Annotated in this window: 103 protein-coding genes and 1 tRNA gene (2 of these 104 cut by a window edge); 55 read left to right on the top strand and 49 right to left on the bottom strand. The window is 68.4% G+C overall.

Annotation, left to right across the window (positions count from 1 at the left end; translation table 11 throughout):
- Positions 1-1,214, top strand: the 3' portion of a protein-coding gene (locus tag AACL56_RS09595) for a DNA topoisomerase IB (protein WP_339089614.1). 13 nt of this gene lie to the left of the window's left edge; only the last 1,214 of its 1,227 coding nucleotides appear in the window; its start codon lies off the left edge, out of view; its stop codon occupies positions 1,212-1,214.
- Here AACL56_RS09595 and AACL56_RS09590 read toward each other — a convergent pair.
- Together AACL56_RS09590 and AACL56_RS09585 are read right to left on the bottom strand one after the other, a co-directional pair.
- On the bottom strand, positions 1,157-1,837 hold the full coding sequence (locus tag AACL56_RS09590; RefSeq protein WP_339089613.1) for a hypothetical protein: 681 nt from the start codon (positions 1,835-1,837) through the stop codon (positions 1,157-1,159). The genes AACL56_RS09595 and AACL56_RS09590 overlap by 58 nt on opposite strands.
- A gap of 164 nt (positions 1,838-2,001) precedes the next feature.
- Complete coding sequence (locus AACL56_RS09585; RefSeq protein ID WP_339089612.1) at positions 2,002-2,187, bottom strand: DUF3606 domain-containing protein; 186 nt, start codon at positions 2,185-2,187, stop codon at positions 2,002-2,004.
- 213 nt (positions 2,188-2,400) lie between these two features.
- On the opposite strand from AACL56_RS09585, the gene AACL56_RS09580 reads away from it, so the two are divergent.
- Together AACL56_RS09580 and AACL56_RS09575 are read left to right on the top strand one after the other, a co-directional pair.
- Complete coding sequence (locus AACL56_RS09580) at positions 2,401-3,564, top strand: acyl-CoA dehydrogenase family protein (protein WP_339089611.1); 1,164 nt, start codon at positions 2,401-2,403, stop codon at positions 3,562-3,564.
- Positions 3,565-3,673: 109 nt separating this feature from the next.
- Positions 3,674-5,041, top strand: coding sequence for an MmgE/PrpD family protein (locus AACL56_RS09575; RefSeq protein WP_339089610.1), 1,368 nt, complete (start codon positions 3,674-3,676; stop codon positions 5,039-5,041).
- An 18-nt stretch (positions 5,042-5,059) separates the two neighbouring features.
- On the opposite strand, the gene AACL56_RS09570 is transcribed toward AACL56_RS09575, so the two are convergent.
- The 9 genes from AACL56_RS09570 to yaaA all read right to left on the bottom strand — a co-directional run bounded on the left by AACL56_RS09570 (position 5,060) and on the right by yaaA (position 13,764).
- Positions 5,060-5,767, bottom strand: a complete 708-nt coding sequence (locus AACL56_RS09570) for an arylmalonate decarboxylase (RefSeq protein ID WP_339089609.1) — start codon at positions 5,765-5,767, stop codon at positions 5,060-5,062.
- 119 nt (positions 5,768-5,886) lie between these two features.
- Complete coding sequence (locus tag AACL56_RS09565; RefSeq protein WP_339089608.1) at positions 5,887-6,894, bottom strand: Bug family tripartite tricarboxylate transporter substrate binding protein; 1,008 nt, start codon at positions 6,892-6,894, stop codon at positions 5,887-5,889.
- Between the two features lie 83 nt (positions 6,895-6,977).
- Positions 6,978-8,132 carry a mandelate racemase/muconate lactonizing enzyme family protein gene (locus tag AACL56_RS09560; protein ID WP_339089607.1) on the bottom strand — a complete coding sequence of 385 codons (1,155 nt, stop codon included), beginning with the start codon at positions 8,130-8,132 and terminating at the stop codon, positions 6,978-6,980.
- A gap of 118 nt (positions 8,133-8,250) precedes the next feature.
- On the bottom strand, positions 8,251-9,138 hold the full coding sequence (locus AACL56_RS09555; protein WP_339089606.1) for a LysR family transcriptional regulator: 888 nt from the start codon (positions 9,136-9,138) through the stop codon (positions 8,251-8,253).
- A 13-nt stretch (positions 9,139-9,151) separates the two neighbouring features.
- On the bottom strand, positions 9,152-10,042 hold the full coding sequence (locus AACL56_RS09550; RefSeq protein ID WP_339089605.1) for a LysR substrate-binding domain-containing protein: 891 nt from the start codon (positions 10,040-10,042) through the stop codon (positions 9,152-9,154).
- A 105-nt stretch (positions 10,043-10,147) separates the two neighbouring features.
- On the bottom strand, positions 10,148-11,023 hold the full coding sequence (gene queF / locus AACL56_RS09545) for an NADPH-dependent 7-cyano-7-deazaguanine reductase QueF (RefSeq protein WP_339089604.1): 876 nt from the start codon (positions 11,021-11,023) through the stop codon (positions 10,148-10,150).
- A 44-nt stretch (positions 11,024-11,067) separates the two neighbouring features.
- The gene (locus AACL56_RS09540; protein ID WP_339089602.1) at positions 11,068-11,958 is read right to left on the bottom strand and encodes an alpha/beta hydrolase; all 891 of its coding nucleotides are present in this window, start codon (positions 11,956-11,958) and stop codon (positions 11,068-11,070) included.
- Between the two features lie 22 nt (positions 11,959-11,980).
- The gene (locus AACL56_RS09535; RefSeq protein WP_339089601.1) at positions 11,981-12,823 is read right to left on the bottom strand and encodes a 2OG-Fe(II) oxygenase; all 843 of its coding nucleotides are present in this window, start codon (positions 12,821-12,823) and stop codon (positions 11,981-11,983) included.
- 155 nt (positions 12,824-12,978) lie between these two features.
- Positions 12,979-13,764: a peroxide stress protein YaaA gene (gene yaaA / locus AACL56_RS09530; RefSeq protein WP_339089600.1), complete on the bottom strand. Its 786-nt coding sequence runs from the start codon at positions 13,762-13,764 to the stop codon at positions 12,979-12,981.
- Between the two features lie 105 nt (positions 13,765-13,869).
- Here yaaA and AACL56_RS09525 point away from each other — a divergent pair, with 105 nt between their 5' ends.
- Complete coding sequence (locus AACL56_RS09525; RefSeq protein WP_339089598.1) at positions 13,870-16,749, top strand: valine--tRNA ligase; 2,880 nt, start codon at positions 13,870-13,872, stop codon at positions 16,747-16,749.
- A gap of 123 nt (positions 16,750-16,872) precedes the next feature.
- Positions 16,873-17,763: a UTP--glucose-1-phosphate uridylyltransferase GalU gene (galU, locus tag AACL56_RS09520; protein WP_339089597.1), complete on the top strand. Its 891-nt coding sequence runs from the start codon at positions 16,873-16,875 to the stop codon at positions 17,761-17,763.
- Positions 17,764-17,842: 79 nt separating this feature from the next.
- On the opposite strand, the gene AACL56_RS09515 is transcribed toward galU, so the two are convergent.
- The 3 genes from AACL56_RS09515 to cysM are packed head-to-tail and all read right to left on the bottom strand — an operon-like array spanning position 17,843 to position 19,594.
- A complete protein-coding gene (locus tag AACL56_RS09515) occupies positions 17,843-18,070 on the bottom strand; it encodes a sulfurtransferase TusA family protein (RefSeq protein ID WP_339089596.1) in 228 nt (75 codons plus the stop codon).
- Positions 18,060-18,635 carry an NUDIX domain-containing protein gene (locus AACL56_RS09510; protein ID WP_019654253.1) on the bottom strand — a complete coding sequence of 192 codons (576 nt, stop codon included), beginning with the start codon at positions 18,633-18,635 and terminating at the stop codon, positions 18,060-18,062. Before AACL56_RS09510 ends, AACL56_RS09515 begins: the two co-directional genes overlap by 11 nt.
- A gap of 56 nt (positions 18,636-18,691) precedes the next feature.
- A complete protein-coding gene (gene cysM / locus AACL56_RS09505) occupies positions 18,692-19,594 on the bottom strand; it encodes a cysteine synthase CysM (protein ID WP_339089595.1) in 903 nt (300 codons plus the stop codon).
- A gap of 42 nt (positions 19,595-19,636) precedes the next feature.
- Between cysM and AACL56_RS09500 the strand changes: the two genes are divergently transcribed.
- A tRNA-Leu gene (locus AACL56_RS09500) sits at positions 19,637-19,721 on the top strand.
- Between the two features lie 129 nt (positions 19,722-19,850).
- On the opposite strand, the gene AACL56_RS09495 is transcribed toward AACL56_RS09500, so the two are convergent.
- Positions 19,851-20,783, bottom strand: coding sequence for an NAD-dependent epimerase/dehydratase family protein (locus AACL56_RS09495; RefSeq protein ID WP_339089594.1), 933 nt, complete (start codon positions 20,781-20,783; stop codon positions 19,851-19,853).
- Positions 20,784-20,862: 79 nt separating this feature from the next.
- Between AACL56_RS09495 and AACL56_RS09490 the strand changes: the two genes are divergently transcribed.
- Together AACL56_RS09490 and AACL56_RS09485 are read left to right on the top strand one after the other, a co-directional pair.
- Positions 20,863-21,927 carry a CDP-6-deoxy-delta-3,4-glucoseen reductase gene (locus AACL56_RS09490; protein ID WP_339089593.1) on the top strand — a complete coding sequence of 355 codons (1,065 nt, stop codon included), beginning with the start codon at positions 20,863-20,865 and terminating at the stop codon, positions 21,925-21,927.
- Positions 21,928-21,973: 46 nt separating this feature from the next.
- Complete coding sequence (locus tag AACL56_RS09485) at positions 21,974-22,951, top strand: Bug family tripartite tricarboxylate transporter substrate binding protein (RefSeq protein WP_339089592.1); 978 nt, start codon at positions 21,974-21,976, stop codon at positions 22,949-22,951.
- Between the two features lie 128 nt (positions 22,952-23,079).
- Here AACL56_RS09485 and AACL56_RS09480 read toward each other — a convergent pair whose 3' ends face one another.
- The 8 genes from AACL56_RS09480 to AACL56_RS09445 all read right to left on the bottom strand — a co-directional run bounded on the left by AACL56_RS09480 (position 23,080) and on the right by AACL56_RS09445 (position 32,418).
- Positions 23,080-23,847: an ABC transporter ATP-binding protein gene (locus AACL56_RS09480; protein ID WP_339092838.1), complete on the bottom strand. Its 768-nt coding sequence runs from the start codon at positions 23,845-23,847 to the stop codon at positions 23,080-23,082.
- Between the two features lie 16 nt (positions 23,848-23,863).
- Positions 23,864-24,643 carry an ABC transporter ATP-binding protein gene (locus AACL56_RS09475; protein ID WP_339089591.1) on the bottom strand — a complete coding sequence of 260 codons (780 nt, stop codon included), beginning with the start codon at positions 24,641-24,643 and terminating at the stop codon, positions 23,864-23,866.
- A gap of 20 nt (positions 24,644-24,663) precedes the next feature.
- On the bottom strand, positions 24,664-25,872 hold the full coding sequence (locus AACL56_RS09470; protein WP_339089590.1) for a branched-chain amino acid ABC transporter permease: 1,209 nt from the start codon (positions 25,870-25,872) through the stop codon (positions 24,664-24,666).
- A gap of 13 nt (positions 25,873-25,885) precedes the next feature.
- The gene (locus AACL56_RS09465; protein ID WP_339089589.1) at positions 25,886-26,815 is read right to left on the bottom strand and encodes a branched-chain amino acid ABC transporter permease; all 930 of its coding nucleotides are present in this window, start codon (positions 26,813-26,815) and stop codon (positions 25,886-25,888) included.
- Positions 26,816-27,056: 241 nt separating this feature from the next.
- Positions 27,057-28,346, bottom strand: a complete 1,290-nt coding sequence (locus AACL56_RS09460) for a replication-associated recombination protein A (protein ID WP_339089588.1) — start codon at positions 28,344-28,346, stop codon at positions 27,057-27,059.
- 33 nt (positions 28,347-28,379) lie between these two features.
- Positions 28,380-29,012, bottom strand: coding sequence for an outer membrane lipoprotein chaperone LolA (gene lolA / locus AACL56_RS09455; RefSeq protein ID WP_339089587.1), 633 nt, complete (start codon positions 29,010-29,012; stop codon positions 28,380-28,382).
- Between the two features lie 180 nt (positions 29,013-29,192).
- Complete coding sequence (locus tag AACL56_RS09450) at positions 29,193-31,646, bottom strand: DNA translocase FtsK (protein WP_339089586.1); 2,454 nt, start codon at positions 31,644-31,646, stop codon at positions 29,193-29,195.
- A 97-nt stretch (positions 31,647-31,743) separates the two neighbouring features.
- Positions 31,744-32,418, bottom strand: coding sequence for a Crp/Fnr family transcriptional regulator (locus AACL56_RS09445; protein ID WP_093123707.1), 675 nt, complete (start codon positions 32,416-32,418; stop codon positions 31,744-31,746).
- Positions 32,419-32,598: 180 nt separating this feature from the next.
- Here AACL56_RS09445 and trxB point away from each other — a divergent pair, with 180 nt between their 5' ends.
- From trxB to rpmG, 3 genes are all read left to right on the top strand, one after another.
- Positions 32,599-33,558, top strand: coding sequence for a thioredoxin-disulfide reductase (gene trxB / locus AACL56_RS09440; RefSeq protein WP_339092837.1), 960 nt, complete (start codon positions 32,599-32,601; stop codon positions 33,556-33,558).
- A 191-nt stretch (positions 33,559-33,749) separates the two neighbouring features.
- Entirely contained in the window at positions 33,750-33,983 is a 234-nt protein-coding gene (gene rpmB, locus AACL56_RS09435) for a 50S ribosomal protein L28 (RefSeq protein WP_007830293.1), read from the top strand.
- 11 nt (positions 33,984-33,994) lie between these two features.
- Entirely contained in the window at positions 33,995-34,168 is a 174-nt protein-coding gene (gene rpmG / locus AACL56_RS09430; protein WP_007830291.1) for a 50S ribosomal protein L33, read from the top strand.
- Between the two features lie 174 nt (positions 34,169-34,342).
- Here the strand turns inward: rpmG and AACL56_RS09425 are convergent, their stop codons facing one another.
- The 3 genes from AACL56_RS09425 to AACL56_RS09415 form a co-directional block, all read right to left on the bottom strand.
- Positions 34,343-35,557, bottom strand: a complete 1,215-nt coding sequence (locus AACL56_RS09425; protein ID WP_339089577.1) for a DesA family fatty acid desaturase — start codon at positions 35,555-35,557, stop codon at positions 34,343-34,345.
- Between the two features lie 132 nt (positions 35,558-35,689).
- Complete coding sequence (locus AACL56_RS09420) at positions 35,690-36,961, bottom strand: RsmB/NOP family class I SAM-dependent RNA methyltransferase (RefSeq protein WP_339089576.1); 1,272 nt, start codon at positions 36,959-36,961, stop codon at positions 35,690-35,692.
- 52 nt (positions 36,962-37,013) lie between these two features.
- Positions 37,014-38,867: a M48 family metalloprotease gene (locus AACL56_RS09415; protein ID WP_339089575.1), complete on the bottom strand. Its 1,854-nt coding sequence runs from the start codon at positions 38,865-38,867 to the stop codon at positions 37,014-37,016.
- 53 nt (positions 38,868-38,920) lie between these two features.
- On the opposite strand from AACL56_RS09415, the gene AACL56_RS09410 reads away from it, so the two are divergent.
- A complete protein-coding gene (locus AACL56_RS09410) occupies positions 38,921-39,154 on the top strand; it encodes a DUF1653 domain-containing protein (RefSeq protein WP_339089574.1) in 234 nt (77 codons plus the stop codon).
- A gap of 74 nt (positions 39,155-39,228) precedes the next feature.
- On the opposite strand, the gene AACL56_RS09405 is transcribed toward AACL56_RS09410, so the two are convergent.
- Positions 39,229-39,399, bottom strand: coding sequence for an I78 family peptidase inhibitor (locus AACL56_RS09405; protein ID WP_339089573.1), 171 nt, complete (start codon positions 39,397-39,399; stop codon positions 39,229-39,231).
- 185 nt (positions 39,400-39,584) lie between these two features.
- Positions 39,585-40,181 carry a phosphoribosylglycinamide formyltransferase gene (gene purN, locus AACL56_RS09400; RefSeq protein ID WP_339089572.1) on the bottom strand — a complete coding sequence of 199 codons (597 nt, stop codon included), beginning with the start codon at positions 40,179-40,181 and terminating at the stop codon, positions 39,585-39,587.
- 152 nt (positions 40,182-40,333) lie between these two features.
- On the opposite strand from purN, the gene AACL56_RS09395 reads away from it, so the two are divergent.
- Entirely contained in the window at positions 40,334-41,515 is a 1,182-nt protein-coding gene (locus AACL56_RS09395) for an acyl-CoA dehydrogenase family protein (RefSeq protein WP_339089571.1), read from the top strand.
- Between the two features lie 94 nt (positions 41,516-41,609).
- The gene (locus tag AACL56_RS09390) at positions 41,610-42,725 is read left to right on the top strand and encodes an acyl-CoA dehydrogenase family protein (protein WP_339089570.1); all 1,116 of its coding nucleotides are present in this window, start codon (positions 41,610-41,612) and stop codon (positions 42,723-42,725) included.
- A gap of 82 nt (positions 42,726-42,807) precedes the next feature.
- On the opposite strand, the gene AACL56_RS09385 is transcribed toward AACL56_RS09390, so the two are convergent.
- The 3 genes from AACL56_RS09385 to AACL56_RS09375 all read right to left on the bottom strand — a co-directional run bounded on the left by AACL56_RS09385 (position 42,808) and on the right by AACL56_RS09375 (position 43,983).
- Positions 42,808-43,560 carry an alpha/beta fold hydrolase gene (locus tag AACL56_RS09385; RefSeq protein WP_339089569.1) on the bottom strand — a complete coding sequence of 251 codons (753 nt, stop codon included), beginning with the start codon at positions 43,558-43,560 and terminating at the stop codon, positions 42,808-42,810.
- Positions 43,557-43,685, bottom strand: coding sequence for a hypothetical protein (locus AACL56_RS09380; protein ID WP_339089568.1), 129 nt, complete (start codon positions 43,683-43,685; stop codon positions 43,557-43,559). The genes AACL56_RS09385 and AACL56_RS09380 overlap by 4 nt, the downstream gene beginning before the upstream one ends.
- An 85-nt stretch (positions 43,686-43,770) precedes the next feature.
- The gene (locus AACL56_RS09375; RefSeq protein WP_339089567.1) at positions 43,771-43,983 is read right to left on the bottom strand and encodes a DUF1127 domain-containing protein; all 213 of its coding nucleotides are present in this window, start codon (positions 43,981-43,983) and stop codon (positions 43,771-43,773) included.
- Between the two features lie 56 nt (positions 43,984-44,039).
- Between AACL56_RS09375 and AACL56_RS09370 the strand changes: the two genes are divergently transcribed.
- From AACL56_RS09370 to AACL56_RS09360, 3 genes are all read left to right on the top strand, one after another.
- A complete protein-coding gene (locus AACL56_RS09370; RefSeq protein WP_339089566.1) occupies positions 44,040-44,489 on the top strand; it encodes a response regulator in 450 nt (149 codons plus the stop codon).
- A gap of 98 nt (positions 44,490-44,587) precedes the next feature.
- Complete coding sequence (locus AACL56_RS09365; RefSeq protein WP_339089565.1) at positions 44,588-45,946, top strand: alpha/beta fold hydrolase; 1,359 nt, start codon at positions 44,588-44,590, stop codon at positions 45,944-45,946.
- 10 nt (positions 45,947-45,956) lie between these two features.
- Positions 45,957-46,751: an enoyl-CoA hydratase gene (locus AACL56_RS09360; RefSeq protein ID WP_339089564.1), complete on the top strand. Its 795-nt coding sequence runs from the start codon at positions 45,957-45,959 to the stop codon at positions 46,749-46,751.
- Here AACL56_RS09360 and AACL56_RS09355 read toward each other — a convergent pair.
- Complete coding sequence (locus AACL56_RS09355; protein WP_093123678.1) at positions 46,748-47,308, bottom strand: HNH endonuclease; 561 nt, start codon at positions 47,306-47,308, stop codon at positions 46,748-46,750. The genes AACL56_RS09360 and AACL56_RS09355 overlap by 4 nt on opposite strands.
- 164 nt (positions 47,309-47,472) lie before the next feature.
- On the opposite strand from AACL56_RS09355, the gene AACL56_RS09350 reads away from it, so the two are divergent.
- The 10 genes from AACL56_RS09350 (at position 47,473) to AACL56_RS09305 (ending at position 59,639) form a co-directional block, all read left to right on the top strand.
- Complete coding sequence (locus tag AACL56_RS09350; protein ID WP_339089563.1) at positions 47,473-48,510, top strand: bifunctional riboflavin kinase/FAD synthetase; 1,038 nt, start codon at positions 47,473-47,475, stop codon at positions 48,508-48,510.
- Positions 48,511-48,635: 125 nt separating this feature from the next.
- Complete coding sequence (gene ileS, locus AACL56_RS09345; RefSeq protein WP_339089562.1) at positions 48,636-51,575, top strand: isoleucine--tRNA ligase; 2,940 nt, start codon at positions 48,636-48,638, stop codon at positions 51,573-51,575.
- Positions 51,575-52,087 (top strand): signal peptidase II, encoded by a 513-nt coding sequence (lspA, locus tag AACL56_RS09340; protein ID WP_339089561.1) that lies wholly within the window; start codon positions 51,575-51,577, stop codon positions 52,085-52,087. The genes ileS and lspA overlap by 1 nt, the downstream gene beginning before the upstream one ends.
- 171 nt (positions 52,088-52,258) lie before the next feature.
- The gene (locus tag AACL56_RS09335) at positions 52,259-53,287 is read left to right on the top strand and encodes a LacI family DNA-binding transcriptional regulator (protein WP_339089560.1); all 1,029 of its coding nucleotides are present in this window, start codon (positions 52,259-52,261) and stop codon (positions 53,285-53,287) included.
- Between the two features lie 45 nt (positions 53,288-53,332).
- Positions 53,333-54,343, top strand: a complete 1,011-nt coding sequence (locus AACL56_RS09330; RefSeq protein WP_339089559.1) for an ABC transporter substrate-binding protein — start codon at positions 53,333-53,335, stop codon at positions 54,341-54,343.
- A gap of 15 nt (positions 54,344-54,358) precedes the next feature.
- Positions 54,359-55,192, top strand: a complete 834-nt coding sequence (locus AACL56_RS09325; RefSeq protein WP_339089558.1) for an ABC transporter permease — start codon at positions 54,359-54,361, stop codon at positions 55,190-55,192.
- Positions 55,193-55,204: 12 nt separating this feature from the next.
- Positions 55,205-56,005 carry an ABC transporter permease gene (locus tag AACL56_RS09320; protein ID WP_339089557.1) on the top strand — a complete coding sequence of 267 codons (801 nt, stop codon included), beginning with the start codon at positions 55,205-55,207 and terminating at the stop codon, positions 56,003-56,005.
- Positions 55,995-57,056 (top strand): ABC transporter ATP-binding protein, encoded by a 1,062-nt coding sequence (locus AACL56_RS09315; protein WP_339089556.1) that lies wholly within the window; start codon positions 55,995-55,997, stop codon positions 57,054-57,056. Before AACL56_RS09320 ends, AACL56_RS09315 begins: the two co-directional genes overlap by 11 nt.
- Positions 57,053-57,913, top strand: a complete 861-nt coding sequence (locus AACL56_RS09310; RefSeq protein WP_339089555.1) for a phosphodiesterase — start codon at positions 57,053-57,055, stop codon at positions 57,911-57,913. The genes AACL56_RS09315 and AACL56_RS09310 overlap by 4 nt, the downstream gene beginning before the upstream one ends.
- A gap of 64 nt (positions 57,914-57,977) precedes the next feature.
- Positions 57,978-59,639 (top strand): Na/Pi cotransporter family protein, encoded by a 1,662-nt coding sequence (locus AACL56_RS09305; protein WP_339089554.1) that lies wholly within the window; start codon positions 57,978-57,980, stop codon positions 59,637-59,639.
- 924 nt (positions 59,640-60,563) lie between these two features.
- Here the strand turns inward: AACL56_RS09305 and AACL56_RS09300 are convergent.
- Positions 60,564-61,574, bottom strand: coding sequence for a bile acid:sodium symporter family protein (locus AACL56_RS09300; protein ID WP_339089553.1), 1,011 nt, complete (start codon positions 61,572-61,574; stop codon positions 60,564-60,566).
- A gap of 70 nt (positions 61,575-61,644) precedes the next feature.
- On the opposite strand from AACL56_RS09300, the gene AACL56_RS09295 reads away from it, so the two are divergent.
- Complete coding sequence (locus AACL56_RS09295) at positions 61,645-62,610, top strand: LysR family transcriptional regulator (protein WP_339089552.1); 966 nt, start codon at positions 61,645-61,647, stop codon at positions 62,608-62,610.
- Here AACL56_RS09295 and AACL56_RS09290 read toward each other — a convergent pair.
- Both AACL56_RS09290 and AACL56_RS09285 read right to left on the bottom strand, forming a co-directional pair.
- Entirely contained in the window at positions 62,528-62,995 is a 468-nt protein-coding gene (locus AACL56_RS09290; RefSeq protein ID WP_339089551.1) for a response regulator, read from the bottom strand. The two genes, AACL56_RS09295 and AACL56_RS09290, sit on opposite strands and share 83 nt — an antisense overlap.
- A gap of 164 nt (positions 62,996-63,159) precedes the next feature.
- Complete coding sequence (locus AACL56_RS09285; protein WP_339089550.1) at positions 63,160-64,146, bottom strand: quinone oxidoreductase family protein; 987 nt, start codon at positions 64,144-64,146, stop codon at positions 63,160-63,162.
- 102 nt (positions 64,147-64,248) lie between these two features.
- On the opposite strand from AACL56_RS09285, the gene AACL56_RS09280 reads away from it, so the two are divergent.
- Positions 64,249-65,175, top strand: a complete 927-nt coding sequence (locus AACL56_RS09280) for a DMT family transporter (RefSeq protein WP_339089549.1) — start codon at positions 64,249-64,251, stop codon at positions 65,173-65,175.
- 9 nt (positions 65,176-65,184) lie between these two features.
- Here the strand turns inward: AACL56_RS09280 and AACL56_RS09275 are convergent, their stop codons facing one another.
- The 8 genes from AACL56_RS09275 to AACL56_RS09240 all read right to left on the bottom strand — a co-directional run bounded on the left by AACL56_RS09275 (position 65,185) and on the right by AACL56_RS09240 (position 75,709).
- The gene (locus tag AACL56_RS09275) at positions 65,185-66,939 is read right to left on the bottom strand and encodes a DUF5672 family protein (protein WP_339089548.1); all 1,755 of its coding nucleotides are present in this window, start codon (positions 66,937-66,939) and stop codon (positions 65,185-65,187) included.
- A 32-nt stretch (positions 66,940-66,971) separates the two neighbouring features.
- A complete protein-coding gene (locus tag AACL56_RS09270) occupies positions 66,972-67,763 on the bottom strand; it encodes an SDR family oxidoreductase (protein WP_339089547.1) in 792 nt (263 codons plus the stop codon).
- Between the two features lie 48 nt (positions 67,764-67,811).
- Positions 67,812-68,759 carry a DMT family transporter gene (locus tag AACL56_RS09265; protein ID WP_339089546.1) on the bottom strand — a complete coding sequence of 316 codons (948 nt, stop codon included), beginning with the start codon at positions 68,757-68,759 and terminating at the stop codon, positions 67,812-67,814.
- A gap of 81 nt (positions 68,760-68,840) precedes the next feature.
- Complete coding sequence (locus AACL56_RS09260) at positions 68,841-70,454, bottom strand: gamma-glutamyltransferase family protein (RefSeq protein WP_339089545.1); 1,614 nt, start codon at positions 70,452-70,454, stop codon at positions 68,841-68,843.
- Positions 70,455-70,584: 130 nt separating this feature from the next.
- The gene (locus tag AACL56_RS09255) at positions 70,585-71,559 is read right to left on the bottom strand and encodes a tripartite tricarboxylate transporter substrate binding protein (protein WP_339089544.1); all 975 of its coding nucleotides are present in this window, start codon (positions 71,557-71,559) and stop codon (positions 70,585-70,587) included.
- A gap of 224 nt (positions 71,560-71,783) precedes the next feature.
- Complete coding sequence (locus AACL56_RS09250; protein WP_339089543.1) at positions 71,784-73,295, bottom strand: tripartite tricarboxylate transporter permease; 1,512 nt, start codon at positions 73,293-73,295, stop codon at positions 71,784-71,786.
- A gap of 19 nt (positions 73,296-73,314) precedes the next feature.
- Positions 73,315-73,803 carry a tripartite tricarboxylate transporter TctB family protein gene (locus AACL56_RS09245; protein ID WP_339089542.1) on the bottom strand — a complete coding sequence of 163 codons (489 nt, stop codon included), beginning with the start codon at positions 73,801-73,803 and terminating at the stop codon, positions 73,315-73,317.
- Positions 73,804-73,939: 136 nt separating this feature from the next.
- On the bottom strand, positions 73,940-75,709 hold the full coding sequence (locus AACL56_RS09240; protein WP_425337053.1) for a GspE/PulE family protein: 1,770 nt from the start codon (positions 75,707-75,709) through the stop codon (positions 73,940-73,942).
- Positions 75,710-76,075: 366 nt separating this feature from the next.
- Between AACL56_RS09240 and AACL56_RS09235 the strand changes: the two genes are divergently transcribed.
- From AACL56_RS09235 to AACL56_RS09130, 22 genes are all read left to right on the top strand, one after another.
- Positions 76,076-77,971, top strand: a complete 1,896-nt coding sequence (locus AACL56_RS09235; RefSeq protein ID WP_339089540.1) for a phage tail sheath family protein — start codon at positions 76,076-76,078, stop codon at positions 77,969-77,971.
- 152 nt (positions 77,972-78,123) lie between these two features.
- Positions 78,124-78,648 (top strand): phage tail protein, encoded by a 525-nt coding sequence (locus AACL56_RS09230; protein WP_093123620.1) that lies wholly within the window; start codon positions 78,124-78,126, stop codon positions 78,646-78,648.
- Between the two features lie 33 nt (positions 78,649-78,681).
- Positions 78,682-79,470, top strand: coding sequence for a hypothetical protein (locus AACL56_RS09225; RefSeq protein ID WP_339089539.1), 789 nt, complete (start codon positions 78,682-78,684; stop codon positions 79,468-79,470).
- On the top strand, positions 79,467-80,282 hold the full coding sequence (locus AACL56_RS09220) for a hypothetical protein (RefSeq protein WP_339089538.1): 816 nt from the start codon (positions 79,467-79,469) through the stop codon (positions 80,280-80,282). Before AACL56_RS09225 ends, AACL56_RS09220 begins: the two co-directional genes overlap by 4 nt.
- A gap of 6 nt (positions 80,283-80,288) precedes the next feature.
- Positions 80,289-81,473, top strand: a complete 1,185-nt coding sequence (locus AACL56_RS09215; RefSeq protein ID WP_339089537.1) for a Pvc16 family protein — start codon at positions 80,289-80,291, stop codon at positions 81,471-81,473.
- Positions 81,473-83,614 carry an ATP-binding protein gene (locus tag AACL56_RS09210; RefSeq protein ID WP_339089536.1) on the top strand — a complete coding sequence of 714 codons (2,142 nt, stop codon included), beginning with the start codon at positions 81,473-81,475 and terminating at the stop codon, positions 83,612-83,614. Before AACL56_RS09215 ends, AACL56_RS09210 begins: the two co-directional genes overlap by 1 nt.
- Positions 83,614-83,895 (top strand): hypothetical protein, encoded by a 282-nt coding sequence (locus AACL56_RS09205; protein WP_339089535.1) that lies wholly within the window; start codon positions 83,614-83,616, stop codon positions 83,893-83,895. Before AACL56_RS09210 ends, AACL56_RS09205 begins: the two co-directional genes overlap by 1 nt.
- Positions 83,892-84,560, top strand: coding sequence for a hypothetical protein (locus AACL56_RS09200; RefSeq protein ID WP_339089534.1), 669 nt, complete (start codon positions 83,892-83,894; stop codon positions 84,558-84,560). The genes AACL56_RS09205 and AACL56_RS09200 overlap by 4 nt, the downstream gene beginning before the upstream one ends.
- 11 nt (positions 84,561-84,571) lie before the next feature.
- Positions 84,572-84,844 carry a hypothetical protein gene (locus AACL56_RS09195; protein ID WP_339089533.1) on the top strand — a complete coding sequence of 91 codons (273 nt, stop codon included), beginning with the start codon at positions 84,572-84,574 and terminating at the stop codon, positions 84,842-84,844.
- Entirely contained in the window at positions 84,841-85,995 is a 1,155-nt protein-coding gene (locus AACL56_RS09190) for a hypothetical protein (RefSeq protein WP_339089532.1), read from the top strand. Before AACL56_RS09195 ends, AACL56_RS09190 begins: the two co-directional genes overlap by 4 nt.
- A gap of 2 nt (positions 85,996-85,997) precedes the next feature.
- Entirely contained in the window at positions 85,998-86,573 is a 576-nt protein-coding gene (locus AACL56_RS09185) for a phage baseplate assembly protein V (protein ID WP_339089531.1), read from the top strand.
- Positions 86,574-86,646: 73 nt separating this feature from the next.
- Positions 86,647-86,976, top strand: coding sequence for a hypothetical protein (locus AACL56_RS09180; RefSeq protein WP_339089530.1), 330 nt, complete (start codon positions 86,647-86,649; stop codon positions 86,974-86,976).
- Between the two features lie 2 nt (positions 86,977-86,978).
- Positions 86,979-87,368 (top strand): GPW/gp25 family protein, encoded by a 390-nt coding sequence (locus AACL56_RS09175; protein WP_339089529.1) that lies wholly within the window; start codon positions 86,979-86,981, stop codon positions 87,366-87,368.
- Positions 87,365-89,875 carry a baseplate J/gp47 family protein gene (locus AACL56_RS09170; RefSeq protein WP_339089528.1) on the top strand — a complete coding sequence of 837 codons (2,511 nt, stop codon included), beginning with the start codon at positions 87,365-87,367 and terminating at the stop codon, positions 89,873-89,875. Before AACL56_RS09175 ends, AACL56_RS09170 begins: the two co-directional genes overlap by 4 nt.
- Before the next feature lie 2 nt (positions 89,876-89,877).
- Positions 89,878-92,532, top strand: coding sequence for a hypothetical protein (locus tag AACL56_RS09165; protein ID WP_339089527.1), 2,655 nt, complete (start codon positions 89,878-89,880; stop codon positions 92,530-92,532).
- 259 nt (positions 92,533-92,791) lie between these two features.
- On the top strand, positions 92,792-95,131 hold the full coding sequence (locus tag AACL56_RS09160) for a hypothetical protein (RefSeq protein WP_339089526.1): 2,340 nt from the start codon (positions 92,792-92,794) through the stop codon (positions 95,129-95,131).
- 19 nt (positions 95,132-95,150) lie between these two features.
- Entirely contained in the window at positions 95,151-99,857 is a 4,707-nt protein-coding gene (locus tag AACL56_RS09155) for a hypothetical protein (protein WP_339089525.1), read from the top strand.
- Positions 99,791-99,973, top strand: coding sequence for a hypothetical protein (locus AACL56_RS09150; protein ID WP_339089524.1), 183 nt, complete (start codon positions 99,791-99,793; stop codon positions 99,971-99,973). The genes AACL56_RS09155 and AACL56_RS09150 overlap by 67 nt, the downstream gene beginning before the upstream one ends.
- 59 nt (positions 99,974-100,032) lie before the next feature.
- Positions 100,033-100,740 (top strand): M35 family metallo-endopeptidase, encoded by a 708-nt coding sequence (locus tag AACL56_RS09145; RefSeq protein ID WP_339089523.1) that lies wholly within the window; start codon positions 100,033-100,035, stop codon positions 100,738-100,740.
- An 8-nt stretch (positions 100,741-100,748) separates the two neighbouring features.
- Positions 100,749-102,206: a DUF4157 domain-containing protein gene (locus AACL56_RS09140; protein ID WP_339089522.1), complete on the top strand. Its 1,458-nt coding sequence runs from the start codon at positions 100,749-100,751 to the stop codon at positions 102,204-102,206.
- A gap of 12 nt (positions 102,207-102,218) precedes the next feature.
- Entirely contained in the window at positions 102,219-102,755 is a 537-nt protein-coding gene (locus AACL56_RS09135) for a hypothetical protein (protein ID WP_339089521.1), read from the top strand.
- Positions 102,703-104,448: an eCIS core domain-containing protein gene (locus tag AACL56_RS09130; protein WP_339089520.1), complete on the top strand. Its 1,746-nt coding sequence runs from the start codon at positions 102,703-102,705 to the stop codon at positions 104,446-104,448. Before AACL56_RS09135 ends, AACL56_RS09130 begins: the two co-directional genes overlap by 53 nt.
- A 57-nt stretch (positions 104,449-104,505) precedes the next feature.
- Here the strand turns inward: AACL56_RS09130 and AACL56_RS09125 are convergent, their stop codons facing one another.
- The 5 genes from AACL56_RS09125 to AACL56_RS09105 all read right to left on the bottom strand — a co-directional run bounded on the left by AACL56_RS09125 (position 104,506) and on the right by AACL56_RS09105 (position 108,472).
- On the bottom strand, positions 104,506-105,525 hold the full coding sequence (locus AACL56_RS09125; protein ID WP_339089519.1) for a sigma-54 dependent transcriptional regulator: 1,020 nt from the start codon (positions 105,523-105,525) through the stop codon (positions 104,506-104,508).
- Between the two features lie 192 nt (positions 105,526-105,717).
- Entirely contained in the window at positions 105,718-106,494 is a 777-nt protein-coding gene (locus AACL56_RS09120) for a spermidine synthase (protein ID WP_339089518.1), read from the bottom strand.
- Positions 106,494-107,003 carry a DNA-deoxyinosine glycosylase gene (locus AACL56_RS09115; protein ID WP_425337002.1) on the bottom strand — a complete coding sequence of 170 codons (510 nt, stop codon included), beginning with the start codon at positions 107,001-107,003 and terminating at the stop codon, positions 106,494-106,496. Before AACL56_RS09115 ends, AACL56_RS09120 begins: the two co-directional genes overlap by 1 nt.
- 85 nt (positions 107,004-107,088) lie before the next feature.
- Positions 107,089-107,481: a hypothetical protein gene (locus tag AACL56_RS09110; protein ID WP_339089516.1), complete on the bottom strand. Its 393-nt coding sequence runs from the start codon at positions 107,479-107,481 to the stop codon at positions 107,089-107,091.
- A 130-nt stretch (positions 107,482-107,611) separates the two neighbouring features.
- Positions 107,612-108,472: a TatD family hydrolase gene (locus AACL56_RS09105; RefSeq protein WP_339089514.1), complete on the bottom strand. Its 861-nt coding sequence runs from the start codon at positions 108,470-108,472 to the stop codon at positions 107,612-107,614.
- A gap of 86 nt (positions 108,473-108,558) precedes the next feature.
- On the opposite strand from AACL56_RS09105, the gene AACL56_RS09100 reads away from it, so the two are divergent.
- From AACL56_RS09100 to AACL56_RS09085, 4 genes are all read left to right on the top strand, one after another.
- A complete protein-coding gene (locus AACL56_RS09100; protein ID WP_339089513.1) occupies positions 108,559-109,557 on the top strand; it encodes a S1C family serine protease in 999 nt (332 codons plus the stop codon).
- Positions 109,558-109,588: 31 nt separating this feature from the next.
- The gene (locus tag AACL56_RS09095; RefSeq protein ID WP_339089512.1) at positions 109,589-110,611 is read left to right on the top strand and encodes an AAA family ATPase; all 1,023 of its coding nucleotides are present in this window, start codon (positions 109,589-109,591) and stop codon (positions 110,609-110,611) included.
- Between the two features lie 119 nt (positions 110,612-110,730).
- Complete coding sequence (locus AACL56_RS09090; RefSeq protein ID WP_339089511.1) at positions 110,731-111,729, top strand: DUF58 domain-containing protein; 999 nt, start codon at positions 110,731-110,733, stop codon at positions 111,727-111,729.
- Positions 111,726-112,763 carry a VWA domain-containing protein gene (locus AACL56_RS09085; RefSeq protein ID WP_339089510.1) on the top strand — a complete coding sequence of 346 codons (1,038 nt, stop codon included), beginning with the start codon at positions 111,726-111,728 and terminating at the stop codon, positions 112,761-112,763. Before AACL56_RS09090 ends, AACL56_RS09085 begins: the two co-directional genes overlap by 4 nt.
- Here AACL56_RS09085 and AACL56_RS09080 read toward each other — a convergent pair.
- Positions 112,760-113,237: the 3' portion of a TetR/AcrR family transcriptional regulator gene (locus AACL56_RS09080; protein WP_339089508.1), read on the bottom strand. 107 nt of this gene lie beyond the right edge of the window; 478 of the gene's 585 nt are visible here — the last part of the coding sequence; its start codon lies beyond the right edge, outside the window; it ends in the stop codon at positions 112,760-112,762. The genes AACL56_RS09085 and AACL56_RS09080 overlap by 4 nt on opposite strands.

The following is a 113,237-nucleotide window of genomic DNA, read 5'->3' as shown; positions in this document are numbered from 1 at the left end:
CCGCACACGCATCATCCGCCAGGCCGCCCTCGAAGCCCACCCCCATCGCCAACGGGCTGGTCTACGTCAATCCCGACATGCCGGGCATCCGCCGCCTGAAGCACGGCGAACGCTTCCGCTACCGCGACGCCAAGGGCCGCTGGCTGCGCGACGTGGACGAGATCTCTCGCATCCGCATGCTGGCCATTCCGCCGGCCTACACGCAGGTATGGATCTGCCCGCTGCCCAATGGCCATCTGCAGGCCACCGGCTTCGACGCACGCGGGCGCAAGCAGTACCGCTACCACGCCGACTGGCGCAGCCTGAAGGACGAGAACAAGTTCGAGCGCCTCGAGGCCTTCGCCCTCGCGCTGCCGCGCATCCGCGCCCGCGTCGCGCGCGACCTGCAGCCCGACAAGGCGCGCAAGGTGCCGGGCCGCAGCCAGGTGCTCGCGGCGCTGGTGCGGCTGCTGGACACCACGCTGATGCGCGTGGGCAACGAGGAGTACGCGAGCAGCAACGGCTCCTACGGCCTCACCACATTGCGCAACCGGCACGCGGCGGTCCAGGGCACCGCGCTGCGGCTGCGCTTTCGCGGCAAGAGCGGCGTGATGCACGAGGCGAAGCTGGAAGACCCGCGCGTCGCCAAGGTGGTGCGCCAGTGCCAGCAGCTGCCGGGGCAGGCACTGTTCCAGTACGCGGACGACGACCAGGATGGCGGCCTGCACAGCGTGTCGTCCACCGACGTGAACGACTACCTTGCCGAGGCCGCCGGCGGCGAGCGCTTCACCGCCAAGGACTTCCGCACCTGGCACGGCACGGTGCAGGCGCTGGAGCTCACGCGCCTGGCCTGCGAGCCCGGGCGCACCGCCGCCGACGGCACACGCTACAGCGCCAAGGACATCCTCGCGGCGGTGGCCAAGCAGCTCGGCAACACGCCCGCGGTCTGCAAGAAGGCGTACGTGCACCCGGCGGTGCTGGCACTGGGCAGCGCGCTGTCGGACGGCGACGAGGCCACCGGCGCGCTGTTCGAGAAGATCGGCGGAAGCCGCACCGCCCGGCCCTCGCGCGGGCTGCACGCCGCCGAGCGCCGGCTGCTGGCCTTCCTCAAGGCGCACCGCCAGGAGCAGGCGCGCGAACTCAGGAAGACGGCGAAGGCGTCGAGGACGCCCAGGGCTCAGGTGCGCGTGGCCAGCACGAGGCGCACGCTGTCGCCGTCGAGCGCCACCGCATAGCCGAGGTCCTCTGCGAGGTTCTGCAGCGCCACCGCGTCGATGGCCAGTGCGCGCGGCGCGCGATGCGCGTCGAGCACGGCCTGCGAGGCACCCGGCTCGCGCGCCAGCGCCGTGAGACGCAGCGCGTTGGCCCCGTCGGCTTCGACGCGGATTGCGCCGGCCTCTTCCGCGCCGTCGTGCAGGTAGCCCAGCGCACCGAGGAACAGGTAGCGCAGCGCGGCCGCCGCGGGCCAGCGCTGCTCGTCGTCCTGCGGCTCGAGCGCGGCATCGGTGTCGAGCGCCACGCCGTGCAGGTCGAAGGCCGAACGCATCAGCCCCACGCATTGCGCCACCAGCGCGCTGCGCGTGATTCCTTCGTCGGCAATGGCCAGTTCCCAATCGCGCAGCGAGCGGATGGCCTCGACCAGTTCCGACACCTGGCTGTCGATCAGCGCCACCCGCTCTTCGCAGGCAGGGCCGTCGATGGTGGCCGCGCCGACCTGCCGCTTGAGCATCAGCAGCGCCATGCGGATCACCGAGACCGGGGCGGCCATGTCGTGCCGCAGCGCAGGAAGGGCACGGGTGAGCAGTTCGTGGCGCACGCCCGCCGCGATCCAGCTGCGCGCGCTGGGAGATGACTTCATTGGGCGGCAGCCAGCGGCGTCGGGTGGGTCGGCACGATCACGAGGTACTTCCTGAAACAACAGAGGAATACAAGTATCGTGCCCGGCCCCGGCTGCAGGTGTAGGAGCGTGCCTACGATGCCCTTGCGGCGCGGCCCGCCGCGCCGTGAGGACAGAAGGGTTCGTCAGGCAGCGGGCTTGCCCAGGTAGGTGCGCACGTCCTTCACCTGCACGCCTGCGGCCGCAATGGCGGAGCGCAGTTGCTGCTCGGTCACGCCCAGCGTCTGGGTCCAGTAGCGCACCTCGTGCAGCTCGTTCACGTTGATGCGGGTCGCGTCCTGCGGCCCGCGTTTGTTCAGATCGTCGGCCATGGTGTGTTTTCCTTTGCAGAAGGGACCACGATGCGGCGCGGTGCCACGGCAGGCCTTAGGACGCCGGCGCGCTCGCATGCAGGAAATATCCGAGCGGCGCGGGCGAGCATTTGCATTTGCCGAAGGGAGGGTTCCGCAATCAGAGAGCCGCTTCGCGCGGGCGCGGGCTAGATTCGCTCCATGACCACCGCGCCATGACCGCGCAGCAACGCCATGAACAACGCCAACGACAAGACTTTCCCCGACATCCGCGACGCGGTGCGCGACCTGTGCGCGCAGTTTCCCGATGCCTACTTCCGCAGGATCGACGAGGCGCGCGGCTACCCCGCCGAGTTCGTCGATGCACTCACCAGGGCCGGCTGGCTGGCCGCGCTGATCCCGCAGGCGTACGGCGGCTCGGGCCTGGGCCTGACCGAAGCCTCGGTGATCATGGAAGAGATCAACCGATGCGGCGGAAACTCCGGCGCCTGCCACGGCCAGATGTACAACATGGGCACGCTGCTGCGCCACGGCAGCGAGGCCCAGAAGCGCGCCTACCTGCCGAAGATCGCCAAGGGCGAACTGCGCCTGCAATCGATGGGCGTGACCGAGCCCACCACCGGCACCGACACCACGAAGATCAGGACGACCGCCGTGAAGAAGGGCGACCGCTACGTCATCAACGGGCAGAAGGTGTGGATCTCGCGCATCCAGCATTCGGAGCTGATGATCCTGCTGGCGCGCACCACGCCGCTGGCTGACGTGAAGAAGAAGTCCGAAGGCATGTCGATCTTCATCGTCGACCTGCGCGAGGCCATCGGCAAGGGGCTGACGGTGCAGCCCATCCTGAACATGGTGAACCACGAGACCAACGAGCTGTTCTTCGAGAACCTGGAGATACCGGCGGAGAACCTGATCGGCGAGGAAGGCCAGGGCTTCAGGTACATCCTCGACGGCCTCAACGCCGAGCGCACGCTGATCGCGGCGGAGTGCATCGGCGACGGCTACTGGTTCATCGACCGGGTCACGGCGTACACCAGGGAGCGCGTGGTGTTCGGCCGGCCCATCGGGCAGAACCAGGGCGTGCAGTTCCCGATCGCCGAGGCCTTCATCGAGGTGGAGGCGGCGAACCTCATGCGCTACGAGGCCTGCCGCCTGTTCGACGCGCACCAGCCCTGCGGCGCACAGGCGAACATGGCGAAGTACCTCGCGGCCAAGGCGAGCTGGGAGGCGGCCAACGCCTGCCTGCAGTTCCACGGCGGCTTCGGCTTCGCCTGCGAATACGACATCGAGCGCAAGTTCCGCGAGACGCGGCTGTACCAGGTGGCGCCGATCTCGACCAACCTGATCCTGAGCTACGTGGCCGAGCACATGCTCGGCCTCCCCCGGTCCTTCTGACTCGCCCCCAGGATGCGCGCACTTCGTGTCGCTTCTCCTTCCCCCTGCCGGGGGCAACGCCTGCGGCCCGGCAAAGCCGGTTCCGCGGCATTCCACGAAAGGATCGTTCATGACATCCGACACCGCCAATCATCCAAGCAAGGTGCTCGCCACCTTCGCCGCAGAACTGAAATTCGGCGACATCCCCGCCCCCGTGCTGCGCCGCACCGAGGACCTGATGCTCGACTGGCTGGGCTCCGTGCTGGCGGCGCGCACGGCGCGGCCGGTGCGCAGCATCGAGCGCTTCGCGCAGATGATGGGCCCCGCCGACGGGCCGAGCGAAATGCTGACCTCGCGCCGCACCACGTCGCCGGTGTTCGCAGCGCTGGTCAACGCGGCGGCTTCGCATTTCGTGGAGCAGGACGACGTGCACAACGGGTCGGTGTTCCACCCGGCTGCGGTCGTCATCGCACCGGCACTGGCCGTGGCGCAGAGCGTGGGCGCGAGCGGTGCGCGGCTGCTGGCGGCGGTGGTCGCGGGCTACGAGGTCGGGATCCGTGTCGGCGAGTTCCTGGGCCGCTCGCACTACAAGACCTTCCACACCACCGCGACGGCCGGCACGCTCGCTGCAGCGGCTGCAGCGGGCCGGCTGCTGGAACTCTCGCCGCAGCAGATGCTGCATGCCTTCGGCTCCGCAGGCACGCAGTCGGCCGGTGTGTGGGAATTCCTTCGCGACGCGGCCGACTCCAAACAGCTGCATTGCGCCCACGCGGCAGCCAGCGGTCTGATGTCGGCCTACCTCGCGCAGGACGGCTTCACGGGCGCCGCGAAGATCCTCGAAGGCGCGCAGGGCCTGGGCGTCGGCATGTCGAGCGACGCCGACCCGTCGAGGCTCACCGACGGCCTCGGCACGCGCTGGACGCTGGCCGAGACCTCGTTCAAGTACCACGCCTCATGCCGCCACACGCACCCCGCGGCCGATGCTTTGCTGCAGGTGATGACGCAGAACGGCCTCGGGCCTGCCGACGTGTCGCAGGTGACCACGCACGTGCACCAGGGCGCCATCGATGTGCTGGGCCGCGTGGATGTTCCGGCCACCGTGCACCAGGGCAAGTTCTCCATGGGCACGGTGCTGGGCCTGATCGCCGTGCACGGCCGCGCAGGCCTCGGCGAGTTCGATCGCGACTTCCTCGCGCCCGAGGTTTCGGCCTTCCGCGAGAAGGTGTCGATGGAACTCGACGCGGAGGTCGACGCCGCCTACCCCGCACGCTGGATCGGCAAGGTCAGCGTGCGCACCGTCGACGGCCGCACGCTGCACGGCCGCGTGGACGAGCCCAAGGGCGACCCGGGCAACAGCCTGAGCCGCGTGGAAATCGAGGACAAGATGCGGCGGCTCGCGCACTACGGCGGAGGCGCGACGGCCGACGAGGCCGAGGCGCTGTGCCGGCGCGTGTGGCAGCTGGCCGACACGCCGCGCGTGGGCCGCTGGCTGGGCTGAACTGCCTGACTGCCTGCTTCAGGCGAAGAGCCGGCCCTGGCCGGGCGAACGCGCATCGAGCCCCGCGGTGCGAACCAGGTCCCAGAATCCGGCGGGCGAACTCGACACCACGGGCACCTTCAGCCGTGCCTCGACCTCGCGCACCGCATCGAGCGTGACCAGGCCGCCGCACGAGATCAGGATGCCGTCGGCGCCGGGTCGAGCCTCGAAGACTTTCACGCACAGGTCGACCAGCACCTGCGTCGGCACCTCGCCCACGGCCTGCACGTCGGAGATCGACAGGCCCTCGAGCGCCAGCGGCTCGAAGTCGCTCTGCTCCAGGTACTTGCGCAGGTGCGCGTTGACCTCGTCGATGTAGGCCGTGGCCACCGCCACGCGCCGTACCTTCAGGTGGCGCAGCGCGCCGACGATGGCATTGCTCATCGTGCTGCACGGCAAGCCGGTGGCGCGCGCCATCTCCACCTCGAGCTGCCGGTTGAACGCCGCGCCACGAAAGAAGCTCAGCGAGGTGCCCATGAGCGAAATGGCGCTCACGCCCTCTTCCTTGAGCGCGACGGCCTTCTCGACGACCGAGTCGATGACGTCGAGGTAGCCCCGCGTGGAGATCTCGCCCAGGCCAAGGCCCAGCGCACTGAAGCGGATGCGCCTGCCGTAGAGCAACGGGCCGTCCACCGGCACGGCGCCGGCGGCCGGTGGAACGATCAGGCCCAGGTGCGGGATTGTCATTTCGATGGTCCTTGCTGCGTTTTTTTTCCGATTCTTGTGCTGGGGGCCAGCCGTTCAACGGCCGACTTGGCCAACAACGCGTCGATGGCGGACAGCGCGTTGCCGGCGCACCACCGAAGCTAGCTTCCGTCAGCCACGATGTGCTGCTCGGTGATGATCCGTTTCCAACGCGTCGTTTCCTCCGCCATGTCCTTCCCCAGCTGGGCCGGCGTGGCATACGCGCGCAGCGTGCCCTGCGCGGCAGCCGCCGTGCCGGCCTCTGGCGTGTCGAGCACGGACTTCACGGCAGACGACAGCCTGTCGACGATGTCGATCGGCGTGCCCGCCGGCGCGAGCACGAAGATGCGGGGCGCCACGTCGAAGCCGGGCAATGCATCGGCCAGCGGCGGCACGTTGTCCACGCCGTCCAGCTTGGCGGTGTTCATCAGTGCCAGTGCGCGCAGCTTGCCCGCCTTGGCCTGCGCCATGCCGGCCGTGGCGCTCACCACGCCGATGGGGATCTGCCCGCCGATCACGTCGGGCACGATCTGCGCGGCGCCGCGGTACGGCACATGCACCACGGGGCTGCCTGTCGCCTGCTTGAGCATCTCGAAGCCCAGGTGCTGCACCGTGCCCACGCCCGAGGTGGCGTACGAATAGCGCGCAGCGTTGGCCTTGAGCTCCTTCACCAGCTCGGCGGGCGTCTTCGCCGGAAAGTCGTTGCCGGTGACGATCATCAGCGGCGAGATGAAGGCGCCAGCCACCGGCCTGAAGCTGGTGAGCGGATCGATTCCGATCTTGGGCTGCAGCAGCTTGGCGATGAGCAAGGCGCTGTCGCCCATCATCAGCGTGTAGCCGTCCGGCGGCGCCTTGGCAACGAACTCCGCCGCGATGAGTCCGGTAGCGCCGGTGCGGTTTTCCACCAGCACCTGCTGGCCGAGCGCGGCCGACAGGCGCACGCCCAGCAGCCGAGCCACCGCGTCGACGCCGCCGCCGGCCGAATAGCCGACCACCAGGCGAATGGGCTTGTCGGGGTATTTCTGGGCCCACGCGGCCGGCACTGCGAGCAGGCCCGCGAGCCCCAGGACCGCTGCAGTGCGCAGCGCGTGTCGGCGTGCCTTGCCGTGGGTGGATGGTGTGGCTTTCATCATGTCTCCGTTGTGCTTGTCGGTGGCGCCGGCCGTCTGCGGGCCTGGTCGTGAAGAAAAAATGCGGCGGGCCGCGAGCCGGCTCAGGCCTTGCCCTTGCCGTGCGAGGTGGGCAGCTTTGCCAGCTCGCGCACGCGTTCCGCATTGGGCGCGAAGCCGAGACCGGGGGTCTCGGGCAGGGTGAGCCAGCCCTGCTCGGGCACCGGCAGGCCGTCGAACACCTGCTTGAGCATCTGCACCGCGACGTAGTGGTACTCGACGAGCCCGCCGTTCGACACGCCCGCATGCAGGTGCATGTTGTGGAACGGCCAGGCGCCGCCGTTGTCGATGGGCACGTTGAAGGCCTGGGCCATGCCCGCGATCTTCAGGCATTGCGAGTAGCCGCCCGAGATCGTGACATTGGGCTGCAGCACGTCGGCCGCCTGGTTCACCAGCAGGTCGCGGAAGCGGAAGGCCAGGCCCTCGTTCTGCCCGCAGGCCAGCGGAATGCGCGTTCGCGCGCGCAGCTGGGCCATCTGACGCACGTCGTTCTGCGTGAGCGGTTCCTCGAAGAAGCTGATGCCGTAGGGCTCGATGCGCTGCGCCAGCTCGGTGGCATGGAACAGGTCGAGGCCGCAGTTGGCATCGACGTAGAGCTTCACATCGGGGCCGACCGCCTCGCGAACGGCCGCGACGCGGCGCACGTCCTCGGCGATGACCTCGTCGAGCGGACGCGGTTCGTCGCGCCGCGCCAGCGCGTGGTTGCCGACCGTCATCTTCAGGCGCTGGAAGCCCTGCGAGACCCACAGCTTCGCGGCCTCTGCAAGCTGGTCGCGCTCGAAGAAGCCGAAGCCGAAGGTGGCGTACACCGGCACCTTGGCGCGCGCACCGCCGAGCAGGCGCCACAGCGGCTGGCCCAGCGCGCGGGCCTTGAGGTCCCACAGGGCGATGTCGAGCGCGGCGATGGCGTGGCTCGCGTAGCCGGTCTGCCCGCGCGGCGAGAGCAGCCAGTAGAGCTTGTCCCACAGCCGCTCGGTGGCCATCGGGTCTTCGCCGAGCAGCGCGGGACCGGCCACCTCGCGCACGGCGGCGGCCACGATCTCCTCCTCGGTGATGGCCGTCATGCCGTGGCCGACCAGCCCGGTGTCGGTCTCGATCTCGGTGAGGCACAGGGACAGCGAGGTCTGCTTGTTGAGGCCGACCACGTCGACGGTGACGGGAATGTTCAGCGGCGTGGCGCTGACGCGAACGATCTTCAAGGGTGTCTCCTTCGGTTGGCATGCATCTTTGCGCGCAGGCCGCGGGAGAACAATTCGTTTTTGGCGAGCGCGAGGCTTCGCGCGGCGCGAAGGGTCGCGGCGCAGGCGCCTGCAACCCTCAGTCGGGCCGCCCGAGGTGCTCCAGCACCGAGCGCGCGGCCACCGTGAGCTCCTGCTGCCTGCGCGCGCACAGAAGGTGCCGGCGCAGCGCCCAGGGCGCATCGAGCTTGAGGCAGCGCAGCTTCAGGATCTGCAGCTGCGGCAGGATGGCCGCATACGGCAGCACGCCGATGCCGATGCCCTGTTCGACCATGCGGCACACCATGTCGAAGCTGCCCACCTGCATGCGCACCTTGAGCGGCACCTGCGCCTCGAGCGCGGCCGCCAGCAGCACGCGGTGCAGCGCCGTGCCTTCGCGCACCACGATGTGATCGTGGCGCAGCACCTCTTCGACGCCGATGCGCTTGCGCCGCGCCAGCGGGTGGTCGCGCGCGACGACCACGGCCAGCTCGTCGGTGCGATACGGCAGGCACTCGAGGCCCTCTACGGGCGTCTGGCCTTCGATCACGCCGATGTCCGCCAGGCCCGCCTGAACGGCCTTCACCACCTCGGTGCTGGCGCGCTCCTGCAGGTCGATCTTGAGCACCGGATGCAGGCGCAGGAACGAGCCGATCTGCGCGGGCAGGAACTGCGCGATGGTCGACGCGTTGGCCGTGATGCTCACCACGCCGGCCACGCCGTTCTGGAAGTCGTCGAGCTCGGCGCCGAGGCGGTCCATGGCCGAGAGCACCGCACGCGCATGCAGCAGCAGCCCGTGGCCCGCCGAAGTGAGCGTGACGCCGCGCGCATGGCGCACCAGCAGCGGCAACTTCGCGCGGGCCTCGAGATCGGAGATGCGCTTGCTGGCCGCAGCGAGCGCGATGTGGCAGCGCTTGGCACCCTCGCTGATGCTGCCGTGGTCGGCCACCATCACGAACAGGCGCAGCGACTTGAGGTCGGCGGACATCGGATGCAGGCCTTCAGGCCGCCATGAGATGGTCGAAGAGCGCGCGTGCCGACGCCGGCAACTGCTCGCGATTGCGCGCGATGAGCTTCAGTTTGCGCTCGGCCCATGCATCGCTGAGCGCCACGGTCGAGATGCGCATGGCCATCGACAGCCGCTGCGCGGACGATGCCGGCAGCACGCCGACGCCCACGCCCGCCTCGATCATCAGGCAGATGGCCTCGAAGCTGCTGACCTGGATGCGCGGGTTGAAGCCGCGGCCCGCCAGCTCGGCGCGGCGCTGCAGGAAGCGATGGATCGCGCTGCCATGGTGCAGGCCCACGTGCTGCTCGTCGAGCGTGTCGGCGAAGGCCACGGACGACGCACCCGCCAGCCGGTGCGTGGCCGGCACCACCAGCACCAGCTGGTTGCTGCCGAAGGCGCGCGCGTCGAAGTCGCCGGTGTGCGCGTCGCCGGCCAGGATGCCGATGTCGGCTTCGCCGTCGGCCACCGCGCGCACGATCTCCTCGCTCAGGTATTCGCGCAGGTCGACCTGCACCGCCGGGTGCTGCGTAAGGAAACCGGCGAGCTTGTGCGGCAGGTATTCGGTGATCGAGGTGGTGTTGGCGAACACGCGCACATGGCCCTTGATGCCCTTGCCGAAGTCCTGCATGTCGCAGCGCAGGTGCTCCATCTGCTGCATCACGCGCTTGGCGTGATAGAGCAACGCCTGCCCCGCGGCGGTGAGGCTCACGCCCTGCGCCCGGCGGTGCAGCAGCTTGCCGCCCACGGCCTCTTCCATCTGCTTGATGCGCGTGGACGCAGCGGCCAGCGAGATGCACGCCTTCTCCGCACCGCGCGTGAGACTGTGCGCGTCCGCGACATAGACGAACAGTTTCAGGTCGAACAGGTCGAAATGCAGGTTCACCGGGGGCGGGAGTCGGAAAGCGAGGGAGCGCCCATTGTCCGGCGAACGGCAGCCGGAAACGGACGCCTCGGGGTTAGTCCCCGGGCGCCTGGCCGGCCCGGCCGCCTACTGGCGGGCTGTTCGGATGTTCGGCGGCAGCGCCTGCGGAAAGCTGGTGCGGAACGGGTTGATGTCCAGTCCGCCGCGCCGCGTGTAGCGCGCATACACCGCGAGCTTGGTCGGCTTGCAGCGGTTCCAGATGTCCGTGAACATGCGCTCGGCGCAGGGCTCGTGGAATTCGTTGTGGTTGCGGAAGCTCACGATGTATGCGAGCAGGCCGGCCTGGTCGATGGCCGGGCCGCTGTAGCGGATCTGCACGCTGCCCCAGTCGGGCTGGCCGGTGACGAGGCAGTTGCTCTTCAGCAGGCGGCTGGTGAGGGTTTCGTTCACCGGGGCCTGCGTGTCGTCGCTGCTCAGCAGCTCGGGCGTGGGCTGGTAGTGCGTGCATTCGATGTCGAGGCGGTCGAGGTCGAGGCCGTCGAGTTCGTGCACCGGCTCGCGGTCGAACATCTCGGGCGCGAGCAGCTTCACGCCGATGGTGGCCGACTGGTCGCTGCCGCGCCATGCCGCTTCGGACAGGTCGGCGCGCAAGCGCTCGCGCACCGCGTCGAGGCTGGCGAACTGGCTGTTGTTGAAGCTGTTGAGGTAGAGCTTGAAGCTCTTGCTCTCGATGATGTTGGGCGTCTCGCACGGAATGGTGAAGTGCGCGATGGCCAGCTGCGGCTTGCCGCGCAGGTTGAGCCAGCTCACCTCGAACGCGGTCCAGAGGTCGGCGCCGAAGAAGGGCAAGGCGCCGGCGCTGATGCCCATCGCCTCGCGCTGCACGGCGCGCGCGATGGGAAACAGCAGCGTGGGGTCGTAGCGGTCGGCGTAGGCCGAGGCGCGGCCGAGTTGCGACTGCTCGGGCGTGTTGGGATTTCCGGGGTTCTGGTCGAGGCTCATGGCTGCGATTCTCCCGGTTCTCCGGCGCGCGCGGTTTCCGGGGGTTACCGGGCCTCGGCCGCGTGCGCGAACGGCGCGATGTGGCTCGCGAGGATGGTGCACACCTCCGGAGGCAGGTCGTGGCCCATGCCGGGAATGGCCACGAACTGCGCGCCGGGAATGCGCCTTGCCGTGTCTTCGCCGCAGGCGATGGGCACCAGCGCATCGGCATCGCCGTGCAGCACCAGCGTGGGCGACTGGATGCGCGGCAGCACCTGCGGCCGCCCGGCATCGGCGCCGATCGCCAGCATCTGCCGCATCAGGCCCGCCGGATGGTAGGAGCGCCGCATGCTGAAGGTGAGGCGCTCCGCCAGTTCCTCGTCGGTCTGCGGGTAGGCGGGACTCTGGATGAGCCGCAGCAGCCGGATGCTGTGCGCGACCAGTGCGGCCTCGTCGCGGCCCAGCGGGCGGCGCATGAGCATGCGCGTCACTTCGCGGCGCGGGCCGGGCAGCCCGCGTGCGCCGCTCGAACTCATGATGCTCACGAGGCTCGCGGTGCGCTGCGGCGCGTGCGCGGCCAAGCGCTGGGCGATCATGCCGCCCATCGACGCGCCGACGATGTGTGCCCGGGCGATGCCCAGCGCGTCGAGCACGCCGATCGAGTCGAGCGTCATGTCCTGCAGGGTGTAGGCCGAGCGTACCTTCAGCCCGAGGCGATGGCGGATGGTTTCCCACACCACGTTGCCGATGCCCGCATGGTCGAAGCCCTGGCTCAGGCCGATGTCGCGGTTGTCGTGGCGCACCACGCGGAAGCCGGCATCCACCAGCTGCTGCACGAAGCCGGCCGGCCAGGCCACCAGCTGCATGCCCAGGCCCATGATGAGCAGGATGACGGGACGCCCCTCGCCTCCGGTGTCGTCGACTTCGATCTGCAGGCCGTTGGCGGTGACTTTCATCCGGTTCCTGTCTTGCACGGGCCTACTTGAACTCGCGTTCGCGCAGCCACTTGGTCGCAACCCACTTTTCGCCCGCCAGCACCGGCGCACCGCCATGCAGCGTGCGGGTGACGGGATCGGGCCGGTCGTAGCTGAAGAACACGCCGGTGCCGCGCACCGGTGCGACCTCCAGGCCCACGTCGGGGAAGGTGGTGGCGCCGCCGCCTTCGGGTTCCTGCAGGTACATCACCAGCGTGCCGACGCGCTGGCCGCCGCGCTTGAGGATGGTGGGCGTGCCGGGCTCGCCCGGATCGAAGTAGTCGTAGTGCGGGCGGTACTGTGCGCCGGGTGCGTAGCGCAGGATCTGCAGGCCCTCGCCGAACTCGAGCGGCCAGCGCAGCAGCATCGCGATGCGCTGCTCGAGCCGCGCGACGATCTCGTTCTCGCCGCGCTCGAAGAACATGCCGTCGCTGGTGCGGTCGACGTTGAGGACCTCACCGCCGGTGCGGGTCTCGACCGTGAGCGAGCGCGCCAGGCGCACGCGCGCTGCGGCGATCAGGCCTTCGCACTCCTCGCTCGACAGCAGGTTGCCGAACACCACCACGCGCGGGTGGCGCATGGTCTGCAGCACCTGCACGCGGCGGTCGCCGGCGTCGATGTACAACGGCGCACCGTCGAGATCGGGCCCTGGCATCTCGGTGCGCACCGACGGCAGCGCGACTTCCACGTTCGGGAAGCCGGCTTCGAGCTGGGCCAGCGCCGTATCGGCGGCGGCATCGTGCCAGCCGGCCGCGCGCATGGACGCGCGCAACGCTGGCACCGAGTGCCCGGCTGCGAGCTGGGCCACCAGCCACTCGCGCAGTTCCGGGCTGATCGGTTGCGACATATCAGTTTTCCTCCAAGCTGTGGCGGGCCGTGCCCCTCACGAACCACCCTGACCCATTCCAGACAGAAACACCGCGGAACCGGCTGCGCCGGCCCGCCGGTGGGCCCTCCCGAGAGAGGGTCGGTGAAGCGACACGAAGTGCGCGAAGACCGGGGTCAGCCCAGCCTTCGCCTGAACACCAGCCTTTCGGGCGTCGAGACCTCTGCATCGAAACCATAACCCTCGAGGTCGAACTTCTCCAGTGCCTTGGGCGTCGCCGCCTTGTGCAGCACCGCCCAGCGGGCCAGCAGGCCGCGCGCCCGCTTGGCGAAGAAGCTGACGATCTTGTACTTGCCGCCCTTCCACTCCTCGAACACGCATTCGACCACACGGGCCTTGAGCACCTTCCTGTCGACCGACTTGAAGTACTCCTGCGAGGCGACGTTGATGACCACCGGCGTGCGATCCGCGGCGAGGCGTTCGTTCAGGTGGGCGGCGATACGCGAACCCCAGAACGCATACAGGTCCTTGCCGTGGCGGTTGGCCAGCTGCATGCCCATTTCGAGGCGGTAGGGCTGCAGCAGGTCGAGCGGGCGCAGCAGGCCATAAAGGCCGCTGAGAATGCACACGTGCTCCTGGGCCCAGTCGAGCTGCGCCCTGGTGAGATTGCGGGCATCGAGGCCGCCGTAGACATCGCCATCGAACGCAAAGGCCGCCTGGCGGGCGTTCTTCGGCGTGCTTTTGCTCGACCAGGCCTCGTAGCGGGCCACGTTCAGGGCGGAGAGCTTGTCCGACAGGTGCATCAGCTCTGAAATCTGCTGCGGCGACTTCTCGCGCAGCAGCTTGATGAGTTCGACCGACGGGCCGCGCGGCGACTCGAAATGAGGTTGGGTGGCAGGGATTTCGGCAGGGACCGGGGTGTCGTAGTCGAGCGACTTTGCAGGGGAAAGCAGGAACAGCATCCCGGAATTATGAGTGGCCGAAGTGACGGCCGGCCGCGCCGGTAAAATCGCCGGGATTCCCACCTCGTCAACGGCGGCACCCGAGGGTGCCGTTTTGCATTCTCCATGAGCGAACCCACCACCCCTCCCGCCCAACCCGGCCTCGACAGCCTGTCGAAATCCTTCGAACCCGCCGCCATCGAGGCGCACTGGGGTCCGGAATGGGAAAAGCGCGGCTATGCCAAGGCGGGCTTCCGCGGTACGCAGCGACCCAAGGATGGTGCCGATTCATTCGCGATCCAGCTGCCGCCGCCGAACGTGACGGGCACGCTGCACATGGGCCATGCGTTCAACCAGACGATCATGGACAGCCTCACGCGCTACCACCGCATGAAGGGCGACAACACGCTGTGGGTGCCCGGCACCGACCACGCCGGCATCGCAACGCAGATCGTGGTGGAGCGCCAGCTGCAGGAGCAGAAGGTCAGCCGCCACGACCTCGGCCGCAAGAACTTCGTGGCGCGCGTGTGGGAGTGGAAGGAAAAGTCGGGCAACACCATCACCCAGCAGATGCGCCGCATGGGCGACACGGTCGACTGGAGCCGCGAGTACTTCACGATGGACGACGACCTCTCCAGGGTCGTGACGCATACTTTCGTGAAGCTCTATGAGGAAGGCCTGATCTACCGCGGCAAGCGCCTGGGCAACTGGGATCCGGTGCTGAAGACCTCGGTGAGCGACCTCGAGGTGGAAAGCGAAGAGGAAGACGGCTCGCTCTGGCACATCGCCTACCCGCTCGAAGACGGTAGCGGCACGCTCACCGTGGCCACCACGCGGCCGGAGACCATGCTCGGCGACACGGCGGTGATGGTCCACCCCGAGGACGAACGCTACAAGCACCTGATCGGCCAGCGCGTGCGCCTGCCGCTGGTCGACAAGCTGATCCCGATCATCGCGGACGACTACGTCGACAAGGAATTCGGCACCGGCGTGGTGAAGGTCACCCCGGCCCACGACTACAACGACTACGCGGTCGGCCAGCGCCACAAGCTCGAGATGATCGGCGTGCTCACGCTCGACGCCACCATCAACGACAACGCGCCCGAGAAGTACCGCGGCCTCGACCGCTTCGTGGCACGCAAGGCCATCGTGGCCGACCTCGAGGCCCTGGGCCTGCTGATCGAGGTGAAGAAGCACAAGCTGATGGTGCCGCGCTGCGCGCGCTCGGGCGCCATCGTGGAACCCATGCTCACCGACCAGTGGTACGTGGCCATGACGCGCCCGGGCGCCGACGGCCAGTCGATCGCGCAGAAGGCGATCGACGTGGTGAAGTCGGGCGAGGTGCGCTTCGTGCCCGAGAACTGGGTCAACACCTACAACCACTGGATGGAGAACATCCAGGACTGGACCATCTCGCGCCAGCTGTGGTGGGGCCACCAGATCCCGGCCTGGTACGACGAGGAAGGCAACGTGTACGTGGCCGAGAACGAAGCCGACGCGCAGGCCAAGGCACCCGGCAAGAAACTGGTGCGCGACGAGGACGTGCTCGACACCTGGTACTCGTCGGCGCTGGTGCCCTTCTCCTCGCTGGGCTGGCCCGAGAAGACACAGGACCTCGACCTGTACCTGCCCTCGACCGTGCTGGTGACGGGCTACGACATCATCTTCTTCTGGGTCGCCCGGATGATCATGATGACCAAGCACTTCATCGGCAAGGTGCCGTTCAAGCACGTGTACATCCACGGCCTGGTGCGCGACGCGCAGGGCAAGAAGATGAGCAAGTCCGAAGGCAACGTGCTCGACCCGGTCGACCTGATCGACGGCATCGAGCTGCCCCAGTTGCTCGACAAGCGCACGCAGGGCCTGCGCAAGCCCGAGACGGCACCCGCCGTTCGCAAGAACACGCAGAAGGAGTTTCCGGAGGGCATCCCGGCCTTCGGCGCCGATGCACTGCGATTCACCTTCGCCTCGCTGGCGTCGCTCGGCCGCAGCATCAACTTCGACTCGAAGCGCTGCGAGGGCTACCGCAACTTCTGCAACAAGCTCTGGAACGCCACGCGCTTCGTGCTGATGAACTGCGAAGGCCAGGACTGCGGTCTGCTGGAGCACACCAAGGAAGACTGCAAGGTCGGCGGCCCGGCTCACGGCTACCTGAAGTTCAGCCGCGCCGACTACTGGATCGTGTCGCAGCTGCAGCGCGTGGAAGCCGAGGTGGCCAAGGGCTTCGAGGAGTACCGCCTCGACAACGTGGCCAACGCGATCTACCAGTTTGCTTGGGACGAGTTCTGCGACTGGTATCTGGAAATCGCCAAGGTGCAGATCCAGACCGGCGACGATTCGCAGAAGCGCGCGACGCGACGCACGCTCATCCGCGTGCTCGAGGCGCTGCTGCGCCTGGCGCATCCGGTCATCCCGTTCATCACGGAGGAGCTCTGGCAGAAGGTGTCGAAGGTCGCGGGCCGCGAAGGCGCGTCGATCATGGTGGCGGCGTATCCGCAGAGCCAGCCCGAGAAGATCGACGAGGCTGCCGAGGCCCACGTGGCGCGGCTCAAGGCGCTGGTGGATGCATGCCGCACGCTGCGCGGCGAGATGAACGTGTCGCCCGCGATGCGCCTGCCGCTGTACGCGGTGGCCGACGACGCCGAGGGCGCGGCCTTCCTGCGCGAAGCGGCACCGGTGCTGCAGGCGCTGGCCAAGCTCAAGGAAGTGAAGGTTTTCGACGACGAGGCGTCGTGGCAGGCGGCTGCCGAAGCGGCGCCCGTGGCGGTGGTCGGCGCGGCGCGCCTGTGCCTGCACATGGAAATCGACAAGGCGGCCGAGAAGGCGCGCATCGGCAAGGAGATCGCGCGCATCGAGGGCGAGGTCGCCAAGGTGCATGGCAAGCTGGGCAACGAAGCCTTCGTCGCCAAGGCGCCGCCGGCGGTGATCGAGCAGGAGCGCAAGCGCCTGACCGACTTCACCGCGACGCTCGAACGCCTGCGCGACCAGCTTGTGCGCCTCGGCTGACAGACGCCTGAAACAGCGGGCGTTTAGGATGCTGGTTTGGCAATTGCTTGCGAATCGCTTGCGATTGCCTGCCGTTCCGGCACACTGATTCACATCTTCCAACGAACCTGAGCCGACCTGCCCATGTCCACTTCACCGACACGTATTCGCAAGGCTGTATTTCCTGTTGCGGGCTTTGGTACCCGCTTTCTGCCCGCCACCAAGGCACAGCCCAAGGAAATGCTGCCGGTGGTCGACAAGCCGCTGATCCAGTACGCCGTCGAAGAAGCCTACGCCGCGGGCATCCGCGACATGATCTTCGTGACCGGCCGCAACAAGCGCGCCATCGAGGACCACTACGACACCGCCTACGAGCTCGAGAGCCAGCTCGAGGCCAGCGGCAAGACCGCCCTGCTCAACATTGCGCGCTCGGTCATGCCCGACGACATGACCTGCTCCTACGTGCGCCAGCCCCGCATGCTGGGCTTGGGCCACGCGGTGCTCTGCGCGGAGCACCTGGTGGGCAACGAACCCTTCGCCGTGCTGCTGGCGGACGACCTGATGGTCGGCCCCAAGGGCGGCGAACCGGTGCTGGCCCAGATGACCGCCGCATTCAACCGCCTCGGCGGTTCGCTGCTGGCGGTACAGGAGGTGCCGCTGGAGCACGTCAAGCGCTACGGCATCGTGGCCGGCGACGCGATCGAAGAGGGCCTGGTGAAGGTCAGCAAGATGGTCGAGAAGCCGAAGCCCGAGGATGCACCGTCGCGCCTGGGCGTGGCCGGCCGCTACATCCTCACGCCGGGCGTGTTCGACGAGATCCGCAACCAGCCCAAGGGCGCGGGCGGCGAGATCCAGCTGACGGACGGCATCGCCGCACTGATGAAGAAGGAATCGGTCTACGCCTACTCGTACAAGGGCACCCGCTACGACTGCGGCAGCAAGGAAGGTTTCCTGCAGGCGTCGGTCGAACTGGCGCTGGCGCACCCTGAAGTGGGGGCGGAATTCCGCGAGTACCTCAAGAGCCTGAAGCTGTAATTGCGTTCGATCCGCTCGAGAAAAGACAAGGGCCGCAACAGCGGCCCTTTTTCTTTGGCGATGAATCTGTCTTCGTCGGTCAGCGGCGCTTCAGCACGTGGATGAAGTCGCTGCCCACCGTCTCCTGCGCCATCAGCTCGTTGCCGGTCTGGCGCGCGAAGGCCTGGAAGTCGCGGATCGATCCGGGGTCGGTCGACACCACCTTCAGCAGCTGACCGCTGGCCATCTCGTTGAGCGACTTCTTGGCTTTCAGGATCGGCAACGGGCAGTTCAGTCCGCGCGTGTCGAGCTCGCGGTCAACTTGCATTGCCTGGCTCCGGCGGGAGGTTCAGCCCGCGGCGGCGCTCTTCGTTCTCTGCCGCGGTGAAGAACACGGGCTCGTGGCCGCGCGTGCGCAGCCAGTCGGCGAGCGCATAGCCGGTGCCGGCGGGCCAGCACTTGAGGTCCGGCAGGTCGTAGAGGCGGTAGTCGACCAGTTCGGGCGAGAGCTTCACCTCGCCATCGGCCACCACGTGGTAGGCAATGATGACCTGGTTCATGCGCTGGAAGTCATAGGCGCCCACGATCTTCGTGGCGCTGACGTCGAGATTGGTCTCTTCCTTCACCTCGCGCGCAATGCCCTCCTCGGGCGTCTCGCCGGCTTCCATGAACCCCGTGATGAGCGCGAACATCTTGCCTGGCCACGCGGCATTGCGCGCCAGCAGCACCTGCCCGCGGTACTCGACGATCGCCGCGAGCACCGGCGTGGGATTGTTCCAGTGGGTGTGGCCGCAGTTGGGGCAGCGCAGGCGTTCCTTGGGACCGCCGTCTTCCATCAGAGCGATCCATTCGAGCGGGGTGGCGCAGACCTGGCAGAACTTGGGATGAGGCATGGGGTCTCTTTTCTTTTTATGGCGCTGCCCGCGCGATGCGGGCAGTGGAATGGCGATCAGGCCGGGAACACGCCGGTCGAGAGATACCGGTCGCCACGGTCGCAGACAACGAACACGATGGTCGCGTTCTCGACGGTCTTCGACACCTCCAGGGCGGCCCACAAGGCGCCAGCCGCCGAGATGCCGCCGAAGATGCCCTCTTCGCGCGCGAGACGCCGGCACATTTCCTCGGCGTCGTCCTGGCTCACGCTGATTTCCTGGTCCACGCGGCTCGGATCGAAGATCTTGGGCATGTATTCGGCGGGCCACTTGCGGATGCCCGGGATGCGCGAGCCTTCGGCCGGCTGCGCGCCGATGATGCGCACCGCGGGGTTCTTTTCCTTCAGGAAGCGCGACACGCCGGTGATGGTGCCGGTGGTGCCCATGGCGCTCACGAAGTGCGTGATCTTGCCTTTGGTGTCGGCCCAGATCTCGGGGCCGGTGGTCTCGTAATGGATGCGCGGGTTGTCGGGATTGGCGAACTGGTCGAGCACGCGGCCCTTGCCCTGCGCCACCATCTGCTCGGCGAGGTCGCGGGCGTATTCCATGCCGCCGCTCTTGGGCGTGAGCACGAGCTCGGCGCCGAAGGCCTTCATGGTCTGGGCGCGCTCGACGGAGAGGTCCTCCGGCATGATGAGCACCATGCGGTAGCCCTTGACGGCCGCAGCCATGGCCAGCGCGATGCCGGTGTTGCCGGAGGTGGCTTCGATCAGGGTGTCGCCGGGCTTGATCTCGCCGCGCTCCTCCGCGCGCTTGATCATCGAGAGCGCCGGGCGGTCCTTGACCGACCCTGCGGGGTTGTTGCCTTCGAGCTTGCCGAGAATCACGTTGCCACGCTTGGCGTTTTCTGCGGCATTGATGCGTTGCAGTGCGACCAGGGGGGTCTTGCCGATGGCGTCTTCGATCGTCGGATAATTCATGCCAGCCACTGTGCCATAATTTTGGGCTTGCTTCAGAACCCTGCCCGGGTGGTGAAATTGGTAGACGCAGGGGACTCAAAATCCCCCACCGAAAGGTGTGCCGGTTCGATTCCGGCCCCGGGCACCACACTTTGACTCGCCCCCCAGGCTTCGCGGCACTTCGTGTTCGCTGCACCAACCCTACCGGGGGAGCACCAGCAGCCCGGCCAAGCCGGTTCCGCGGTGTTTGTGGAAGGGGCTGCGTCTCCCCTCCCAGTCAGGCCCGCTCGCGCAGGCCAGTGTGCACCGTCGGATACATCAACCGCACGCGCAGTTCGCGCTTGAGCCGCGTGTTGTCGAGCAGGCGCGATTCCCCCATGAAACTCAGCAGCTGCAGCGGCAATTGCCGTTCGGCCTCGCCGCGCGCCACGCGCGGCGGACGTGGCATGCCGTACAGGTCGGCGGCCAGGTCGATGTAGTCGCCCATGCGCAGCTCGGTGTCGTCCGAGGCGTGCACGATGCGCTGCGGCTTGCCGCGGAACAGCGCCGCCACGCAGGCCCGCGCCAGGTCGTCGGCATGGATGTGGTTGGTATAGACGTCGTCTTCGCGCCGCAGCACGGGGGTGCCGCGTTCCAGGCGGCCGCGCGGGGTGCCGTTCTCTCGGTCGGGCGCGTAGATGCCGGGAATGCGCAGGATGCTGGCGTGCACGCCGGTGCTGCGGCCCAGCCAGCGCACGGCACGTTCGGCGTCCACGCGGCGATGCGCGCGCGGCGTGTCGGGACGCACGCCCCGGGTTTCGCTGACGCGGGCGCCTTCGCAATTGCCGTAGACACCGCTGGTCGAGCCGTACACGAAAGTCGATGGCGCCGAGCGCAGCCGCAGGGCGCGCGCCAGGCCGGTGGTGCGCTGGTCGCGCCACCAGGCGGCGCCGCCGTCGCGCGCGGGTGGGGCCAGGTGCAATACGCGGGTCGCGATGCCGGCGAGCCGGCGCAGCGTGGCCGTGTCGTCCAGGTTGCCCAGCAGCGGGCGGATGCCGGCCTTGCGCAGGCCTTCGACCCGGTCGGCCGACGAAGTGAGCGCCACGAGCTGCACACGGCCGCGCAGGTCGCGCGCCACGCGCTGGCCGACGTCGCCGCAGCCGACGATGAGCAGCCGTTCGCGGCGGAACCGCGCCGGCAAGGCGCCGGAGGGGCTATTGATTGAAGGCAAAATCGTGGTCCCTGTCCGAATTCAGTTGATCCCGGCGTTGCATGCAGGCCGGGACGCGTTTTACCCCCGAAGAATACCGATGACTGCTACCGCGCCGCACGAGGCGGGCTTTTCCATCACCGTCGAACCGAGCGGACGACATTTCGTGGTCCAGGGCGATGAAACCATCCTGGCAGCCGGCATCCGCCAGGGCATCGGCCTCCCCTACGGCTGCAAGGACGGCGCCTGCGGCTCCTGCAAGTGCAAGAAGCTCTCGGGCGAGGTCACGCTCGGCCCGCACCAGAGCAAGGCCCTGAGCGCCGAAGAACAGCTTGCCGGCCTCGTGCTGACCTGCTGCGCCCACGCCACCAGCGACGTGGTGCTCGAGTCGCGCCAGGTGACCGAGGCCGGCGCGATGCCGATCCGCAAGATGCCGGTGCGGGTGCAGGGCCTCACGCGGCTGTCGCACGACGTGATGATGGTGCGCCTGCAGTTGCCGGCCGGCGAGCCACTGCAGTTCCATGCGGGCCAGTACGTGGAATTCATCCTGCGCGACGGCGCGCGCCGCAGCTATTCGATGGCCAATGCGCCCCACACCGTGGGCGTGCCGGGTACCGGCATCGAACTGCACCTGCGCCACCTGCCGGGCGGCAAGTTCACCGATCACGTCTTCGGCACGATGAAGGAAAAGGAAATCCTGCGCATCGAAGGGCCCTTCGGCAGCTTCTTCCTGCGCGAGGACTCCGACAAGCCGATCGTGCTGCTGGCCTCGGGCACGGGCTTCGCGCCGATCAAGGCGCTGCTGGAGCACATGCAGTTCAAGTCCATCGTCCGGCCCGTGTCGCTCTACTGGGGCGGCCGCCGCCCCGAAGACCTGTACATGGATGCCTGGCTGCGCGAGCAGATCGAACGGATGCCGCAACTGCGCTACGTGCCCGTCATTTCGAACGCCACGCCGGAGGACAACTGGACCGGCCGCACCGGCTTCGTCCACCAGGCCGTGCTCGAAGACTTCGCCGACCTGTCGGGTCATCAGGTCTACGCCTGTGGCGCGCCCGTCGTGGTCGACTCGGCCAAGCGCGACTACGTGGCGCTGGCGGGCCTGCCAGAAGAGGAGTTCTTCGCCGACGCGTTCACGACGGAAGCCGACAAGGCCTTGCCCTGACCGTTCCCCGGACCCCCTGGATTTCCTCAGACCAACCGCAAAAACAATGAAAACGAGACACTTCCTCCTCACCCTCCTCGCCAGCACCACCGCCCTGCTGGGTGCGAGCCAGGCGCTGGCGCAACAGCAGCGCCCCATCCGCCTCGTGGTGCCGTACGCGGCGGGCGGCCCGATTGACAACACCGCACGCATCCTCGCAGAGCGAGTGAGGGACTCGCTGGGCACGGTCATCATCGACAACAAGCCCGGCGCGGGCGGCAACATCGGGGCCGACATCGTGGCCAAGGCACCCGCCGACGGCCTGACCATCGGCATCGCGGCCACCGCGACCAATGCGGTGAACCCGTGGCTGTACAACAAGATCCCGTTCAATGCCGCGACCGACTTCGCGCCCATCACGCAGATGGTCCGCGTGCCCAACGTGCTCGTGATGAACGCCGATACCGCCAGGCGGCTGAACATCAACAGCGTGGCTGACCTGATCCGCTATGCCAAGGCCAACCCCGCCAAGCTCAATTACGGCAGCGGCGGCAACGGCAGCGCCGGCCACCTGGCGGGAGAGCTGTTCAAGAAGGAAGCAGGTATCTTCGCGCTGCACATTCCATACAACGGCGGAAGCCCGGCACAGCTGGCACTGATCTCGGGCCAGGTCGACTTCAACTTCGACAACCTCGCCACCGCCGCACCGAACATCCGCTCGGGCAAGCTGAAGGCCATTGCAGTGACGACGCTGCAGCGCAGCAGTTCGCTGCCCGACGTGCCGCCGATCGCGGACACGCTCAAGGGCTTCTCGATCGACACCTGGTGGGGGCTCGTCGCCCCGGCCGGCACACCACACGATGTGGTCGTGAAGCTCAACCAGGCCTTCGTGGCGGCGCTGAACGCGCCCGAAACGAAGACCCGCTTCGCCGGCCTGCTGGCCGAGCCGGTGGCGAGTTCGCCGGAGCAGTTCGGTGCGTTCATGAAGAGCGAGCTCTCCAAGTACGAAGCGGTCGTCAAGGCGACGGGCGCAAAGGTCGACTGAACGCCACCAGGCTGCGCGGGCTTCGTGTCGGGTCGCCCTCTTCGCGGGGGCAATACCGCGGCCCGGCAAAGCCGGTTCCACGGTATTTCTCGAGGGTGAAAAAGCGTCGGCGCTGCGTTGCGCTCGCGTTACTCGCCGAGGTAGGCGGCCCGCACGCGCGGATCGCTGAGCAGTTGCTTGGCGTCTCCGTTCATCGTGATGAGGCCCGACTCCATCACGTAGCCGCGGTCTGCCAGCTGCAGGGCGCGGTTGGCGTTCTGCTCCACCAGCAGGATGGTCACGCCCTGGGACGCCACGGTCTGGACCACCTCGAAGATCTTGTCGCACATGATCGGCGACAGGCCCATGGTGGGTTCGTCCAGCAGCAGCACCTTGGGGCGCGCCATCAATGCGCGGCCCATGGCCAGCATCTGCTGCTCGCCGCCCGACATGGTGCCTGCCAGCTGGTCCTTGCGCTCGCGCAGGCGCGGAAAGGTCACGAAGACACGTTCCATGTCGCTGGCGATCTCAGCCTTGTCCTTGCGGATGTAGGCGCCGATCTGCAGGTTCTCGGTGATGGTCATGCGCGTGAACACGCCACGGCCTTCCGGCACCATCACGAGACCCTCGCCCACGAGATCCCAGGCGCCGCGGCCCTTGATGCTGCGGCCCAGGAACTCGATGTGTCCGGCGCCCGCCGGCAGCGTGCCGGTGATCGCCTTCATCGTGGTGGTCTTGCCGGCGCCGTTGGAGCCGATCAGCGAGACCAGCTCGCCCTCGCGCACCTCGAAGTCCACTCCCTTCACGGCCTGAATGCCGCCGTAGCCCACCTTGAGGCCGCTGACCTTCAGCAGCGTCTTGCCACCGGCCTGCGTTTGCGTCTGCGCGGCGCCGGACGTATTCACTTGTTCGCTCATCGTTGCTGTCGTCATGTCAATGGCCTCCGGTGCCGAGGTAGGCCTCGATCACCTTCTCGTTCTTCTGCACGTCCATCGGCGTTCCTTCGGCAATCTGCTTGCCGTAGTCCAGCACGGTGACGCGGTCGCACAGGCCCATGATGAGCTTCACGTCGTGCTCGATGATCAGGATGGTCCGGTTGTCGCGGCGGATGCGGTCGATCAGCTCGCGCAGCGCGACCTTCTCGGTCAGGTTCATGCCCGCGGCGGGTTCGTCGAGCGCGATGAGCTGCGGGTCGGTGGCCAGCGCGCGCGCGATTTCCAGGCGGCGCTGGTCGCCATAGCTCAGCGTGCGCGCCTTGTAGTCGGCGAACTTGCCGATGCCGACGTAGTCGAGCAGCTCCTGGGCACGGTCGGCGATGGCCTTCTCTTCCGCCTTGAAGCTGCCGGTGCGCAGGATGGCACCGAACACGCCCGAGTTGGTGCGGATGTGCCGCCCGACCATGACGTTCTCGAGCGCCGTCATTTCGGCGAACAGCCGGATGTTCTGGAACGTGCGTGCAATGCCTGCCTTGGCCACTTCGTGGACCGCCGTCGGCTGGTACGGCTTGCCAGCGAGCTCGAAGGTGCCGCTGTCCGGCGTGTACAGGCCGGTGATCACGTTGAAGAACGTGGTCTTGCCCGCGCCGTTGGGGCCGATCAGGCCGTACACCTGGCCGCGCTTGATGGTGATGCCCACGTCCGAAAGCGCCTGCAAGCCGCCGAAGCGCTTGGAGATACCGCGAACGTCGAGGATGGTGTCCGTTGTCGTCGTCATGTTGATTTCTCCTTCGGCGTTCACGGATTGATCGACATGGGGCGCGATGCCGCACCGGGCAACTCGTCGGCGGGCGTGTCGACGCCAGGCGCGTGCGTCTGCAGCGAGCCCGGAGCCACGGCCGCATGGGCCGGGTCGACGGGCACGCCGCCCTTCTTGGTCAGCGTCTTGCCATGCTCGGGCGAGGGCCAGAGGCCGCGGGGGCGAACCAGCATGATGACGATCATGGCCAGCGCGATGAACAGCTGGCGCAGGATGGACGCGTCGAGCCGGCCGCCGGTCATGGACTGCAGCGGGCCGGCCACGTAGCGCAGCACTTCGGGCAACGCTGCCAGCAGGATGGCGCCCAGGATCACGCCGGGCAGGTGGCCGATGCCACCCAGCACGACCATGGCAACGATCATCACCGACTCCATCAGGCTGAAGGACTCCGGCGACACGAAGCCCTGGAACGCGGCGAACATGGCACCCGACACGCCACCGAAGCTCGCGCCCATGCCGAACGCCAGCAGTTTCATGTTGCGGGTGTTGATGCCCATGGCCTTGGCGGCGATCTCGTCCTCGCGGATGGCCATCCATGCGCGGCCGATGCGCGAGATCTGCAGGCGATGCGAAATGATCACAGTAGCAATCACGAGCGCCAGGAACAGGTAGTAGTAGAGGGACACCGACGAGATGGTGAAGCCGTCGAACTTCCATGCCTTGCCGAGGTCGAGCCCCCAGAACTTGATGGAATCGATGGCGGTGATGCCCTTCGGACCGTTGGTGATGTTGACCGGCTGGTCCAGGTTGTTCAGGAACACGCGGATGATTTCGCCGAAGCCCAGCGTCACGATGGCGAGGTAGTCGCCGCGCAGCTTGAGCGTGGGCGCACCGAGCAGCACGCCGAGCACGGCAGCCACCACCAGTGCCAGCGGAATCACGATCAGCAGCGAGGTGTGCAGGCCGTTCGGGAACATCTGCGCGAACCATGGGAAGGTCTCGGTCAGGTGCGACGAGCCCATGAGCGCGAAGAGGTAGGCTCCCACCGCGAAAAATGCCACGTAGCCCAGGTCGAGCAGGCCGGCATAGCCGACCACGATGTTCAGGCCCAGGGCCAGCAGCACGTAGAGCAATGCGATGTCGGCGATGCGCACCCACGCATTGCCCTGCATCTGCAGCAGCAGCGGCAGCGCGAGCACGGCGATGGCGCCGATGACGTAGAGGGCGAGGTTCTTGCTGTTCTTCATGGTTCGCTGCTCCTCAGGCACGGTCCGCCACGCGTTCGCCCAGCAGGCCGGAAGGCCGCAGCGTGAGCATGACGATCAGCACGATGAACGCGAAGATGTCGCTGTAGTTGCTGCCGAGCACACCGCCCGTCAGCGTTCCGATATAGCCCGAGCCGATGGCTTCGATCAGGCCGAGCAGAATGCCGCCGACCACCGCACCGGCCAGGTTGCCGATGCCGCCGAACACTGCAGCGGTGAAGGCCTTCAGACCAGGCAGGAAGCCCATCGCATGTTGCGCGATGCCGTAGTTGGATGCGTACATCACGCCGGCAATGGCCGCGAGCACGGCACCGATGATGAAGGTGGCCGAGATGACCATGTCGGGGCGGATGCCCATGAGCGCGGCAACGCGCGGGTTCTCCGCGGTGGCGCGCATGGCGCGGCCGAGCTTGGTGTAGTTGACGAGCCACATGAGCACCACGAGCGAGAACGCCGTGACGCTCAGGATCATGACCTGCGTGGGAGAGATGACTGCGCCGCCGAGATGGATCGGGTCGGTGGGCAGCAGGTTGGGATAGGCCTTGTTCGTCGGCTTCCAGATGATCATGGCCAGCGTCTGCAGCAGGATCGACATGCCGATGGCCGTGATGAGCGGTGCGAGCTTGGGACTGTTGCGCAGCGGCCGGTAGGCCACTTTCTCGATCACGAAATTGAGGGTTGCCGCGACGACGCAGGCGATGATCAATGCAATCAGGAGGACCAGCCAGCCCGGCGTGTTGGGCATGCCGTCCTTCATGAGCCCGATGATGGTCCAGCTCGTCAGAGCTCCCACCATCAACACCTCTCCGTGGGCAAAGTTGATCAGATTGATGATGCCGTACACCATTGTGTAGCCCAAGGCTATCAAGGCATACATGCTGCCGAGTACCAGACCGTTGATGATCTGCTGCAGCAAAATGTCCATAACGCGTTTCCCTATGTGTTGCACCGTTTGCGGGGTGCCATTCACCCACCGGGCACCGGTTTGGCGCCCTTGGCATGACAAGCAAAAAACCAGCCAACATGTGTCGCCGGCGGATTTGTGGGCGGGATTGTAGTCACGCCCCAGCGCTGATTTGGTGCGTGTTGACCGGGGTTTACCCGCTCACCTCATGCTGTATGCGCGTGGGGTCATGCCCTGTTTGCGGGCGTGTTGCAAGACAGTATCAGTCGTTGCCTTCAGCGTTCAGCCGGCGCAGTTCGCGCAGCTTTTCGCCGATGCGGATTTCGAGTCCGCGATCCACCGGCTCGTAGAAAACCTGGCCCTCCAGGCCATCGGGAAGATAGCGTTCGCCGGCAGCGAAACCTCCCTCCTCGTCGTGCGCATATCGGTAGCCCTTGCCGTAGTCGAGCTCCTTCATGAGCTTGGTCGGCGCATTGCGCAGGTGCATGGGCACCGGGCGCGTGCTGTCCTTCTTGATCAGTGCGCGCACCGCGTTGTAGGCCTTGTAGACGGCGTTCGACTTCGGGGCGACGGCAAGGTAGACCACGCATTCGGCCAGCGCGAGCTCGCCCTCGGGGGTACCCAGCCGCTCGTACACCTCGGCCGCGTCGAGCGCCAGCCGAAGCGCGCGTGGATCGGCCAGCCCGATGTCCTCGCTGGCCATGCGCACGAGGCGCCGTGCCATGTAGCGCGGATCGGCGCCGCCGTCGAGCATGCGCACGAACCAGTAGAGCGCGGCATCGGGGTCGCTGCCGCGCACCGACTTGTGCAGCGCGCTGATGGTGTCGTAGAACTGCTCGCCGCCCTTGTCGTACCGGCGCATGCGCTCGCCGAGCACGCGCAGCAGCCATTCGTCGGTGATGTGCTCGAGCTTCTCGGCCCGTGCGGCCACGGCGAGGGTCTCGAGCGTGTTGAGCAGCCGGCGTGCATCGCCATCGGCATATGCCACGAGGCGGTCGACCGCGGCGGTCTTGATCCCGGGCACCGCCTGGATGGCCTGCGCACGCGCGACGATCTGCTTGAGGTCGTCTTCGTCGAGCGACTGCAGCACGTAGACGGCGGCACGCGACAGCAACGCGGAGTTGACCTCGAAAGACGGGTTTTCGGTGGTCGCACCGATGAAGGTGAAGAGGCCCGATTCCACATGCGGCAGAAACGCGTCCTGCTGGCTCTTGTTGAAACGGTGCACCTCGTCCACGAAGACGATGGTGCGCTGCTGCTCAAGCCCATCGCGTGCCGAGGTTGCGCGGTCGACCGCTTCGCGGATGTCCTTCACGCCGCCGAGCACGGCACTGATGCTGAGGAACTGCGCGTCGAAGGCGTCGGCCATGAGCCGCGCGATGGTGGTCTTGCCGGTGCCGGGAGGCCCCCACAGGATGCAGGAATGCGGCTGGCCCGACTCGAAGGCGATGCGCAGCGGCATGCCCGGTCCGAGCAAGTGCTGCTGGCCGATCACTTCGCCGAGCGTCTTCGGACGCAGGCGTTCGGCGAGAGGTTGATGGGCGGTGGCCAAACCTGCGGGCGTGACTGTTGTGGCGTTGCCGGTTTACTGCTTGACGACGTCAGCGCCGGCAGGCGGTTTGAAGTCGAACACGCTGGCCGGCAGCGACGGATTCACCTCCACCTTGCTGAACTTGAGCACCGAGCGCTGGCCGAAGCTGTCGAGAATCTCGAGCGCGGCCAGCGCGTCGCCTTGGAAGCCGACCTGCACGCTCTGCAGCTGGCCGTCCTTGTTCTTCGGCATGGCCTTCACCCATTGCAGTCCGTCGCGCTCCGGCGCGGCCTCCAGCGTGAAATCGGCCTGCAAGGCCCGCAGATCGGGCGCCGCGGCGATCAGCGCCGCGGGCGTGGAACCCAGCGCCTGTGCCTGCGCGCGCTGCGTGACCTGATTCAGGTCCGCGTCGTACAGCCACAGCGTCTTGCCGTCGGCCACGATGCTCTGCGCGAAGGGCTTCTGATAGTCGAACTTGAACTTGCCGGGTCGCTGGAATTCGAAAGTGCCGGTCGAAGTCTTTGTACGGCCCGGCTGCCCCTCGCGTGCCGGCGCAGTCACGGTCTGGGTGAATTCGGCACGGCCGGACTTGACCGTCTTGACGAAGGTTTCGAGGCTTTCAAGCCCCCCTGCCCACGCATTGGCGGAACACAGGAGGCCGATCAGCAGCCAATGGCGCAATTTCAATTTGGATTCCTCGCAATAGCTGTTGGTTGGCTGCGCCGCGACTGCGACACTTGCTTCGACCCTAACTGCCTTGAATTGCGGCAGGTGTAGGCCTCGATGAAGATTTGCAATGCGACCGCGCGCATTTGCAAATTGCCTTTCAGTACGTTACCGGGCCGAAAAGGAATTGAAGGCCCGGATTTATTCCGCCGCGCGCGCAGGCACCAGAATTTCGCGCTGCCCGCTGCCGCTCATGGCACTGACCAGACCGGCCTTTTCCATGTCCTCGACGAGGCGCGCCGCTCGGTTGTAGCCGATCTTCAAATGGCGCTGGACAAGCGAGATGCTGGCCTTGCGGTTCTTCAGCACGACTTCGACCGCCTGGTCATACATGGGGTCCTTTTCGCCATCGCTGCCGCCCAGCAGGTCGCCGTCACCGTCGCCATCGACCGTGCCACCTTCGAGGACGCCCTCGATGTAGTCCGGCTCACCCTGGCTCTTGAGATAGGCCACCACGCGGTGCACTTCCTCGTCGCTCACGAACGCGCCGTGCACGCGGATCGGAAGGCCGGTGCCGCTCGGCATGTAGAGCATGTCGCCCATGCCGAGCAGCGCTTCAGCCCCCATCTGGTCAAGGATGGTGCGGCTGTCGATCTTGCTCGACACCTGGAACGCGATGCGGGTCGGGATGTTGGCCTTGATCAGGCCGGTGATCACGTCGACACTGGGACGCTGCGTGGCCAGGATGAGGTGGATGCCGGCTGCGCGCGCCTTCTGCGCAAGGCGGGCAATGAGTTCTTCGATCTTCTTGCCGACGACCATCATCAGGTCGGCCAATTCGTCGATGACGACGACGATGTGCGGTTCGCGCTTCAGCGGTTCCGGATCGTCGGGCGTCAGGCTGAAGGGGTTGTAGATGAACTCCTCGCGCGCCTTGGCCTCGTCGATCTTGGTGTTGTAGCCGGCAAGGTTGCGCACGCCGAGCTTGCTCATGAGCTTGTAGCGGCGCTCCATCTCGGCCACGCACCAGTTCAGGCCGTGTGCGGCCTGGCGCATGTCGGTCACAACGGGCGCCAACAGGTGCGGGATGCCTTCGTATACCGACATCTCGAGCATCTTCGGGTCGATCATGAGCAGGCGGACGTCGCGTGCCTCGGCCTTGTAGAGCAACGACAGGATCATCGCGTTGATGCCCACCGACTTGCCCGAGCCGGTGGTGCCGGCCACCAGCACGTGCGGCATCTTCGCGAGGTCGGCCACCACGGGGTTGCCGATGATGTCCTTGCCGAGGCCCATGGTGAGCATCGACTTGCCTTCGTTGTAGACCTGAGAACCCAGGATTTCACTGAGCTTGATCGACTGGCGCTTGGCGTTCGGCAACTCGAGCGCCATGTAGTTCTTGCCGGGAATGGTCTCCACCACGCGGATCGACACCAGCGACAGCGAACGCGCCAGGTCCTTCGCGAGGTTGACGATCTGCGAGCCCTTCACGCCGGTGGCAGGCTCGATCTCGTAGCGCGTGATCACGGGTCCGGGCGACGCCAACACCACGCGCACTTCGACGCCGAAGTCCTTGAGCTTCTTCTCGATCATGCGAGAGGTCATCTCGAGCGTGTCGGAAGAGACGGTTTCCTGGCGCGCCTGTGCCGCATCGAGCAGGTCGACCTGCGGCAGCTTGCTGTCGGGGAGTTCCTTGAAGAGCGGCTTCTGGCGCTCCTTGACGACGCGATCGCTTCGCGGCACTTCGGTCATCGCGGGCTCGATCTGCACCGGCGGCGACGGCACGCGGCGCTTGGGCGGCGGCTCGGCGACGTCGACCTCGTCCTCGAAGCTCGGTTCCATCGGCACGGAGTCGCCGAATGCGGGTTCCTTGGAGGCACGGGTTTTCTTCGTGCGGGCCGCAGGCGCAGGTGCGGGCTCCTCATCACCGGCACGCTCGCGGGCAGCCTGCTTACCCATCGCGATGTCGGCAGCCATCTCGCGCTTCTCGCGGCGCGACTCGAACAGCGAATAGGCGCGCGCGCCGATGCGCTCGGCAATCAAGCTCCACGAGAACCGGAAGACCAGCGCGGAGCCGATCACGCCGCCGGCAATGGCCATCAGCGCCGATCCGGTGAAACCCATCCAGCGCACGCTGGCCGGTCCGACCAGGTATCCCAGCACGCCGCCGCCGGAACCCGGCAGGTGCGATTCAAGGCGATAGAGGCGCGACCACTCGAGCACGGCACTTGCGCACAACAGCAGGAGCAGGCCGAACCAGAATGCCAGTCGGCTGCGGTTGAAACGGCCACGCGGCGGTTGTTGCTCGGCTGCGGACGCAGGCTCGCCACCACGCAGCCAGTTGGCCAGCGACGAAAGCCAGGCACGCAACCCTGCGGCGAGGCACCACCAGACGGAATAGCCAGCCAAGAAATAGCTGCCATCGGCGAGCCAGGCGCCGATGCGGCCGCCCCAGTTCTTGATTTCGCCACCCGTCCCCGATGTCGACCAAGCGGCGTCGGAGGGCGTGAAGCTCAGCATGGAGAGCAGCCAGAACAGCAGCGCTGCAAATCCTGCGATCAACGTGATTTCGTGGGCGAACCGCATGGCGCGCACGCGCACGGGTTGGCCCTCGGCGGCAGAAGAAGATTGAAGCGTATTGAGCGAATAGGTCATGAAAACACGGCGCCCGGCCCGGAAAAGCCAGGGCCGGCCGCACGAACACTACAACAAAAGGCCGGAGCGCCAGCAACGGCACGCCCGGCCCGCTGGCTCAAGCCAGCGACAGGAGCCGTTCCTTGACGATCATCGACCCGTCTTCCTGGGTCTGCACGAAGCCACGCTCTTCCAGATCCTTCATCACGCGGCTCACCATTTCGCGCGAGGCACCGACCATCTTTGCCAGATCCTGGCGCGAGATCTTGTCGCGCACCTTGAGGTTGCCGGCACCGTCCTCGATGGCGAACTCGAGGAGCGAACGAGCGACACGGCCGTAGACGTCCATCAATGCCAGCGATTCGATCTTGCGGTCGGCATGACGCAGACGCTGCACCAGGCCACGCATGATGTTGTAGGCCATGGAAGAGTTTTCGGGCAGACAACGCGCGAATGCGTCGCGGCCCAGCATGAGCACGTCGCACTGGATTTCGGTGCGCACGGTGGCCGAGTGCGGCTCATCGTCGATCAGGCTCATTTCGCCGAGGTAGTCGCCTGGGTGCAGCGTGGCGAGGATGACTTCGCGACCGCGACTGTCTGCGCTCGTGACGCGTGCCCGTCCTGTGAGGATGATATAGAGCGCATCGGACTTCTTGCCCTGCTCGACGACGACCTCCGCGCGCTTGAAGCGCTTCTTGATGATCGCGTCCGCGATGCTTGCGGACTGCGTGGCCGTCAGCGACGCGAACAATGGAACGCGCCGAAGCAATTCAAGGTTGGACAGCATCGACATTCATGAATCCCTGAGACGGCGCGCGGAGCAGCCCAGAAGACGAGCCGATGGATTACTACAATCGCGCGCATTGAAAACACCGTTTACCCGGTGTTGAACCGGGCAGTGATACTCCACATATATCGCTACCACCCTGAAAATGTACACGCTGCCGCAGCGCAAATCCTAGGTTTTCTACTCATGTCCGCTTCCCAACACGCCAAGGTTCTGATTCTCGGTTCCGGCCCCGCCGGCTATACCGCGGCCGTCTATGCGGCACGCGCAAACCTGAAGCCATTGCTCATCACCGGCATTGCCCAGGGCGGCCAACTCATGACGACCACCGAGGTCGACAACTGGCCCGCCGACGTTCACGGCGTGCAGGGCCCGGAACTCATGCAGCGCTTTCTTGAGCACGCCGAGCGCTTCAAGACGCAGATCGTCTTCGACCATATCAACAAGGTCGATCTGAGCAAGCGCCCGTTCACGCTGACCGGAGACAGCGGGACGTACACCTGCGATTCGCTGATCATTGCAACCGGCGCATCGGCCAAGTATCTCGGTCTCGATTCCGAGGAGAAGTTCATGGGCCGCGGCGTGTCGGCGTGTGCCACCTGCGACGGCTTCTTCTATCGCGAGCAGGAGGTGTGCGTGATCGGCGGTGGCAACACTGCTGTAGAGGAAGCGCTGTATCTCGCCAACATCGCCAACAAGGTGACGCTGGTGCACCGCCGCGACAAGTTCCGCGCCGAGCCCATCCTGATCGACAAGGTGATGGAGAAAGTATCGGAAGGCAAGATCGTGCTGAAGCTGCACAACGAGCTTGACCAGGTGCTGGGCGACGATTCGGGCGTGACCGGCATCCGCATCAAGAACACCCAGACCGGCGCCACCGAGCAGATTGACCTCAAGGGATGCTTCATCGCCATCGGCCACCATCCGAACACCGACATCTTCCAGGGGCAGTTGGAAATGAAGGACAACTACATCCTGACCCGGTCCGGCCTGCAAGGGTTCGCGACGATGACCAGCATTCCGGGCGTCTTCGCTGCAGGCGACGTCCAGGACAACGTGTACCGCCAAGCAATCACCAGCGCCGGCACCGGCTGCATGGCCGCGTTGGACGCCCAACGCTTTCTGGAGCAGGACGGCACGCTCTGAGCAACCAGCCACATCACCGGGCAATGGGGCTATAATCCGAGGCTTTGCCGAAATAGGGCCGTCCTCTTCACGATGCGGCGATGCGGCAAAGCCGGGGTACCGCCACCCGTTTTCTGGCGAGGTCAAGCTGCAAAACACCTCTGCGATTTCTGGTTGCAGGCGGTGCCAGCTGTTCAAGAAAGAGTGTCCTCATGGCACGCGTATGCGACGTAACGGGCAAAGGCCCGATGGTCGGAAACAACGTTTCCCACGCCAACAACAAAACCAAGCGCCGGTTCCTCCCGAACCTGCAATACCGCCGTTTCTGGGTCGAGACTGAAAACCGCTGGGTTCGCCTGCGTGTTTCGAGCGCTGCCCTGCGCCTGATCGACAAGAACGGCATCGACGCCGTGCTCGCAGACCTGCGCGCACGCGGCCAAGCTTAAGGAGCTGAATCATGGCAACGAGCAAAGGCGGACGCGAAAAGATCAAGCTGGAATCCACCGCGGGTACCGGCCACTTCTACACGACCAGCAAGAACAAGAAGACGATGCCTGAAAAGATGTCGATCATGAAGTTCGACCCGAAGGCGCGCAAGCACGTCGAATACAAGGAAATCAAGCTGAAGTAATTCAGCCCTGTTCTTCCAAACAAAAAACCCGCTGCTTACCCAGCGGGTTTTTTGTTGGCTGTTGATCTCATCTGGCACCCTTTGCGTAAGCCGACAGACCAGGGAATCTCAGATGTGACAGGCATAAAAAAGCCGGCCCTCAAGCCGGCTTTTTCACAAACGGAAAGCGGTGCGTCAGGCGCGAGCGGCGCGCAGACGGGTCGAGAAGTCGCGCAGACCTGCGATGCCACTGGCTTCCGCACGATGGCACCAAGCTGCCAAGTCGGCTGCCAGTTGCTCACGCGATTGCGAGGTATTCAACCAGAGCTGTCGCAACTCTTCGCGCATCGTGACCATCTTGTCGAGCACCGGGTGAGCAGCCCGAGCCTGCACAACGTGGGTACGAGCCGATGCCGGCACCTTGTCGTCGTCGCGATGCAGCCAGCGCTTGGCCGCCTTGAGCCCCGAAAGGTCGGCCCCTTTGGTCTTCAGCGCATCCAGCTCGAGGCTTGTGGCACGACGCATTTCGCGCGCATAGCCCGCCATGACCTCGTAGCGATTGGCAATGAGCGCCTCGAGCGTCTTTTCGTTGGCTACGGGCTGGATATCGCCCATCTGCATCTTGGGCGGCACCTTCTTCACCTTGGCCCAGCCGATCTTCTGGAAGGCCTGGATATAAATCCAGCCGATGTCGAACTCGTACTTCTTGACCGAGAACTTGGCCGAGGTCGGATAGGTGTGGTGGTTGTTATGCAGTTCTTCGCCGCCGATGATCAGGCCCCAGGGCATGATGTTGCGACTGGCGTCCTGCGCCTCGAAATTGCGGTAACCCCAGTAATGGCCGATGCCGTTGATGACGCCGGCGGCAGTAATGGGAATCCACAGCATCTGTACCGCCCACACGGCCATACCGAGCGTGCCGAACAATGCCAGGTTCAGGACCAGCATCAGGCCCACGCCTTGCCAGCTGTAGCGCGAATACAGGTTGCGCTCGATCCAGTCATCGGGCGTACCGTGACCATAGCGCTCCATCGTTTCCTTGTTCTTCGACTCGGCGCGATAGAGTTCGGCGCCGCGCCAGAGCACCTCGTCAATACCCTTGACCTGCGGGCTATGCGGATCATCGACGGTTTCGCACTTCGCGTGGTGCTTGCGGTGAATGGCAACCCATTCCTTCGTCACCATGCCGGTGCCGATCCACAGCCAGAAACGGAAGAAATGAGAGGGGATCGGGCCCAGATCCATCGCCCGGTGCGTTTGCGTCCGGTGCAGGAAGATCGTGACCGCAGCGATCGTGATGTGCGTGGTGACGAGCGTGTACAGCACGACTTGCCACCATGCGATGTCCCACAGGCCGTGTCCGAGCCATTGGATGGCCGCATTTAGAACGGCGGAGTCAGGAAGCAACATTGAGTCAGGTACTCCATGGCCACACGAAGGTGCGGCCTTCAGGTAACCGGCGATTTTAAATGGGTGGGCCTAATTCAGGCCCCTTAAACCTTCAAGAAAAGCGCAGATTAACCCTAGTTTGGAGTACCGCGCCTATTTGCGGTTCCACACCGCAGCAAAGAAGCCGTCGGTCGCGTGCAGGTGCGGCCACAGCCGAAGATAGCGCCTGCCGCCCTCTCCCCCGGCGCACAGGGCCTCGAAACCCTCCACTTTCAGCCCTTGCAGCAGTTCCGCTGCATCTAAGGGCTCGAAGTCGGGGTTGGCGGCTCCGAAAGCCTCTGCGATGGCTTCGTTTTCCTCTGGCAACACGCTGCACGTGGCGTAAACCAGACGCCCGCCCGACTTCACGAGCCGCGCCGCGCTTTGCAGGATGGCCGCCTGCTTGACCGTCAATTCCTCGACCGATTTGGCCGATTGGCGCCATTTCAGGTCCGGATTGCGCCGAAGCGTCCCGAGGCCCGAGCACGGTGCGTCGACCAGCACGCGGTCGATCTTGCCCGCCAGGCGCTTGATCCGGTCGTCGCGCTCGTGCGCGATCGCGGCTGGATGCACGTTCGACAGCTTGCTGCGCGCCAGGCGGGGCTTGAGCGCGTCCAGCCGGTGAGCCGAGGTGTCGAAGGCGTACAGCCGCCCCGTGTTGCGCATGGTCGCGCCGATCGCCAGCGTCTTGCCGCCTGCGCCGGCGCAGAAATCGACCACCATCTCGCCACGCTTGGCGTCCAGCAGCAGCGCCAGCAATTGCGAGCCTTCGTCCTGTACTTCGATGGCCCCACGCGCGAAAGCGTCGAGCTTGGTCAGCGCGGGCTTGCCATTGATGCGCAAACCCCACGGCGAGAACGGAGTCGCTTCGGATTTGATAGCAGCCTTCGCAAGCTCCGCCTTCACGTCCGCGCGTTTGTCATGGAGCGCGTTGACGCGCAAGTCGAGCGGCGCCGGCTGCTGCAGGCTTTCGACCAGTGGCCAGAAGCCGTCGCCCAGCTGCGCCTTGAGCGGCGCGACGAGCCATTCGGGCAGGTTGTGGCGATGGCGCTCGAGCAGGTCGTCGGGCTTGACTGCATCGCAGTTGTCGAGCCACCGCTTCTCGGTGTCGTTGAGCGCGCTCTTCAGGAAGTCGCGCGGGCCGTGAAAGCCCAGGATCGCCATCCGACGCTCCTTCGAGCCGGTGCCCGACGGTGAGAGATGGTCGAACAGCAGCTTCTTGCGAAGCACGGTGTAGACGGTTTCGGCGAGCGTCGCGCGCTCGCGCGGGCCGAACTCGCGGTGGTCGCGGAAAAATCGCGAAACGACCTGGTCGGCCGGGTGATCGAATTTCAGGACAAGGCCGACCAGATCGGCGGTGGCCTCCAACAGGGCTTTGGGGTGCATGCCCCGATTGTCTCAGCCAAGCCGTGCCGCCCGGCCGCTACAAGCTGAATGCCTAGACGGCGCGCGTCCAGACCTCGCCGAAGGCCTGCCGCTCGACGTCCTCCACGGTGGGCGAATGCCCCGCCCACAGCACCAGCGCAGCCCCCGGCAGGGTCAGCGTCTGTTCCAGTTGGCGGCACATCTGCCAGCGGTCGTCGTCGTCGAGCCCCGGGAAATCGACGAACACGATATAGGCACGGCGCCACGGGAATTCGCGCAGGTTCTTGCGTACCAGCCAGGCGCGAGACGCCGGCAGGCAGCGCACGAGGTCGGCCCGCAGTTCGCCCAGTTCGTAGTCATTGAGGTCGTGGCGCGAGATCTGGCTGAAGAACGGCGTGCCGGTGATTTCCTCCCAGGCGCGCGTTTCGGCCTCCTCGGCGTCCTTGAGGCGGCCGCGCCACAGCTTGAGGCCCTCTTCGTCGTGCGGCCCCGCATCGGGGTCCTCGAGCGAAGCCACCGCGCTGCGGGCCGCCCACCAGCGGCTGGCCGCACCTGAGGCGTGCAGGCGCTCCAGCACACCAAGCCGCGCGGCACGGTCGCCCGAAGGCAGCATCTGCGCCAGGCCCCGCAGCGCACCCGGATGCTCCGGTGCGATCTGCAGCGCGATCTCGTAGCGATCGCGCACCGGCGCCGCCGGATCGAGCCGCCGCTCCGAGTCGGCCCATTCGACCATCTCGTCGGGTGTGTTGTGCTCGCCGCGCGCAGCCAGAACGGCGATGCGCTCGCGAATTCGCGAGCGGTGCGCATGGTGCTGCTTCCAGTCGGCTGCGTGCGCGCGGCGCCAGCGGACGTCGAAATACTCGATCCACTTCTTCCGGTCGGCCAGCAACTCGAGCGCCGAGCGCTGCGACCATTCGGGCAGCGCGGCCTTCTGGTCGAGCGCCTCGAGCCGATCGCGCAGCACCGGGTGGGTGTCCTCCAGGTCGCTGACGCGGCGCATCGCCTCGCGCAGCGCCTGGCGTGCGAAGTGCTCGTCGGGCGGCGTCCGGACCCGCTTGCGCAGGGCGGCGAAGGGGCCGGGCGGCTGCGGTTCGTGCTCGGCGCGGGCCCAGTGCGAGGGCCAGAACTCGTTGGCGTACCAGCTGCCCTTGATGGCGATCTCGGTCAGTGCAGCGGCGGCCACCGAAGTGCCCAGCAGCCGGCCGGAAATGCGGTCGGCCTCGTATTCGTCCTGGCGGGCGAGCGCGAAGGTCTTGGCGGCGAAGCGCGGAAAGTACCAGCGGAAGAAGGCCTGCGAGAACAGCGCCATCACGCCCTCGTTGCGCTGCAGGTTGGCATCCAGCTTGAGCCACGACAGCCGGGTGCGGTAGATCCAGGCACTCAGCCTGCCGTGGTTGCCGCGCAGGTGGCCGTACTCGTGCGCCAGCACCGACAGCAGCCGCCGCCGGTCGAGCATCATCAACAGCGGCAGGCCGATGCTCAGCGAGTTGATCGCGCCGCCGAACAGCCCGAAGCGCGGCACCTGCCGGATGCTCGCGTTGAATTCGTCGTCGAGGTAGACATGGTGGACCGGCGGCCCCTTGATCTTGCTGCGGATGCGGTCCAGTGCCTCGAAAAGCGCAGGCGCATCGTCGCGCTGCAGCTCCACCCCATCGGGCTCGTCGAAGCGAACCCACAGCGCCCGCAGCGTGGCCCAGAGAAGGCCGCCCGCGAACAGCAGCAGCCAGCCGCGGGTGAAACTGAAACGCTCTTCCCTGATCGAGGACAGCACCCAGACAATGAGGCCTACCGCGAGCGCGAGGCAGCCCAGCACCCACAGGTAACCGAGCGCAGCAAAGGCCGCCACGCTGCGTCGGTAGCGCGCACTGTCGTCCGCACTGGCATGCTCGCTCAGTCGAACCAGGTGAACAAAATCAGCGCGATCCATCCGAATCCCGTCACATCGGGCAAACCCGACTGCCTTTCTGAAAGAAGCCCCCGTTGAACGACGAAGACCTTCCGCCCCTGATCGAAACGCCCCTCGGCCGCTACCGTCACTACAAGGGCGGCGAATACGAGGTGCTCGGCACCGTGCGCCACAGCGAGACGCTGGAGCCGATGACGCTGTACCGCGCCCTGTACGGCGGCCACGGACTCTGGGTTCGCCCGGCCGCCATGTTCGAAGAAACCATCGAGATCGACGGACAGCTCCGCAGGAGATTCACGCCGATCTAGGCCGTCGGGCAGTTCACGCTCGCCGTGCCTGGCTGGATTGCTATCTTGCCGATAGCAATCCGGCCCGCTTCACCTCAACCGCAGCGGACGTCCGTCACGCGGTTGCGGGCATCGACGTCGAGGTTCAGGCGTCCGCCGTTGAGTTCCATCGTGGCCGCGTCGCCGGGCTTCAGCACCCGCACCGTGCCTGCGCCTGCGCGCACGCGCGCAGCGGCTTCCAACTGAGGCGTGAGCGGCTGGCCCACGGCAAAACGTGCGCCGTCCGCGCTGCATTGGTAGACCGGTTCCGGCGGCGGCGCGGGGGTGTCGGGGCGGGCGCGGGTGCCGGAGCGGCACAGCCGGCCAAGAGGGCAACAGCACCAGCGGCGGCCAGCAGCAGCGATTGGGTTTTCACGTCAAGACTCCCGAAAAGCCGCGAATATAAACAAATTTAATCATTGTGACTCGATGTATCTGCAAGCCATCCCGCAATGGCTCGCGGATACAACAGATGCTCCTGCGCAAGCACCCGACCGGCCAGCGTGGCGGCTGTGTCGTCGGGCATCACCGGCACCGCGGCCTGGGCCAGGATCGGCCCATGGTCGAGTTCGGTCGTCACTTGGTGGACCGTCACGCCCGCCACCTTGCAGCCCGCCTCGATCGCCCGCCTGTGCGTGTCGAGCCCCGGAAACGCGGGCAGCAGCGAGGGGTGGATGTTGACGAGGCGCCCGGCATAGCGCTCGACGAAGCCCGGCGTCAGGATCCGCATGAAACCGGCCAGCACCACGAGCGCGGGCGAATGGGCGTCGACCGCCTGCGCCAGCGCCGCATCGAAAGCCTCACGGCTCGCGAAGTCCTTGTGCGGGATCACCGCGGTGGCGATGCCGTGCGCCGAGGCAGTCGCCAGGCCACCCGCATCCGCCTTGTTGCTCACCACGGCGGCGATGCGCGCGCCGTAACGGTCGGCCCAGCGCTCGCGCTCGGCCGCGCGCACGATGGCGGCCATGTTGGAGCCGCCGCCGGAGATCAGGATCACGATGTTCTTCATGGGAGGCGGGATTATCCGTGCCCGTCCCATGCGTCCCGGGTACCCTGCCCATGTCGCGGCGCGGACACCGTTCTACAGCACGACCGTGCTAAAACTCACGGCTCCGGAGACACACCCGCGTCTGCGGGACCGATCAACACAGCGAGGCACGCATGGATTTGAGCTTCACACCCGAAGAACAGAAGTTCCGCGAAGAAGTTCGCGCCTGGGTCAAAGAGAACCTCCCGAAGGAGATTTCGCACAAGGTGCACAACGCGCTCGAGCTGACGCGCGACGATATGCAGGGCTGGGCCAGGATCCTCGGCAAGAAGGGCTGGCTGGGCTACGGCTGGCCCAAGGAATTCGGCGGCCCGGGCTGGACCGCGGTGCAGCGCCACCTGTTCGAGGAAGAGACCGCGCTGGCCGGCGCGCCGCGCATCATTCCCTTCGGCCCGGTGATGGTCGCCCCGGTGATCATGGCCTTCGGCAACGCCGAGCAGCAGAAGCGCTTTCTGCCCGGCATCGCCAGCGGCGAGGTGTGGTGGAGCCAGGGCTACAGCGAGCCGGGCTCGGGCTCCGACCTCGCGTCCGTGAAGACGAAGGCCGAGCGCAAGGGCGACAAGTACATCGTCAACGGCCAGAAGACCTGGACCACGCTCGGCCAGTACGGCGACTGGATGTTCAACCTCGTGCGCACCAGCAACGAAGGCAAGCCGCAGACCGGCATCAGCTTCCTGCTGCTCGACATGAAGTCGCCGGGCGTCACCGTGCGCCCCATCAAGCTGCTCGACGGCGGCCATGAAGTGAACGAAGTGTTCTTCGACAACGTCGAAGTGCCCGCCGAGAACCTGATCGGCGAAGAGAACAAGGGCTGGACCTACGCCAAGCACCTGCTCTCGCACGAGCGCACCAACATCGCCGACGTGAACCGCGCCAAGCGCGAGCTCGAGCGCCTGAAGCGCATCGCCAAGGCCGAAGGCGTGTACGACGACCAGCGCTTCCGCGACGAGATCGCCAAGCTCGAAGTCGACATCGTCGCGCTCGAGATGATGGTGCTGCGCGTGCTGTCGGCCGCCACTTCCGGCAAGAACTCGCTCGACGTGGCGGGCCTGCTGAAGATCCGCGGCAGCGAGATCCAGCAGCGCTACGCCGAACTGATGATGCTGGCCGGCGGCGCCTACTCGCTGCCGCTGATCCGCGAGGCGATGGAAGCCGGCTGGCAGGGCAACTTCCCGGGAGGCAACCCGGCGCTCGCGCCGCTCACATCCACCTTCTTCAACATGCGCAAGACCACCATCTACGGCGGTTCGAACGAGGTGCAACGCAATATCGTCGCGCAGACCGTTCTCGGCTGACGCCGCAGAACGGTCCGCGCGTGGCGCGACAGGACTGCTCCCCCACACCCCCTCCACGAGGGGGCTCCAGCAAGAGCTTCGCTAGGAACGAAAAATGGACTTCAATTTCACCGACGACCAGCAACAGCTGCGCGACGCCGTTCGCAAGTGGGTCGACAAGGGCTATGACTTCGAGCGCCGCCGCGGCATCGAGGCCAAGGGCGGCTTCTCGCGCGAGGCCTGGGACGAACTGGCCGAGCTCGGCCTGGGCGGCCTGTACATCGCGGAGGACGACGGCGGCCTGGGCATGGGCCCGGTGGCCGGCATGGTCGTCATGGAAGAACTGGGCCGCGGCATCGTGCTCGAGCCCTTCGCGCAGACGCTGATCGCCGGCGCGGTGCTCAGCGGCTACGCAACCGCCGAGACCAAGGAAGCCTGGCTGCCCCGCATCGCAGGCGGACAGGCCATCGTGGTGCTGGCCTACCAGGAACGCAAGGCGCGCTACCGCCTGGACGTGTGCGAAGCCACGGCCGTGAAGTCGGCCAGCGGCTATTCGCTGACCGGTGCCAAGAGCGTGGTGCCGGTGGGCGACGAAGCCGATGCCTTCATCGTTCCCGCCAAGGTCGACGGCAAGATCGCCCTCTTCCTGGTCGAGCGCAGCGCCAGCGGCGTGGAAGCACGCGGCTACGGCACGCAGGACGGCAGCCGCGCCGCCGAGGTCGTGTTCGACAAGGCCGACGCCACGCTCATCACCGGCGACGGCCTGGCCGCGCTGGAATACGCGGTGGATGTGGGCATTGCCGCCACCTGCGCCGAAGCAGTCGGCGTGATGGACAAGACCGTGGCCCTGACCATCGATTACATGAACCAGCGCAAGCAGTTCGGCGTGGTCATCTCCAGCTTCCAGGCGCTGCGCCACCGCGTCGCCGACATGAAGATGCAGCTCGAACTGGCACGCTCCATGAGCTACTACGCCACGCTCAAGCTCAACGCCCCGGCCGACGAACGCCGCCAGGCGCTGGCACGCGCCAAGTACCAGCTGGGCACGTCGATGCGCTATGTGGCCGCGAACTCGGTGCAGCTGCATGGCGGCATCGGCGTGACCGACGAGTACATCGGCAGCCACTACTTCCGCAAGCTCACGCAGCTCGAGCTGACCTTCGGCGACACGCTGCATCACCTGGGCGAGGTGTCGGCGCGCATGCAGGACACCGCGGGCGTCTTCGCCTGAGAGACCGCGCAGCCGGCCGGCACCCTGGCCACGTGGCGGGAAAGGAATTCCGCCACGGCGCCGTTGACCACCTCCGGGTGCGTCACGGCCCCATGTGGCCCAGGCCGGCAAACTCGACCACGCCGACGTCCGGCAGCGTGGCCGTCAACAGCCTGGCCACGCCGCGCGATGAGGCCGGCGACTTCGCTCCCACCATGTAGAGCACCGGTACCGCCAGCGTGCCGAAGGCCTCGAGCCGCGTCGGCTCCGTGAACAGCGCGCGCGACCCGTTGGCAATGTTGACCATCGACGCCGCCACCGGCGCCTGCCGCGCGGCGGGCATGCGGTTCCAGCTGCCCGGTTCCGTCCAGTAGTCGATGAAGCGCAGGGCCGCACCATACGGGTCGCTCGCCTCGATGGCGCGGGCCGCATCGGCCGCCGCCCGGCGGATGCCGTCCGCGGCCTCGTGCCCCGGCCTTTCCTGATCGAGCAGGCCGAACAGCGTCGGCTCGTACACCGCGATGGCGCGCACCCGGCCCGGGTACGCCAGCGCGGCCATCAATGCCACCGTCGCGCCATACGAATGGCCGACCAGCGAGAACGGCGCCCCGGCCGCCTCGAACACCGGCGCCAGCAGGGCCACCTCGTCGGCCAGCGTCAGGGTGCGGTCTTCCGGGGTCTTCCGCCAGGCCGGACTGCGGCCGGCGCCCAGCGAATCGGGCGCGAAGACGCAATAGTCCGGCGACAGCTGCGCCATCAGCGCGCGCCATTGCGACGATGTGCTCGCGTTCGAATGCAGGCACACCACGCCGGGACCGGCGCCTGCTTCGCGCACATGGGGGACAAGGCCTGTCATCGGCCGCTCCCCGGCCTGGTGGCGGCAGCCGCCTGCGGCGCCGCCATCGCGGAGGCCAGCGGCTGCGGAACCGCGACGATGACAAGCGCACCCACCGCGGCCGCGATGGCGACGGCCAGGGTCATCAGCACAGATCGCGTGTGCCTTTCCGCGCCTTGGCGCGCGCGGGGCGAGATGTGCCATGAAAAGACTCCTTCGCATCGCGGTGCCTCACCACGCGTCGCGCTGCCGGGGCCATTCGGCGGCCGCGCGGTGCGACAGGCCGATGTCGCGCAGCGTGTGCTCGTCGATCGAGCGCAGCTCGCGGCGTGCCGCGGCGCGGCGATGGCTCTTTCGCAGCGCATCGGCGACGCGCCTCCATGCAAACCCGGGCCAGCGCGGCCGACAGGCTCGGCGGACGGCGTCGTAGATGCAGCGCAGCAAGTCACGGCGGAGAACAGACCGTCGAATGTCCGCCGGGCGGCGGCGAAGTGTTCGACATGGCACTGCCGGTCGGCGACGTGCACGACGTCGGCGCCGGCATCGCGGCGCCGGTGAAGACAGGCAACCGCCGCCACAAGATCCTGATCGTCGACGACGAGACGGAAGTGCGCGAAACGCTCTCGCAGATCCTGTCGGGCGTGCAGCACCGCGTGGTCGCCGTGCGGTCCGCGCAGGACGCGCTGCGGCACATGGCGCAGGAAAGCTACGACGCGATCCTCACCGACATGCGCATGCCCGACCTCCACGGCCGCTCGCTGTACCGGGAGATCGAGCGGCGCTGGCCGCGCCAGGCCGGGCGCGTGGTGTTCGTGACCGGGGACACGCTGTCGGCGGTGCTCAACGAGTTCGTGTCGGCCAGCGGTCGGCCGGTGATCGAGAAGCCATTCCTGCCGAGCGACGTGCGCCGCGTGGTGGCGGAAGTGGTGGCGGCGGAGGAGGAAGGCTGAAGCGGCGGCCGTCGCACGATTCCGCTAGCATGCAACGCCCGTCCGGCCCGCGCCGGGCGGGCGTTTTCCATCTCTGGAATGCCTGCCGGGAACAGAACATGCACTCACGACGCACCCTCCTCGCCACGGCCCTCGGGCTCGCCTCGACCACCATGCTGACCGCCTGCGCCACCGCCCCTTCGCCCTCGTACGACGACCGCCCGCCGGTCGTCTTCGTCCATGGCAACGGCGATTCGGCCGCGCTCTGGCAGACGACGGTCTGGCGCTTCGAGACCAACGGCTGGCCGCGCGACCGGCTCTTCGCCTTCGACCAGCCCAACCCGCTGGCACGCGACGACGACGCCGTGGCACAGCCGGGGCGCAGTTCCACCGGCGAGTCGGCGGTGTTCCTGAAGGCCGAGGTCGACCGGGTGCTCAAGGCCACGGGTGCGAGCAAGGTCGTGCTGATCGGCAATTCGCGCGGTGGCAACACCATCCGCAACTATGTGCAGAACGGCGGCGGCGCGGCCGTGGTGAGCCACGTGGTGCTGGGCGGCAACCCGGCGCACGGCATCTGGTCGGTGAAGGGATTCCGCGAGAACAACGAGTTCTCGGGCCTCTCGGGCTTCATGCAGCAGCTCAACGCGCCGAAGGGCCCGAACGGCGAGGAAGTGACGCCGGGCGTGAAATGGATGACCCTGCGCTCGGACAACAACGACAAGTACGCCCAGCCCGACGGCGTGTGGATCGGCGCGCCCGGCAAGCCGACCAACATCGGCTTCGACGGTCCCGCGCTCAAGGGCGCCACCAATGTGGTGCTGCCGCGGGTAGACCACCGCGAGACCTCGTTCTCGCCCGCCGCCTTCGCCGCGACCTGGCAGTTCCTCACGGGCCAGGCGCCGCGCACCACCGGCGTGGAGCCGGAGCCGGCCGTGGTGCTGGACGGCAGGGCCATAGGGGCGGAGAACCTGGCGCTGAACGGCGCGCGGGTCACGGTGTACACCGTCGACCCGGCCACCGGCGCGCGGCTCGGCGACGCGGTCTTCACCAAGGCCATCGGGGCAGACGGCCGCTGGGGTCCTTTCAAGGCACGCAACGACGCTGCCTACGAGTTCGTGCTGGCCACCCCCAGCTACGGCACCACGCACATCTACCGCAGCGCCTTCCCGCGCAGCAGCCGTCTCGTGAACCTGCGGCCCGAGCGCATCGTGCCGGCCGACAACGGCGCGAGCTCGGTGGTCGTCTTCACGCGGCCGCGCGGGTATTTCGACGCCCAGCGCGACACCATGCGCTTCGATGGCAAGAGCCCGCCAGCGGGCGTGCCTGCGCGCGGCTCGGGCGTGGCGAGCTCGCGCCTGCGCATCGAGGGCGGCGGTGCACCGCGCGCCGTGACCGGCGAATTCAACGGCGAGCGCGTCACCGGACTGACCTGGCCTGCAGCGAACGAGCACACGACGGTGCTCGAGCTGACCTACTGAGGCACGCCGCATGGACGACGCGGACACCCCTTTCGTGCTGCACGCCCGGGATGCGCGCGGCGTGGTCACGCTGACGCTGAACCGGCCCTCCTCGTTCAACGCCCTGTCGGAAGGCATGCTGGGCGCGCTCGAACAGGCGCTTGGCGGCATCGCAGCCGACGACACGGTGCGCGCGGTGGTCATCGCTGCCGCGGGCAAGGCCTTCTGCGCGGGCCATGACCTCAAGGAAATGCGCGCCGAACCCTCGCTCGACTACTACCGGGAGCTGTTCGAGCGCTGTGGCGCGATGATGCTGTCGATCCAGCGGCTGCCGGTGCCGGTGATCGCACGGGTGCACGGCATTGCCACGGCCGCGGGCTGCCAGCTGGTGGCGGTGTGCGATCTGGCGGTGGCGTCGGGCGACGCGCGCTTCGCGGTCAGCGGCGTGAACGTGGGCCTTTTCTGCGCCACGCCGAGCGTGACGCTGTCGCGCAACCTGGGCCGCAAGGAAGCCTTCGAGATGCTGGTGACCGGCGAATTCATCGGTGCCGAGGAAGCCCGCGAGAAGGGCCTGGTGAACCGGGTGGCGGCGCCCGACGCGCTCGATGCGGCGGTCGAATCGCTGGTGGCGAGCATCGTTGCGAAGCCGCGCCAGGCCCTGGCGCTGGGCAAGGCACTGTTCTACCGCCAGCTCGAGACCGGCATCGAGGCCGCGCTGGCCGACGCCAGCCGGACCATGGCCTGCAACATGATGGACGAGAGTGCGCTCGAAGGCGTTCAGGCCTTCATCGAGAAGCGGCCGCCGGCCTGGAAAGGCAGAAGCTAGCTGTCGTGCAGCCGCGAACTCTGCGGCAGGTGCGCCATCAGGAACTCCATCTGGTCGGCCAGGATGCGGCGGTTGCGCAGGATGAAGTCTTCCCACAGGCTGGGCACGTAGGGCGCGTACAGCAACGGCATGTTCGCCTGCTCGGGGGTGCGGCTGCTCTTGCGGTGGTTGCAGGGCTTGCAGGCCGTGACCACGTTCATCCAGGTGTCGATGCCGCGCTGGGCGAACGGAATGATGTGTTCGCGGGTGAGTTCGTCCTCGTGGAAATGGCCGCCGCAGTAGGCGCAGACGTTGCGGTCGCGGGAAAACAGCTTGCTGTTGGTCAGGCCCGGGCGCTGCGCGAAGGGATTGATGCGCGGCACGCCCTTGGTGCCGATGATGCTGTTGATCGCGATCTGCGACTGCTCGCCGGTGATCGCGTTGTGGCCGCCACGGAACACGGCCACCTGCGCGCCCACCTCCCAGCGGACTTCGTCCGCCGCATAGTGGATCACCGCCTGTTCCAGCGAAATCCATGACTGGGGCAGCCCTTGGGCCGACAGCTTCAAGACCTTCACACACGCCTCCTGAAAAGGAAGAACCACGGAAAGACCAGGGACACGGAGCGCGCCACGAACCCACTTCCGTTCGCGCGCTGCGTCACAATATACCGGCTTTGTGACAAATCGGCCTGATTCGCCCATTCGACGGGCGCAAGGCGCTATCAAAAAGATACTCACCGATGCAGGTTTTTCGCGGCTTCCGGCACCCGGGCGTGGCTCCTGCCTGTGCCCTCACCATTGGCAATTTCGACGGCGTCCACCGTGGCCACCAGGCCATGCTCGCGCTGCTCCAGACCGAGGCGCGCCAGCGCGGGCTGCCGAGTTGCGTGCTCACCTTCGAGCCCCATCCGCGCGACTATTTCGCGGCGCTCACCAAGAAGCCCGACCTCGCCCCGGCGCGCATCGGCACGCTGCGCGACAAGCTCAGCGAACTGGCGGCCTGCGGCGTGGCGCAGACCATCGTGCTGCCGTTCGACGCGCGGCTGGCTTCGCAGACGCCCGAGGAATTCATCCAGAACGTGCTCGTCGACGGCCTGGGCGCGCGCTATGTGCTGGTGGGCGACGACTTCCGCTTCGGCGCCCGACGCGCCGGCGACTACGCCATGCTCGACGCGGCCGGCGATGCCCGCGGCTTCGACGTGGCGCGCATGAACAGCTACGAGGTGCATGGCCTGCGGGTTTCAAGTTCGGCTGTGCGCGAGGCGCTGGCCGAAGGGCGCATGGCCGACGCCCACACGCTGCTGGGCAGGCCGTACACGATCTCGGGGCACGTGGTCCATGGCCGCAAGCTGGGCCGGGCGCTGGGCGCGTCGTCGCCGGGCAAGGACGACGGCTTCCGCACCCTCAACCTGCGCTTCAAGCACTGGAAGCCGGCCGCCAGCGGCATCTTCGCGGTGCTCGTCCATGGCCTGGCCGAACAGCCGCTGCCGGGCGTGGCCAACCTCGGCGTGCGTCCGTCGCTGGACGCCAACGACGTCAACGGCGGACGGGTGCTGCTGGAGACCCACTGCCTCGAGTGGCCCTCCCATCTGGGCGCCGAAGGGGCCTACGGTAAAATCGTGCGCGTGGAACTCATGCACAAACTGCACGACGAATTGCGCTACACCAGCCTCGAGGCCCTCACTGCGGGCATCGCGAAGGATGGCCGCGACGCGCGTGCGTTCTTTGCATCGACCCACGCAGAAACCCATCGCCAGACCACGCGCGATCGAATTTAGCCCTGCACGCACCGTGCTGCCGCCCTTCGACAAGCTCAGGGCGAACGGCTTTATCTTCCGCACCGACACGCTTCACGCGCTTCGGGCTGAGCCTGTCGGAGCCCCTTGTTTCGCCGCACCCCACCATGTCTGACGCTGCTTCCCCCAAAGATTACCGTTCCACGCTGAACCTGCCCGACACCCCCTTCCCGATGCGCGGCGACCTGCCCAAGCGCGAGCCGGGCTGGGTGAAGGAGTGGAACGACGAAGGCCGCTACCACCGCCTGCGCGACGCCCGCCACGGCGCGCCCAAGTTCATCCTGCACGACGGCCCCCCGTACGCCAACGGCCAGATCCACATGGGCCACGCGGTGAACAAGATCCTGAAGGACATGATCACCAAGGCGCGCCAGCTCGAGGGCTACGACGCGCTCTACGTGCCCGGCTGGGACTGCCATGGCCTGCCGATCGAGAACGCCATCGAAAAGCAGTTCGGCCGCAACCTGAGCCGCGACGAGATGCAGGCCAAGAGCCGCGCCTACGCCACCGAGCAGATCGCCCAGCAGATGGCCGATTTCCAGCGCCTGGGCGTGCTGGGCGAATGGGACCATCCCTACAAGACCATGGACTTCGCCAATGAAGCCGGCGAGCTGCGCGCGTTCAAGCGCGTGATCGAGCGCGGCTTCGTCTACCGGGGCCTGAAGCCGGTGTACTGGTGCTTCGACTGCGGCTCCTCGCTGGCCGAGTTCGAGATCGAATACGCCGACAAGAAGAGCCAGACCATCGACGTGGCCTTCAAGGCGCACGAGCGCGAGAAGGTGCTGAAGGCCTTCGGCACCGACCACACGATCCTGGGCGACATCTTCGCGGTCATCTGGACCACCACCGCCTGGACCATCCCGGCCAACCAGGCGATCAACCTCAACCCCGAGATCGAGTACTCGCTGGTCGACACCGAGCGCGGCCTGCTGATCCTGGCCAACTCGCTGGTCGAGATGTGCATGACGCGCTACGCCCTCGACGGCAAGGTGCTGGCCACGGTCAAGGGCGAGGCGCTCGGCGGGCTCGAGTTCGAGCATCCGCTGGACGACGTCGACGCCGGCTACAAGCGCCTGTCGCCGATCTACCTGGCCGACTACGCCACCGCCACCGACGGCACGGGCCTCGTGCACTCCTCGCCCGCCTACGGCGTGGACGACTTCAACTCCTGCGTCGCGCACGGCCTCTCGTACGACGACATCCTGAACCCGGTGCAGGGCAACGGCAGCTACGCACCCGACTTCCCGCTCTTCGGCGGCCAGAACATCTGGAAGGCCGTGCCGGTCATCATCGCCGCGCTGCGCGACGCGGGCCGCCTGATGACCACCGAGACCATCACGCACAGCTACCCGCACTGCTGGCGCCACAAGACGCCGGTGATCTATCGCGCCGCGGCGCAGTGGTTCATCCGCATGGACGAAGGCGAAGGCGTGTTCACCAAGGACAAGGCGCCCAAGACGCTGCGCCAGACCGCGCTCGACGCCATCGAGCAGACCAGCTTCTACCCCGAGAACGGCAAGGCGCGGCTGCACGACATGATCGCCGGCCGTCCCGACTGGTGCATCAGCCGCCAGCGCAGCTGGGGCGTGCCGATCCCGTTCTTCCTGCACAAGGACTCGGGCGAGCTGCATCCGCGCACCATGGAGATCCTCGACCAGGCCGCCGGCATCGTCGAGAAGGGCGGGATCGAGGCCTGGAGCCGCGTCACGGTCGAGGAGATCCTCGGCGCCGAAGACGCACCGCACTACACCAAGAGCACCGACATCCTCGAGGTGTGGTTCGACTCGGGCTCGACCTTCTATCACGTGCTGCGCGGCACGCACCCCAACGTGCACCACGAAACGGGGCCGGAAGCCGACCTGTACCTGGAAGGTCACGACCAGCACCGCGGGTGGTTCCACTCGTCGCTGCTGCTCGCCTGCGCGCTGGAAGACCGCGCTCCCTACCGTGGCCTGCTCACGCACGGCTTCACGGTCGATGCCAAGGGCATCAAAATGAGCAAGTCGCTCAAGAACGGCATCGACCCGCAGGAAATCAGCAACAAGCTGGGCTCGGAGATCATCCGCCTGTGGGTGGCCGCAAGCGACTACTCGGGCGACATCGCGGGCGACGACAAGATCCTGGCGCGCGTGGTCGACGCCTACCGCCGCATCCGCAACACGCTGCGCTTCCTGATGGCGAACACGAGCGACTTCGACATCGCGAAGGACGCCGTACCGCTCGACCAGCTGTTCGAGATCGACCGCTACGCGCTCTCGCGCGCCGCGCAGTTCCAGGCCGAGATCCTCGCGCACTACAAGGTGTACGAGTTCCACCCGGTGGTGGCCAAGCTGCAGATCTACTGCTCGGAAGACCTCGGCGGCTTCTATCTCGACATCCTGAAGGACCGCCTTTACACCACGGCCCCAGGTTCGTTCGCGCGCCGCAGCGCGCAGACTGCGCTGTGGCACATCTCGCAAGCCATGCTGCGCTGGATGGCGCCGTTCCTGAGCTTCACGGCCGAAGAGGCCTGGAAGTTCGTCGGCACGGGCAAGCCGGGCGAGTCGATCTTCACGCAGACCTACAGCCAGTTCGCCGCGCCCGACGAGGCGCTGCTCGCCAAGTGGGGCCGCATCCGGCTCTTGCGCGACGAGGTCAACAAGAAGCTCGAACTGCTTCGTCAGCAAGGAGAACTCGGCGCCTCGTTGCAGGCCAATGTCGTGGTCTATGCAGACAGCCAGGACTTCGACCATCTGACGTCCCTGGGCGCCGATCTCAAGTTCGTGCTGATCACGTCTTCCGCGCAGGTCGTCGACGCAAGCGACGCACAGGCTGTCGAGGAAATTGCACGACTTGGCTTGGTATCCATCGAGAAGACCAGGGTCGGCGAGCCCCTCGATCAGTTGCCGAGCCAGCTTTTCGTGCACACGACCAAGAGCACCGCGCAGAAATGCGAGCGCTGCTGGCACTACCGCGACGACGTGGGCCACGACGCGAACCATCCGACCATCTGCGGCCGCTGCACGAGCAACCTGTTCGGCGCCGGCGAATCGCGGAGCGTTGCCTGATGGCCGCCGCCCGTTCCCTGTCGGCCTCGCGCTCGCGCGCCGGCAGCATCTGGCCCTGGCTCGGGCTGGCGGTGATCATCGTGATCATCGACCAGTTCACCAAGACGCTGATCCTGGGCTACTACAAGCTCGGCGACGCGACCTACGTGACGAGCTTCTTCAACGTGGTTCGCGCGCACAACACCGGCGCCGCCTTCTCGTTCCTGGCCGACCACTCGGGATGGCAGCGCTGGCTGTTCACCGCCATCGGCGTGGGTGCGGCGATCTTCATCGTGTGGATGCTGCGTTCACATGCGGGGCAGAAGCTCTTCTCTTTCTCGATGGCCTGCATCCTGGGCGGCGCGATCGGCAACGTGGTCGACCGGATGATGCACGGCTACGTGGTCGACTTCCTGAGCTTCCACCTCGGCAACTGGTACTTCCCGGCGTTCAACGCCGCCGACAGCGCCATCACGCTGGGCGCGATCTGCCTGATCGTGGACGAGATCCGGCGCGTGCGGCGCGGCAAGTAAGCCGGCGCGCAGCCAAACGACTCAAGGGCCTTCGGGCCCTTTTTCTTTGGGCGCGGTTTCTCGCCGGCTGCCAAGGGTTTGTCCCCGCTTTCTTGGCCTGTCATGGCGAAGTCATACTGCCGCGGTCCAATGTAATCGATTACATAAACACAGGCCACTGACTTCCGCACGATGAGCATCCAAGCCGTAGCCGCCAGAGCGGGGGTGTCCGTAGCCACCGTGTCGCGGGCCTTCAACTTCCCCGACAAGGTCACGCCCGCCACGCGCGAGCTGGTGGAGCGGGTCGCGCGCGAGCTCAACTACCTGCCCAACGCGAGCGCACGCACCCTGCGCACCCAGCGCAGCCGCGTGCTCGGCGTGGTACTGCCCACGCTGCTGAACCCGACCTTCGCCGAATGCCTGCAGGGCATCGCGCGCGCAGCCGTCGCAGGCGGCTACGCGATCATTCCTGTCACCACCGGCTACAGGCTCGACGAGGAAGAGCGCGCGGTGCACCTGCTGCTGGCGGGCAATGTCGACGGGCTGATCCTCGTGGTGTCGAACCCGTCGACCTCGGCCACCCTGCCCCGGCTTCGTGCCACCGGCGTGCCTTATGTGCTGGCCTACAACCGGCATCCCGACCACCCCTGCGTATCGGTCGACAGCGAAGGCGCCGTGGCCGATGCGGTCGCGCGGCTGGTGCTGCTGGGCCACCGCCGCATCGCCATGGTGAGCGGCACGCTGGCCGCCTCGGACCGTGCGCAGCAGCGCTACCGCGGCTACCTGCGGGGCATGGCCGATGCCGGCCTGGACGCTCCGCCACTGGTCGAGGTGCCGTTCGTCGAGACCGCCGTCGATGCGATCTCGCGCCAGCTGCAGTCGCGCCATCGCCCCACCGCCCTGGTCTGCTCGAACGACCTGCTGGCCATTCGCAGCATCCGTGCCGCGCACCTGAGCGGCCTCCCGGTGCCCGACGAGCTCAGCGTGGTCGGCTTCGACGGCATCGCGCTGGGCGAAGACCTCACGCCTGCGCTCACCACCATCGCGCAGCCCAACAGCGACATCGGCCGCCACAGCGTCGAGCTGCTGATGCAGGCGATGGCCGGCGGTGCCGTGCTGAAGGCCGACGCGAGCCTGCTGCTGCCCCATGCCTTCCGAGACGGCGAGTCGTGCGCCGAGGCGCGCGAAGACAACAACGCCGCAAGTTCGTCAGCGACCTGATTCCTCCCCCCGTTCCCCAGCCCCATCCAACCAAGGAGCTCCACCATGTCCCTTCGCTTCCACCGCATGGCCCGCCTCGGCCTGCTTGCCGCCACCCTCGTCGCGGGCAGCGCCATGGCGCAGACCGCCATCTGCTACAACTGCCCGACCGAATGGGCCGACTGGGGCACCCAGCTGAAGGCCATCAAGGCCAGGACCGGCGTCACCGTGCCGCCCGACAACAAGAACTCGGGCCAGTCGCTCGCGCAGATGTCGGCCGAGAAGGCCAGCCCGGTGGCCGACGTCACCTACCTCGGCGTGACCTTCGCGGTGCAGGCCGCCAAGGACGGCCTGGTCGAACCCTACAAGCCGGCCGCCTGGAAGGACATTCCCGACGGCCTGAAGGACCCCGCGGGCAACTGGTTCACCATCCACTCGGGCACGCTCGGCTTCATGGTCAACGTCGACGCGCTCAAGGGCAAGCCGGTGCCGAAGTCGTGGGCCGATCTGCTCAAGCCCGAATACAAGGGCCTCGTCGGCTACCTCGACCCGGCCTCGGCGTTCGTGGGCTACGTGGGCGCGGTGGCGGTGAACGAGGCGCGCGGCGGCACGCTCGACAACTTCAAGCCGGCCATCGACTACTTCAAGGCACTGCAGAAGAACGAGCCCATCGTGCCGAAGCAGACCTCCTACGCGCGCGTGCTGTCTGGCGAGATCGCGATCCTGCTCGACTACGACTTCAACGCCTACCGCGCCAAGTACAAGGACAAGGCCAACGTGGCCTTCGTTATCCCGAGCGAAGGCACGCTGGCCGTGCCCTACGTGATGAGCCTGGTCGCCAAGGCGCCGCACGCGGCCGACGCGAAGAAGGTGCTCGACTTCACGCTGTCCGACGAAGGCCAGGCGATCTGGGCCAAGGCCTACCTGCGGCCGGTGCGTGCCAGCGCCATGCCCAAGGACATCGAGGCGCAGTTCCTGCCCGCAGCCGAATACGCCCGCGCCAGGAGCGTGGACTACGGCCGCATGGCCGCGGCGCAGAAGGCCTTCTCCGACGAGTACCTGAAGGAAGTGCGCTGATCCGCGCGGCCTGAGATGACGACGCAAGCCGCCAGCTCCAACGCCTGGAACCCGCGCTGGCGGCTGCTGGCCTGTGCCGCGCCCGCGGCGGCCTTCTTCGCGGCCTTCTGGCTGCTGCCGGTGGTGCGGCTGCTCGCGCTGCCCGCGGACAAGGGCTGGGCCAGCTACTTCGCGGTGCTGACCGACGCGCGCTACCTGCAGAGCATGGCCAACACCGTGCTGCTGTCCGTGGCCGTGACGCTGGCCACGCTGGTGCTGGGCGCGGCCGTGGGCATCTACCTGGCGCGCCACGCCTTCATCGGCAAGCGCATGCTGCTGTCGCTGCTCACGCTCCCGCTGTCGTTCCCCGGCGTGATCATCGGTTTCTTCGTGATCCTGCTCGGCGGCCGCCAGGGCGTGGTGGCGAACCTGAGCGACAGCCTCTTCGGCGAGCGCATCACCTTCGCCTACGGCCTGCTCGGTCTGTTCCTGGCCTACCTGTACTTCTCGCTGCCGCGAGCCATTGCCACCTATGCCGCGGCGGCCGAGTCGATGAACACGCAGCTCGAAGAAGCCGCGCGTTCGCTCGGCGCCTCGCGCCTGCGCGTGGCGCGCGACGTGTGGATGCCCGAGCTCGCGCCCACCACCCTGGCCTGCGGCGCGATCCTGTTCGCCACCTCGATGGGCGCCTTCGGCACGGCCTTCACGCTCGCGAGCAAGTTCGAGGTGATCCCGATCACCATCTACAACGAGTTCACCAACTACGCCAACTTCGCGCTCGCCGCGTCGCTGTCGATCTCGCTGGGCATCGTGACCTGGCTGGTGCTGTTCGTGGCGCGCCGCTTCGGCGCGAACCCTGTCGCACGCTGAGGGCCACCCACCATGCGAAACCACACATCCGCCAAGGCACCCTTCCTGCTTGCCGTGACGGTCATCGTGAGCCTCTTCATGATCGCGCCGATGCTGCTGTCGGTCATGGCAGGGCTCGTCAACAACTACAGCACCGGGCTGAAGAGCGGCCTCACGCTGCGCTGGCTCGGCGAGGTGTGGGAGAACTACGGCGGCACGGTCGGCTGGTCGCTGGCGCTGGCCGTGGCCTGCGTGATCGGCACCGTGCTGCTCGGCGTGCCCTGCGCCTATGCGCTCGCGCGCAGCCGCTCGCGCGGCGCGCGCATCTTCGAGGAACTGCTGACGCTGCCGGTCGCGGTCCCGGGCCTGGCCACCGCGCTCGCGCTGATCCTCGCCTACGGGCAGCTCACCGCGTTCCGCCAGAGCTTCGCCTTCATCCTCGTGGGCCACATCGTGTTCACGCTGCCCTTCATGGTGCGCACCGTGAGCTCGGCCTTCGAGCGCGACGACCTGCTCGCGCTCGAGGAGGCCGCGCGCTCGCTCGGTGCGAACTTCCGCCAGCGCTTCATGGGCATCCTGGTGCCGGCCGTGTTCCCGGCCATCGTGGCGGGCAGCCTGATGGTGTTCACGCTCTCGGTGGGCGAATTCAACCTGACGTGGATGCTGCACACGCCGCTCACGCGCACCCTGCCCGTGGGCCTGGCCGACAGCTACGCCTCGATGCGCATCGAGATCGGCTCGGCCTACACGCTGGTCTTCTTCGCCGTCATCCTTCCCGTGCTGTGGGGCCTGCAGTACCTCGCCACACTCATCCAGAAACGCCATGGAACTTGAACGCGTCCCCATCGACATCGCCAACTGCGCCAAGACCTACGCCGACGGCACGCGCGGCCTGCAACCCACCGACCTGCAGGTGCAGGCCGGCGAGGTGCTCGCCCTGCTCGGCCCGTCGGGCTGCGGCAAGACCACGCTGCTGCGGCTGATCGCCGGGCTGGAGTCGCCCGATGCGGGCAGCCGCATCGTGTTCGGCGGCCAGGACGTGACGCAGCGCCCGGTCGAGCATCGCGGCGTGGGCATGGTGTTCCAGAGCTACGCGCTCTTTCCGCAGATGACGGTGGCCGCCAACATCGGCTACTGCCTGCGCATCCGCGGCGTGGCAGCGGCCGAAGAGCAGCGTGCCGTGGGCGAGCTGGTCGACCTCGTGCGCCTCAACGGCCTGGAGAACAGGCGCCCGGCCGAGCTCTCGGGCGGCCAGCGCCAGCGCGTGGCACTGGCGCGCGCGGTGGCCGTGCGCCCGCGCGTGCTGCTGCTCGACGAGCCGCTGGCCGCGCTCGATGCGAAGCTCAAGGAATCGCTGCGCGACGAGCTCGCCGACCTCCTGCGCCGGCTCCACATCACGGCCATCCACGTCACCCACGACCAGCAGGAGGCGCTGGCCATCGCCGACCGGCTCGCGGTGATGCGCGCGGGGCGCATCGTGCAGGTGGGCCGCGGCGAAGACCTGTACCGCGCGCCGGCGCATCCTTTCGTGGCGGAGTTTCTCGGCCGGGTGAACCGGCTCGAACGCGAACCCGGGGCCATCGCACAAGGCGTTGTCCGACTCGGAGGGGCCGAAATGCCCTGCCCCGCCGCCTGGCAAAGCCATGCAAACCTGCTGGTCCGGCCGGAAGACATCGAGGTGAACACGCCCCAGCCCGGCTGGGGCGCCGCCACCGTCGAACGCCGCACCTTTCTCGGCGATCGCGTGCAACTGCACCTGCGCGTGGCCGACCAGCCCCTGTTGGTGGCCGACGTGGGACGAGACACTCCTTTCGCACCGGGCGACAGCGTGGGCCTTCGCATCCACCCCGACCGCCTGATGACGTCGCAGGAAGCCAACGCATGACGACAGCCTCAACGAACGACAACACCTTCCTGGTCCAGCTGACCGACCTGCACATCCGCGAGCCGGGCCGGCTGGCCTACGGCCGCATCGACACCGCGCCGTACCTCGAACGCGCGGTGCAGTCGGTGCTGGCCCTGCGCCAGCCGCCCGACGCGGTGGTGATCACCGGCGACCTGACCGATTTCGGCCGCGCCGCCGAATACGAGCACCTCGCCCGGCTGCTGGCGCCGCTGGCCATGCCGGTCTACCTGCTGCCCGGCAACCACGACGACCGCGATCAGCTGCGCCGCAGCTTTCCCGGCCATGCCTACCTGGGCACCGGCGCCGACACGCACGGCTTCGTCCAGTATTCGGTGCGAGTCGGCGCGCTGCGCCTGCTCACGCTCGACACCTGCGTGCCCGGCGCCAGCCACGGCACCCTGTGCGAGAAGCGCCTGGCCTGGCTCGGGGCCGAACTCGAGGCGGCGCGCGGCGAACCCGTGGTGGTCGCCATGCACCACCCGCCGTTCCGCACGCTGATCGGCCACATGGACGAGATCGGCCTGCTGGAAGGCGCCGACGCGCTCGAAGCCCTGCTTTCGCGCTACACGAACGTCGAACGCGTGATCTGCGGCCACCTGCACCGCGCCATCGACGTTCGCTTCGGCGGCACCATCGCCTCGACCTCCCCCGCGCAGGCGCACCAGGTCTGTCTCGACCTCGCCCCCGACGCGGCCTCCGCCTGGACGCTCGAGCCGCCCGCATTCCGGGTGCACGCCTGGTCCTCCGCCGAGCGGCGGCTGGTCACGCACCTCGCGGCTTCGGGGAACTTCGAAGGGCCGTATCCTTTCCACGAAAACGGAGCGCTGATCGACTGAAACGCGTATCCGTGGAAAATGGGGTCAAAACGAACCAAAACGAAAAGGATAGAACCCGACACCCATGAAGCATCTCCTGAATCTGCTGGCGGCCATCGCCCTGCTGGTCTGGGGCACCCAGCTCGTTCGCACCGGCGTGCTGCGCGTCTTCGGCGCCAACCTGCGCAAGATCCTCGTGCAGAGCATGCGCAACCGCTTCACGGCCGCCCTTTCGGGCATCGGCGTGACCGCGCTGGTGCAATCGAGCACCGCCACCTCCCTCATGACCTCGTCCTTCGTCGGGCAGGGTCTGGTGACGCTGCCTGCGGCGCTGGCGGTGATGCGGGGGGCGGACGTGGGCACCGCGCTGATCTCGGTGCTGTTCTCGGCGGACCTGTCGTGGCTGTCCCCCATGTTCATCTTCGTGGGCGTGGTGCTGTTCATCGCACGCGCCGACACCGTGGCCGGCCGCGTCGGCCGCGTGCTGATCGGACTCGGGCTGATGCTGCTGGCACTGCAGCTCGTGGTGGAGGCCACCGAGCCCCTGTTCTCCTCGCCCGCCGTGCGCACGCTGCTCGCATCGATCAACAGCGATGTGCTGCTGGAGATCACCATCGGCTCGGTGCTGGCGATCGTGGCGTATTCGAGCCTTGCCGTCGTCCTGCTGGTGGCCGCCATGGCCACCTCCAACGTCGTGCCGCTGGACGTGGCCCTGGGCCTGGTGCTCGGCGCCAACCTCGGCAGCGGCCTGCTGGCCGTGCTGACCACCGCCAAGTCCGCCATCCCGGTGCGGCAGGTGACCATCGGCAACCTGCTCTTCAAGGCCCTGGGCGTTGCCATCGTCGCGCCCTTCATCGGCCTGTGGATCCGCTACGTGCAGCCCGAACTGCCGAACCAGACCCACGGCGTGGTGCTGTTCCACCTCGCATTCAACGTCATCATCAGCGTCGGCTTCATCGGCCTCACGCAATGGGTGGCCAAGCTGGTGAGCCGCATGCTGCCCGTGCCCCAGCAGGCCACAGGCACCAGCCGCCCGCATCATCTCGACCCCTCGGCCCTGTCCACCCCGTCGCTGGCCATCTCGAACGCCGCGCGCGAAGCGCTGCACCAGGCGGACATCGTGGAGACCATGCTCATCGGCATCCTCGACGTGATCCGCCACAACGACACGCGCCTGGCGCAGGAGCTGCGGCAGCTCGACGACACCGTCGACCAGCTCTATTCGGCCATCAAGTACTACATGACCCGCATCTCGCGCGAGGCGCTGGGCGAGGAGGAAAGCCGGCGCTGGACCGACATCATCAGCTTCACGATCAACATGGAGCAGATCGGCGACATCATCGAGCGCGTGATCATCGATGTGGAAGACAAGAAGATCAAACCGCATCGCAACTTCTCCGAAGCCGGCATGGCAGAGATCGTTGAGCTCCATGGGCGGCTCGTCGCCAACCTGCGGCTGAGCATGAGCGTGTTCCTCAACGGCAACGTGCGCGACGCGCAGAAGCTGCTCGAGGAGAAGGCGCGCTTCCGTGACCTGGAACGCGCGTATGCCACCACCCACCTCGATCGCCTGTCCGATCGAACCACGCTGAGCATCGAGACCAGCTCACTGCACATCGACCTGATCAGCGACCTGAAGCGGATCAATTCGCACATCTGCTCGATTGCTTATCCGATTCTCGAGTCGGCAGGGGCGTTGGCGCCCAGTCGGTTGAGGGAGTCTCGGCTGGGGAAGATTGAGGGGTAGGGTTTGTTGCGGGCAACCTGTGTTGTTGGGGTTGCTGTTTGCTCTGGGTTTGGTCTGGGTTTGGTCTGGTAGACAGGTTGGTTGGGAATTTGCTTTTCGAGGCCGGGTCTCGGCCCGGCGGCCGACCTACTTTTCTTTGCTTCGCCAAAGAAACGTAGGCAAAAGAGAGGCGACCCTGCTGTCCGCGTCCCTCCGCTTCGCTACGGGCAACCTGCGGTGCTCGACATAGGAGGGGGTCCGCAGAACTCGCTCCACTGCGTTGCGCTCAAACAGCTGCGGCCCTGATCCCTCCTACGTCTGCGCTCCTCGGCGCAGCCAGAAGGGATTTCAATACCGAACGCGCCATCGCTTCGCTCGGCTTCGGAACTGACGGCTCGAACTCTCGTTCTCGCTGCACTCATGCTCATGCTCATGCTCATGCTCATGCTCATGCTCATGCCCGTGTCCGTGTCCGTGTCTGTGTCCAGGCCCGTGCTTGCACTTCTGCCTTGCTCTTGCTCTTGCTCTTGCTCTTGCTCTTGCTCTCGATCCATTTTCAGGTCGGTCTCAACGCTGGCACCTGCACTGCATTGACCGCTTCAAACCGTCATCGACACCAACAGAGGCCTTCGCACAGTTTCAACACTCCAGGCGCACAGCGCCTGCAGTGACCAGAGGCCGAGCGAAGCAATGGCCCGTGTGGTTCCCGCGCCCTCCCCTCTGGCTGCGCCGAGGAGCGCAGCGTTTCGCGGATCAGGGCTCGCAGCTGTTTGAGCGAAGCGAGTTCTGCGAGACCCCGCGAAACGCGAGCACCGCAGGTTGCCCCGTAGCGCAGCGAAGGGGTCGCAGACAGTGGGGTCGCCTTTCTTTTGCCTACTTTTCTTTGGCGAAGCAAAGAAAAGCAGGTCGGCCGCCGGGCCGAGACCCGGCCCCGGAAGCCAAACACTACTTGGCAGCAACTTCCAACGAACCATCCCGGACCGAAGAGTCACTCACCCGCCGCGCATACCGCTGCGCCAACACAGCACAAACCATCAACTGCATCTGATGAAAAAGCATCAAGGGCAGCACGATAGCCCCCACAGCATGCGAAGCAAACAAGACCTTCGCCATGGGAATCCCACTCGCCAGGCTCTTCTTCGACCCGCAGAAAACAATGGTGATCTCGTCGGCCTTGTCGAACCCCAGCTTGCGAGCAGACAGCGTCGTCAGCGTCAACGCCAGTGCCAGCAGCACAGCGCAGACCAGCAGCAAGCCCAGCAACGCACTCACGGGAATCTGCTTCCAGAGCCCTTCGATCACCGCCGCACTGAACGCCGTATAGACCACCAGCAGGATCGACCCCTGGTCCACGAACTTCAGCACCGCCGCACGCTTCTGCACCCACTTCCCGATCACCGGCCGCAGCAGGTGCCCGGCAGCGAACGGCACCATCAGCTGCAGGAGGATCTTCCCGATCGAATCGAAGGAGGAAGATGCGTTGCCCCCGTGCGGCAACACCACCAGATTCACAAGCACCGGCGTGATGAACACCCCGAGCAGGGTCGACGCCGAGGCGCTGCAGATCGCGGCCGGCATGTTTCCCCGCGCCATCGCGGTGAAGGCGATCGCCGACTGCACGGTGGCCGGCAGCACGCAGAGGAAGAGCACGCCGGTGTACAGGTCCGGCGTCACCAGCGGCGACAACACGGGCTTCAGGGCGATGCCCAGCACCGGGAACAGGATGAAGGTCGCGGCGAACACCAGCAGGTGCAGCCGCCAGTGCGTGATCCCCGCCATGATCGCCTCGCGCGACAGCTTCGCGCCATGAAGGAAGAACAGCAGCCCGATCGCCACGGTGGTCAGGCCTTCGAAGAAGTGCGCGACGCGGCCGCTGGCCGGCAGGAGGCTTGCAAGGGTCACGACCGAGACGAGCGCGAGCGTGAAGTTGTCGGGGAGAAAGCGTGAACGTGCCATGACGCGAATTGGACTCCGCCGCGATTCAAAAGAGAAATGGATTTATCGGATGGATATATGATTTCGCCGCATGAACGTCACCCTGCGCCAGCTTCGCGTGTTCCGCTCCGTGGCAGAAGGCCGCAACTTCAGCCGTGCCGGTGACCAGGTCGGCCTGAGCCAGCCCGCCGTGAGCCGCTCGATCCTCGAACTCGAATCGCAGCTCGGCCTCAAGCTGCTCGACCGCACCACGCGCGAGGTGGTGCTGACAGAGGCCGGCCAGTCGCTTGCGGCCCGCCTCGATCGCGTGCTCGACGACCTCGACCAGACCCTGCAGGACGTTGCCGGACTTGCCAGCGCACGCGGCGGCAAGGTGCGCGTAGCCAGCAGCCCGACGCTCTCTGCCAACCTCATGCCGGGCTGCATCGCCACCTGCGCCGAGACGGCGCCGGGCATCCAGTTCCTGCTGCTCGACCGCATCCAGCAGGACGTGCTCGACAGCGTGCGCAGCGGCGAAGTCGACTTCGGCGTGGTCATCGAGCCTTCCGAAGCCGACGACCTGTATTGCGAGCCGATCCTGGCCGACCCGTTCGTGCTCGTGTTGCCGCCGTCGCACCGTCTCGCGCAGAAGCCGTCGGTGCGCTGGAGCTCGCTCGAAGGGCAGCCGCTGGTGCTGCTCGACCACGCCTCGGGCAGCCGGCGCCTCATCGACCAGGCACTGGAGCGCAATGGCGCGCAGTGCGAGGTGAAGCAGCAGCTCGGACACCCGACCACCGTCTTCCGCATGGTCGAAGCCGGCATCGGCATCAGCGTGATGCCGGGAATGTCGTTGCCGCCCGAAGGGCTGGCGCAGCTTGCAGTGCGCCCTCTGGCGCCGCGCGTTCAGCGCGCGGTGATGCTGATCCGCCGGCGAAACCGCGCACTCTCGCCGCTGGCGGAGCACGTCTGGGGCATCGTGCGCGACACCGCCGCGCTCAATGCCGCAGCGGTGTCTGGCGAGAGCGCGTCGAAGGTTCCGAAGGCTGCGCAGAAGCCATTCCCGAAGGCGGGCTCCTGAACAGCGCCTGGCGCTGGCGCACGCAGAAGTCGATCAGGTCTTCCACCTCGGTGGCCTTGTCGAACACTGCGTCGGCGCCGAGCATGGCGCACTTTCGGCGCATCTCGGGCGTGGCGTAGTTGCTCAGCACCACCATCTTCTGGCCGGGCTCGCGATCGCGGCAGGCCTCGAGCACGCGAAAGCCGGTGCCGTCCTTCAGGAACAGGTCGACGATCGCCAGGTCCCACTGCGACAGATTCACCGTCAGCCAGCGCGTACCTTCGGCTTCCGACTCGGCCTGTCCGATGGGATCGATGCGTGCGACTTCCCGCAAGGTGCCTACCAGGTTCTCGCGGATGGTGGCGTTGTCTTCGACGATGAAAGTGCGAATGTTGCTTGTGTTCATCACGGATGTGCTCGGATTGCCTTCAGGTTTTTCAGGCTCTGACCGAGGCTACAAAGTGCACCCGCCACAAGTCGAAGGCATGACGCCCCAGCGCGGGTAGGACAAGACTGGCGTCAATCCTGCCCACCGCGCCCACAGCATCAGTCGCTTCGCGGATTCCGGTTTCAGAGCGTGAGGATCGTGCAACCCGTGGTCTTGCGTGCCTCGAGGTCGCGGTGCGCCTGCTGCACGTCGGCCAGCGCATAGCGCTGCTCGATCGGGATCTTCACCGCGCCGCTGCGCACCACGGCGAACAGGTCGTCGGCCATGGCCTGCGTGCTCTCGCGCGTGGACATGTGGGTGAACAGCGTGGGTCGCGTCACGTACAGCGAACCCTTCGACGCTAGCGTGCCGAGGTTGATCGGCGGCACGGGGCCCGAGCCGTTGCCGAAGACCGCCAGCAGGCCGAACGGCCGCAGGCAGTCGATCGAGCCTTCGTAGGTGTCCTTGCCCACAGAGTCATACACCACCTTCACGCCCTTGCCGCCGGTGATCTCCTTCACGCGCTGCGCGAAGTTCTCGGTGCTGTAGTTGATGGCATGCGCCGCGCCGTGCGCCAGCGCGAGCTTGCACTTGGCGTCGCTGCCGGCGGTGCCGATCAGCTGCAGCCCCAGCGCTTTCGCCCACTGGCAGGCAATGAGGCCCACGCCGCCCGCGGCCGCATGGAACAGGATGAAGTCGCCGGCCTGGAGGCCTTCGGCCGGCAGCGTCTTCTTCAGCAGGTACTGCGTGGTCAGGCCCTTGAGCATCATGGCCGCGCCGGTCTCGAAGGAGATGTCGTCGGGCAGCTTGCACACGCACTTGGCCGGCATCACGCGCAGCTCGCAATACGCACCGGGCGGCGGGCTTGCGTAGGCGGCACGGTCGCCGGCCTTCAGGTGCGTCACGCCCCCGCCCACCGCCTCGACGACGCCCGAGGCCTCCATGCCGAGCTGCAGAGGCATGGCGAACGGGTAGAGGCCGCTGCGCTGGTAGGTGTCGATGAAGTTCAGGCCCACGGCCTTGTGACGGATGCGGATCTCGCCGGGGCCGGGCTCCCCGACATCCACCTCGACGATCTTCAGTTCTTCGGGACCGCCATGGCGGTCGATACGGACGGCTTTGCTCATCATGTTTCAGTCTCCATGCGCAAGGGAAAAACGGAGCACGCATCCTGCCACGCCCGGGTGTCCCGTGGCGGCGCGGGGCATCATTGCCCGGTAGAGTCGGCGGCCATGTCGACACCGCCGCAGCACCTTCCCCGCCACGCGCCGCTCACGGCCCTTACCGTTGTCCTGCTGCTCATTCCGCCGCTGCTGTGGGCCAGCAACGCCGTGGTCGGTCGCATGGTGCGTGAGCTGGTGTCGCCACTCACGCTGAACTTCGTGCGCTGGGTGATCGCCTTCGTGCTGCTGCTGCCGTTCGCCGCGCCGGTGCTGCGCCGCGGCAGCCCGCTGTGGACGCACTGGAAGCGCTACGCGCTGCTCGGGCTGCTGGGCATCGGCCTGTACAACGCCTCCCAGTACCTGGCGCTGCAGACCTCCACGCCCATCAACACCACGCTGGTGGGCTCCAGCCTGCCACTGTGGATGCTCGCCGTGGGCAGCGTGTTCTTCGGCGCGCGTGTGAACGCACGCGAAATAGGCGGCGCGCTGCTGTCGATGGTCGGCGTGCTGCTGGTGCTCAGCCGCGGCGAATGGCAACAGCTGCTCGGGCTGCGGCTGGTGCCGGGCGACCTCTACATGATCGTGGGCACCATCGCCTGGGCCTTCTACAGCTGGCTGCTGGCGCGCACGCACGAGCCGAAGGCGGTGCGCCAGGACTGGGCAGCGTTCCTGATGGCGCAACTGGTGTTCGGCCTGGCATGGTCGGGCGCGCTGGCCGCCGGCGAATGGACGCTGACCGACGCGCACATCAACCTGGGTTGGCCGCTCGTCGCGGCCATGCTCTTCATCGGCATCGGTCCCGCGGTGGTGGCCTACCGCTGCTGGGGCACCGGCGTGCAGCGCGCGGGGCCGCAGGCAGCCAGCATCTTCATGAACCTCACGCCGCTGTTCGCGGCCGTGCTGTCGGCCGCCTTCCTGCGCGAGCCGCCGCACTGGTACCACGGCGCGGCGTTCCTGCTGATCGTGGGTGGGATCGTGGTGGCGTCCCGGCGCTGAGCGCGGCCCTCAGGCGAAGAGCTGCGCCATCCCGGGCTCTTCTCGCATCCAGCGCGGCGCTTCTGCCTTGTCCACCACGCGCCAGGCATAGCCCGGGCGGTCGTACAGATCGTGCCCCGACGCCAGCAGCGCGGGAATGTCGATGGCATCGAGAAAAGCCTGCGAGTTGTACTCCTGGTGCGCAAAGCCCCGGATCTTCGCGCGCACCGCGTCCTCGCTCATCGCAAGGTACGAGAAGTGCCAGCCGGCATCCGCCAGGATCAGCGCCGGCTGCGCGCCGCTGCGCACTCGCATGCGAAGCTGGTCGGGCGTGAGGCTGTCGAAGCGGGCACGCGTGGCGGCCACGGTCCACACCGACGAGGCCTCCGGCCCTTCGACGTTGCGGTAGTTCGCATAGAAATAGTAGAAGGCCTGGCACAACCCGTAGACCTCGTGTCGGCGGTCGTCGCGCATCGCGCGAACCACCTCGGCGCGCGGAATCTCGTCGGCGTCCGAGACCATCACCAGGTCGTGCGGCGCCGCATCGTGCAGGCCGCGCATGACCTGGTTGCGCTGGAACTTCTCTCGTATCCAGAAGCCGGACTTCGGCGCATCGGAATGCCAGTCGCCCACCACCGCCGCAGCATCGGCCGCCTCGTCGATCATCGGCATGTCGTGCACCGCGATGTAGCGGATGCGCGGCAGGAAAGCCGCGATGCGCGGGTCGGCGGCATCGAAGCGCAGCGCCTTCGGCTCGCCGCTGAAGGTGCAGTCGGCCTCGACGACGACGAAGCAATCGACCACGTCAGACAGCTCGTGCAGCCGCGCCGCGAGGATGTCGGCCTCGCCGTTGTAGGTGATGCAGTCGTAGACCCTACGCGTGGGCATCGCTGCGGTCTTCGCCTCGGGCTCCGGCGCGAACTCGATGCAGTAGCCGTTGCGCTCGAACATCTGCAGGATGTCGCGCTCGCCGTACCAGCCGTCGAGCTGCGACAACGGAATCAGCGACCGCAGCGTGAGCGGCGACAGGCTCACGAGCTGCCGCACCTTCGCATGATGGCCGAAGAGCAGCATCGCGTCGTAGCCATGGTGCAGCTGCGGCCCCGCGTGCTCGATGGCAAAGCTGCGCGCCAATTCCAGCGGCGCAAAGCGCATGCCCACGGCTTCGAGCGCGGGGCGCAGCACGCCGCTGAGCTGCACGTCCTCGAGCAGCGCGTTGTGGTCCCAGTGCATCCGCACCGGCTCGCCGCCGACCGCATCGGGCGGCGGAATCTCCACACGGATGTGCGTATGGTCGACCAGCGCGCGCATGAAGCGCCGGCTGCGCAGGCTGAAGCCGCCGTTCTGGATGGGCGTGACGACGTGGCCGGGCTTGGCGAGCTCGTCCGCCCACTCGAAGCGGTTGCGCCAGTACGTCCCCTGGGGCGAATCGATCTTCGCGAGATGGATGGGGGCGCCGATGTAGTCGCAGTCCAGGAACCCGTCGCTCCAGTTGGCGGCGTTGACGACCCAGCCGTCTTCCTGCACGACCAGCGCGAACTCGGTCTGAACCACGCGCCACAGCGCGAACATCATGAACCAGCTGTACTCGTGGTAGTTCAGCGGCGCGATCGCCAGATGTTCGATGCCGGGCGCCAGGTCGTCGGGCGCCTTCGGGCTGCACAGCAGCGCGCGGGCGCCGGGCATCTGTGCCTGGCTGTGCCGCAGCGCCAGCGCCGCGCCGCGCGCGTCGGGTAAGCCGGTGACCGAGACCAGCGTTATTTTTTTGAATGACTCCCTGCTCACGATGCGCCTCCCGTCGCTCTCGTGAATCGCGCTCAGTAGGTGCCGGGGTAGGCGCCGCCGTCGGCCAGGATGTTCTGGCCCGTCATGTAACCGGCCTGCATGCTGCACAGGAACGCGCAGATGGCGCCGAACTCGGCCGGCGTGCCGAAGCGCCTGGCCGGGATGTTCTTCTTGCGGGCTTCCCACACAGTGTCGAAGTCCTGGCCGCTTTTCTGCGCCGCGCCGGCCATCGTGCCCTTGAGGCGGTCGGTGTCGAACGACCCCGGCAGCAGGTTGTTGATGGTCACGCCCTGCGCCGCCACCGCCGTGCGTGCCACGCCGGCCACGAAGCCGGTGAGGCCGCTGCGTGCGCCGTTCGACAGGCCCAGGATGTCAATCGGCGACTTCACCGAGCTCGACGTGATGTTCACGATGCGGCCGAAGCCGCGCTTCGCCATGCCGTCCACCGTGGCCTTGATGAGCTCGATGGGCGTGAGCATGTTGGCATCGACCGCCTTGATCCACGCCTCGCGGTCCCAGTTGCGGAAGTCGCCGGGCGGCGGACCGCCGGCGTTGGTGACGACGATGTCGAAGTCGTGGCCCAGCGCGAACACGGCCGCCCGGCCGGCTTCGGTGGTGATGTCGGCGGCCACGTGTTTCACGAACGCGCCCGACGTCCCGGCGGCTTCCACCAGCTTCTTCGATGCCGCCTCGAGCGCCTCGGCGCCGCGCGCCACGATCACCACGTTGACGCCTTCGCGCGCCAGCGCTTCCGCACAGCCGTAGCCCAGCCCCTTGCTTGCGCCGCACACCAGCGCGGTCTTGCCTGCGATACCCAGATCCATGTCGTTTCTCCAGTCGGTCTTGTATGTGTTGAGGTTTCGCAAGGGGCCTCAGCGCCCCTTGCGCGTGAAAACGAAGATGCCCGCGATCACGAGCACCGTGCCGGCCGCAATCCATGCGGTGAACGGCTCGCCGAGTATGACCACCCCCATGAGGATGGTCGACAGCGGCCCGATCATGCCGGTTTGCGCGGCCACCGCGGGGCCGATGCGCTCGATGGCCATCATCACCATGAGGACGGGCACCGCCGTGCACAGCGTGGCGTTGAGCACCGACAGCCAGATCACCTCGGGCGCCACCGCCATCGCGGCGCTCATCGGCCGCGTGAGCACGAACTGCAGGATGCACAGCACGCAGGCCACGGTGGTGGCCAGGCCCACCAGGCGCAGCGACCCGAGGCGTTTGACGAACTCGCCGCTGTAGACGAGATAGCCCGCATAGCTCACGGCGCTCAGGAACACGAGGAACGCGCCCCACGCCGCCGCCCCGCCGCCCTTGCCGCTGCCGCCGCTCCAAAGTTCGTGGCCGAACACCAGCAGCACGCCGGCATAGCTCACGACCATGCCAAGCACCTGCGGGCGCGTCGGGCGGCGCCGGTACAGCAGCCAGCCGAAGAACAGCACCAGCGTGGGGTTGAGGTAGAGGATGAGCCGCTCGAAGCTGGCCGAGATGTAGGCGAGCCCGGCGAAATCGAGAAAGCTCGCGAGGTAGTAGCCCGAGAAGCCCAGGCCGATCACGCCGATCCAGTCGCGTCCGGTGAGCGCAGGCTTGCCGCGCCCCGCCCACCATGCCATCACCGCGAACAGCGGCAGCGCGAACAGCATGCGCAGCATGATGAGCGTGACGGCGTCCACCCCGTAGCGGTACGCCAGCTTGACGATGATGGCCTTGCCGCTGAACGCGATGGCGCCCAGCGTCGCAAGCACCAGGCCGGACGCATAGCCCTTCCTGTGCGTCTCCAAAGAGGGAATGCCGGTCGATGCGGCTGTCTTGTTCATCCCCCGATCATCGCGGCAAACCCAAACCCCGTGCTGCCGCTCGCCCTGCAGCGGGTGGCCCAGCCACGCGCTCGCGCCGGCTCAGTAGCCCGCGGCCAGGCCGTCGCGGCGCGGATCGCTCGCGGCCACGTAGCCTTCGACCGAGGGCTCGCCGGCGCGCCAGATGAACTGGCCCGCGCCGAAGTCCTGGTACGAGTCGTTGATCACTTCCAGGTGGTGGCCCAGGTCGCGCAGGCCCTGCAGCGTGGCGGGGTTCATCGCGGCCTCGACATTGATCTCCAGGCCCGCGTTGAAGCGCCAGCGCGGCGCATCGCAGGCGGCCTGCAGGCTCTGCCTGTAGTCGAGCAGGCGCACCAGCGTCTGCATGTGGCCTTGCGGCTGCATGTTGCCGCCCATCACGCCGAAGCTCATCACCGGCTGGCCGTCCTTCGTGAGGAAGGCCGGGATGATCGTGTGGAACGGGCGCTTGCCCGGCGCCACCACGTTCGGGCTCTCGGCCTTCAGGCTGAAGCCGTGGCCGCGGTTCTGCAGGCTGATGCCGAATTCGGGCTCCACGCAACCCGAGCCGAAGCCCATGTAGTTGCTCTGGATGAAGCTCACCATCATGCCGCTCTCGTCGGCCGCGGTGAGGTAGATGGTGCCGCCCTTCACCGGATTGCCGGCCTTGAAGTCCTGGGCCTTCTTGACGTCGATCAGGCGCGCGCGCGAGGCCAGGTAGGCATCGTCGAGCATCTGCTCGGTGGTCACTTCCATGGTGTTGCGCTCCGACACGTAGCGGTACACGTCGGCAAAGGCCAGCTTCATCGCCTCGATCTGCAGGTGCTGCGACTGCACCGAGTCGACCGGCAGCGAGGCGATGTCGAACTTCTCGAGGATGCCCAGCGCGATCAGCGCGGCGATGCCCTGGCCGTTCGGCGGGATCTCGTGCAGCGTGTGGCCCCGATAGTCGCGCGAGATCGGCTTGACCCATTCGGGCTGGTAGGCCGCGAGGTCGGCCACGGTGAGCGCGCCGCCCTGCTCGGCCGAGAACTTCGCCAGCGCCTCGGCGATTTCGCCGGTGTAGTAGGCCTCTCCCTTGGTGCGGGCTATGGCCTTCAATGCGCGCGCGGCCGCGGTGAAGCGGAACAGCTCGCCCACCTCGGGCGCGCGGCCCCAGGGCAGGAAGGCCTGTGCGAAACCAGGCTGCGACTTCAGGATCGGCGTGGCCGCGGCCCACTTGCCCTGCACCACCGGCGGCACGAGGTAGCCGCGCTCGGCGATGTCGATGGCCGGTGCCAGCAGGTCGGCGAACGGCAGCTTGCCGAAGCGCTCGCTCATGGCCACCCAGCCGCGCACCGCGCCCGGCACCGTGACCGAGTCGATGCCGCGCATCGGCGGCGTCGCGGCATCGGCGCCGTACTTGCTCTTGAAGTACTCGGGCGTCCACGCCTTGGGCGCCGGGCCGGAGGCGTTGAGGCCGTGCAGTTCCTTGCCGTCCCACAGAATGCAGAAAGCGTCGCTGCCCAGGCCGTTGCTCACCGGCTCCACCAATGTCATCACCGCCGCCGTGGCGATGGCCGCATCCACCGCGTTGCCGCCCTGCTGCAGGATGCGCAGCCCGGCCTGCGAGGCCAGCGGGTGCGAGGTCGACACCACGTTGCGCGCAAAGATCGGAATGCGCGTGGAGAGGTAGGGGTTGGCGTAGTCAAACTTCATACAGGGCCTTCAAGGACAACTCGAAAAGTCGGGAACACCGCGGAACCGGCTTCGCCGGGCCGCCGGTGTTGCCCCCGGCAGGGGGAAGGCGTAGCGACACGCAGTGCGCGCAGCCTGGGGGCGAGCTCATTCATTCGTTGGTGATCTTGCGATCGACCACGATCTTTTTCCATTTGGCGGCGTCGACGGCCACCATCTTCGCGAACTGGTCGGGCGTGCCTGGCGTCGCGGGCTCGATGCCCAGGCGAGCGAGCTTTTCCTTCACCTCGGGGTCGACCAGCGCTTCGTTCGCCGCCTTGTTCACGCGGGCCACGATGTCGGCCGGCAGGTTCTTCGGTCCATAGAAGCCGAACCAGGTGTTCGACTCATAGCCCGGCAGCGTGTCCGCGATGGCCGGCAGCTCGGGCGCCAGCGGGCTGCGCTTGAGCGAGGTCACGCCCAGCGCGCGCAGGCGGCCGTCGCGCACGTGCGGCATGCCGGTGGGCAGCGAATCGAACAGCACGTCGACCTTGCCGCTGATCAGGTCGGGAATGGCCAGCGCCGTGCCCTTGTACGGGATGTGCGTGACGAACACGCCGGCCTGCGCCTTGAACAGCTCCGCCGTGAGCTGCACGATGGTGCCGTTGCCGCTCGACGCGTAGTTGAGCTTGCCGGGGTTCTTCTTCGCGTAGTCGATCCACTCGCGCACCGTCTTCGCGGGCGAGTTGACCGGCACCAGCATGATGCTGGCCGCGTCGCCCACGTGTGCGATGGGCGTGAAGTCGCGCACTGTGTCGTAGGGCAGCTTGCTGATGGCCGGGCCGATGGAGTGCGTGCTGGTCGTGGCCAGCAGGATCGTGTAGCCGTCCGGCGCGGCCTTGGCCGCCTGGTCGGAGCCGATCGCGCCGCCTGCGCCCGGCTTGTTGTCGACCACCAGCGTGGTGCCGAGCTTCTCCCCCATCTTCTGGCCCAGCGTGCGGGCGAAGAGGTCGGTCGCGCCGGCTGCCGGGAACGGCACGATCAGGCGGATCGGCTTGTTCGGATAGTTCTGCGCGAGGGCGGAGCCCCCGGCGAGCAGCAGGGCGGCAGCCGCAGCGGCCGCGCGCACGAAGCTTTGTCGTTTCATGGAAATCATTGTGTCCGAGATGTTTGCTTGGCGGTGCGCCATGCCCGGCGCAGCCGGAAGATTGGACGCCCGCGAGGTTGAAAATAGAAATGGATTTATCGGATAGATATATGAAACCGCTGCATCAATCGTGCCTGGGCGGTCGCGATCCGGTCCGCGGCGGCGGCCCGAAACAAAAACGGCGCCCGAAGGCGCCGTTCCTGGAGCGGGTGCAAGACCCCGGATCAATCCTCGACGAAGGCCTCTTCGCGCTTGGACTTCACCGCAGGCAGCAGCACGATGATGAGCAGCAGCGCAGCGGCAGCCAGCAGGCTCGCCGAGATCGGACGCGTCACGAACACGCTCCAGTCGCCGCGCGACAGCAGCAGCGAGCGGCGCAGGTTCTCTTCCATCATCGGGCCCAGGATGAAGCCCAGCAGCAGGGGCGCAGGTTCGCAGCCCAGCTTGAAGAAGGTGTAGCCCACCAGACCGAAGATGCCCACCATCCAGATGTCGAAGGTGTTGTTGTTGGTCGAGTACACGCCGATGGCGCAGAACAGCACGATCGCCGGGAACAGGTACTTGTACGGCACCGACAGCAGCTTGATCCACATGCCGATCAGCGGCAGGTTCAGGATGATCAGCATCGCATTGCCGAGCCACATCGAGGCGATCAGTCCCCAGAACAGTTCGGGGTTGCTGGTCATGACCTGCGGACCCGGCTGGATGTTGTGGATCGTCATGGCGCCGACCATCAGCGCCATCACGGCGTTCGGCGGGATGCCCAGCGTCAGCAGCGGAATGAACGAGGTCTGCGCACCGGCGTTGTTGGCCGACTCGGGAGCCGCCACGCCGCGGATGTTGCCCTTGCCGAAGGGCACTTCGCCCGGCTTCAGCTTGGTCTTCTTCTCGATCGTGTAGGCCGCGAAAGCCGCCAGCAGTGCACCGCCGCCGGGCAGGATGCCCAGTGCCGAACCCAACGCCGTGCCACGCAGGACCGCAGGCGTCATGCGCTTGAAGTCTTCCTTGGTCGGGAACAAACCCGAGACCTTGGCGGTGAACACTTCGCGTTCGTCGTCAGGACGCGAGAGGTTGGCAATGATTTCGCCGTAGCCGAACACGCCCATGGCGATGGCCACGAAGCCGATGCCGTCGGTCAGTTCGGGAATGTCGAAGCTGTAGCGCGCCACACCCGAGTTCACGTCGGTGCCGACCAGGCCCATGAGCAGGCCCAGCACGATCATCGCGATGGCCTTGAGCAGCGAGCCCGAGGCCAGCACCACGGCGCCGATCAGGCCCAGGATCATCAGCGAGAAGTACTCGGCAGGGCCGAACTTGAAGGCCAGCTCGGTCAGCGGCGGCGCGAAGGCGGCCAGGATCAGCGTGCCCACGCAACCTGCGAAGAACGAACCCAGGCCGGCGGCCGCCAGTGCGGGACCCGCACGGCCCTTGCGCGCCATCTGGTAGCCGTCGATCACGGTCACCACCGACGAGGACTCGCCGGGCAGGTTCACCAGAATCGCGGTGGTGGAGCCGCCGTACTGCGCGCCGTAGTAGATGCCGGCCAGCATGATGAGTGCCGACACGGGCGGCAGCGCATACGTGGCGGGCAGCAGCATCGCGATGGTCGCGACCGGGCCGATGCCCGGGAGCACGCCGATCAGCGTGCCCAGAATGCAGCCGACCAGGCAGTACAGCAGGTTGGTGAAGGTAAAGGCAACGCCAAAACCCATCGAGAGGTGGTCAATCAATTCCATGATGTGAACGGCTTTCTTCTCAACCGGTGATGAAGGTCGGCCAGACCTGGATCTGGAGCTTCAGCGCCCAGATGAAGGCAACGTAGCTGCCCACGGCCAGGACGGTGGCGAGCGCGACGACCTTCTTCAGGTTGAACTCGCTGCCGGCCAGGCTCGAGATGATCACGAGCGCGTAGATGGCGATGATCATTCCCATCGCCGGCACGCCGAGGCTCGGCAGGCCGCCGAGCAGGACGCCGAAGGCGAGGTTCGCGCCCAGGATGTAGACGACCTGCTTCCAGGCCCACTTGCCGATTTTTTCGCCGTCGGTCGTTTCAACGGTCAAGCCGGTGAACATGATCCCGAGCCCGATGAGGGCCATCAGGATACCGAGCATCAACGGGAAATAACCCGGGCCCATTCGGGCACCCGAGCCCACGGTGTAGGTGGTGGCGCCCCATGCGAACGCCACACCCACCACCGTGAACATCAGACCCGAGAAAAAGTCTTTCTGACTCTTGATCTTCACGAACAGTCTCCTCGAACAGATTTCGATGCGGGATTGTCGAGTCAGCTTCCGGTCAGCCCGATGTGGATTCCACTAACCGGAGGCCTAGGGATAACCCGAAAGAACTCCCGGGCACCAGGCGTGAGAAACGGACGGATTATTCCAGCGGCGGCGTGGCGCTCAGCACTTCCTCGATGGTGGTCACGCCCTCGGCCACGCGCAGCGCACCGGCCAGCCGCAAGGGCCGCATGCCGTCGATGACCGCCTGGCGGCGCAGGCCGCCCAGGTTGGGCTCCTTGGTCACGTTGCCCTTGAACGCCTCGCTGATGCTCAGCAGTTCGTACAGGCCCATGCGGCCCATGTAGCCGGTCATGCGGCAATCGACGCAGCCCACCGGCTTATACGCGCGCACCGAGCCCGTGATCTGCCAGGGCTTCACGAGGTCCTCGAGCTTTTCGCGGGTAACAGTCTCGTCAGGCTGCTTGCAGTTGGGGCACAGCGTGCGCACCAGCCGCTGCGCGAGCACGCCCAGCATCACCGCATTGATGAGGTAAGACGGCACGCCCAGTTCCATCAGCCGCGTGATGGCGCTGGGCGCGTCGTTGGTGTGCAGCGTGCTGAACACCAGGTGGCCGGTGAGCGCGGCCTGTACCGCCATCTCGGCGGTGGCCAGGTCGCGGATTTCGCCGACCATGATGATGTCCGGGTCCTGCCGCATCAGCGCGCGCAGCCCCTCGGTGAAACCGAAATCGAGTTGCGCCTGCACCTGTGTCTGGTTGAACGAAGGCTCGATCATTTCGATCGGGTCTTCCACGGTGCTCACGTTGACCTCTTCCGTCGCCACGCGCTTGAGCGTCGAATACAGCGTGGTGGTCTTGCCCGAGCCCGTGGGGCCCGTCACCAGGATGATGCCGTTGGGCCGCGTCACCAGCTGCTCCCAGCGCTGCGCGTCGTGATGCGCGAAGCCCAGTGCGTCGAGGTCCTTCACCGCGGTGTCGGGGTCGAAGATGCGCATCACCATCTTCTCGCCGAACGCAGTGGGCAGCGTCGACAGGCGCATTTCGATTTCTTCGCCGCGCATGTTGCGGGTCTTGATGCGGCCGTCGAGCGGGCGACGCTTCTCGACCACGTCCATGCGGCCCAGCAGCTTGATGCGCGCGATCATCGCGTTCATCACGCCCATCGGCATCTGATAGGCCGGATGTAGGATGCCGTCGATCCGGAAGCGGATCACGCCCTGCTCGCGACGCGGTTCCAGGTGAATGTCGCTCGCACGCTGGTCGAAGGCGTACTGCCAGAGCCAGTCGACCACCTGCACCACGCTCTGGTCGTTGGCGTCGAGCTGCTTGTTGCTCTTGCCCAGCTCCACCAGCTGCTCGAAGCTCGCGCCACCGGTGTTGCCGCCGGCTTTCTGCGCGGCGCGCACCGACTTCGCAAGCGAGAAGAACTCGGCCGTGTAGCGCTGGATGTCCGCAGGGTTGGCCACCACGCGGCGCACCGCGCGGCGCGACTGGCGCTCGACCTCGGCGATCCAGTCCGTGAGAAAGGGCTCGGCTGTCGCCACCACCACCTCGTTGGCCAGCACCTGCACCGGCAGCACCTTGTGTCGCTCGGCGTAGGCTGCGCTCATGGTGTCGGCGACCTTGCCCACATCGACGCGCAGCGGATCGATGCGCAGGTAGGCCAGCCCCGCGCGGCCCGCGAGCCATTGCGTGAGCATCTCCAGGTCGAGCGGCTTGCCGTCGTTCTCGCGCGTCATCGACACGTTGGCAAGACGCACCAGCGGTGCCTGGCGGCTCTCGGCCTGGGCGCAGCGCGCGATGGTGCGCTTGGCCTCGTGCGGCGAGATCACGCCGTCGGTGGCGAGCCACTCGATCAGGCGGCGCAGTTCGAGCGGACCTTCATGGCGCGAGGCAGTGCCCGGCATGGCGCCGGGCGTGGCGGACGGGGAATCGGGGGCAACAGGAACAGCGCTCATGAACCGGAAAGAATTAAGAAAACACAGCCCCGTCGCGCGCAGGCGTGCGAGGCCCAGCGAGTCTGGATGGTTTGCGCGCGCTCGGCAAGCCCACCGGGTGTCATTCGACCCGCCCCGGTCCCCGAAACCGGGTCGTGCGTGACACGCCCGCCACACCCCACGCACAGCGTGCGGCCCCGGCTTCTTCATGCCCGACAAGCACTTAGCGGACAGGCGCCGCGCCGGCGCCGGGTGGCACGGCGATTGCACCCTGGACAGGGATTCGCACCGGCCCCGTCCGGCGCTTTGGCCGTCCACACGAGCGAAGGGAACGCTATGGTCCAGGTGACATATCCCGGCGTCTACATCCAGGAGCGCGCGAGCGGCGTGCGCACCATCACGGGGGTCGCGACCTCCATCGCCGCGTTCGTCGGCTACACCCGCAAGGGCGTGCCCGACAAGGCCGTGGCGATCACGAGCTTCTCCGACTTCGAGCGCGGCTACGGCGGCCTCGACCACGACAGCCCGCTGTCGTACGCGGTGCGGCAGTTCTACGCCAACGGCGGCAGCCAGGCGCTCATTGTGCGCGTGGCCAGCAGCTTCGCCAGCGCGGCCTTCGTGCTGAACGACGACGCCGCCGCGCCGGTGCTCGACGTGACGGCGGCCAGCCCCGGCAGCTGGGCCAACAGCCTGCGCATCGCCATCGACCGCACCGCGGTGCGCAACCCCGATGCCGAATTCAACCTCGTCGTGCAACAGCTCGGCAGCGACGGCGTGACCCTGCAGACGCTGGAGACGCACCGCAACCTCAACCTCGATGCGAACTCGCCGCAGTACGCGGTGTCGGTGGTCAACGGCGCTTCGGCCACGGTCACGCTCGCGCGGCGCGCACTCGCCTTCGCCGACGCCGGATTCGCTGTCGGCACCGACACCTCCGCGCTGGCCTGGCCGATCGACCCCGCGGCGCGCACCATCTCCGGCGTGCTCGACGGCACCACGCCCTTCACGCTGGCCGTGGGCGCGGGCCCTTTCGCCGACCTGGCCGCGGTCATCACCGCCGTCACTGCCGCCATCACGGCGGCGGGCGTGGTTGGCCTCGCGGCCTCGGAGACCGGCGCCGACGGCACCGCCGGCACCGACCACCTGATGCTGGCTTCGGCCACCCCCGGGGAATCGTCGGCCGTCACCATCGGCGGCGGCTCGTTCGGCGGGCTTGCCGCGCTGCTCGGGCTGGGCCTGGCCAACGGAGGGCGCGAGTTCACCGGCAGCGCCGGGCACCGGCCCGCCGTGGTGGCCGCGCCGCTGCCTGCACCCGGCACGCCGGGCGTCGACGGCGTGCGCGCCGGCGCGGTGGAGCTGGTGGGCAGCCCGCTCGCCAAGACCGGCATGCAGGCGCTGCTCGACACCGACCTCTTCAACCTGCTGGTGATCCCCGAGACCTTCGACATGACCGACGCGCAGGCCGCGGCGGTCATCGCCTCGGGCGTGGACCTGTGCGAGCAGCGGCGCGCCTTCTACATCCTCGATGCGCCCGCGGGCAAGACGCTCGCCAACATCGCCGCCTGGGCCAACGGCGTCACGCAGACGCGCAACGCCGCGGTGTACTTCCCGCCGGTGCGCATCGCCGATCCGCTGGACGGCCTGCGCCCGCGCGCCATGCCGCCCTCGGGCACGCTGGCCGGCGTGTACGCGCGCACCGACGCCACGCGCGGCGTGTGGAAGGCGCCGGCCGGCACCGATGCCACGCTCAACGGCGTGATCGACCTCGGACTGCCCGTGAGCGACCTGGAGAACGGCAACCTCAACCCGCACGGCATCAACGTGCTGCGCAGCTTCCCGGCCTATGGCCGCGTGGTGTGGGGCGCGCGCACCACGCGCGGCTCGGACGCGCAGGCCGACGAATACAAGTACGTGCCGATCCGCCGGCTCGCCCTGTTCCTGGAGGAGAGCCTCTACCGCGGCACGCAGTGGGTGGTGTTCGAGCCCAACGACGAGCCGCTGTGGGCGCAGATCCGGCTGAACCTCGGCGTGTTCATGAACGGCCTGTTCCGCCAGGGCGCGTTCCAGGGCTCGACGCCGCAGGAAGCCTACTTCGTCAAGTGCGACAAGGAGACCACCACGCAGGCCGACCGCAACCTCGGCATCGTGAACATCGAGGTGGGCTTCGCGCCGCTGAAGCCGGCCGAGTTCGTGGTCATCACGATCCAGCAAGTCATCGGCGACCTTTCATGAATTCACCCCCAGTCTTCGCGCACTTCGTGTCGCTTCGCCAACCCCCTTTCCGGGGGCAACACCCACGGCCCGGCAAAGCCGGTTCCGTGGTGTTCCACGAACAAACAGACCGCGACAGCCTCGCCTGAAACTGGCACGAACAGGAGCTGACCATGCCCAAGGGTTTCATCGTCAACGCCCACCGCGTCGACCCGTACAAGAACTTCAAGTTCCAGCTCATGTGGGATGGCCGCGTGGTGCTGGGCATCAGCAAGGTGGGCGCGCTCAAGCGCACCACCGACGTGGTCAAGCACCGCGAGGGCGGCGACAACAGCACCGACCGCAAGTCGCCCGGCCGCACCACCTACGACGCGATCACGCTGGAGCGCGGCATCACGCACGACCTGGAGTTCGAGAAGTGGGCCAACCTGGTCCACCCCATCACCGACGCCGGCATGGACCTGAAGAACTTCCGCAAGGACGTGGTGCTGCTCATGAACAACGAGCGCGGCCAGACCGTGAAGCGCTACAAGATCTACCGTGCCTGGGTCAGCGAGTACACCGCGGTGCCCGACCTCGACTCGAACGCCAATGCGATCGCCATCGAGCACCTCAAGCTCGAGACCGAGGGCTGGGAGCGCGACATCGACTCGCCCGAACCCGACGAGACCGGCGCGGTGCCGCAACCGGCGGGCTGACCGTCCGTACCGCCGCACCATGGACGCCACGCCATGCCCACCCCGTCGATCTCCCTGCGGGCGTTCGGTCGTGCCGAAGACCTCGACATCGCGCTCGACGTCGACCTGGCGCAGGCCGACCGGCCCGCGCTGGTGACCGAGCTGCTCGACCGCTGCGGCGGCCACCGCAACGCGGCGTTCTGGTGGTCGCGCCCGGTCGGCGTGCGCATCGGCGCGCTGCTGCAGCTGGTCGCATTGACCGAGGAGACCCGCACGCTCGACGTGGCGCTGCGCTGCGTGCAGCCCGACTGCGGCGAGCGCTTCGAGGCAGAACTTCCGATCGACGAACTGCTCGCGCGCACACCGGACGAACGCGCCTCGCGCGACGGGCGCGGCGAGCCCTTGCGCATCGACCTGCCCGATGGGCGCCACGCCACGCTGCGCCTGCCGACCGGCGAGGACCTGCGCGACTGGCGCACCCGGCCGCATGCGAATCCGGCCGACGCGGTGGCCGCGGTGATCGACACATTGCGCATCGATGGCGACCTGCAGCCCGGCGACGCCACCGCGCTGGCCGAAGCCATCGCTGCGCACGACCCGCTCGTGGCCTTCAGCGTGGCCGGCACCTGCCCGGCCTGCGGCGCGGAGGACGAACTGCCGGTGGACCTCGAAGGCCTCGCACTGCAGAAGCTCGCGCGACGCCAGCAGGGCCTGCTGCTCGACGTGCACCAGCTCGCCTCGCACTACGGCTGGACCGAGGAGCAGGCGCTGGCCGTGCCGCCGCGGCGCCGCGCGCGATACCTCGCGCTGATCGACAACGACCACGGAGGCGGGCTGCCATGACCATCGACTATTTCGGCGCGCTGCTGCGGTCCGCGGGCCGCCCGGTGGCGCGCCCGGCGGTACTCCCCGCGCCCACGTCCGGCGGCGCGGACCTGGTCGAGATCGATGTCGAGCAGGAGGTCCGGCAGCAGTTCGCGCAGGAGGCCGGGCAGACCGGCGGCATCAGTACGGTCGCGCAGCCTCGGCAGGACACGGGCGCGCCGGACCGGAAGGCCGGTCCCGTCGCGATGCACACGTCATCACCGCCATCGCGGCAGCCGGATGCGCACTTGCCCGTGCCGGCCCCCCCCGCGCACGGCGAGCCCGCGGCCGCGCCGGACGTGCTCGACCTCTCGCCGCCGCCCGCGCACACGGCCCTGCAAGCCGCGATGGCCTGGGTCGCTGCAGACCCGCACGGCCGAACCGAACCCGGCCTGCCAGCGGACAGCGAGAGGGGCGACGCCGTGGTGCGGCTTGCTGTTTCCGGCATCGAGGAAGTCACGCAGGACATCGAAGTCCTCCCTCCATCGCGCATCGGCATCGAAGACACCGGCATCGGCGCAATCGACGACGCGCCAGGCCACGACGCCGTGCAATTTCCCATGGCCGGCCGGCGCCTCGCACCGATGCCCGTTGCGGCACGCCGCGCAAGGGCGGCCACGGCGCCGCGCGAGGAACGCGTCGACGTGACCATCGGCGCGATCCACCTGCGTGTCGATGCGCCGCCGCCGGCCGCCGTCGCCCCGGCGCCCGCAACTCCCGCCGCCGCGCCGTCGCTGCGCTCTCCCACGCCGCGCTCGACGCTCTCGCGCCGCGCGCTCTACCGGCTCTGACGCACCATGGCACTCGTCGACTCGGGCCGGGCCATCGGCGCAGTGACGCGGCTGCTGCAGGACCACCTGATCCGTCGCGGCTTCGACGTCAGCATCGGCAAGCCCGAGGACGCGGCCGGCAACAACGCGAACGCCAAGCTCAACCTCTTCCTCTACGAGACCGGCTTCGATCCGCACCTGCGCAACCACGCGCTGCACAGCGGCCAGCCCGCGCCGCTGTGGCTGGTGCTCAAGTACCTGCTGACCGCCTTCGACCGCGTCGAGGACAGCGACAGCGCCGAGGCGCACGAGCTGCTGGGGCGCGGCCTCGCCGCGCTGCACGAGCTCAACTTCCTCGCGCTCGACGCGGCCGTCGCGCCCGCCGTGGCGCAGGCGCTCGAGAACAACCCCGAGCCGCTCAAGCTGACCTTCGACGACTCGGGCGTGGAACTGCTCTCGAAGATCATGCAGGGCACCGACGAACGCTACCGCCTGTCGGTCGCCTTCGAGATGCGGCCGGTGATGATCGTGCCCGGCACCGACCCCGCGTCGTCGCTGCTGGTGGGCGTCAACTACGAGACCACGCCCAACACCATCATCGGCGGCGAAGGCGTGCAGGTCGACGTGCAGCCCACGCTCGGCCCCTCGCTCGACCGCGTCGAGCCCGAGGCCTTCGAAGCCGGCGACAGCTTCACGCTGTTCGGCGAAGACCTCAACGGCGGCGACCTCGAGGCGGTGCTCGACGGCGTGGTGCTCACCGTCACCGGCCGGCGGCCCGACCGCATGCAGGTCACCGCCGAAGGATCGCCCGCCGTCACGCCGGTGGCCGACGGCACCGTGATCTCGGCCGGCGAGCACCCGCTGATCGTGCGGCGCCGGCTCTCGCCGACGCGCACGCGTTCCAGCAACCTCGTGGCCGCACGGCTGCTGCCCACGCTCGCGGGCGCGGCCATGGCCGGCGGCGACCTCACGCTCAGCGGCAACCTGCTGGGCACCGACGCCGACGACGTGATCGTCGCGCTGCTGCGCAACGGCGTCGCGGTGCGGCAGTTCGACGCCGTCCTCGCCTCGGGCGCGCCCGCCGCGCCGCCCTGGCAGCAGACGCTGACCGTGCCCGGCGTGGCCGCCGCCGTGGGCGCGGGCGTGTACCGCGTGGTGCTGCGGGTGAACGGCCAGCAGGCGCGCTCCAGCCCGGAAGTGACGGTGCCGTGATGACGCTCCACATTTCCCTCCAGCCGATCCAGCACGGGCCGCACCGCCACGACGCGGAAGCCGTGGTGTTCCTGCCCGGTGCGCGCGGCGAGGACCCGGTGGCGCAGCACTGGCTGCGGCAGGTCACGCTGCGGCTGCGGCGCGAGGTGTGCTGGCTGTGGCGCGAACGCAGCGCCCAAGTGGCGGGCACCGAGGCAGGCAGCAACGCGAACGGCGCGCTGCCGCCCTTCTCCGACCGCGCGCTGGCCACGCTCGACCTGCTGCGCTATGCCAGCGACAAGCGCAGCTTCTTCGCCGGCGACGTCACTGCGCGCCACCTGGGCGAGCTGATCGCCGCGCCGATCGCACCCGCTGGACGCGCCACCGGCCCGCGTGGCTCGTTCGCGTGGCTGGTGCAGGCGCTCGGCCTGTCGCCGCTCGACCGCTTCGTGCTCGCGATGGCGCTGCTGCCCGCGGTCGACAGCTCGGCCGGCCAGGTGATCGCAGCCTGCCTCAACGACCCGGGCCGCACCGAGCCCACACTGGCGCTCGCGCAGCGGCTGTGGGACGAGCCCGACGATCTCGTGCGCGGCTTCGACGCGGCGCATCCGCTGCTGCGCCACGGCGTGCTGTCGGCGCAGGGCGAGGGCTGGCACGCGGCACTGTCGGTGGCCGGGCCCGTCGCGCGCGAACTGCTGTTCCACGGCCACGAGACACCTTCCTCGCTGCAGGCGGTGCCACCGTGCAGCGACGTGGCAGCGCCGCACGGCCTGCGCGTGACCGCGCCCGGCGCGCGCATGAGCCTGCAGCCGCTGGTGGGCGCCGCCGGTGCACCGCTGGCCGAAGTCGCGGCCGCCGGCTGCGCGCCAGCGGGCGTGCCGGTCGTGCGGCCCAGCCCCGCGCTGCAACGCGAACACCTGCCGACCTTCCTCGTCACGGCTTGGCTGCGCGGCTGCGCCGTCTACCTGCCCATCGACCTGCTGGCCGACGGCTGCGCGCATGACGCGCACATCGGGCCGCCGCCGTTCCCCGCCTTGCCGCTCACAGTGTTCGTCGGCCTGCGCGATCGCGAAGCGCTGCGCGGCTTGGGACCGAACGCGCTGCCACCCATCGAGGTGCCTCCGATGACGCATGGCGAACGCCTGGCCTGCTGGCGCGGCGCGCTGCCCGGCGTGCTGGACGACAGCCTGCTGGCCGAGGTGGCGCGGCGCTTCCGCTACGAACGCGAGGCCATCCACCGCATCGGCGACGAACTCGCGGCGCACGGCACCGTGCCCACCGCCGACGCGCTGATGCAGGCCGCGCGCGCCGACCTCGACCTGGGCGCGCTCGCTCAGCCGGTGGCACCGCGCTTCCGGCTCGACGAGCTCATGCTGCCGCCCGAGCAGACCCGCCAGATCGGCGAGATCGTCGTCGCCATGCGCAACCTCACGCGCGTGCATTACGAATGGGGCACTGCGCGCGCCTGGAACGAAGGCGGCCTGGCCGCCCTGTTCGCCGGGCCGCCCGGCACCGGCAAGACCATGGCCGCCGAGGCCATCGCGCGCGAACTCGGCCTGCCCATCTACCGCATCGACCTGTCGCAGGTGGTGAACAAGTACATCGGCGAAACCGAGAAGAACCTGCGCCGGCTGTTCGACGCGGCCGACTCGGCCGACGTGATCCTGTTCTTCGACGAGGCCGACGCGCTGTTCGGCAAGCGCACCGAGGTGAAGGACGCGCACGACCGCTACGCCAACCTCGAGGTGAGCTACCTGCTGGAACGCATGGAGCGCTTCAAGGGCCTGGCCATCCTCGCCACCAACCGGAAGAAGGACCTCGACGAAGCCTTCCTGCGCCGCCTGCGCTTCGTGCTCGAGCTGCCGCTGCCCGGCGCGGCCGAGCGGCTGCGCATCTGGCAGGGCGCCATGCCGGAAGGCGTGGATGCGAGCGCGCTCGACCTGCCCTTCCTCGCACAGAACTTCGCCCTCGCCGGCGGCCACATCCGCGGCATCGTGTTCCAGGCCTGCCTGCAGAGCGCGAACGACGGCGCACCGCGCGCGCTGGGCATGCCGGCCGTCATCCGCGCGGTGCACCGCGAGTACGCCAAGCTCGAGCGCGCGCACAGCCTGGACCAGTTCGGTCCCTACGCGCCGCTGGTCGCGGCACCGAGGAGCCCGTGATGAAGGCCGCAGCAGCCCGCCGCATCGTCATCGACCGGCTCGAGCTCGACCTGCGCGGCATCGACCCCGCCACCGCGCAGGCCGCTGCCCGCCTGCTGGGCCCTGCGCTGTCGCGCGCGCTGCAGCAGCGCGACTTCACCGCACGCTCGACGGAACGGCTGGACGCCGGGCGCATCGACTCGCCCGCATCGTCGCAACCCGCAGCGCTGGCCGCCCGCATCGCACGGCAGATCGCGCGCCAGGCCAGCACGCCGCGCACCGACCGGAAGACCACGCCATGAACCTGCTGCGCGGCGCCCTCATCGAATACGGCACCGACCTCATCGGGCCGATTCCGAACGTGGTCATCTTCCAGTACAACCCCGAGTCGCTCTCGCGCGTGCTGCAGATACCGCCGCGGCCCTCGGGCGCGACGCAGCGCGAGACCACGCAGGCAGGCGAGCACACCTTCGAGAAGATCAGCTTCAAGGCCCACTTCAGCGCCGCCAACCTGCTCGCCGACGACAAGGTGCTGGCGCGCACCTTCGGCATCGGCCCGCAGCTCAGCGCGCTCGAGAAGATGGTGCTGCCCAGCAGCAGGCTCGCGGGCCTGGTGGGTGCGGCCATCGACGCCATCGGCAGCGCCATCTCCGGCGCCGGCACGCCGCCCGCGGCGCAGCCGATCCCGCGCGAGAAGTACCCGCGCATCCTCTTCATCTGGGGCCTCACCCGCGTGCTGCCCGTGACCATCGACTCGATGACCATCGGCGAGCTCGAGTACGACGCGGCGCTCAACCCGCTGCGCGCCGAGGTCGACATCTCGCTGAGCGTGATCGCGGTCGACGGCTGCTCCGACGACGTGCTCGCCAAGGGGGCGCTCGCCTTCACCACCATCGCCAAGGAGGCGCAGGCCGTGGCCAACCTCGCCAACACCGTCGACCAGGTGGCCGACCTCATTCCCCTCTAGGAGCTCTTTCCATGTTCCTCGCCAACTCCCGCTACGCGAACGTGGCCACGGTCGAGACGGTGGCGTCCACCGGCGAGCGCGTCACCGCATTGCGGCTGCGCAGGCTCACGCCGACGACCGGCGATCCGCAGACTGTGCAGGCCGCCGACCGGCTCGACCTGTTCGCGCAGGCCAACCAGGGCGATGCCACGCAGTTCTGGCACGTGGCCGACGCCAACACCGCACTCGACGGGCGAACGCTCGTCGAAACCCCGGGCGACACGCTGGCCGTGCCGAAGACATGATGGCCGACATGCGCTTTCGCATCTGGTTCGGCGACCGCGCCGCGAGCGAGGACGAACTGGCGCGCGTGGAACAGATCGAGGTCACGCAGGAGATGGACGCCTTCTGGGAGGCACACGTGCGCATGGCGCTGTGCCTCGACGAGCGCGGCACCTGGCAGCACTGGCCGGGCGACACGGCCACGCCGTTCTCGCGCGTGCGCATCGAACTCGACCTGGGCGACGGACGCTTCGTGCCGCTGATCGACGGGCCGCTCGCCGGCGTCGATGCCGGACTCGACGCGCAACCCGGGCGCAGCACCGCCACCATGGTGGTGCGCGACGACAGCGCCTTTCTCGACCGCGACGAGGAAGCCGAGCGGCCCTTCGAGAACAAGAGCGACAGCGAGGTCGCTGACATCCTGTTCGGGCGTTTTTCGCAGGTGATCGGCGAGAAGCGCATTCCGCCCACGCAGGGCACGCCCGCCACCACCACGCGGCGCGGCACGGTGCTGACCTTCCTGCGCCGGCTGGCGCGCCACAACGACCGCCATGCCTATGTGCTGCCGGCCGAGCAGCAGGGCGGCAAGAGCATCGGCTGCTTCCTGCCCGACCCGGCCGACGCCGCCGACCTGCCCGCGCTGGTGATGATCGGCATCGAGCGCAACCTGGCCGACGCCGAGATCACCGAAGACCCGCGCGGCCCCGAGCGGACCCGGGCACGCGTGCTGCGCGTGAACGACCAGGGCGTGACCCGCTTCGAGACCAGCGCACAGGACCTCGGCCTGATGCGCGACCTGCCCGCGCAGCCGGCCGACCTCACGCCGCGCCGCCTGCTGCACCCGGCCGACAACCACCGCGAGGATCCGACCGCCGCCGTCACCGGCCAGGCGCGGCGCCGCGGCTATGTCTACAAGCTGCGCAGCCGCGTGGTGCCGGGCTGCTACGGCGCGGTGCTCGTGCCCTACCGCAAGGTGCGCGTCGACGCGGGCGCCACGCCGTACAGCGGCGACTACCTCATCACGCGCGTGGTGCACCGCATCACGCCATCGCTCTACACGCAGGAGCTCGAAGCCAAGACCGACTCGACCAGCAGCATCTCCGGCGCGGCCGTGGCCGAGGCGCTCGGCGGCGGGCTCAGCGTTTCCGTTTCAGCCAGCGTGGGGATCTTCTGACCATGATCGATCTCGCCGAACTCACCCTGGAGCGCGTCGTCGACCGCATCGGCTCCACCTACTACGGCAAGTACCGCGGCCTCGTGACGGACGTGTCCGACCCCGAGAACCGCTGCCGCATCAAGGCCACCCTGCCCGGCCTGCTCGACGGCGAGGAATGCGGCTGGGCCATGCCCGTGCTGCCGTTCGCGGGCGACGGCCACGGCATGGTCATGCTGCCGGCCATCGGCTCGGGCGTGTGGATCGAGTTCGAGGCCGGCAACCTCGACCTGCCGCTGTGGTCGGGCTGCTGGTTCGCGGACGGGCAGCGGCCCGACCCGCAGGGCGGGAAGGTGCGCGTGATCGTCTCCGAGAGCGGCCACCGGATCGTGCTCGACGACGAGAACGGCGAAGTGAAGATCGCACACAGCGGCGGCGCCGAGATCGTGCTGAGCGGCGACGGCATCGCGCTGAGCTTCCAGGCCTGCAAGCTGGAGATCAGCGGCAGCGACATCTCGCTGAACAACGGGCTCATCAAGGTCGGGCTCGCGGGCGTGAGCCTGGTCAACGGCGCGATGGCCTTCGGGGTGCCGCCATGAGCGCGGCGCCGGGCCGCCCCAAGCGCGCGAACGCCCCCTCGGGGGGCAGGCGTGCAACGCCGTGGGGGCGTACATGATTCCGTTGCTGACGACCGCCAGCACGGTGATGTGCCCGCACGCGGGCAGGGCGCAGCTCTTCACCACCAACACCGAGGCGGTGATCGACGGCGCGCCCGCGCTGCTCGAGACCGACGTGCATCCCGTCGTGGGCTGCACCTTCTTCTCGGGTCCGAACCCGATGCCCTGCCTGCTCATCCGCTGGACAGGCGGCGCGGTGCAGACGAAGCTGCACGGCGTCGGCTTCCTGCTGCAGTCGAGCATCGGCGTCTGCTACAACGCCTTCCAGGCGCCGCAGGGCGTGGCGATCGTGGTGCAGACGCAGACGCGCGCGATGGGGATCTAGCCATGGCGACCCTCCCCAACGGCCGCCATCTCGCCTTTCCATTCCGCATCGCGCGCGACGGCCGCACCGCCGCGCCGGTGTCGGATGCCGATCAGGTGCGCGACGAGCTGCTGCAGCTGCTGCTCACCGCGCCGGCCGAGCGCCTGTTCCTGCCCGAGTTCGGCGCCGGGCTGCGCAAGCTGGTGTTCGAGCCCGCCTCCGACGTGCTGCGCGGCGTGGTCAAGGCGCGCATCACGCAGGCGCTGTCGCGCTGGCTCGGCCACCGGCTCACGGTGGAGCTGATCGAGGTCGACTGGGACGACGGCCTGGCCATGCTCTCCGTCACCATCCGCTACCGCCCGGCGGGCAGCCCCGATTCGCGCATCGTGAAGTTCCAGAGGGCCGGATCATGAGTGCCGTGGTGTTCCAGGAACTCGCCGACGACCGCGCCGACGTGCTCGCGGGCAAGAACCTCAACGGCATGAAGCTGGTGCTGGTGGCGCTGCCGCCGGGCGCCGATCCCGACCATGCGGACCTCGACCTGCGCTTCTTCAACGAGCTGCACGTGGCGGCGATCCTGGCCGAGATCGCGGCCACGCCGGCGCGCGCGGGACAGATCTTCCGCGTGCGCGGCGGCACGCGCGTGCCGGCGGGCGCCGCTGCGGGGCAGGTCAAGGTCACGGCGGTGTCGGGCATCGACGCATCGCGGCTGTCGCTGCGCGTGGCGCCGGTGGGCGACTACTCGACCTACACGCTGGAGCTGGTGTGGGACGGCAGCCGCATCGATCCGTTCTTCTCGTCCATCGGCTTCAAGTTCAGGCCCGGCTGCTTCACCAACGACTGCGCGCCGCCGCAGGACGGCCCGCCGCTGCAGCCCGGTCCGAAGATCGACTACCTGGCACGCGACTACGACTCCTTCCGCCACACGCTGATGGTCGCCATGGCCGAGCGCGTGCCCGGCTGGAAGAGCACCAGCGAGGCCGACCACGACCAGGTGCTGATCGACCTGTTCGCCGCCGCCGCCGACGAGCTGGCCGACTACCAGGACCGCGTGATGGCCGAGGCCTACCTGGCCACCGCGCGCAAGCGCGTGACGCTGGCGCGGCAGGCGCGGCTCATGGACTACCACGTGCACGAGGGCAACCAGGCCAGCACCTGGCTCGCGCTGGAGGTGGTGGCGGGCCAGGCGCCCTTCCGTCTCGACGACCAGGACCTGCTGGTGTGGACCGGCGTGTCGCCCGCCGAAGACGACGCGGTGTTCTTCGCCAGCCGCGAACGCTTCCTGCCGCCCGCGCAGCGCCAGCGCTTCGACCCGCTCGTGAACCGGCTGCGCATGCACACCTGGCGCAATGCGCAACCCGCCCTGCGCGCGGGCAGCACCGTGGCCGACGTGGTGCCGCTGGTGCCCGGCGCGGGGCAGGCCGAGGCCGATGCGCTGCGCGACCTGGTGCGCACGGGCGCGCAGCGGCAGTTGCTCATTGCCGAAGAGCTCAACCCGCTCACCGGCCTGCTGCCCGGACGCAACCGCGCCAAGCGGCAGCTGCTGCGGCTGCTGTCGGGCGACGACGCCGCGCAGACCGTGCACGACCCCGTCACCGACACCTGGCTGGTGCGCCTGCAGTGGCGCGACGAGGATCGCCTGCGCTTCGACTACAGCTTCACCACCTTCTGCGCGGGCGTGCCGAAGGAGGACATCTCGCTGTTCTTCGGCAACCTCGTGCCGGTGCACGAGGGGCTGCCGATGGCGGTCGATTTCTTCGAGCCCGGCGCACTGCTGCCGAGCGACACCGCCAGCCACAAGCACCGCCACTACCAGCGGCTGGAGCGCCACGGCGATCCGAACGACTGGGTGCTCGCCCCGCTGCCCGAAGGCCCGCTGGCCTACCTGCCCGCACCGATGGACGGTGCCGTGGACGGCGAGGTGCCCGCGCGCTCCACGCTGCAGGTGAGCGTGGTCAGCGGCATCGAGACGCAGGCCTGGACGGAGACCGAGAGCCTGGTGCACAGCGACGACTCGGCCTCGTTCGGCCGCCGCTTCATGGTCGAGACCGACGAGCGGCGTCGCAGCACGCTGCGCCTGGGCAACGGCGTCAACGGACAGTTGCTGCCCTTCGGCGCCGAGCTGCACACGCAGTACCAGATCGGCGGCGGCCACGAAGGCAACGTGGGCGCCGACCAGCTCGTGAACATCGCCGCGCTGGCCGGTGCGCTCGAGGGCGCGTTCACCGACGCCTGGAACCCCTTCGACGTGACCGACGGCCGCGACCCCGAGCTGCCCGAGCGCATCCGCCGCAATGCGCCCGAGGCCTACCGCGCGCGCCAGTTGCGCGCCGTGACGCTGGCCGACTACGTGCGCCGTGCCGAGGAAGTGCCGCGCGTGTCGCGCGCCGTGGCGCGCTATGCCTGGACCGGCAGCTGGCGCACCGTGCGCGTGGTGATCGATCCCGTGGGCAACACCGTGCTCGACGAGGCCTTGCGCACCGACGTGGCCGCGCACCTGGAAGCGGTGCGCCTGATCGGCGAAGATCTGGAGCTGCGCCCGCCGCACTACATCCCCATCGAGCTGCGCATGGTGGTGTGCGCGCGGCCCGACCAGTGGGTGGAAGACCTGCGCTTCGTGCTCGAGCAGGAGTTCTCCGACGGCTACACAGCCGACGGCCGGCCCGGCTTCTTCCATCCCGATGCATGGACCTTCGGACAGGCCCTGCACCGCAGCGCCGTTGAAGGCCGCGTGCACCGCGTGGCAGGCGTCGAGCACCTGGTGTCGATCACGATGAAGCGCTTCGACGCGCCTTCGCCCGGCGTGCCGGGCGCCGAGGTGCTGGAGATGGGCTTCGACGAAGTGGTGCTCTGCGCGAACGACCCCGATCACCTCGAGCGCGGCCTGGTGCGCATCGAGGTGAAGGGCGGGAGGCAATAGCCATGGCCTGCGATCCGCTCATCACCGACGGCTTCCGGTTTCCGCGGCTGCCCTTCAACCGGCCCGGCCTGCCGCGCATTGCGTGGCGCATCGGCCGCTACCCGGACTTCGTGGAGGCCATGACGCGCCACATCGACGCCGCGCCCGAGCTGGCCGAGTGGACGCACCGCGATGCCGACGACCCGGCCATCGCACTGATGCAGGGCGCGGCCATCCTCGGCGACATCCTGGGCTTCTACCAGGAGCACTACGCCAACGAAGCCTACCTGCGCACCGCCGCATGGCGCACCAGCGTGGCTGACCTGGTGCGGCTCACCGGCTACCGGCTCGCGCCCGGCATCGGCGGGCGCGCCACCTTCGCGTTCGAGGCGCGCGGCACGCAGCCGGTGACGCTGCGCGCCGGCTTCCCGGTGAAGGCCGACCTGCGCGACGTGAGCGCACCGGCCGACTTCCAGACCACCGGCGAACTCGTCGCCTGGCCGCATCTCGGGCGCTTCAACCTGTACCGCGCACGGCAGTACGGCTGGATCATCGGCGCGGGGCAGGCGCGCGTGGAGCTGGCCACCGTGGGCGGCGCCGGCGACCCGGCCTCGCTCGAGTCGGTGGAACTCAAGAAGGGAGACCGGCTGGTGCTGGTGCCCGAGGAGAACCTGCTGGGCCTGCAGTTCCAGCTCGCGCTGGGCTGGACGCTGGCCCAGAGCTACGAGGAGATCGTGGTCGTCGAGAAGGTCGAGCGCCAGCTCGGCCGCGTGATCCTCACGCTGGCGGGCAACTTCACGCACGGCTGGTTCACGCATTGCCGCGCTTTCCTCCTGGGGCGCAGCTTCCGCCACTTCGGCGCGAGCGCACCGCCGCAGTTCGTGGAAAGCACCGGCGGCAGCGCGCCCGTCACCAACGTGAGCACCACGCCCTTCGCGCGCGGCACCAAGGCGACCCTGACCTACGCGAGCCCCTACATGACGCTCGATGCGCAGACCTTTCCGCTCGAGCAGGAAGTGCACGACCTGGCGGCCGGCGGCACGGCGCTGGTCACGGGCGTCGTCGGCTTCCCGGTAGCGGTCACGCGCACCATCGCCACGGTGCGCTCGCAGCCCGCGCGCTGGGGCAACCTGAACATGCCCGCGAGCTTCGTGCGGCTGGACCGCGCCATCGCACCCGACTGGACCTCGGCCTTTCCTGCATTCCCCGCGCTGGCCGACCTGCGCACGCTGCGGCTGCACGAGACCAAGGGGCCGATGCTGCAATTGCGCCCGGTCGCCACCTTCGCCGCCACCGCCTTCGCCAACGGCACGCAGGCACTGAACTTCTACGGCAGCGCGGCGCAGGCCAGAGCGCTGGCAGGACGCAGGCTGCACCTGTCGCACGCGGACGGCCGCAGCGTCGAACTCACATGCACGAACGTGCCCGGCGATTTCACGCAGGCCGACCCCGACCCGGCGCGCATGTGGCCGCTGTCGTTCGACCGCGCGCCCGCGCCATTCACCCGCGCCGACTTCGACGAAGCGAAGCCGCCGGTCACCGTGTTCGGCAACCTCGCCGATGCCACGCAAGGCAAGCAGGAAACCGATGCGGTGCTCGGCAACGGCGACGCGCGCCAGACGCTGCAGACCTTCCCCCTGCCGAAGTCACCGCTGACCTACCGGCTGTCGAACGGCGCCGTGCCGCCGCAGACGCCGTTCCTCGAGGTCTGGGTCGGCGGCAGGCTGTGGACGCGCGTCGACAGCTTCTTCGGCCACGGGCCGCAGGAGGAGATCTACATCGTGCGCGAGGACGCCGAGAACCGCAGCTTCGTGCAGTTCGGCGACGGCGAGATGGGCGCGCGCCTGCCTTCGGGCGTGAAGAACGTGGTCGCGCGCTACCGCAGCGGCACCGGCGCGCGCGGACCGGTCAAGCCCGGCGCCACGCCCTCGTCGAGCGAGCGGCCCGACGGTTTCGACAAGGTGTCGCTGGCCGGCATCGTCTCCGGCGGCGCCGACCCCGAGGACGCCGACAAGGCACGCGAGGCCGCGCCCGGCAAGGTGCAGAGCCTGGGGCGCCTGGTGAGCCTGCGCGACTTCGAGACCGAGACGCTGTCGGTGCCGGGCGTGACGACCGCGACGGCGGCCTGGGATCTGTACCAGGGCGTGCCCGCGGTGATCCTGCGGGTGCTGCTCGAGGCCGGGCGCGAGACCGAGTTCGCGGACGTGCGCGCCACGCTCGCACATGCACAGCGCTGCCGCGGGCCCGACCGCTTTCCGGTGATCGTGCAGCAGGCATTGCCGAGGTACGTGTTCGTCGACGTGACCTATGCACGCGACCCGGGCTGGCGCGCGGAAGACGTCGACGCGGCCCTGCGCGCCGCGCTGGGGCTGGCGGGCGATGCAGACAACGAGCGCACCGGCCTGTTCGGCCTGCGCGCGCGACGCCTCGGCGAGCGCGAGTACGCGAGCCGCATCGAAGGCCGGCTGCAGAACGTGCCCGGCGTGCTGTGGTGCCGCGTGGCAGCGATGGGCCGCTTCGCGGCGGGTGTGACGGAAGTGTCGACGCTGGTGCTGCCCAACCCGCCGCGCCCGCTGGCCGCCCTGCTGCCGTGTACGCCGCGCGAGCTGCTGCAGCTGCTGCCCGCGCACCTCACGCTGACGCCTGCGGCCGAGCTGTCGGCAGGGGAATGTGCATGAACACCCAACGCCCGGCGGTCCTGCGTTGCTCCTTCCCCCGCTGGGGAAGGCTGGGATGGGGCAGGCAGAGCGCCCTATGGATACGCCGCTTGCCCCCACCCCTGCCCTCCCCGGAAGGGGAGGAGAAAGACAAGGACCCCGCTCCTTCCCCCTCTGGGGAAGGCTGGGATGGGGGCAGGCAGAGCGCCCCACGGATACGCCGCTTGCCCCCACCCCTGCCCTTCCCCGAAATGCGAGGAAGAAAGACAGGAGCACCCGCATGAGCACCCCCACGGTCCCCCTCTTCGACCGCCTGCCCGAGATCTACCGCACGCGCGACGCGGAGCAGTCGCCTGCCTACCCGCTGCGCGCGTACCTCGGTGCCATCGAGGAGGCCTTCGGCGCGCTGCACGACGACATCGGCCGGCTCTACGACAACCTCTTCATCGACACCTGCGAGGACTGGGTGGTGACCTACCTCGGCGACCTGCTGGGCACCACGCACCTGAAGGGCGATCCGCGCACGCTGCGCGCCGACGTGGCCGACACCATCGCCCTGCGCCGGCGCAAGGGCACGCTCGGCGCCATCGAGCGGCTGGCGGCGGACCTCACGGGCTGGGCCTGCCGTGGCGTGGAGCTGCGCGAGAACCTCGGCTGGCGCCAGCACCTGAACCACCAGCGGCCCGATGCGGGCGGACTGCCGCCGTGGGGCGGCGAGAACATCACGCGCTTCATGGTCCCGCGCGGCGGCACCGCGCCCATCCGCGACCCGGCTTCGCTCGCGCTGCGGGGCACGCCCTTCGACAGCTTCGCGTACACGGCCGACGTGAAGCCCGCGGTCGACGACGTGCGCCACGTCAACCTGCCGAACCTGGCGATCTTCCTGTGGCGGCTCGCGGCCTGGCAATGGCCTGCGCAACTGCCGCTGGTGAAGGGCGTGAGCGACCTCGGCGCGCAGCCGGCACCGCTGGCGCGCTTCGCGATCCGGCTCGACCTGCATCCGCTGGACCGGCCAGTGCGGCTCTTCAACATCGCGCGGCCGGCCCACCCCGACCCGGGAGACTCCGGCGGCGTCGTCGCCCCGCTCACGCAGCCCGACGCGGTGCCGGGGCCGATGCTCGATGCGCGCATCACCACCGGCGCGCTGGCCGGCCACCCCGAGGCCTACGTGCACGTCGACTTCTTCGACGACACGGCCGCACCGCCCACCGGGCTCGATCTGGCGAACGTGGGCCTGAACATCTTCCTGCCGCAGTCGGCGCAGGCGGCCTTCGCAGCCACCGCCTGGCAGTTCCGCGGCGACAACCTCTGCGCCTGGGAAACCGGCCTGCGCGAACCGGTGGCCGACGGCGAGATCGTGATCGACCCCGACATCGGCCGCGTGCTGATCGGCGTGGGCAGCGCGCAGCAGCGCGATGCGCTGGTCAGCGGCACGGTGCCGCTCCTCTACACGAGCTTCACCTGTGCCAGCCCCGGCCCGGTCGGCGCGCAACCGGTCGTGCGCGCACCGTTCAGCCGCACCGGCGTCGAGCTGCGCGAGGCCAGCGCGCTGCCGGGCGGCACCTCGCTGCAGGCGCAGATGGACAACCTCGACGCCGCCACGCAGCCGGTGGTGATCGAGATCCAGGACAGCGGCGTGCATCTGCTGGACATCGGGGCGCTCGCGGGCACCGCGGTCGACGGCGGCGTGTCGGTGCGGCTCGCGCATTCGCTCACGGTGCGCGCGGCCGACGGCCACCGGCCGGTGATCGTGCTGGCGCAGCCGCTGGGTTTCCGCCCGGTCGATGCGGTGGATGCCACGCTCGACGCGCCCGCGGTGCGGCTCGAAGGCCTGCACATCGCGCCGGGCGCGGGCTTCGCGGCGGGCAGCGCGCTCATCGCGCGCGCCGCGCTGGCGCGGCTGGAGATCATCGGCTGCACGCTCGATCCCGGCGGCCATGCGCTGCGCGACGACAGCCGCGCGCCGATGACGCCCGCCCTGCGCCTGGAAGACGGCTACGGCTTCGCCCAGGCGGCCGACCGCGACGCCTTCGTGCCGACGCCCGACATCGTGCTGCAGCGCTCCATCGCAGGCGCGATCGCGGTGGACGAGCGCTACCGGCTCGACATCGCCGACAGCATCGTGGACGCGGGCCTCGGCGTGGGCGACCCGGCCGGCGGCAGCTTCGCCATCGGCGCCGCCACCGATCCGGCGAACGGCTGGGGCGCGCCGCTGCAGTTCCAGGGCCTCACCGCCTTCGGTCCGGTACGCGTGAGCCGGGTGGGCGGCGCGGGCGGGCTGTTCGCGCAGCGCTTCGAGGTGCTCGACAACCAGCACGGCTGCATCAAGTGGAGCTGGTTCAGCGGCGACGCCGACCGGCTGCCGCCCAACCATTTCTGCCTGCACGGCGGGAGCGCGGGCGACGCCCGGCTGGCCTTCACCGCCGAGCGCTTCGGCGACCCCGGCTACGCGCAGCTGGCGCGCGGCAGCGACGTGCGCATCCGCACGCGCGGGCCCGACGACGACGCGATGGGCGCCTTCGGCTTCCTGCTCGAGGCGCACAAGTGGACGAATCTTCAGGTGCGGTTGCGCGAGTTCATGCCTGTCGGCGTGCGGCCGCTGGCCGTGCCGGTGACGTAGACACGACGAGGGGGCTCTCATGCAAGGCGATTTCTCCAACCTCGACTTCGACCCGCATGCGCACGAACGCGGCGTGGCACCCGCGGCTAACGGCGTGCTGCGCAACGTCAACGGCGTGCTGCACCAGCAGGGCCGCGTGTCGCTGGACACCGATTTCACCGACGCCCAGCTGCTCGAGCTGGGCTGGCAGGGCCAGGCAGGGCGCGACATCATCGGCGCGGGCGTGTGCGCGGTGCCGGCCACCGAGCCCGACGGCTTCAAGGTGCAGTCGGCCGCGGTGGTGAACGGGCAGGTGCACGTGCAGCTGCACCCGGGGCGCGCCTGGGCGGACGGCATCCTGGCGCGGCTGGCCGGCGCGGCCGCGGACCCCGCCGCGCTGGTCGAGCGCACGGCCGCCTACTTCGGCCCGCCGCTCTCGAGCCCGTTGCCCACGGCCGACAGCATCGACGACGGCATCCGCGACGCGGTGATCCTCGAGGTGTCGGAGGAATCGCTGCATGGCTTCCAGTACCCCGAGCGGCTCATCGAACCTGCGCTCGGCGGCCCCGACACCACCGAGCGCGCGTACGTCAACTACCGCATCCGGCTGCTGCGGCTGGGGCCCGACGAAGACTGCGAGACGATCCGCGGCAGGCTGCGCGACGACCTCTCCGCCAAGGGGCGGCTCACCGCATCGCTCGCGCCGGTGATCGCCATCGCGGGCGACTGCCCGGTGGTCGGCGGCGGCGGGTACACGGGCTTCGAGCACAACCTGTACCGCATCGAGATCGCCGACACCGCCGCCGGCGCGTCGCGCTTCAAGTGGTCGCAATGGAACGGCGGTCTCGCCGGGCGCGGGCGCTTCGACGCCACCGTGAACCCGCCGCGCGTGACCGTCGACGCCGGGCGCGCGGCCGTCATCCATTCGGGGCTGAACGCCTTCTACCTGGAGGCGCTGCAGTACGACGAGGCCATCGGCGCCTGGCAGGTGACCTATGGCGCCATGGCCACGCTCACCACCGACCACGACCTCGAACTGACGGTGCCGCCCGTGTTCGGTGCCCTGCCCTCGACCACGGACTCGGTGTTCTTCCGGCTGTGGAACGGCATCGAGGACATCGCGGCGTTCACCAACGCCATCGACCCGGTCGAGCTGCGCGACGGCATCCGGCTGGCGTTCGACGCGCCCGCGAACGGCAACTACCGCGCGGGCGACTACTGGACCTTCGCGGTGCGCGCGGGCGAGATCGCCAACCCCGCCGTGCTGGTGGACGACGCGCCGCCCGTGGGCATCGTCTACCACCGCGTGGCGCTGGCCGAGATCGACTGGACCGGGCGCCGCAACACCGACATCTCCGGCGCCATCGAGGACTGCCGCAAGCGCTTCCGCCCGCTCACCAACCAGAAGATCTGCTGCACCTTCCTGGTCGGCGACGGCGTGTCGAGCTTCGGCGACTTCAACGAACTCGAGGAGGCCGCGCGCCACCTGCCGCTGGCCGGCGGCGAGCTCTGCCTGCTGCCCGGCCTGCACCGCGCCAACCTCGCGCTCACGGGCCGGCGCAACGTGGTCATCCACGGCTGCGCGCGCCGCTCCATCGTGCTGCCGCGCACCGACACGCGCACGCTGCCGATCCTGTCGTTCACCGACTGCGACGGCATCGAGGTGCGCGAGCTCGACCTCGTCACCTACGACGGCATCGCCGTGGCCATCGAAGGAACCGCCGAGGGCAGCTGCCGCGACCTGCGTGTGCACGGCTGCCGCATGATCGCGCGCACCAACGCCATCCGCGCGACGCAGGCGGCGGCGCTGAAGATCGACGACAACCGGCTGCACCTGCTCGACACCGTGGACGGGCGCGCCACCGTGTCGATCAACGCCGACGACGTGCTGATCGAGCGCAACACCCTGGTGCTGCTGCCCTTCGTGGACGACACGCCCAACGACCCCGACACGCCCGACGACGACCCCACGCGCGACCCGGCCGACCCGTGCGCGCGGCCGCAGGTGATCTACCGCTTTCCCAAGCTGGTGCTGCTCTATGCCTTCAAGGTGTGGGCCTTCGCGCTGGTCAAGCTGGTGCCAAGGCAGCCGTACCGCGCCTTCGGCGGCATCCATGTGCGCGAAGGTTCGGAGCGCGTGCGCATCCTGGAGAACCGCATCGTGGGCGGCGGCGGCAACGGCGTCACGCTGGGCGGCGACATCGACCCGCCACCGCCGGTGATCATCCTGCGCGCCAGCGGCAGCGACAGCCTGCGCGCATCGCTGTCGACCGCCACAGCGGCCGCCGCCGCGCCCGAAGCCCCGGCGGCAGCGGTCAACGTGACGGCCAGCGGACAGTTCATCGCGCTGGTGCAGGACGAGAAAGGCAAGCCGGTGCCCGAGGTCGACGTGTACCTCGAGGCCGGCACCACCGCCACCGACCGCAGCGACGCGCAGGGCATGGCCAGCGTGAAGACCGCCGCGGGCGCCTACACGCTGGACGTGTCGCCGCAGTACCGCGTGCTGCGCGTGGCCGAGGCGCGCGATGCCGATGGCGTGCTGGTGAACGCGGTGACCGTCGCGCCGCGCGCGGTGAACGCCGCGGCGGCCCGTCGCGGCTTCCTGCACGGGATCGGCATCGAGGGCAACGACATCTCGATGATGGGCCTGTCGGGCATCGGCTTCGCGTTGCGCGAGGGCGCCACGCTGGCGGCCGCGGCGCCGGCGGTGCCGGTCAACGACCCCAAGGGGGCGCTGCTGGCGTACATTGACGCGGCGATCCTGAACCTCGCGCTCACGCCGCTGCTGCGCGCCACCGACCTGGTGCGCGACATGACCATCCTGGCCAACCGGCTGCACGACAACCTGCGCAATCCCTTCACCGACGCGATGCGCAAGGATGCGCAGGTGATCGGGCGCGGCGGCATCTCGCTGGCCGTGGTCGAGTCGGTCGTGATCTCGGGCAACCACGTGTACGAGAACGGACCCCATGCCATCGACCCGGTGTGCGGCGTGTTCGTGGGCTACGGCAACGACCTCGAGATCACCGACAACGTGCTGGCCGGCAACGGCACGGTGGCCATCGGCGCCGACGACAACCGCCAGCAGGGGCTGCGCGGCGGCATCTACATCCGCTTCGCCGGCGCGCTGACCTCGCAGTATTCGAGCTCCAGCGGGCGCAAGCCGGCGCTGCGCGTGCACGACAACCGCGTCGACCAGCCGGCCGGGCGCGCGCTGTCCAGCTATGCCTTCGGACCGGTGTCGGTGGCCAACAACCACCTCAACAGCGAGTACAGCGGGCGCTTCGGGCTGCTCGACACCGTCGTGGGCGGCGTGCTGCTGTTCAACCTGGGCGGCATCCACCGGCTGCTCGCGCGCACGCTGGGCAAGTACTTCGACAACGCCAATGCCTACGCGGCGCGCGCCGAGCTGGTGCTGCCTGGCGGCGAGACGCTGTTCGACGACAACTACGTGCGGCTGGGCAGCGTGAACCGCTCGCTCGTGTCGCAGGCGCTGCTGTGCTTCGACGACCTGGGCTACTCGGCCAACACCTCGTCCGTGTTCCGGCGCGAGCCCTTCCTGGCCAACGCGGTGCTGATGGGCGACACGGTGCGCGCCACCGGCTCGCGCTTCCGCGAGGATGCGAACCACACCATCTCGGCGCTGACGCAGGGCTTTCGCACCAACATCACCGCGCTGAACCAGGCCGACCACTGCATCGTGGCGCGGCCCGCCCGCGCGGGCACGAACCCGCTGCCCACCGTCGACACGCCCAACCAGGTGCTGGACGCGGCCTTCTGCGAGCGCACCTTCGGCAACGGTGCCGGACTGGCGCAGTTCGCCACGCAATCGCTCTCGGCCAACGCGCGCGAACTGGGCGGCACGCTGCCCGACAACGCCTTCACCACGGCCGAGATGGGCAACCTCTCGCGCAAGTACGCCGCGCGCTCGATGGCCGTGGCCAACGAGACGCACGTGGCCACCACCAAGGCCTACAGCTACGAGGCACAGCGCCTGTCGGTGAAGCTGGGCGCCGACCATCCGGTGGCGCAGGCGCTGCAGGCACAGGCCGACGCCGGCGCCGAGACCTCGCGGGTGATCGCGAGCAGCGCCGAGGTGGCGACGGTGCAGGTGCCGACGGCGGTGGACGGCGGCGCCACGCTGGGCGGGCGCTTCGTCAACGTGCGCGGCCAGGGCCAGCAGGGCTACGTGGTGGGCCTGCTGCGCGCCAACGGCACGCAGATCGACGTGGTGGGAACCACCGACGCGGCCGGCGCGTTCTCTGCCGTGTACGACCCCAAGCAGACGGCCGCGCTGGAGAAGGAAGGCGACCTGTTCCTGCGCGTGACCGACGCGGCCGGCAAGCAGGAGATCGTGCGCAGCAAGGACCCCGTGCGCCTGGGCCCCGGCGCCAACGTGCAGGTCACGCTGACCGGGCCGGTGCGCATCGTGCCGAAGTCGGTGGCGGTGGACGGCACGGTGATCTTCGGCACGCGGACGACGCCCTCTGCGCCGCCTCCGCCCCGCCTCCCTCACCGCCGGCACCGCCTGCGCCGACCCCACCGGCGCCCACACCGGCGCCCACACCGCCGGCACCGCCGCCGCCCGCGCCCAAGGTACGCACACCGCTGGAAAGGCTGGACGTTGACGAAGCCACGCGAAAGCGGCTCAATGCAGCAGGCATCGTCGATGTCGAGGGCGTGCTGGAGATCGCGCCCGCCAAGCTTGCCGATGCACTGGGCGACAAGCAGCAGGCGGCCACGCTGATCGAACGCGCGAAGCGCATCCTGGCGGCCAGCCCGCCACCCGCGCCGTCGCCAGTGACGCCCGTGCGGCCGGTCGGCCGCGCGGCAGGCAGGAAGACGCCGAAGAAGAAGCCGTAGCGGCCGGTGGCCGTCCACGATTTCATCGACTTCATGGGTGTGTGCCGAAGGAGAACGCAATGCCGGTCTTCCAATCCGCCAACCGCAGCGCCAGCGAGCCGCGCCATGCACGCCGCGCGTCGGGCGCTGCCATGCGCTCTTCGCTGCCATCGGCATCGCCGGCACCGTCGTCGTGCGCCTGCGGCGGCACCTGCCCGCGCTGCGCCGGCAGGCAGGAGGGCGGCGAGCGCCACGACGGCGTGGTGCACGGGCCCGCGGGCTCGTCCAACACCTTCACCGACTGCCCGGCCAACTGGAAGCCCGTCGCCAACGCGGCGCGCACGCTGGGTGCGAGCTGGCTCGCCAACGTGGTGGCCGGCCTGGGCGCGTTGCCCAGCCCGATACCGGCGAAGGTCGCGACGCTGCTGAGCCGGCACTTCCACACCACCTACAGCAAGGACATCGCGACCATCCTGGAGCGCTACCGCAAGCTCAACACGGCGATCAACCAGGCCATCGATTTCCAGTGCGAGACATCGTGCGACAAGGACGTGCTGGCCTACGTCTACTCCGTATGGAGCGACCTGCACGTGTGCCCCTACTGGTTCAACTCCGCGGCCGACCTGCAGGCCAGCACGGTGGTCCACGAGCTGGCGCACGACGTGATCGGCGCCGACGACAACGCCTACGAATGGGAGACCGCCAAGTACGCGGGCATGTCGGTGAGCGATGCCATGGACAACGCCGATTCGTACGCGCACTTCGCGTGGGACGCCTCCAAGCCCTGAGCATCGCCATGCCCGACGCCGCCTCCGCCACGAAGAAGCCTGCCACGCCGCATCGCAGCGCGGCCGCGATGCACGCGAAGACGCAGGTGCAGCGGCGCGAAAGGCGCATTCCCGCGGCCTCGCGGCCGGCGCCGCAGCGTGCGCCCGCCGCCTGCTCGTGCGGCGGCGGATGCCCGCGCTGCAAGGCGAAGGCCGCGGAGGCCACGCAGGGCGCGCACGGCCCGGCGGTGAGCCGGCCCGGCGACTTCCACGAGCGCGAGGCCGACGCCATGGCCGCGCGCATCGTTGCGGGCGGCCGGGCGCGGGGTGCGTCGGCGCGCGGCGTGGGGCTGCAGCGCGCGGCGCGTTCCGGTGCACCGGCGCGCGCACCCCAGGGCCTCGACAGCGGCGGCCTGCGCTCGGCCTCCCGGCCGCTCGACGAGGCCACGCGCAGCTTCATGGAATCGGGCTTCGGCGCCGACTTCGGCGCGGTTCGCGTGCACACCGGCAGCGAGGCGGCGCGCAGCGCGACGGGCGTGCATGCGCGCGCCTACACGGTGGGCAACGATATCGTGTTCGGCCCCGGCGAATACGCGCCCGCCAGCACGAGCGGCAGGCGCCTGCTGGCGCACGAACTCGCGCACGTGGTGCAGCAATCGCGCGGCGAGGGCATCTTCTCGCTGCAGCGCGCGCCCACCATCGAGGTGCTGCCCGCCGACTTCATCGGGCCGCCTTCGCCCACGCAGCGCCGCGCGGCCGTGTCATGCCCCATCTCGTGCTGCTTCCAGCGCCTGGGCACGCTGCACGCGATGCCGCTGGCGTACACCGACGTGCGCCGCGGCCCGGCGGCGGCCGGCAGCGCGCTGGCCTCGGGCATCGCGGCCGAGCTGCATTTCATGGCCGACGCGCACCAGCCCGCGGCCGGCAACGGTTGCCACTGCGACGAGTTCCACATGATCCAGATCATCAACAGCACGCATCCGTACGACGCGCGCGGGCGCTCCGACTTCGTCGACAACGACCCCAACAGCGCCCAGCCCTTCTACGGCACGCCTTCGGGCCCGTACCTCGCGGGGCAGGGCGAACACCAGATCCCCACGGGCTTTCCGCTGCCCGACGCAGGCGAACGCATCACCAGCACCGAGTCGATCTACGACATTCCGTACCGCACCCCGGGCATGCTGGGCACCACCAGCCTGAGCTGGATGGCGGAGACCTGCGTGTCGTGCGTGAAGAGCAACGCGCCCGATCGCGTGCTGGGCTGCGTTACCTATGGCTTCACGCGCAACTACAACGGCACCACGCACGCGTTCGATCCGATGGTGGCGGTGTCGCCCGACTGCCGGTCGTTCCCTTCGCAGGCGTTTGCAACCACGCTGCGCACCGACCGCACCACCACCGGCTACGACTTCGAGGCCGGGCCGGACTTTGCAGAATGTCCCGTCGGCGATTTCCCCACGCCAAGCGGCGACACCCGCGTGGCCTGAGGAACACGCGCCATGACCGCCGCCACCTTCCCTTTCGAGGCCATCGAGGGCCACGGCTTCGTGCATCCGCCGGCTGCGCACCTGGCGATCGACCTGCTGGCGCTGTTGCGTCCTGCCTCGGGCGCGCACGAGATCCGCGTGCGCGTGGTGCCCGGCGCGCAGCTCCCGGCGACCCTGGCCGGCGGCAGCTTCATCGGTCTGACGCCGTCGGTGCCGGTGTCGGCCGCATCGCTGCATGGCGGCTGGCTGGTGGGACGCGTGCCGGGCCGCTTCTTCACCACCGACACGGCGACGCCGGTGCGGCTCGACGCGGAAGGCACGGCATGGGCGATCGACTTCAACATCTCGCACATCGAAAACCCGAACGGCATCGCGGCACCTTGCGACCTGTGGGTGCTGCTGGGCCTGCACGCGGGCGAGCCCACGCCCCACACGCTGCGCGTGCGCTTTCCCCAGCGCTGGGTGGGCCCGGACGGACAGGAGACGGCACACGGCGATGCGGCGCCGGGCTCGATGGCGGCGGAGAGCTTCCAGCTTGAATTCCGCTAGCGGGCGCGCAGGACGCGCAAGCCGCAGCCGCGGCACAGGCCCTTCACCGGCATCGAAGGGGCAGGCGGCGCAGGCATCACCGCGCTCGCGGGACATGGACACGGCCAGCGCGCGCACCGCCGCGGTCCCCGCGCGTGCCGCCGGCGCATGTGCCTGCGGTGGCACGTGCCCGCAATGCGTGGCAGCGCGCCGGGGCACGCACTTGCCTGCTGCGATTCGCACACCGCTCGAACGCGGGCTGGGGATGCCTCTGGACAAGGTGCGCCTGCATGCCGGCGACGCGCAGGCGCAGCGCGCGGGCGCTCGCGCGTTCGCCTCGGAAGATGCCGTGGTTTTCGGCGGACCGGCGCCGTCCACCGCGCGCATCGGCGGCCGCTTCCTGCTGGCGCATGAACTCGCGCACGTCGCGCAACTTCGCAACGCGGGACAGCATCGCGAGAGCGAAGGCAGCGGCCGCGACGCCGGCGCGGAACGCGAAGCCGACCACACGGCCGCGCGCTTCGCCTTCGGCCTGCAGCCGCACCCGGTCAGGCACCGTCCCGCAGCCGGCGCACTGCTCGCAAGCCCGCTGTCCGACAGCGTCGACGCGATCTGGCTCTCGGCCGCGGACAAGGGCCGCGTGTTCGACGCGCTGCGCATGCAGTCGCCGGTGGCCGACGCGGACCTCGACCGGCTGCTGGAGCGCATCTTCGCCGCCGGTTCCGACGACCTGTGGCTGGCGCGGACCATCGTGCGCAACGGCCCCGAGCCGCTGTGGCCCGCCGCGGACTTCGACGAGCGCCGGCGACGCCAGCGCGACCACGGCTGGGCGGAGGAACGCGGCGGCATCGGCGCGTCGCTGCTCACCACGGCGGGCGGGCGATCGGTCGATGCGTTCTTCTTCCCCGGCACCAGCGACGAACGGGCACTCGTGATCGCAGGCGTGCACGGCTCGGAGCAAGGCGGCATCGAGGTCGCGCAGATGCTGATCCAGACGCTGCAGAACGCGGTGCTGCGGCCCTACTACACGGTCATCGTCGTGCCCACGCTGTTTCCCGACAACGCCGCCACGCGCACGCGCGAAGGCACGACGCCCACCAACCGCAACTTTCCGAGCCCCGGCCGGGGCCTGGACGCGGCCACGCCCGCGAGCGGGACGCCGATGGACGCAGGCTCGCCGCCGCGCGCGATCCTGCCGGAGAACATCGCGCTGATGCGGCTGATCGAACGCTTCCGGCCGAGCCGCATCGCGAGCGTGCACGGCTCGACCACGCGCAGCGCGGCCGGCATCTTCAGCGACGCGCACACGGTGTCGGCGGCGGCGCACGCGCGGGCCGGCGGCGCCGCGGGCGCGGCAGCGCTCGAGACCCTGGCGGCCGCGCGCACCGCGAGCGACCAGTCCCTGGCGCTCTCGATGGCGCGCGACATGACGCGACGCGGCTTCGGCCGGGGCGTGCAGGGCAACCACCTCGCAGGCACGCCGACCACCGGCTGGAGCGGCGCGATACCGGGCGGCACCTCGCTGGGCGGCTGGGGACCGCAGGACATCACCGAGGGCCGCGCGACCGACCGGCCGTCGATGAGCATCATCACGGTGGAGGTGGCCACCAACACGCGCAGCACCGACCTGCGCGGCACAGCCGCCACGGCACGTGCGGCCGAACTGGCGAGCTACCGCGACGTGATCCAGGACATCTTCCTCGGGCCGCCATGAGGGACAGCGCTGCGCAGCCGCATGGGTGGCACGTGCACGGCACGCGCGGCGCGCTCGTCAATTGGCGACCGTCACGCCGCGTCGGTCGATGCCGTACTTCTTCAGCAGCTTGCCGAAGGCGCGCCGCTCCTTGCCCGCGATGCGCGCGGCCTGCGTGACGTTGCCTCCGGACTGCCGCAGCACGTTGACCACGTAGTCGCGCTCGAACATGCGCACCGCCTCGGCCTTGGCGTCCTGGAAGTTCGCGGGGCCGCTGGTGTGCCAGCGCATCGGGTCGTCGCCGCGTGCCGGCATGGCGTGCGGGCCGGCGTGGCCCACGGTGTTGCCGTCGGCCATGAGCAGTTCGCGGTGCACCCAGTTCTCCAGCTCGCGCACGTTGCCGGGCCATGGCTGGCCGCTCAGCCACTCGAGCGTGGCGGCATCGAAGCGGCGGCCCGGCAGGCCGTACTTGGCGCAGAAGGCCTCGAGGAAATGGCGCGCCAGCAGCTCGGCGTCGCCCGGACGCTCGCGCAGCGCGGGCAGGCGAACATGCAGGATCTTCAGACGGTACATGAGGTCGGCGCGGAAGCGGCCGCCCTCCACCGCCATGTCGAGCGGCTGGTTGGTGGCGGTGACCAGCCGCACGTCGGTGCGCAGCTCGCGCGCGCTGCCGAGCGGCCGGTAGCGCTGGTCCTGCGCGAAACGCAGCAGCACCACCTGCGCCTTGGCGCTCAGCGCATCGACCTCATCGAGAAACAGCGTGCCGCCGTTGGCTTCGGCCACGAGGCCGCGCCGCGCGGCCTTGGCATCGGTGAAGGCGCCGCGTTCATGGCCGAAGAGCTCGGCCTCGAGCAGGTGGTCGGGCAGGGCGCCGCAGTTGACGGGCACGAACGGGCCCTTGCTGCGCTGGCCCCATGCATGCACCGCGCGCGCGGCGAGCTCCTTGCCGCAGCCGGTCTCGCCTTCGACCAGCACCGGCGCATCGCTGGCTGCCACGCGGCGCAGCTGGCCGAGCATGCCGACGAAGCGGGGCGACGCGCCGACGAGGGGCTGGCCCGACACATCGACGCCATGGCCGGTGTGAAGCTCGCTCGGCAAAGGCGAAAGAAAGCAGGCTTGGAACACGCAATGACCCGGATGGTGGATGACGCGGAGGAGATCGACTGGCGAGCCATCGTGTGCCGAGGCCCTCCCCCGGTCAATATTCCATTAGTGAAGGCACACCTTCCGTACTACCGATTTCCGTAGGAAGTTAAGCGGAAAGGCCTCTCCCGGGGGCGCGAAGATGTTTCACAACGAAACCTGCATGGGCTTGAACACGCGCAGCCACTTCGGCGCGGGCAGGTTCCAGCGGGTCTGGATCGTCTGTGCGCGCTCGGCCAGCAGCTCGCGCTTGGGACGGCTCGGAGTGCGCTGTGCCAGCACCACGGTGTTGCCTTCACGCGTCGGCTTGAAGGCCCACACCGCTGCGGGGCCGAACGCGCCGGCGATCTTCTCGAGGCTGCGCTCGTAGCTCGACGAACGGCCGAACAGGTTGACGGTCATGCAGCCGTCCTCGGTGAGCAGCGCGCGGCAGTCGGCATAGAACTCCTCGCTGTCGAGCACCGGCGCGGCGGCCTCGTGGTCGTACAGGTCGACCTGCAGCGCGTCCACCGTGCCATGCCATTCGGGCTTGCGGATCTCGGCGGCCGCGTCGGCGATCACCACGCGCAGCTTCGCGTCGTCGGCCGGCAGCTTGAACCAGCCGCGGCAGGCCGACACCACCTGCGGGTTGAGCTCGATGGCGGTGGTGCGCATGCGCAGGATCTTGCGGCTGAACTTGGTGAGCGTGGCCGCGCCCAGGCCGAGCTGCATGGCGTGGCGCGACGCCACGGTCTTGCCGTCGGCGAACAGCAGCCAGGCCATCATGCGCTGCACGTACTCGAGTTCGATCTCGAAGGGGGCGTCGAGCTTCATCGAACCCTGGACCCATTCGGTGCCCAGGTGAAGGTAGCGGATGTCGCCCCAGTCGGAGAAGTTGACTTCGGGGAGGACGATCGGTCTGGCGGTTGTTTTGCTCGATGCCATCAGAGGAGGTGGTGGGCGGCGAAAACCTCGCGCCAGGCCGCGAGCTTGCGCTCGAAGCTCCACGACGCGTTGGCGGGGCTGGTGGATGGCAGCGAATGAACGGGCACCCCGAGGGTGCGCGTGTGGCGTGCGTGCTTGAAGCTCTCGCCGCCGTTGTGCGCGATGGCCGCGAGCCTGGGCAGGTGCAGCCCCGCGATGTCGTTCACCACCGGCGAACGGATCGCCGAGTCGAGGCTGCCTTCGCGCTCGCAGGCGCCGTACACGTCCCACACGCCGAGGCCGCGGTCGAGCAGCCATCGGCAGCGCGGGCCGTAGCTGTCGGCGCCCGAAGGCTGGGGAATGTCGGGCCACACGGCTTGCAGGATCTTCCAGAACTGGTTTTGGGGGTGTGCATAGTACTGCTGCCGTTCGAGCGACTTGACCCCGGGGAAGCTGCCGAGGATGAGCACCGACGTGTCGGGCGAGACGACGGGCGCGAGGCCGGTGAGCACGGCGGCGGAGGAATTCATGGGCGGCATCGTGCCACTTTCGCGGCCCATGAAAAAACCCGCCGAGGCGGGTTCTTTCGCGGGCCGCAGAGGCTGCCTTGCAGGCTTACTTCTTGGCGGCTTCGTTCTCGGCCGTGCCGGGGATCTTCTCGCCAATGGCGGCGCCGGTGCTGCGCATGCCGTCGGCTGCCTTGTGGCCGGTGTTCTCGACCGCTTCACCGGTCTTGGCGGCCGCGTTCTTGGTGGCGTTGGTGGCCTTCTTGGTGGTGCGCTTGGTGGCATTCCAGGCCTTCTTGCTACCTTCTTCGGTGGCGTTGACGGCCTTCTTGGTGGTGCGCTTGGTGGCGTCGACGGCGTTGGAGCCGGCTTCCTTCACCTTCTCGGTGGTCGTGGGTTCAGCCGTTGCAGGCGCTGCGGTTTGTGCCACGGCCGACACGCCGATGGAGGCGAGCGCCAGTGCAAGGACGACGGGCATGGTGCGAACGAAAGACGTGGTCATTAAAGGCTCCTTGTCGGATTAAGTTTTGAAGTGACTCGCTTGCCACTGAACCAGCAACGAACTGGTGAAGCCCGAGGATGACAGCAAATCCACGGCATCTGCACACCTGGTTGCAGGTCGGGACGTTGGCCTACGCGCGATGCGGCGGACGTTCCGACACGTGCATCAGACTTTCGAGCCGTGGCAGCGTTTCGAGTGCATTCCGGGTGGTGGCCTCGGCCAGTTCGTCGATGCCGATGCCCCGCAGGCCGGCCATGACCTCGGCGATGCGCGACAGCTCGCCGGGGTCGTTGCGGCCCTGCGGTTCGCCGGCGTCGCGCTGTGCCTGCGTCCGGTAGAGCCAGTGCGGCTGGATGTCGGGAGCGTCGGTCTCCAGGACGATCGACCCGAGCGGCAGGCCGCTGGCCAGCCGGCGCAACTGCAATGCACGGTCGAAGGTGACGGCGCCGCCGAAGCCCAGCTTCAGCCCGAGGTCGGTGCAGGCCTGCGCCTGCTGCCCGCTGCCGTTGAATGCATGCGCGATGCCCAGCCAGGGCTTTCCGCCGGCAGTCTGTCGCAGGTGCTTGAGCACCTTGTCGACCGAGCGCCGCACATGGATGAGCACGGGTAACCCGTGCTTGCGTGCCAGTTGCAACTGAGTGTGAAAAAAGCGCTCCTGCCGCGGGCCGTCGAGGCTTTCGACGAAATAGTCGAGCCCGATCTCGCCGACCGCCACCAGCCGCGGGTCGTCGCGCCGCGCAGTGAGCTCGGCGTCGAGCGCGTCGAGGTCGTCGTCCTTCGCCTCGCCGGTGCACAGCGGATGGATGCCCAGCGCATAGGCATCGCCTTGCGCATGGGCCAGCTCGCGCACGGCGGCGAAGTTGAAGACCGCCACCGCGGGAATGACGCACATCGCCACCCCGCGTTCGGCGGCGCGGCGGCGGATGACGGGCATTTCCGCACCGAATTCGGGCGCGTCCAGGTGGCAGTGGGTATCGACGAAGGTAGCCATCGCGCCATGATGCCCGATGGGATGCGCCGCCGAAGAAAGCGTGCTACTGTGAACTCCTTCACGCGATTTTTGCCGGAGGTCCCCCGATGCGCAGGCCCGCCTTCTACAGCCGTTCGCCCCGCACGCTGCCGCCGGCCGCAGACCAGGCGGCCGACCGGGCGGAGGGGCTTGCATCCCCGGAAGCCGCCACTCCTGCACCGGACACGAGCGCGAAAACCGGCTGGCAACCCGGACGCAAGAGCTTCGCGCTGCTCCTCGTGCTGTCGGCCGCGCTGGTCACCGGCGCCGTCCTGTGGGCGCCGCGCCCCGGCGCCAAGGCACTCACCCAGAAGGACATCGACGCGGCCGTGCTGCGCACGCTGCAGACGAACACCCTCCCCTCGCCCGCGGCCAAGGCGGCGGACATCATCCGGCCCTCGGTGGTGCGGGTGGTGAGCTACGGCGAAGAGAAGAACACGCCCGAAGCCAAGACGCAGAAACGCGGGCGCAACCTCGCCAAGGGCAAGCCGCCGGAGGCGCCCAACGACGGCGGACCGGCCGGCGAGGTGGAGCGCGGCGTGGGCACCGGCGTGGTGATCGTCGACAAGGGCGTGATCCTGACCAACCTTCACGTGGTCGCGGGCTCCGACAAGATCAAGGTCACGTTCTACGACGGCCTGGAAGCCGTGGCCACCATCACCGGCGTGCAGCCCGAGAACGACCTCGCGGTGCTGCAGGCGCAGAAGGTGCCCGACGACCTGATTCCCGCCACCATGCGTTCGACCGCTGACCTGCGCTCCGGCGACCAGGTGGCCGCCGTCGGCTTTCCGTTCGGCATCGGGCCGTCGGTGTCGGCGGGCGTGGTGTCGGGCCTGAAGCGTTCGTTCCGCTCGCCCGAGGGCAAGCAGGAACTCGGCAACCTGATCCAGTTCGACGCGGCCGCCAACCCCGGCAACTCGGGCGGGCCGCTCGTCAACATGGACGGCGAGGTGCTGGGCATCGTCACCGCCATCCTGAATCCCACTCAGCAGCGCACCTTCATCGGCATCGGCTTCGCGGTGCCCATCGAGAACGCCGCCGCCGCCGCGGGTTCTCCGCCGTTCTGACACCTTCTTTTCCTCTACGAAAGCCCTTCGCATGAGCACAGAGACCCCCAGCAGCAGCTTCGCCACCCCCGCCGGCACCGCCGAACTGATGGAGCAGATCCTCTACGAGGTGAAGCGCGTGGTCGTGGGCCAGGACCGGTTCCTGGAGCGCGTGATGGTCGCGATGCTCGCGGGCGGGCACCTGCTGGTCGAAGGCGTTCCGGGTCTGGCGAAGACGCTGACCATCAAGACGCTGGCGGACACGGTGCGCGGCCACTTCAAGCGCATCCAGTTCACGCCCGACCTGGTGCCGGCCGACCTCGTGGGCACGCGCATCTACAACCAGAAGACGGGCGAGTTCAGCACTTCGCTGGGTCCGATGTTCGCCAACCTGCTGTTGGCCGACGAGATCAACCGCGCGCCGGCCAAGGTGCAGAGCGCGCTGCTCGAGGTGATGCAGGAACGCCAGGTGACCATCGCCGGCGAGACGCACAAGGTGCCCCGCCCCTTCCTGGTGATGGCCACGCAGAATCCGATCGAGACCGAGGGCACCTATCCGCTGCCCGAGGCGCAGGTCGACCGCTTCATGATGAAGGTGCTGGTCGACTACCCGACGGACGAGGAAGAGTTCGTGATCGTGCAGCGCGTGATCGGCCCGCCGGTCGAGGCCACGGCGGTCGCCACCACCGAGCAGCTCGCGGCATTGCAGGCCGAGGCGCGGCGCGTGTACGTGGACCCCTCGCTGATCCAGTACGCGGTGAAGCTGGTGTCGGCCACGCGCACGCCCGAGAAGCACGGGCTGAAGGACCTGCGCCGCTTCATCACCTTCGGCGCCAGCCCGCGTGCCAGCATCAGCCTGACGGAAGGCGCGCGGGCCCTGGCGCTGCTGCGCGGCCGCAGCTATGCGCTGCCGGAAGACATGACCGCGCTGGTGGCCGACGTGCTTCGCCATCGCGTGACGCTGTCGTACGAAGGTCTCTCCGAGGGCCTGACGCCCGACGGCCTGGTCGAGAAGATCATGCGTGCCGTTCCGGCGCCGCCCAAGCCGCTCGAACATGAAAAGCTGGTGGCCTGAATGAGCACGCCGCCCGTCTTCCTGCACTTCCTGCACCTGGTGCCGCTTCGCCGGCCGCCGTGCCGTGAGCAATGCCTGCGGTCCGGCAGGGCCGGGCGCGCGGCGTACACGGGAATCGCATGAAAAGCTGGTGGCGCAAGGCCCCTGCGGCCGCGAACGACGAACGGCTGGCGGCCGAAGCGGCCGTGGCCGGCGGGGCCGAGCGCGCGCTGCGCCGGCTCGAGTGGACCGTCATCCGCCGGCTCGACGGCCTGCTGCAGGGCGACTACCGCACGCTGATGCGCGGCGCCGGTCTCGACCTGGCCGACCTGCGCGAGTACCAGCACCACGACGACGTGCGCCACATCGACTGGAACGTCACCGCGCGGCTGCAGACGCCGCATGTGCGCGTGTTCACCGAGGACCGCGAGATGTCCGCCTGGTTCGTGCTCGACCTGAGCCGCTCGGTCGACTTCGGCTCGGGCCTGAAGGCCAAGCGCGAGATCTCGGCGGGCTTCGTCGGCGTGCTGGCGCGGCTGCTGACGCGCCATGGCAACCGCGTGGGCGCGCTGGTCTACGGCAACGACCTCGAAGCCGTGATCCCGCCGCGCAGCGGGCGCCGCCATGTGCTGCACCTGCTGCACGCCATGGAAAGGCGCGCCGACAAGGCCGGGTTTTCCCCCACGCAGAAGGGCATGACGCGGCTGGACGACCTGCTGAAGTCGGCGGCCACGCTGATGCCGCGCCGCTCCACCGTGTTCGTGGTGTCCGACTTCCTGAGCGAGCCCGGTTGGGAGCGTCCGCTGGGGCAGCTCGTGCAGCGCCACGAGGTGGTGGCCGTGCGGCTGTTCGATCCGCTCGAGCTCGAGCTTCCCGACCTCGGCCTGGTGCCGCTGCGCGACGCGGAGACCGGCGAGCAGCTGTGGGTGGACACGCACGACGCCGGCTTTCGCAAGCGCTTCGCGCGGCTGGCGTCCGAGCGCGAGACCGCACTGCGCGCGGCGCTCGCCAAGGCCGGCGTCGACGCACTCGAACTCTCGACCAACGACGACCTGGTGGAAGCCATCGTCCGGTTCGCCGACCTGCGCAAGCGCCGCGCGCGCATGGGACCGGCTGGCATGAAGGCGGTGGCAGCATGACCTTTCTCTGGCCTCAATTCCTCTGGCTGCTGGCGGCGCTGCCGCTGCTGATCCTGCTCTACCTGTGGCTGCTGCGCCGCAAGAAGAAGCTGGCGGTGCGCTATGCCAGCCTGTCGATCGTGCGCGAGGCGATGGGCCCCGGGCAGAGCCTGCGGCGGCACATCCCGCCGCTGCTGTTCCTGCTGGCCATGGCCGCGATGCTGATTGCAGCGGCGCGGCCGATGGCGGTGGTGGTGCTGCCGTCGAACCAGCAGACCATCATCCTGGCGATGGACGTGTCGGGCAGCATGCGCGCGGCCGACGTGCAGCCCAACCGGCTCGTGGCCGCGCAGGAAGCGGCCAAGAGCTTCATCAAGGACCTGCCGCGCAACGTGAAGGTGGGCATCGTGGCGTTCGCCGGCAGCGCGCAGGTGGCGCAGTTGCCCACCACCAACCACGAGGACCTGGTGACGGCCATCGACAGCTTCCAGCTGCAGCGCGCCACCGCCACCGGCAATGCCATCGTGGTGTCGCTGGCCACGCTGTTCCCCGACGCAGGGCTGGACGTGGAGCAGTTCAGCGCGCCGAGCCGCCAGCGCGGCGCGGCCATCGACCAGTCGGAGAAGAAGCTCAAGGAATTCACGCCCGTGGCACCCGGTTCGTTCACCTCGGCCGCCGTGATCATGCTGACCGACGGCCAGCGCACCACCGGCGTCGATCCGCTCGACGCAGCCAAGGCCGCGGCCGATCGCGGCGTGCGCATCTACACGGTGGGCGTGGGCACGGTCGACGGCGAGACCATCGGCTTCGAGGGCTGGTCGATGCGCGTGCGGCTCGACGAGGACACGCTCAAGGCCATCGCCAACAAGACCAATGCCGAATACTTCTACGCGGGCACTGCCGACGACCTGAAGAAGGTCTACAACACGCTGAGTTCCAAGCTCACCGTGGAGAAGAAGGAAACCGAGATCTCCGCGCTGTTCGCGATGGGCGCGGCCGTGCTCACGCTGCTGTCGGCGGGGCTGTCGCTGCTGTGGTTCAACCGCATCCTTTAGGGTCCTTCGGCCCGGCGTGAAGGCCCGGCCGCCTGCAGGCCGCCCAGAACCTCGCGCAGGATTTCCTCCGAGAGCGCCTCGTCGTCCACCGCGCGGGCCAGCACCACGCCGCCATACATCGAGGCCAATGTGCGGATCGCGTCGCCGCGCGCATTCTTCTTCGAGCGCCACGGGAAGTTGCGCGTGAAACGGTCGATGACCGACTTGAGGTACGCGGTGAGCGACGCGCCCACGCCCGCGCTGCTGTCCGACAGCCCAGCGAACGCCGCCACCAGGCAGCCTTCGGCGCGTGCGTCGCGGTGCTCGTGGCTCAGGTAGTCGCGCACGTAGGCACGCATGGCGTCGGGCGATTCGCCGGCGGCATCGAGGTCGACCAGCGCGCGGTCGGCGGAATGCGAAATGCACGCCGCCATCAGCGCTTCCTTCGAGTCGAAGTGGTTGTAGAAGGGCCCGTGCGTGAGGCCCGTGGCTTTC

This window comes from Variovorax paradoxus (assembly GCF_902712855.1).
Taxonomy (GTDB): Bacteria; Pseudomonadota; Gammaproteobacteria; order Burkholderiales; family Burkholderiaceae_C; genus Variovorax; species Variovorax paradoxus_Q.
This window is presented reverse-complemented; position numbering and strand designations above follow the sequence as displayed.

Bases quoted from the DNA above. Each gene is read 5' to 3' on its own strand.
- AACL56_RS09480 (WP_339092838.1), bottom strand. From the start codon at position 23,847: ATGAGCGAACAAGTGAATACGTCCGGCGCCGCGCAGACGCAAACGCAG.
- galU (WP_339089597.1), top strand. From the start codon at position 16,873: ATGTCCACTTCACCGACACGTATTCGCAAGGCTGTATTTCCTGTTGCG.
- AACL56_RS09300 (WP_339089553.1), bottom strand. From the start codon at position 61,574: ATGGCACGTTCACGCTTTCTCCCCGACAACTTCACGCTCGCGCTCGTC.
- AACL56_RS09510 (WP_019654253.1), bottom strand. From the start codon at position 18,635: ATGCCTCATCCCAAGTTCTGCCAGGTCTGCGCCACCCCGCTCGAATGG.
- AACL56_RS09535 (WP_339089601.1), bottom strand. From the start codon at position 12,823: ATGTCGCAACCGATCAGCCCGGAACTGCGCGAGTGGCTGGTGGCCCAG.
- AACL56_RS09335 (WP_339089560.1), top strand. From the start codon at position 52,259: ATGAGCATCCAAGCCGTAGCCGCCAGAGCGGGGGTGTCCGTAGCCACC.
- AACL56_RS09210 (WP_339089536.1), top strand. From the start codon at position 81,473: ATGACGCTCCACATTTCCCTCCAGCCGATCCAGCACGGGCCGCACCGC.
- AACL56_RS09110 (WP_339089516.1), bottom strand. From the start codon at position 107,481: ATGACCACGTCTTTCGTTCGCACCATGCCCGTCGTCCTTGCACTGGCG.
- AACL56_RS09445 (WP_093123707.1), bottom strand. From the start codon at position 32,418: ATGTCGATGCTGTCCAACCTTGAATTGCTTCGGCGCGTTCCATTGTTC.
- AACL56_RS09350 (WP_339089563.1), top strand. From the start codon at position 47,473: ATGCAGGTTTTTCGCGGCTTCCGGCACCCGGGCGTGGCTCCTGCCTGT.
- AACL56_RS09295 (WP_339089552.1), top strand. From the start codon at position 61,645: ATGAACGTCACCCTGCGCCAGCTTCGCGTGTTCCGCTCCGTGGCAGAA.
- AACL56_RS09085 (WP_339089510.1), top strand. From the start codon at position 111,726: ATGACCTTTCTCTGGCCTCAATTCCTCTGGCTGCTGGCGGCGCTGCCG.
- trxB (WP_339092837.1), top strand. From the start codon at position 32,599: ATGTCCGCTTCCCAACACGCCAAGGTTCTGATTCTCGGTTCCGGCCCC.
- AACL56_RS09165 (WP_339089527.1), top strand. From the start codon at position 89,878: ATGGCCTGCGATCCGCTCATCACCGACGGCTTCCGGTTTCCGCGGCTG.
- AACL56_RS09220 (WP_339089538.1), top strand. From the start codon at position 79,467: ATGACCATCGACTATTTCGGCGCGCTGCTGCGGTCCGCGGGCCGCCCG.
- AACL56_RS09090 (WP_339089511.1), top strand. From the start codon at position 110,731: ATGAAAAGCTGGTGGCGCAAGGCCCCTGCGGCCGCGAACGACGAACGG.
- AACL56_RS09310 (WP_339089555.1), top strand. From the start codon at position 57,053: ATGACGACAGCCTCAACGAACGACAACACCTTCCTGGTCCAGCTGACC.
- AACL56_RS09270 (WP_339089547.1), bottom strand. From the start codon at position 67,763: ATGGATCTGGGTATCGCAGGCAAGACCGCGCTGGTGTGCGGCGCAAGC.
- AACL56_RS09385 (WP_339089569.1), bottom strand. From the start codon at position 43,560: ATGACAGGCCTTGTCCCCCATGTGCGCGAAGCAGGCGCCGGTCCCGGC.
- AACL56_RS09325 (WP_339089558.1), top strand. From the start codon at position 54,359: ATGACGACGCAAGCCGCCAGCTCCAACGCCTGGAACCCGCGCTGGCGG.
- AACL56_RS09395 (WP_339089571.1), top strand. From the start codon at position 40,334: ATGGATTTGAGCTTCACACCCGAAGAACAGAAGTTCCGCGAAGAAGTT.
- AACL56_RS09250 (WP_339089543.1), bottom strand. From the start codon at position 73,295: ATGGAATTGATTGACCACCTCTCGATGGGTTTTGGCGTTGCCTTTACC.
- AACL56_RS09305 (WP_339089554.1), top strand. From the start codon at position 57,978: ATGAAGCATCTCCTGAATCTGCTGGCGGCCATCGCCCTGCTGGTCTGG.
- AACL56_RS09205 (WP_339089535.1), top strand. From the start codon at position 83,614: ATGAAGGCCGCAGCAGCCCGCCGCATCGTCATCGACCGGCTCGAGCTC.
- AACL56_RS09470 (WP_339089590.1), bottom strand. From the start codon at position 25,872: ATGAAGAACAGCAAGAACCTCGCCCTCTACGTCATCGGCGCCATCGCC.
- AACL56_RS09260 (WP_339089545.1), bottom strand. From the start codon at position 70,454: ATGAAGTTTGACTACGCCAACCCCTACCTCTCCACGCGCATTCCGATC.
- AACL56_RS09540 (WP_339089602.1), bottom strand. From the start codon at position 11,958: ATGAAAGTCACCGCCAACGGCCTGCAGATCGAAGTCGACGACACCGGA.
- AACL56_RS09100 (WP_339089513.1), top strand. From the start codon at position 108,559: ATGCGCAGGCCCGCCTTCTACAGCCGTTCGCCCCGCACGCTGCCGCCG.
- AACL56_RS09230 (WP_093123620.1), top strand. From the start codon at position 78,124: ATGCCCAAGGGTTTCATCGTCAACGCCCACCGCGTCGACCCGTACAAG.
- AACL56_RS09450 (WP_339089586.1), bottom strand. From the start codon at position 31,646: ATGACCTATTCGCTCAATACGCTTCAATCTTCTTCTGCCGCCGAGGGC.
- purN (WP_339089572.1), bottom strand. From the start codon at position 40,181: ATGAAGAACATCGTGATCCTGATCTCCGGCGGCGGCTCCAACATGGCC.
- AACL56_RS09315 (WP_339089556.1), top strand. From the start codon at position 55,995: ATGGAACTTGAACGCGTCCCCATCGACATCGCCAACTGCGCCAAGACC.
- AACL56_RS09585 (WP_339089612.1), bottom strand. From the start codon at position 2,187: ATGGCCGACGATCTGAACAAACGCGGGCCGCAGGACGCGACCCGCATC.
- AACL56_RS09195 (WP_339089533.1), top strand. From the start codon at position 84,572: ATGTTCCTCGCCAACTCCCGCTACGCGAACGTGGCCACGGTCGAGACG.
- AACL56_RS09255 (WP_339089544.1), bottom strand. From the start codon at position 71,559: ATGAAACGACAAAGCTTCGTGCGCGCGGCCGCTGCGGCTGCCGCCCTG.
- AACL56_RS09420 (WP_339089576.1), bottom strand. From the start codon at position 36,961: ATGCACCCCAAAGCCCTGTTGGAGGCCACCGCCGATCTGGTCGGCCTT.
- AACL56_RS09265 (WP_339089546.1), bottom strand. From the start codon at position 68,759: ATGAACAAGACAGCCGCATCGACCGGCATTCCCTCTTTGGAGACGCAC.
- AACL56_RS09225 (WP_339089539.1), top strand. From the start codon at position 78,682: ATGCCCACCCCGTCGATCTCCCTGCGGGCGTTCGGTCGTGCCGAAGAC.
- AACL56_RS09135 (WP_339089521.1), top strand. From the start codon at position 102,219: ATGACCGCCGCCACCTTCCCTTTCGAGGCCATCGAGGGCCACGGCTTC.
- AACL56_RS09515 (WP_339089596.1), bottom strand. From the start codon at position 18,070: ATGCAAGTTGACCGCGAGCTCGACACGCGCGGACTGAACTGCCCGTTG.
- AACL56_RS09370 (WP_339089566.1), top strand. From the start codon at position 44,040: ATGGCACTGCCGGTCGGCGACGTGCACGACGTCGGCGCCGGCATCGCG.
- queF (WP_339089604.1), bottom strand. From the start codon at position 11,023: ATGAGCCTCGACCAGAACCCCGGAAATCCCAACACGCCCGAGCAGTCG.
- AACL56_RS09185 (WP_339089531.1), top strand. From the start codon at position 85,998: ATGATCGATCTCGCCGAACTCACCCTGGAGCGCGTCGTCGACCGCATC.
- AACL56_RS09200 (WP_339089534.1), top strand. From the start codon at position 83,892: ATGAACCTGCTGCGCGGCGCCCTCATCGAATACGGCACCGACCTCATC.
- AACL56_RS09565 (WP_339089608.1), bottom strand. From the start codon at position 6,894: ATGAAAGCCACACCATCCACCCACGGCAAGGCACGCCGACACGCGCTG.
- AACL56_RS09365 (WP_339089565.1), top strand. From the start codon at position 44,588: ATGCACTCACGACGCACCCTCCTCGCCACGGCCCTCGGGCTCGCCTCG.
- rpmB (WP_007830293.1), top strand. From the start codon at position 33,750: ATGGCACGCGTATGCGACGTAACGGGCAAAGGCCCGATGGTCGGAAAC.
- AACL56_RS09575 (WP_339089610.1), top strand. From the start codon at position 3,674: ATGACATCCGACACCGCCAATCATCCAAGCAAGGTGCTCGCCACCTTC.
- AACL56_RS09155 (WP_339089525.1), top strand. From the start codon at position 95,151: ATGCAAGGCGATTTCTCCAACCTCGACTTCGACCCGCATGCGCACGAA.
- AACL56_RS09580 (WP_339089611.1), top strand. From the start codon at position 2,401: ATGAACAACGCCAACGACAAGACTTTCCCCGACATCCGCGACGCGGTG.
- AACL56_RS09570 (WP_339089609.1), bottom strand. From the start codon at position 5,767: ATGACAATCCCGCACCTGGGCCTGATCGTTCCACCGGCCGCCGGCGCC.
- AACL56_RS09290 (WP_339089551.1), bottom strand. From the start codon at position 62,995: ATGAACACAAGCAACATTCGCACTTTCATCGTCGAAGACAACGCCACC.
- AACL56_RS09525 (WP_339089598.1), top strand. From the start codon at position 13,870: ATGAGCGAACCCACCACCCCTCCCGCCCAACCCGGCCTCGACAGCCTG.
- AACL56_RS09390 (WP_339089570.1), top strand. From the start codon at position 41,610: ATGGACTTCAATTTCACCGACGACCAGCAACAGCTGCGCGACGCCGTT.
- cysM (WP_339089595.1), bottom strand. From the start codon at position 19,594: ATGAATTATCCGACGATCGAAGACGCCATCGGCAAGACCCCCCTGGTC.
- AACL56_RS09555 (WP_339089606.1), bottom strand. From the start codon at position 9,138: ATGTCCGCCGACCTCAAGTCGCTGCGCCTGTTCGTGATGGTGGCCGAC.
- AACL56_RS09280 (WP_339089549.1), top strand. From the start codon at position 64,249: ATGTCGACACCGCCGCAGCACCTTCCCCGCCACGCGCCGCTCACGGCC.
- lspA (WP_339089561.1), top strand. From the start codon at position 51,575: ATGGCCGCCGCCCGTTCCCTGTCGGCCTCGCGCTCGCGCGCCGGCAGC.
- AACL56_RS09215 (WP_339089537.1), top strand. From the start codon at position 80,289: ATGGCACTCGTCGACTCGGGCCGGGCCATCGGCGCAGTGACGCGGCTG.
- AACL56_RS09485 (WP_339089592.1), top strand. From the start codon at position 21,974: ATGAAAACGAGACACTTCCTCCTCACCCTCCTCGCCAGCACCACCGCC.
- AACL56_RS09190 (WP_339089532.1), top strand. From the start codon at position 84,841: ATGATGGCCGACATGCGCTTTCGCATCTGGTTCGGCGACCGCGCCGCG.
- AACL56_RS09180 (WP_339089530.1), top strand. From the start codon at position 86,647: ATGATTCCGTTGCTGACGACCGCCAGCACGGTGATGTGCCCGCACGCG.
- AACL56_RS09140 (WP_339089522.1), top strand. From the start codon at position 100,749: ATGCCCGACGCCGCCTCCGCCACGAAGAAGCCTGCCACGCCGCATCGC.
- ileS (WP_339089562.1), top strand. From the start codon at position 48,636: ATGTCTGACGCTGCTTCCCCCAAAGATTACCGTTCCACGCTGAACCTG.
- AACL56_RS09475 (WP_339089591.1), bottom strand. From the start codon at position 24,643: ATGACGACGACAACGGACACCATCCTCGACGTTCGCGGTATCTCCAAG.
- AACL56_RS09320 (WP_339089557.1), top strand. From the start codon at position 55,205: ATGCGAAACCACACATCCGCCAAGGCACCCTTCCTGCTTGCCGTGACG.
- AACL56_RS09330 (WP_339089559.1), top strand. From the start codon at position 53,333: ATGTCCCTTCGCTTCCACCGCATGGCCCGCCTCGGCCTGCTTGCCGCC.
- AACL56_RS09170 (WP_339089528.1), top strand. From the start codon at position 87,365: ATGAGTGCCGTGGTGTTCCAGGAACTCGCCGACGACCGCGCCGACGTG.
- AACL56_RS09240 (WP_425337053.1), bottom strand. From the start codon at position 75,709: ATGCCGGGCACTGCCTCGCGCCATGAAGGTCCGCTCGAACTGCGCCGC.
- AACL56_RS09360 (WP_339089564.1), top strand. From the start codon at position 45,957: ATGGACGACGCGGACACCCCTTTCGTGCTGCACGCCCGGGATGCGCGC.
- AACL56_RS09105 (WP_339089514.1), bottom strand. From the start codon at position 108,472: ATGGCTACCTTCGTCGATACCCACTGCCACCTGGACGCGCCCGAATTC.
- AACL56_RS09120 (WP_339089518.1), bottom strand. From the start codon at position 106,494: ATGGCATCGAGCAAAACAACCGCCAGACCGATCGTCCTCCCCGAAGTC.
- AACL56_RS09490 (WP_339089593.1), top strand. From the start codon at position 20,863: ATGACTGCTACCGCGCCGCACGAGGCGGGCTTTTCCATCACCGTCGAA.
- AACL56_RS09115 (WP_425337002.1), bottom strand. From the start codon at position 107,003: ATGAATTCCTCCGCCGCCGTGCTCACCGGCCTCGCGCCCGTCGTCTCG.
- rpmG (WP_007830291.1), top strand. From the start codon at position 33,995: ATGGCAACGAGCAAAGGCGGACGCGAAAAGATCAAGCTGGAATCCACC.
- AACL56_RS09415 (WP_339089575.1), bottom strand. From the start codon at position 38,867: ATGGATCGCGCTGATTTTGTTCACCTGGTTCGACTGAGCGAGCATGCC.
- AACL56_RS09590 (WP_339089613.1), bottom strand. From the start codon at position 1,837: ATGAAGTCATCTCCCAGCGCGCGCAGCTGGATCGCGGCGGGCGTGCGC.
- AACL56_RS09145 (WP_339089523.1), top strand. From the start codon at position 100,033: ATGCCGGTCTTCCAATCCGCCAACCGCAGCGCCAGCGAGCCGCGCCAT.
- AACL56_RS09095 (WP_339089512.1), top strand. From the start codon at position 109,589: ATGAGCACAGAGACCCCCAGCAGCAGCTTCGCCACCCCCGCCGGCACC.
- AACL56_RS09160 (WP_339089526.1), top strand. From the start codon at position 92,792: ATGAGCACCCCCACGGTCCCCCTCTTCGACCGCCTGCCCGAGATCTAC.
- AACL56_RS09175 (WP_339089529.1), top strand. From the start codon at position 86,979: ATGGCGACCCTCCCCAACGGCCGCCATCTCGCCTTTCCATTCCGCATC.
- yaaA (WP_339089600.1), bottom strand. From the start codon at position 13,764: ATGCTGTTCCTGCTTTCCCCTGCAAAGTCGCTCGACTACGACACCCCG.
- AACL56_RS09425 (WP_339089577.1), bottom strand. From the start codon at position 35,557: ATGTTGCTTCCTGACTCCGCCGTTCTAAATGCGGCCATCCAATGGCTC.
- AACL56_RS09130 (WP_339089520.1), top strand. From the start codon at position 102,703: ATGCGGCGCCGGGCTCGATGGCGGCGGAGAGCTTCCAGCTTGAATTCC.
- AACL56_RS09235 (WP_339089540.1), top strand. From the start codon at position 76,076: ATGGTCCAGGTGACATATCCCGGCGTCTACATCCAGGAGCGCGCGAGC.
- AACL56_RS09380 (WP_339089568.1), bottom strand. From the start codon at position 43,685: ATGACCCTGGCCGTCGCCATCGCGGCCGCGGTGGGTGCGCTTGTCATC.
- AACL56_RS09285 (WP_339089550.1), bottom strand. From the start codon at position 64,146: ATGATGAGCAAAGCCGTCCGTATCGACCGCCATGGCGGTCCCGAAGAA.
- AACL56_RS09465 (WP_339089589.1), bottom strand. From the start codon at position 26,815: ATGGACATTTTGCTGCAGCAGATCATCAACGGTCTGGTACTCGGCAGC.